Origin of the sequence: Tabrizicola caldifontis (assembly GCF_004762095.1) — a bacterium.
GTDB lineage: Bacteria > Pseudomonadota > Alphaproteobacteria > Rhodobacterales > Rhodobacteraceae > Tabrizicola > Tabrizicola caldifontis.
Map to the genome: position 1 here is coordinate 111,704 of NZ_SIJH01000005.1, position 89,239 is coordinate 200,942.

Annotated in this window: 94 protein-coding genes, 3 tRNA genes, 1 other RNA gene and 2 pseudogenes (1 of these 100 only partly in view); 58 read left to right on the forward strand and 42 right to left on the reverse strand. The window is 65.5% G+C overall.

Going from position 1 to position 89,239, the window contains the following annotated elements; genetic code table 11:
- From EYB42_RS05645 to EYB42_RS05665, 5 genes are all read right to left on the reverse strand, one after another.
- A protein-coding gene (locus EYB42_RS05645) for an OmpA family protein (RefSeq protein ID WP_135448890.1) crosses the window boundary here: on the reverse strand, nt 1-136 show its start. Its footprint begins 509 nt before the window's first position; only the first 136 of its 645 coding nucleotides appear in the window; it begins with the start codon at nt 134-136; the stop codon falls past the left edge of the window.
- Nucleotides 137-140: 4 nt separating this feature from the next.
- Nucleotides 141-1,535 (reverse strand): type II and III secretion system protein family protein, encoded by a 1,395-nt coding sequence (locus EYB42_RS05650; RefSeq protein WP_135448891.1) that lies wholly within the window; start codon nt 1,533-1,535, stop codon nt 141-143.
- Nucleotides 1,536-1,742: 207 nt separating this feature from the next.
- On the reverse strand, nt 1,743-2,585 hold the full coding sequence (gene cpaB, locus EYB42_RS05655; RefSeq protein WP_135448892.1) for a Flp pilus assembly protein CpaB: 843 nt from the start codon (nt 2,583-2,585) through the stop codon (nt 1,743-1,745).
- Between the two features lie 120 nt (nt 2,586-2,705).
- Nucleotides 2,706-2,891: a hypothetical protein gene (locus tag EYB42_RS05660; RefSeq protein WP_135448893.1), complete on the reverse strand. Its 186-nt coding sequence runs from the start codon at nt 2,889-2,891 to the stop codon at nt 2,706-2,708.
- Between the two features lie 203 nt (nt 2,892-3,094).
- A complete protein-coding gene (locus EYB42_RS05665; protein WP_135448894.1) occupies nt 3,095-3,295 on the reverse strand; it encodes a hypothetical protein in 201 nt (66 codons plus the stop codon).
- A gap of 346 nt (nt 3,296-3,641) precedes the next feature.
- Here EYB42_RS05665 and EYB42_RS05670 point away from each other — a divergent pair, with 346 nt between their 5' ends.
- Nucleotides 3,642-4,517: a lytic transglycosylase domain-containing protein gene (locus EYB42_RS05670; protein WP_135448987.1), complete on the forward strand. Its 876-nt coding sequence runs from the start codon at nt 3,642-3,644 to the stop codon at nt 4,515-4,517.
- Nucleotides 4,518-4,734: 217 nt separating this feature from the next.
- Here the strand turns inward: EYB42_RS05670 and EYB42_RS05675 are convergent, their stop codons facing one another.
- Nucleotides 4,735-5,376, reverse strand: coding sequence for a 3-oxoacid CoA-transferase subunit B (locus EYB42_RS05675; RefSeq protein WP_135448895.1), 642 nt, complete (start codon nt 5,374-5,376; stop codon nt 4,735-4,737).
- On the reverse strand, nt 5,376-6,080 hold the full coding sequence (locus EYB42_RS05680; protein WP_135448896.1) for a CoA transferase subunit A: 705 nt from the start codon (nt 6,078-6,080) through the stop codon (nt 5,376-5,378). Before EYB42_RS05680 ends, EYB42_RS05675 begins: the two co-directional genes overlap by 1 nt.
- A gap of 107 nt (nt 6,081-6,187) precedes the next feature.
- Between EYB42_RS05680 and EYB42_RS05685 the strand changes: the two genes are divergently transcribed.
- Complete coding sequence (locus EYB42_RS05685; protein ID WP_135448897.1) at nt 6,188-6,742, forward strand: LuxR C-terminal-related transcriptional regulator; 555 nt, start codon at nt 6,188-6,190, stop codon at nt 6,740-6,742.
- Nucleotides 6,743-6,854: 112 nt separating this feature from the next.
- Here the strand turns inward: EYB42_RS05685 and EYB42_RS05690 are convergent, their stop codons facing one another.
- A complete protein-coding gene (locus tag EYB42_RS05690; protein WP_135448898.1) occupies nt 6,855-7,868 on the reverse strand; it encodes a hypothetical protein in 1,014 nt (337 codons plus the stop codon).
- Nucleotides 7,869-7,968: 100 nt separating this feature from the next.
- Here EYB42_RS05690 and EYB42_RS05695 point away from each other — a divergent pair.
- Nucleotides 7,969-8,054 (forward strand) — tRNA-Leu (locus EYB42_RS05695).
- Nucleotides 8,055-8,088: 34 nt separating this feature from the next.
- Here the strand turns inward: EYB42_RS05695 and EYB42_RS05700 are convergent.
- Nucleotides 8,089-8,748: a glutathione S-transferase family protein gene (locus EYB42_RS05700; protein ID WP_135448899.1), complete on the reverse strand. Its 660-nt coding sequence runs from the start codon at nt 8,746-8,748 to the stop codon at nt 8,089-8,091.
- Nucleotides 8,749-8,860: 112 nt separating this feature from the next.
- Here EYB42_RS05700 and EYB42_RS05705 point away from each other — a divergent pair, with 112 nt between their 5' ends.
- Both EYB42_RS05705 and ppk2 read left to right on the forward strand, forming a co-directional pair.
- Nucleotides 8,861-10,612 (forward strand): LuxR C-terminal-related transcriptional regulator, encoded by a 1,752-nt coding sequence (locus EYB42_RS05705; protein WP_167850936.1) that lies wholly within the window; start codon nt 8,861-8,863, stop codon nt 10,610-10,612.
- Between the two features lie 308 nt (nt 10,613-10,920).
- A complete protein-coding gene (ppk2, locus tag EYB42_RS05710; protein ID WP_240783991.1) occupies nt 10,921-11,844 on the forward strand; it encodes a polyphosphate kinase 2 in 924 nt (307 codons plus the stop codon).
- Nucleotides 11,845-12,201: 357 nt separating this feature from the next.
- Here ppk2 and EYB42_RS05715 read toward each other — a convergent pair whose 3' ends face one another.
- The gene (locus tag EYB42_RS05715; RefSeq protein ID WP_135448902.1) at nt 12,202-12,519 is read right to left on the reverse strand and encodes an antibiotic biosynthesis monooxygenase family protein; all 318 of its coding nucleotides are present in this window, start codon (nt 12,517-12,519) and stop codon (nt 12,202-12,204) included.
- 49 nt (nt 12,520-12,568) lie between these two features.
- Between EYB42_RS05715 and EYB42_RS05720 the strand changes: the two genes are divergently transcribed.
- A complete protein-coding gene (locus tag EYB42_RS05720; RefSeq protein ID WP_135448903.1) occupies nt 12,569-12,757 on the forward strand; it encodes a hypothetical protein in 189 nt (62 codons plus the stop codon).
- Here EYB42_RS05720 and EYB42_RS05725 read toward each other — a convergent pair whose 3' ends face one another.
- The 6 genes from EYB42_RS05725 to EYB42_RS05750 form a co-directional block, all read right to left on the reverse strand.
- Nucleotides 12,758-13,894, reverse strand: a complete 1,137-nt coding sequence (locus EYB42_RS05725) for a primosomal protein N' (replication factor Y) - superfamily II helicase (RefSeq protein WP_135448904.1) — start codon at nt 13,892-13,894, stop codon at nt 12,758-12,760.
- 7 nt (nt 13,895-13,901) lie between these two features.
- Entirely contained in the window at nt 13,902-15,002 is a 1,101-nt protein-coding gene (locus EYB42_RS05730) for an SPFH domain-containing protein (RefSeq protein ID WP_135448905.1), read from the reverse strand.
- 19 nt (nt 15,003-15,021) lie between these two features.
- On the reverse strand, nt 15,022-15,960 hold the full coding sequence (locus tag EYB42_RS05735) for a DUF2927 domain-containing protein (RefSeq protein WP_135448906.1): 939 nt from the start codon (nt 15,958-15,960) through the stop codon (nt 15,022-15,024).
- A gap of 16 nt (nt 15,961-15,976) precedes the next feature.
- Nucleotides 15,977-17,149, reverse strand: a complete 1,173-nt coding sequence (locus tag EYB42_RS05740) for a toxic anion resistance protein (protein ID WP_135448907.1) — start codon at nt 17,147-17,149, stop codon at nt 15,977-15,979.
- 17 nt (nt 17,150-17,166) lie between these two features.
- Nucleotides 17,167-18,030, reverse strand: coding sequence for a 5-bromo-4-chloroindolyl phosphate hydrolysis family protein (locus tag EYB42_RS05745; protein WP_135448908.1), 864 nt, complete (start codon nt 18,028-18,030; stop codon nt 17,167-17,169).
- Nucleotides 18,031-18,230: 200 nt separating this feature from the next.
- A complete protein-coding gene (locus EYB42_RS05750) occupies nt 18,231-19,286 on the reverse strand; it encodes a pseudouridine synthase (protein ID WP_135448909.1) in 1,056 nt (351 codons plus the stop codon).
- Between the two features lie 94 nt (nt 19,287-19,380).
- Here EYB42_RS05750 and EYB42_RS05755 point away from each other — a divergent pair, with 94 nt between their 5' ends.
- A complete protein-coding gene (locus EYB42_RS05755) occupies nt 19,381-19,827 on the forward strand; it encodes a nucleoside deaminase (RefSeq protein ID WP_135448910.1) in 447 nt (148 codons plus the stop codon).
- A gap of 39 nt (nt 19,828-19,866) precedes the next feature.
- On the opposite strand, the gene EYB42_RS05760 is transcribed toward EYB42_RS05755, so the two are convergent.
- A complete protein-coding gene (locus tag EYB42_RS05760; RefSeq protein WP_135448911.1) occupies nt 19,867-20,565 on the reverse strand; it encodes a metal-dependent hydrolase in 699 nt (232 codons plus the stop codon).
- A gap of 64 nt (nt 20,566-20,629) precedes the next feature.
- On the opposite strand from EYB42_RS05760, the gene EYB42_RS05765 reads away from it, so the two are divergent.
- The 10 genes from EYB42_RS05765 to EYB42_RS05810 all read left to right on the forward strand — a co-directional run bounded on the left by EYB42_RS05765 (nt 20,630) and on the right by EYB42_RS05810 (nt 27,454).
- Nucleotides 20,630-21,295 (forward strand): ceramidase domain-containing protein, encoded by a 666-nt coding sequence (locus EYB42_RS05765; protein WP_240783992.1) that lies wholly within the window; start codon nt 20,630-20,632, stop codon nt 21,293-21,295.
- A 27-nt stretch (nt 21,296-21,322) separates the two neighbouring features.
- On the forward strand, nt 21,323-21,610 hold the full coding sequence (gatC, locus tag EYB42_RS05770; protein ID WP_135448913.1) for an Asp-tRNA(Asn)/Glu-tRNA(Gln) amidotransferase subunit GatC: 288 nt from the start codon (nt 21,323-21,325) through the stop codon (nt 21,608-21,610).
- Nucleotides 21,607-23,085, forward strand: a complete 1,479-nt coding sequence (gene gatA / locus EYB42_RS05775; RefSeq protein WP_135448914.1) for an Asp-tRNA(Asn)/Glu-tRNA(Gln) amidotransferase subunit GatA — start codon at nt 21,607-21,609, stop codon at nt 23,083-23,085. The genes gatC and gatA overlap by 4 nt, the downstream gene beginning before the upstream one ends.
- Nucleotides 23,086-23,117: 32 nt before the next feature.
- Nucleotides 23,118-23,867 (forward strand): hypothetical protein, encoded by a 750-nt coding sequence (locus EYB42_RS05780; RefSeq protein ID WP_135448915.1) that lies wholly within the window; start codon nt 23,118-23,120, stop codon nt 23,865-23,867.
- Nucleotides 23,864-24,589 carry an N-acetylmuramoyl-L-alanine amidase gene (locus EYB42_RS05785; RefSeq protein ID WP_135448916.1) on the forward strand — a complete coding sequence of 242 codons (726 nt, stop codon included), beginning with the start codon at nt 23,864-23,866 and terminating at the stop codon, nt 24,587-24,589. Before EYB42_RS05780 ends, EYB42_RS05785 begins: the two co-directional genes overlap by 4 nt.
- A 12-nt stretch (nt 24,590-24,601) precedes the next feature.
- An RNA gene (rnpB, locus tag EYB42_RS05790) (RNase P RNA component class A) lies at nt 24,602-24,999 on the forward strand.
- A 132-nt stretch (nt 25,000-25,131) separates the two neighbouring features.
- Nucleotides 25,132-25,740: an EF-hand domain-containing protein gene (locus EYB42_RS17460; protein ID WP_205909959.1), complete on the forward strand. Its 609-nt coding sequence runs from the start codon at nt 25,132-25,134 to the stop codon at nt 25,738-25,740.
- Nucleotides 25,741-25,840: 100 nt separating this feature from the next.
- Nucleotides 25,841-26,008: a 50S ribosomal protein L33 gene (gene rpmG, locus EYB42_RS05800; RefSeq protein ID WP_135448918.1), complete on the forward strand. Its 168-nt coding sequence runs from the start codon at nt 25,841-25,843 to the stop codon at nt 26,006-26,008.
- A gap of 156 nt (nt 26,009-26,164) precedes the next feature.
- Nucleotides 26,165-26,857: a VIT1/CCC1 transporter family protein gene (locus tag EYB42_RS05805; RefSeq protein WP_135448919.1), complete on the forward strand. Its 693-nt coding sequence runs from the start codon at nt 26,165-26,167 to the stop codon at nt 26,855-26,857.
- Nucleotides 26,858-26,932: 75 nt separating this feature from the next.
- Nucleotides 26,933-27,454: a GNAT family N-acetyltransferase gene (locus tag EYB42_RS05810; RefSeq protein ID WP_135448920.1), complete on the forward strand. Its 522-nt coding sequence runs from the start codon at nt 26,933-26,935 to the stop codon at nt 27,452-27,454.
- A gap of 60 nt (nt 27,455-27,514) precedes the next feature.
- Here the strand turns inward: EYB42_RS05810 and EYB42_RS05815 are convergent, their stop codons facing one another.
- Nucleotides 27,515-28,252 (reverse strand): Bax inhibitor-1/YccA family protein, encoded by a 738-nt coding sequence (locus EYB42_RS05815; protein ID WP_135448921.1) that lies wholly within the window; start codon nt 28,250-28,252, stop codon nt 27,515-27,517.
- A 129-nt stretch (nt 28,253-28,381) separates the two neighbouring features.
- Nucleotides 28,382-28,612 (reverse strand): DUF1127 domain-containing protein, encoded by a 231-nt coding sequence (locus EYB42_RS05820; protein ID WP_135448922.1) that lies wholly within the window; start codon nt 28,610-28,612, stop codon nt 28,382-28,384.
- 109 nt (nt 28,613-28,721) lie between these two features.
- Between EYB42_RS05820 and EYB42_RS05825 the strand changes: the two genes are divergently transcribed.
- On the forward strand, nt 28,722-29,573 hold the full coding sequence (locus EYB42_RS05825; RefSeq protein WP_135448923.1) for a LysR family transcriptional regulator: 852 nt from the start codon (nt 28,722-28,724) through the stop codon (nt 29,571-29,573).
- Here EYB42_RS05825 and EYB42_RS05830 read toward each other — a convergent pair.
- Nucleotides 29,561-30,529, reverse strand: coding sequence for an NADPH:quinone oxidoreductase family protein (locus EYB42_RS05830; RefSeq protein WP_135448924.1), 969 nt, complete (start codon nt 30,527-30,529; stop codon nt 29,561-29,563). The two genes, EYB42_RS05825 and EYB42_RS05830, sit on opposite strands and share 13 nt — an antisense overlap.
- Before the next feature lie 367 nt (nt 30,530-30,896).
- Here EYB42_RS05830 and EYB42_RS05835 point away from each other — a divergent pair, with 367 nt between their 5' ends.
- The 13 genes from EYB42_RS05835 (at nt 30,897) to EYB42_RS05895 (ending at nt 42,157) form a co-directional block, all read left to right on the forward strand.
- Entirely contained in the window at nt 30,897-31,256 is a 360-nt protein-coding gene (locus EYB42_RS05835) for a helix-turn-helix domain-containing protein (RefSeq protein WP_135448925.1), read from the forward strand.
- Nucleotides 31,257-31,333: 77 nt separating this feature from the next.
- Nucleotides 31,334-32,131, forward strand: coding sequence for a histidinol-phosphatase (gene hisN, locus EYB42_RS05840; protein WP_135448926.1), 798 nt, complete (start codon nt 31,334-31,336; stop codon nt 32,129-32,131).
- 64 nt (nt 32,132-32,195) lie between these two features.
- Nucleotides 32,196-33,542 carry a 3-phosphoshikimate 1-carboxyvinyltransferase gene (gene aroA / locus EYB42_RS05845; protein ID WP_135448927.1) on the forward strand — a complete coding sequence of 449 codons (1,347 nt, stop codon included), beginning with the start codon at nt 32,196-32,198 and terminating at the stop codon, nt 33,540-33,542.
- A 618-nt stretch (nt 33,543-34,160) separates the two neighbouring features.
- Nucleotides 34,161-34,751 carry a (d)CMP kinase gene (locus tag EYB42_RS05850; RefSeq protein ID WP_135448928.1) on the forward strand — a complete coding sequence of 197 codons (591 nt, stop codon included), beginning with the start codon at nt 34,161-34,163 and terminating at the stop codon, nt 34,749-34,751.
- A gap of 508 nt (nt 34,752-35,259) precedes the next feature.
- Nucleotides 35,260-35,748, forward strand: a complete 489-nt coding sequence (locus tag EYB42_RS05855; protein ID WP_135448929.1) for a hypothetical protein — start codon at nt 35,260-35,262, stop codon at nt 35,746-35,748.
- 189 nt (nt 35,749-35,937) lie between these two features.
- Nucleotides 35,938-37,617, forward strand: coding sequence for a 30S ribosomal protein S1 (gene rpsA / locus EYB42_RS05860; protein WP_135448930.1), 1,680 nt, complete (start codon nt 35,938-35,940; stop codon nt 37,615-37,617).
- A 178-nt stretch (nt 37,618-37,795) separates the two neighbouring features.
- A complete protein-coding gene (gene ihfB, locus EYB42_RS05865) occupies nt 37,796-38,077 on the forward strand; it encodes an integration host factor subunit beta (RefSeq protein ID WP_135448931.1) in 282 nt (93 codons plus the stop codon).
- Nucleotides 38,078-38,145: 68 nt separating this feature from the next.
- The gene (locus EYB42_RS05870) at nt 38,146-38,499 is read left to right on the forward strand and encodes a LapA family protein (RefSeq protein WP_135448932.1); all 354 of its coding nucleotides are present in this window, start codon (nt 38,146-38,148) and stop codon (nt 38,497-38,499) included.
- On the forward strand, nt 38,499-39,167 hold the full coding sequence (locus EYB42_RS05875) for a phosphoribosylanthranilate isomerase (RefSeq protein WP_135448933.1): 669 nt from the start codon (nt 38,499-38,501) through the stop codon (nt 39,165-39,167). The genes EYB42_RS05870 and EYB42_RS05875 overlap by 1 nt, the downstream gene beginning before the upstream one ends.
- Nucleotides 39,168-39,290: 123 nt before the next feature.
- Complete coding sequence (gene trpB / locus EYB42_RS05880; RefSeq protein WP_135448934.1) at nt 39,291-40,523, forward strand: tryptophan synthase subunit beta; 1,233 nt, start codon at nt 39,291-39,293, stop codon at nt 40,521-40,523.
- 209 nt (nt 40,524-40,732) lie between these two features.
- Nucleotides 40,733-41,155: a PepSY domain-containing protein gene (locus EYB42_RS17290; protein ID WP_167850932.1), complete on the forward strand. Its 423-nt coding sequence runs from the start codon at nt 40,733-40,735 to the stop codon at nt 41,153-41,155.
- Between the two features lie 85 nt (nt 41,156-41,240).
- On the forward strand, nt 41,241-41,597 hold the full coding sequence (locus EYB42_RS17295) for a hypothetical protein (RefSeq protein ID WP_167850938.1): 357 nt from the start codon (nt 41,241-41,243) through the stop codon (nt 41,595-41,597).
- A gap of 38 nt (nt 41,598-41,635) precedes the next feature.
- Nucleotides 41,636-42,157: a helix-turn-helix transcriptional regulator gene (locus tag EYB42_RS05895; protein WP_136645015.1), complete on the forward strand. Its 522-nt coding sequence runs from the start codon at nt 41,636-41,638 to the stop codon at nt 42,155-42,157.
- Here EYB42_RS05895 and EYB42_RS05900 read toward each other — a convergent pair.
- Nucleotides 42,154-42,519, reverse strand: coding sequence for a DUF2237 family protein (locus EYB42_RS05900; protein WP_135448938.1), 366 nt, complete (start codon nt 42,517-42,519; stop codon nt 42,154-42,156). The genes EYB42_RS05895 and EYB42_RS05900 overlap by 4 nt on opposite strands.
- A 297-nt stretch (nt 42,520-42,816) precedes the next feature.
- Here EYB42_RS05900 and ileS point away from each other — a divergent pair, with 297 nt between their 5' ends.
- From ileS to EYB42_RS17300, 7 genes are all read left to right on the forward strand, one after another.
- Nucleotides 42,817-45,747: an isoleucine--tRNA ligase gene (ileS, locus tag EYB42_RS05905; protein ID WP_135448939.1), complete on the forward strand. Its 2,931-nt coding sequence runs from the start codon at nt 42,817-42,819 to the stop codon at nt 45,745-45,747.
- A 4-nt stretch (nt 45,748-45,751) separates the two neighbouring features.
- Entirely contained in the window at nt 45,752-46,213 is a 462-nt protein-coding gene (locus EYB42_RS05910; protein ID WP_240783993.1) for a methylated-DNA--[protein]-cysteine S-methyltransferase, read from the forward strand.
- A complete protein-coding gene (locus EYB42_RS05915; RefSeq protein ID WP_240783996.1) occupies nt 46,210-46,437 on the forward strand; it encodes a DUF3253 domain-containing protein in 228 nt (75 codons plus the stop codon). The genes EYB42_RS05910 and EYB42_RS05915 overlap by 4 nt, the downstream gene beginning before the upstream one ends.
- A 166-nt stretch (nt 46,438-46,603) precedes the next feature.
- Complete coding sequence (locus EYB42_RS05920) at nt 46,604-47,440, forward strand: DMT family transporter (protein ID WP_135448941.1); 837 nt, start codon at nt 46,604-46,606, stop codon at nt 47,438-47,440.
- 99 nt (nt 47,441-47,539) lie between these two features.
- Nucleotides 47,540-49,258, forward strand: a complete 1,719-nt coding sequence (gene metG, locus EYB42_RS05925) for a methionine--tRNA ligase (protein ID WP_135448942.1) — start codon at nt 47,540-47,542, stop codon at nt 49,256-49,258.
- A gap of 352 nt (nt 49,259-49,610) precedes the next feature.
- Nucleotides 49,611-49,949: a hypothetical protein gene (locus EYB42_RS05930; protein WP_135448943.1), complete on the forward strand. Its 339-nt coding sequence runs from the start codon at nt 49,611-49,613 to the stop codon at nt 49,947-49,949.
- Between the two features lie 137 nt (nt 49,950-50,086).
- Complete coding sequence (locus tag EYB42_RS17300) at nt 50,087-50,242, forward strand: hypothetical protein (protein WP_167850939.1); 156 nt, start codon at nt 50,087-50,089, stop codon at nt 50,240-50,242.
- Between the two features lie 161 nt (nt 50,243-50,403).
- Here EYB42_RS17300 and katG read toward each other — a convergent pair whose 3' ends face one another.
- Nucleotides 50,404-52,572, reverse strand: a complete 2,169-nt coding sequence (gene katG / locus EYB42_RS05935; RefSeq protein ID WP_135448944.1) for a catalase/peroxidase HPI — start codon at nt 52,570-52,572, stop codon at nt 50,404-50,406.
- Between the two features lie 163 nt (nt 52,573-52,735).
- Here katG and EYB42_RS05940 point away from each other — a divergent pair, with 163 nt between their 5' ends.
- The 10 genes from EYB42_RS05940 (at nt 52,736) to EYB42_RS05985 (ending at nt 63,253) form a co-directional block, all read left to right on the forward strand.
- Entirely contained in the window at nt 52,736-53,647 is a 912-nt protein-coding gene (locus tag EYB42_RS05940; protein ID WP_135448945.1) for a hydrogen peroxide-inducible genes activator, read from the forward strand.
- A gap of 31 nt (nt 53,648-53,678) precedes the next feature.
- Nucleotides 53,679-54,041 (forward strand): hypothetical protein, encoded by a 363-nt coding sequence (locus tag EYB42_RS05945; protein WP_135448946.1) that lies wholly within the window; start codon nt 53,679-53,681, stop codon nt 54,039-54,041.
- Nucleotides 54,042-54,217: 176 nt separating this feature from the next.
- The gene (locus EYB42_RS05950; protein ID WP_135448947.1) at nt 54,218-54,730 is read left to right on the forward strand and encodes a copper chaperone PCu(A)C; all 513 of its coding nucleotides are present in this window, start codon (nt 54,218-54,220) and stop codon (nt 54,728-54,730) included.
- 87 nt (nt 54,731-54,817) lie between these two features.
- Entirely contained in the window at nt 54,818-55,312 is a 495-nt protein-coding gene (locus tag EYB42_RS05955) for a TrmO family methyltransferase domain-containing protein (protein WP_135448948.1), read from the forward strand.
- A gap of 61 nt (nt 55,313-55,373) precedes the next feature.
- Nucleotides 55,374-56,582, forward strand: a complete 1,209-nt coding sequence (locus tag EYB42_RS05960; protein ID WP_135448949.1) for an NAD(P)/FAD-dependent oxidoreductase — start codon at nt 55,374-55,376, stop codon at nt 56,580-56,582.
- Between the two features lie 486 nt (nt 56,583-57,068).
- The gene (gene parE, locus EYB42_RS05965; RefSeq protein ID WP_135448950.1) at nt 57,069-59,024 is read left to right on the forward strand and encodes a DNA topoisomerase IV subunit B; all 1,956 of its coding nucleotides are present in this window, start codon (nt 57,069-57,071) and stop codon (nt 59,022-59,024) included.
- Between the two features lie 185 nt (nt 59,025-59,209).
- On the forward strand, nt 59,210-60,424 hold the full coding sequence (locus EYB42_RS05970; protein ID WP_135448951.1) for an ABC transporter substrate-binding protein: 1,215 nt from the start codon (nt 59,210-59,212) through the stop codon (nt 60,422-60,424).
- 135 nt (nt 60,425-60,559) lie between these two features.
- On the forward strand, nt 60,560-61,426 hold the full coding sequence (locus EYB42_RS05975; protein ID WP_240783998.1) for an ABC transporter permease subunit: 867 nt from the start codon (nt 60,560-60,562) through the stop codon (nt 61,424-61,426).
- Entirely contained in the window at nt 61,416-62,216 is an 801-nt protein-coding gene (locus EYB42_RS05980; RefSeq protein WP_135448952.1) for an ABC transporter permease, read from the forward strand. The genes EYB42_RS05975 and EYB42_RS05980 overlap by 11 nt, the downstream gene beginning before the upstream one ends.
- The gene (locus EYB42_RS05985; protein WP_135448953.1) at nt 62,213-63,253 is read left to right on the forward strand and encodes an ABC transporter ATP-binding protein; all 1,041 of its coding nucleotides are present in this window, start codon (nt 62,213-62,215) and stop codon (nt 63,251-63,253) included. Before EYB42_RS05980 ends, EYB42_RS05985 begins: the two co-directional genes overlap by 4 nt.
- Before the next feature lie 9 nt (nt 63,254-63,262).
- Here EYB42_RS05985 and EYB42_RS05990 read toward each other — a convergent pair whose 3' ends face one another.
- The 7 genes from EYB42_RS05990 to EYB42_RS06020 form a co-directional block, all read right to left on the reverse strand.
- Nucleotides 63,263-64,252 carry a GGDEF domain-containing protein gene (locus EYB42_RS05990; protein ID WP_135448954.1) on the reverse strand — a complete coding sequence of 330 codons (990 nt, stop codon included), beginning with the start codon at nt 64,250-64,252 and terminating at the stop codon, nt 63,263-63,265.
- Nucleotides 64,253-64,265: 13 nt separating this feature from the next.
- Complete coding sequence (locus tag EYB42_RS05995) at nt 64,266-64,841, reverse strand: heme NO-binding domain-containing protein (protein WP_135448955.1); 576 nt, start codon at nt 64,839-64,841, stop codon at nt 64,266-64,268.
- A 62-nt stretch (nt 64,842-64,903) separates the two neighbouring features.
- Complete coding sequence (locus EYB42_RS06000; RefSeq protein WP_167850940.1) at nt 64,904-66,625, reverse strand: DUF4153 domain-containing protein; 1,722 nt, start codon at nt 66,623-66,625, stop codon at nt 64,904-64,906.
- Nucleotides 66,626-66,686: 61 nt separating this feature from the next.
- Entirely contained in the window at nt 66,687-67,688 is a 1,002-nt protein-coding gene (locus tag EYB42_RS06005; RefSeq protein ID WP_167850941.1) for an NAD(P)-dependent alcohol dehydrogenase, read from the reverse strand.
- A gap of 84 nt (nt 67,689-67,772) precedes the next feature.
- Nucleotides 67,773-67,994 carry a helix-turn-helix transcriptional regulator gene (locus tag EYB42_RS06010; RefSeq protein ID WP_135448958.1) on the reverse strand — a complete coding sequence of 74 codons (222 nt, stop codon included), beginning with the start codon at nt 67,992-67,994 and terminating at the stop codon, nt 67,773-67,775.
- Between the two features lies 1 nt (nt 67,995).
- A complete protein-coding gene (locus tag EYB42_RS06015; RefSeq protein ID WP_135448959.1) occupies nt 67,996-68,442 on the reverse strand; it encodes a hypothetical protein in 447 nt (148 codons plus the stop codon).
- Nucleotides 68,443-68,594: 152 nt separating this feature from the next.
- Nucleotides 68,595-68,777, reverse strand: a complete 183-nt coding sequence (locus EYB42_RS06020) for a hypothetical protein (protein WP_135448960.1) — start codon at nt 68,775-68,777, stop codon at nt 68,595-68,597.
- A 278-nt stretch (nt 68,778-69,055) separates the two neighbouring features.
- Between EYB42_RS06020 and EYB42_RS06025 the strand changes: the two genes are divergently transcribed.
- From EYB42_RS06025 to EYB42_RS06035, 3 genes are read left to right on the forward strand one after another with little or no spacing between them, the layout of a single operon-like run.
- Nucleotides 69,056-70,342, forward strand: coding sequence for a lipoprotein-releasing ABC transporter permease subunit (locus EYB42_RS06025; RefSeq protein WP_135448961.1), 1,287 nt, complete (start codon nt 69,056-69,058; stop codon nt 70,340-70,342).
- Nucleotides 70,335-71,012, forward strand: a complete 678-nt coding sequence (locus EYB42_RS06030; protein WP_135448962.1) for an ABC transporter ATP-binding protein — start codon at nt 70,335-70,337, stop codon at nt 71,010-71,012. The genes EYB42_RS06025 and EYB42_RS06030 overlap by 8 nt, the downstream gene beginning before the upstream one ends.
- A 14-nt stretch (nt 71,013-71,026) precedes the next feature.
- Nucleotides 71,027-71,431: a c-type cytochrome gene (locus EYB42_RS06035; RefSeq protein ID WP_135448963.1), complete on the forward strand. Its 405-nt coding sequence runs from the start codon at nt 71,027-71,029 to the stop codon at nt 71,429-71,431.
- 353 nt (nt 71,432-71,784) lie between these two features.
- Here EYB42_RS06035 and EYB42_RS06040 read toward each other — a convergent pair whose 3' ends face one another.
- The gene (locus EYB42_RS06040; protein WP_135448964.1) at nt 71,785-72,210 is read right to left on the reverse strand and encodes a hemolysin III family protein; all 426 of its coding nucleotides are present in this window, start codon (nt 72,208-72,210) and stop codon (nt 71,785-71,787) included.
- A 166-nt stretch (nt 72,211-72,376) separates the two neighbouring features.
- Here EYB42_RS06040 and proS point away from each other — a divergent pair, with 166 nt between their 5' ends.
- Nucleotides 72,377-73,717 (forward strand): proline--tRNA ligase, encoded by a 1,341-nt coding sequence (gene proS / locus EYB42_RS06045; protein ID WP_135448965.1) that lies wholly within the window; start codon nt 72,377-72,379, stop codon nt 73,715-73,717.
- A 59-nt stretch (nt 73,718-73,776) separates the two neighbouring features.
- Here the strand turns inward: proS and EYB42_RS06050 are convergent, their stop codons facing one another.
- Complete coding sequence (locus EYB42_RS06050) at nt 73,777-74,259, reverse strand: arsenate-mycothiol transferase ArsC (RefSeq protein ID WP_135448966.1); 483 nt, start codon at nt 74,257-74,259, stop codon at nt 73,777-73,779.
- On the reverse strand, nt 74,238-74,714 hold the full coding sequence (locus EYB42_RS06055; protein WP_135448967.1) for a UPF0262 family protein: 477 nt from the start codon (nt 74,712-74,714) through the stop codon (nt 74,238-74,240). Before EYB42_RS06055 ends, EYB42_RS06050 begins: the two co-directional genes overlap by 22 nt.
- Nucleotides 74,715-74,886: 172 nt before the next feature.
- Here EYB42_RS06055 and EYB42_RS06060 point away from each other — a divergent pair, with 172 nt between their 5' ends.
- The gene (locus EYB42_RS06060; protein WP_135448968.1) at nt 74,887-75,378 is read left to right on the forward strand and encodes a thermonuclease family protein; all 492 of its coding nucleotides are present in this window, start codon (nt 74,887-74,889) and stop codon (nt 75,376-75,378) included.
- Here EYB42_RS06060 and hisD read toward each other — a convergent pair whose 3' ends face one another.
- The 3 genes from hisD to putA all read right to left on the reverse strand — a co-directional run bounded on the left by hisD (nt 75,379) and on the right by putA (nt 81,203).
- Complete coding sequence (gene hisD, locus EYB42_RS06065; RefSeq protein WP_135448969.1) at nt 75,379-76,680, reverse strand: histidinol dehydrogenase; 1,302 nt, start codon at nt 76,678-76,680, stop codon at nt 75,379-75,381.
- Between the two features lie 132 nt (nt 76,681-76,812).
- Nucleotides 76,813-77,559 carry a rhomboid family intramembrane serine protease gene (locus tag EYB42_RS06070; RefSeq protein ID WP_135448970.1) on the reverse strand — a complete coding sequence of 249 codons (747 nt, stop codon included), beginning with the start codon at nt 77,557-77,559 and terminating at the stop codon, nt 76,813-76,815.
- A gap of 203 nt (nt 77,560-77,762) precedes the next feature.
- Nucleotides 77,763-81,203 carry a bifunctional proline dehydrogenase/L-glutamate gamma-semialdehyde dehydrogenase PutA gene (putA, locus tag EYB42_RS06075; protein ID WP_135448971.1) on the reverse strand — a complete coding sequence of 1,147 codons (3,441 nt, stop codon included), beginning with the start codon at nt 81,201-81,203 and terminating at the stop codon, nt 77,763-77,765.
- A 103-nt stretch (nt 81,204-81,306) separates the two neighbouring features.
- Between putA and EYB42_RS06080 the strand changes: the two genes are divergently transcribed.
- Nucleotides 81,307-81,768 carry an Lrp/AsnC family transcriptional regulator gene (locus EYB42_RS06080; RefSeq protein ID WP_135448972.1) on the forward strand — a complete coding sequence of 154 codons (462 nt, stop codon included), beginning with the start codon at nt 81,307-81,309 and terminating at the stop codon, nt 81,766-81,768.
- 376 nt (nt 81,769-82,144) lie between these two features.
- Here the strand turns inward: EYB42_RS06080 and EYB42_RS06085 are convergent.
- The 6 genes from EYB42_RS06085 to EYB42_RS06110 all read right to left on the reverse strand — a co-directional run bounded on the left by EYB42_RS06085 (nt 82,145) and on the right by EYB42_RS06110 (nt 87,006).
- Nucleotides 82,145-82,219, reverse strand: a tRNA-Glu gene (locus EYB42_RS06085).
- Between the two features lie 46 nt (nt 82,220-82,265).
- The gene (locus EYB42_RS06090) at nt 82,266-83,069 is read right to left on the reverse strand and encodes a lytic murein transglycosylase (protein ID WP_394346484.1); all 804 of its coding nucleotides are present in this window, start codon (nt 83,067-83,069) and stop codon (nt 82,266-82,268) included.
- Nucleotides 83,070-83,175: 106 nt separating this feature from the next.
- Nucleotides 83,176-83,250: transfer RNA gene (locus EYB42_RS06095), tRNA-Glu, on the reverse strand.
- A gap of 61 nt (nt 83,251-83,311) precedes the next feature.
- The gene (gene recJ, locus EYB42_RS06100) at nt 83,312-85,051 is read right to left on the reverse strand and encodes a single-stranded-DNA-specific exonuclease RecJ (RefSeq protein ID WP_135448973.1); all 1,740 of its coding nucleotides are present in this window, start codon (nt 85,049-85,051) and stop codon (nt 83,312-83,314) included.
- A 189-nt stretch (nt 85,052-85,240) separates the two neighbouring features.
- Nucleotides 85,241-86,215 carry a hypothetical protein gene (locus tag EYB42_RS06105; RefSeq protein ID WP_135448974.1) on the reverse strand — a complete coding sequence of 325 codons (975 nt, stop codon included), beginning with the start codon at nt 86,213-86,215 and terminating at the stop codon, nt 85,241-85,243.
- Nucleotides 86,212-87,006: a dimethylarginine dimethylaminohydrolase family protein gene (locus tag EYB42_RS06110; protein WP_135448975.1), complete on the reverse strand. Its 795-nt coding sequence runs from the start codon at nt 87,004-87,006 to the stop codon at nt 86,212-86,214. Before EYB42_RS06110 ends, EYB42_RS06105 begins: the two co-directional genes overlap by 4 nt.
- A gap of 255 nt (nt 87,007-87,261) precedes the next feature.
- Between EYB42_RS06110 and EYB42_RS17765 the strand changes: the two genes are divergently transcribed.
- The 4 genes and pseudogenes from EYB42_RS17765 (at nt 87,262) to EYB42_RS06120 (ending at nt 89,153) form a co-directional block, all read left to right on the forward strand.
- Nucleotides 87,262-87,756, forward strand: a complete 495-nt coding sequence (locus EYB42_RS17765) for an Arm DNA-binding domain-containing protein (protein WP_346763299.1) — start codon at nt 87,262-87,264, stop codon at nt 87,754-87,756.
- Nucleotides 87,757-87,759: 3 nt separating this feature from the next.
- Nucleotides 87,760-87,864, forward strand: a pseudogene (locus EYB42_RS17810) (phage integrase central domain-containing protein); the annotation flags it as partial.
- A 141-nt stretch (nt 87,865-88,005) separates the two neighbouring features.
- Nucleotides 88,006-88,545: a tyrosine-type recombinase/integrase gene (locus tag EYB42_RS17770; RefSeq protein WP_346763300.1), complete on the forward strand. Its 540-nt coding sequence runs from the start codon at nt 88,006-88,008 to the stop codon at nt 88,543-88,545.
- Nucleotides 88,545-89,153: a hypothetical protein gene (locus EYB42_RS06120; protein WP_135448976.1), complete on the forward strand. Its 609-nt coding sequence runs from the start codon at nt 88,545-88,547 to the stop codon at nt 89,151-89,153. The genes EYB42_RS17770 and EYB42_RS06120 overlap by 1 nt, the downstream gene beginning before the upstream one ends.
- Here EYB42_RS06120 and EYB42_RS06125 read toward each other — a convergent pair.
- Nucleotides 89,137-89,239: pseudogene (locus EYB42_RS06125) on the reverse strand (IS5/IS1182 family transposase); the annotation flags it as partial. The gene EYB42_RS06120 and the pseudogene EYB42_RS06125 overlap by 17 nt on opposite strands.

An 89,239-nucleotide genomic window follows, 5' to 3' on the forward strand; every position in this document is an offset into this window, starting at 1 on the left:
TCATCGTGGCATTGCCGAACTGGCCCTTGTCCACCTCGGAGCCCAATTCACGGTCCCAGCTCGTGGAGTAGGTGCCGCAGGCCGTCAGCGAGACGAGGGCCGAGGCCGCAATCAGCTTGAGAAGCGTGGCGGTCATCGTCTTACTCCATCACATAGCCGTAGGAGGTGCTGAAATCCTGACGGGCGACTTCCCCCGCCGCGCCGCCCTTGGGCGAACCCGCGACGTTGCCGAACAGGAACAGGTCGCGTTCCGTCGGGATGCGCACCCGGTCGGTCGGCAGGGCCAGCGCGGCACCCGAGACCGGGGTCACGAGGTGCGGCGTCACGATGACCACCAGCTCGGTCTGGTCGCGCCGGTAATCGGAACTGCGGAACAGCGCGCCCAGGATCGGCAGGTCACCGATCCATGGCAACTGTGAGGCGGTGTTGCGGAAGTCATCCTGCAACAGGCCCGCGATGGCAAAGCTGTCGCCGTCGCGCATGTCCACCGTGGTCGAGGTTTCGCGGCGCTTGAACGCAGGGATGATCCGGTTCTGGTCGTCCACGATCCCCGCGGTCGGATCGACCGAGGACACCGCGGCGTTGATCGTCAGGTTGATGATGTTGCCATCGACGACCACCGGGATGAAGTTCAGTTCCACACCGAAGGGTTTGTATTCGATGGTGATCCCGCCCCCTTCGGATTCGCCCGGAACGGGGAACTCGCCCCCGGCAAGGAACTTCGCCTCCTGGCCCGAAAGGGCGGTCAGGTTCGGTTCGGCCAGGGTACGGACCATGCCCTTGGATTCAAGCGCTTCAAGGAACACTTCCAGTTCCAGCCCGCCGATCGACCCGCCAAAGGCGACCGCACCGCTGACCCCGCCGCGGGTCGTCAGCGTCCCGCCCAGATTGTTGCCGTTGATCAGGTAGGAGCCGGTTTCACCGCGCAGCGAACCGCTGTCCCGCACCGCAAGCGAGGAAGACAGGTTCTTCGACACGCTGCGGTTCACTTCGGCGAAGCGCACCTTCAGCATCACCTGCTGCGTCCCGCCCACAACCATCAGGTTCGACACCCGGTCGGGTGCATAGCGATTCGCCAGGTCGAGTGCGCGATCCATCTTCGCTGTCGAAGAGACCATGCCCGACAGCACGATGCCGTCGTTGGCGGTGCGCACCTCGATCTGTTCGCCCGGCACAATCTGCTGGAGACGCTCCTTGAATTCGGCGACATCCGGCGTCACCTGCACATCGACGTTCGAGATCAGCTGCCCTTCCGGCGACAGCAGCGTAAGTGTCGTGCGACCCGGGGCCTTGCCCAGAACATAGATGGATCGGTCGGACAGCGTCGAGATGTCGGCGATGCCCGGGTTGGCGATCGACAGTTCCGCGAACGGAACGTCGCTTTCGACCACAACGGCCCGGTTCATCGGGACGTTGAGCGCACCGGAGGCCTGGCCCTGCATCACGCGCAGGACTTCGGCGGAAACCGGCGTCAGCGACGTCGATGCGAGAGCCGCACCGAGGTAGCCTGCAACAAGAAATCGTTTGATATTCATGTGATCTGCCCTTTCGACCACGCCTCGTCCGGGTCTTCAATGCCCCTACGCCAGCCACAATGAGGGGCGAATGTTTTTTTTGCAATAATCAGTTGCTTGTAAGGTTTTCTTTATGTGGACAACATGCAACATGCCGCAAGTTGTAGAGAAACGAATGGGGCGCGGCCCCATATCATGTGGCCGCGCCCCGAATGCCAGTCCCCGGTGTCAGTCGCGGCAGGGGATCACCGTCTCGACGACTTCGCCGCCCTTGTTCGACTTGATCGTGCAGACTTTTTCGGCTTCGACCTCTTCGACCTTCTTCTCCTCGATGCCCAGCAGCTTCCTGCTGTCGACCTCGACAAGCTCGGTCACCGTCTCGCTCGGGTCGCCCACCAGCGACATCGACAGACGGCCGCTCGACTGGGCCTGTGCCAGGCGTGCCACTTGATCCGGCGTGGCAGCCACGGTCACGGTCCTGGCGTCGCCTGTTGTGACCTGACCCTGGTTGAAGGCATTGTCCACCGCGATGATCTTGATCGAACTTTCGATCAGGCGGGTGACCTCGCCGTCAGAGCCGCGGATGGATCCGGTCCAGTAGATATCCACATAGTCGTCGGGCTGGACAAAGCCCGACACGCCCGAGGCGACCCCCACCTTGATCGCAAAGGCGCGCATCCCCGGTTCCAGCTTGGCGGTCAGTCCCGCCAGTTCACCCGGCTCGGTGACCCGGCTGGCCAGCACCGGCTCGAAGGCCTCGGTGGCGCGCATGACGTAGCGCGGGCCCTTGGCGTTTTCGGGGAACAGTTCGGCCTGGTCGCGGAAGATGGCCTTGGGCAGGTTGCGTTCCGGCCAGTAGATCAGCTGCACATCCTCGGGCTTCAGCGGGTCGCCGTAGTTCAGGGCCTTGTTGAACACATAGACCTCGACCAGCTTGCCGGCCTTCGCGTTGAATTCGCGCTCCTTCTGCAGCAAGGCTTCGGTCTGCGCGATGTAGTCCTGGATCATGTAGACAGCGGCACCCGCCAGCCCCATGCCGACCACCAGTACCAACAGGAAGACTGCTCTCATTTCCTTGTCCCTACGCTAGGTCGCCGAATTACCCGGATCGCCCGGGGCCTTGATGACAGAAGGGGCCGCCAGCACGCAAGCTGCCGGATGCCCCCGATTGCCGTCGCGCATCAGCGGATGTTACGGCTGAAGATAGTCGCCATAGGCCAACACCGTATCCCTGATGTAGCCCGCCATGTCGCCGATCGCGCTTTTGATTGGTGGCATCACAAGCATCGCCATAGCAACGACACCGGCCGTCAGAACGACCCAGTCAACCGTCACGGCGCCGGATTCGTCTTGCGCAAATTGCTTCCAGTCGGCCATCCCCATCTCCATCTGCGCGGCTGCAACACCTGCTTGCCAAGCCGATTGTTCAGGCTGATTGCGGCGAAACTGCAGCCGATATCAGACAATTCGTGGTTCCGGATGCCTCATCCGTGTGGACGGTCACACTGGCCTGTCCGGAAAATTGAACCGGCCGCGCACACCAGGGAACGCGGCCGGAGCACCACAAGCCCGTCAGGCTATCAGCAGGTGGAGGCGGTAGAATTCATGCAGGAACCGGCAGCTTGCAATTCGCTCCCGATGCCCTCGGCCAGCGACGACACGGCCGGACGGACGAAGTTGAAGACCACCAGGCCCAGGCCGACGACAGCGGCGGTCAGAACCACCCAGTCAACGGTCACGGCGCCGGTTTCGTCTTTGAGGAAGGCAGAAAACTTGGTCATGGACATATCCCTTTCTAAGGTTCGCAGGTCTCGGTCAACCGTAGCGGACCAACCTTTCCCGGAGGCGGCGCCGTTCGGTATGGCCTCATATGGCCCCCGAATCGTGGCATCAGTTTGGACAATGAGGGATCAATCCAAGGGATTCTTGGGGCAACCTTAAAAAATTTCCAAACCATTGAAAATGAATGAAAGAAACCTTAACGCTATTTCTGCGGTGCTACCCTGGGGCGTGGTTTTCGGGTCAAATCTGGCGAAAATGCCATGATTCATGCAGAAAATGGCTGGCAGCACAGGCCTTAAGCTGCGATTCTTCGGGCCGGACGACACAGCGAACAGGCACCCGCAGATGCGGACCATCACCCGACCGATCGCAGTGATTCTGTGTGCCGCAAGCCCCTGGGCGGCTTCTGCCGACGATTTCAGCTTCAAACGGATCAAGGTCGGTGACAGCCAGCCCGGCAAGCGCATCACCGTTCAGATCGACCCGGAAGAACAGGCCCGCTATCTGGCTGCCCTGCCGAAGGTCGATCCGCGCCCCATTCGTGACCGGTCACAGGACAGGCCCGCCGCCGCGCCTGCCGCACCATCGGGGCCGGCGCCGAAGTCATCCTATGCGTGGTTCTGGGAAAAGGTTCCGGCCGGCATCAACGAGGTGCGCGGCCGCTATGACCTGGCGCTTGCCGCGCTGACGCAGGGCCCGGGCGGCGAAACCGTGCGCGCGCCACGGATGCAGCACCTGCAGGACATCGCCGACAGGTATGGCAAGGATATCCTGCTGGCCACGGTCGGCACCGATGTCTCGCCGGCGCTGGTGCTGGCTGTGATCGGCATCGAAAGCGCCGGGCGGCCGGATGCGGTCAGCCATGCAGGGGCTGTCGGCCTGATGCAGCTGATCCCGGCCACAGCCAGGCGGTTCGGCGTGACCGATTCGACGGACCCCGTCCAGAACATCAAGGGCGGGGTGGCCTATCTGAGCTGGTTGCTGAAAGAGTTCGACAACGATCCGCTGATGGTTCTGGCCGCCTACAATGCGGGTGAGGGGGCGGTCCGGGCGAACCAGGGCGTGCCGCCCTATGCCGAGACGCGCGACTATGTGCCCAAGGTGCTGGCCGCCTGGCAGGTGGCCCAGGGTCTGTGCCTGACGCCACCGCAGCTGGTGACTGACCCCTGCGTGTTCCGGGTTATCTCGACGCGCGGCGAGGACGCGCGCGGGGCAGGGTGACACTGCCATGAACGCCGCCGCACCCGCAGTCGCGTGCGTCGGCCGGACGTGCACCCGCAGGACGGCAGACCCGCACAAGCAAGCATCGGGCAAGGCCTGCGGTCGGCCAACTTCTGCGCTGCCCAGGTGACGTAGCCTGTCGGCCCCGTCACGCCACCTGCCATTCGGCGCGGGCAGATCACGGGGCGCGACGTGCGATAGCCCCGTGGCCTGATGCTCAGTCAACGATCGTGGCTTCGGTCGCGGCGCGCAGTTCTGCCTCGGTGACGCCGGGGGCCAGTTCCACGATGTGCAGGCCCTTGTGGCCAACGTCGAGCACGCCCAGGTTGGTGATGATCCGATCCACCACCCCTTTGCCGGTCAGCGGCAGTGTGCATTCCCGCAGAACCTTCGATTCGCCGTGCTTCGAGGTGTGGTCCATTACTACCACAACCCGTCCCACGCCTGCGACCAGGTCCATCGCGCCGCCCATGCCCTTGACCAGCTTGCCAGGGATCATCCAGTTCGCCAGGTCGCCCTGTTCGCTGACCTCCATGCCGCCCAGGATGGCCATGGCGATCTTGCCGCCGCGGATCATGGCAAAGCTTGTCGCCGAATCGAAATAGGCGGTCTGCGGCAGTTCGGTGATCGTCTGTTTGCCCGCGTTGATCAGGTCGGGGTCTTCCTCGCCCTCATAGGGGAACGGGCCCATGCCCAGCATCCCGTTTTCCGATTGCAGGGTGACGTTCACGCCTTCGGGGATGTAGTTCGCCACCAGCGTCGGGATCCCGATGCCCAGGTTCACATACATCCCGTCGCGCAGCTCCTGCGCCGCGCGGGCCGCCATGCCGTTGCGGTCCCAGCCCTTTGCCTCGGTCATCACACTGCCTCCCGCTTGCGCACAGTGCGCTGTTCGATCCGCTTCTCGTGCGGCCCCTGGATGATCCGGTGCACATAGATGCCGGGCAGATGCACGTGGTCCGGATCAATGCTTCCCAGGGGTACGATCTCTTCCACTTCGGCCACGCAGATCCTGCCGCAGGTGGCCGCCGGCACGTTGAAGTTCCGCGCGGTCTTGCGGAAGACCAGGTTGCCCGAGGGGTCTGCCTTCCACGCCTTCACGATCGACAGGTCGGCGACGATCCCCCGCTCGAGGATATAGGTCTTGCCGTCGAACTCCTTGTGCTCCTTGCCCTCGGCGATCACCGTGCCTACGCCGGTCGGCGTGTAGAAGGCCGGAATTCCCGCACCACCCGCCCGCATCCGTTCGGCCAGCGTGCCCTGCGGGTTGAACTCCAGCTCCAGCTCGCCCGACAGATACTGGCGCATGAATTCCGCATTCTCGCCGACATAGGACGAGATCATCTTCTTAACCTGCCGCGTTTCCAGCAGCATCCCCAGGCCGAATCCGTCCACGCCGGCGTTGTTCGATGCAACCGTCAACCCCTTTACGCCGCTGTCACGGATCGCGGCGATCAGCAGTTCAGGGATGCCGCAGAGGCCGAAGCCGCCCGAGGCAATCAGCATGCCGTCGTGCAGCACGCCCTTCAGCGCCTCTGCGGCACTTGGGTAAACCTTGTTCATCTTGCTCTCCCCTCCGGCGGGCGACCCGCCGGTCGCTGCCGATCCTGAAAGATTGCGCCCCGCGTCACCATCCGTAAGAATACGTAGTCCCCTACGTAGGCCCGTCCATGGACCCAGAACGCCTTGCCTTCCGCCACGCCCCTGACGCGACCCTTATCCTGGCCGACCGGGTGATCCTGCGGGCCTCGCTGCGGGTCGAGCCGGTGTTCGGCTGGCGCCCGGCCGAGCTGGAGGGCCAGTCGATCCGCATCCTCTACCCGGGCCAGACTGATTACGAGGTGATCGGCGATCGTGCCCGCCGCGCCATGCGCGAGACCGAAGTCTATCGTGACGAGCGCTTCATGCGCCGGAAGGACGGGCAGGTCGTCTGGATGGAGGGCCGCGGCACCGCGCTTGATCGCGACGATCCGCAGCGCCTGGCGATCTGGACCTACCGGCCGCTGGAAGCCGAGGGTCCGGCCGGCGCCCTGACGCCCACCGAACGGCGCATCGCGCGTTATCTGGTCAACGGCTTCACCTCGAAGGAAATCGCCCAGGCGCTGGGCTCTTCGCCCCGCACCGTCGAGGTTCATCGCGCCAACATGATCCGCAAGATGCAGGTCAGGAACAGCTTCGAACTTGTCAGCCGCCTGCTGGCCGCCCCCGGCGCGGTCGAGGGCTGAAGGCCCGGCTTCGCCCTTTCCAGGATTTCCCCGCCCCGGGGCCGCCCGATCCGGTTGCACGCGCCGATCAAGACACCGCTTTGCGCTGAACCCGCCCCCTGGACCGGTGCGGTCAGGCGCACAGCCAGCGGTTCAGGAAGGCCGTGGCATTGTGCTGGATGTAATCGATCTGCACCTTGTCGTCCCCGTCGCCCTTCACGAACTGACCCTCGCCATACCATTCCATCTGCAGGGCCAGGTTCTCGTCGGCGGCCGCCAGCGCCGCCTGGCGCAGGTCCGGGGCAAAGCGTCCTGGCCAGCGGTCGCAAAGCAGGACGAACTGCGTCAGCGCCTCGGCGCGGCAGGCGATGGGGGTGGACTGGCGCCGCTTGCGACAGGTGACATCGTCAAGGATTGCACCGATCAGATCGGTCAGATAGCCGATGAGCCGCTCTTCGCCGATCAGGCCACGCTCGGCTGCCTCGCAGGCGGCATAGGCCATCCAGTGGCTCTGCTCGGCCACGCCGTAGCGTCTTGAGATCAAGGCCTCGGCCGCGGCAACCGCGCCGGCGTCGGCCGTGCCGGTCGTGAACAGTCCGAACAGCAATTCGCCCGTGTAATACCCGCTGCGGAAGGGTAGCACGGTGCCATCCTCGAACTGCCGTTTGTGCAAGAAGTCCGTCCCTTCGCGTTGCGCGTTCCCGTAGGCGGCCAGCGCGGCGATCGTGTCGTCCGGCGCATCTGGCGTCGCGCCGGTCAGCCCTGCGCGCCGCGCTTCGGCCAGCATGACCAGGGCCAGTCCGACGCCCCCGGTCTTCACGGCCCCTTTCGTCACCAGTGCCAGCGTCTGGCCTGGCAGCCAGGACGGTCGGTCGAACCTGCCTGCGGCATGGCGCACCGCCCGGACCAGCGCCTGCCGGTCGCCCTCGGTCAGGTGCAGCCCCAGGTCGTTGATCGCCCGCAGCATGAACCACAGCGTCCCGCAATGCCGCAGCATGTTGTAGCCGTCGAGCGGCCGGTCGGGCGCACCGAACGGATGGGCATAGACGAACCTGCCGTTCGGCTGGATCAGGCGAAGAAGATGCGCAAGGCTCGCCTCCACGATCCGGCGCAGGTCGTCTTGCGGCAGGGATTCGGATCGGGCCATGGGGCATACCTCCCGGGGCCGACCGTAACCTTCCGGGAGCCCCTGTCAAATCCGGGGCTTTCCGGGGCCGACGAAATCGTTATGGTGCGTGCGTTCTGCTGCCCGTGTGGTGGAACGGTAGACACAGGGGACTTAAAATCCCTCGGCTGCAAGGCCATGCCGGTTCAAATCCGGCCGCGGGCACCAGAGCCACCAGCATGCCGTGGGCTGCCGGCGCGCGTCAAGCCGGTTCGGCCATCCGCGCGGCCCACATGCGTTGGAACGCCGGGCGCACCTGGCAGGCCTTGAGCCAGGACTCGACCGCTGGGAATTCGCCGATCAGCGCCGGATGTGCCTGGGCGTAACGCAGGCATTCGGCAAGGTTCAGGTCGGCCACGGTAAACCGGCCGCCAACCAGATGGCCATGAGCCTTCAGGTGGGTCTCAAGCCGTTGCAACGGCCGACGCAGCCTTTCGGCGGCGATGGCGATGGCGGCCTGCCCCTCGGGGGTTCCATCGCCGCCGGCGTTGGTGACCAGCATGATCTCCAGCGCCGGGGCCTCGATCGCCGTGACTGCCAGCAGCGTCCACTGGTCGATCAGCGCCGCCTCGGCCGCGTCTTGCGGGCCAAGGGCGCCCCCCCGCGTGCGGGCGATGTGATTGGTGATGGCAAGGCTTTCGGTCAGCACGAGGCCATCCTCGACGAAAGCCGGGATCTGACCCAGCGGGTTGACCCTCAGGAACTCGGGCGAGGCCGTATTCAGCGGCGCATCCGGCGCGCTGGCCTGAGGCAGGCGGTAGGCCTGGATCACCGGAACATGGATGAAAGGCAGATCCAGTTCGTACAGCAACCAGATCGGCCGCGAGGCCCGGCTGCGGAAGACGCCGTAAAGGGTGATCATCAAGGACTCCTGTTGTGACGGGGCAAGCCTATGCCGTCGTGCCGCCCCGAAAAAGGGGCCTGCGATCATCCGGTGTCTTGATGAATTCATGCAAAGGCCTAAGGACTCGGATATGACCGAGTCCAGGCCATCGACGAACGTAGCCATCCTTGCCGATCGCGACCACCGGGCCGAGATCGTCGAGCGGCTTTACGATGTCGCGATGGACCCGATCCGGTTGGAGGAACTGCTCGAGGTCTGGGAAGACCGTGCCGCGCCCCTGCGTGACAGTGCGATCCCGCTGGAGGATCCGGAGATCGAGGCGCATCTTCAGCGTGCGACTGTGTTTCTTGACCGCTACGAGGCCGTTCAGGAAGCTGCCGGCAAGCCTTCGGTCCTGGCCGACATTCCGCGATCTGCGGCCTTCATCAGCGATGGCGGCGCCACGATCCACGCCTGCAATCGCCCCGCCGAGGTGGCCTTCGGCATCTCCGAGGGTGGAGCCTTCGCGGCCCTGCCCTTCGACGAGGAGGACAGGGAACTGCTGAAGGGTGTGATTCGCCGGGTTGCGGCCCGCAAGGCGGAAAAGGTTGTCACGCTGCGCATCCGTTCGACCGTGACCGGCAGTCCGGTGATCCTTCGTGTCAGCCCGGTCGAGGCCGGTGCGGCGCGACCCCTTGCGCTGGTCGTCTCGACGGAACTCGTCTGGCCCGAGGGTTTCGAAACCACGGTGCAGGAGGCCTTCGGTCTGACTACGGCCGAGGTCGAGATCGTGCGCGGCGTGACGCTGGGCCTGCCCCTGCGCGACATCGCCGAAGCGCGGGGCAGGTCTCTGGAAACGGTGCGCACGCAGGTCCGTTCGGTCCTCGCCAAGACCGAAACGCACAGCCAGTCCGAACTGGTACGGGTGGTGCTGGGGTTGATGGATGTGGCGCTGATCCCGACCGGGGGCGAATCGTTCGGCGGCCCCCGTGGCATGCTGGAACAAAGGCCCTTCAGGGAAATCCGGGGGCCGGACGGGCGGCGGCTGACCTGGATCGAATTCGGCGACCCGCGCGGTCGGCCTGTTCTCTACATGCATCTCGACTTCGGACTGACCCGCTGGCCTGCGCCAGCCGAACGGGCGGCTGCGGCGCGGGGGCTGCGGGTGATCGTGCCGGTCCGTCAGGGCTATGGCCGGACCGAACCCTTGCCCAAGGGCGCCGATCACCTGGAAGGCGTCACGCGCGACTATGCCGCGATCCTGGATCATCTGCAGGTGACGGGCGCGGTGGCGATCCCGCTGGGCGCCGACCTGCGCTTTGCCCTGAACCTGTCGCTGAAACGGCCCGACCTCGTGCGCGGGATCGTGGGTGCGGCATGCCAGCTGCCGATCCGTTCGGCCAGCCAGTACGAAAGGATGGACAAGTGGCAGCGCTTCATCCTGGCCAACGCCCGCCATGCCCCGAAGGTGTTGCCCTTTCTGGTGCAGGCGGGGTTTTCGCTGGCCCGGCGTCTTGGGAAAGAGGCCTTCTTCCGCCAGGTCAACGGCGGCAGCCAGGCTGATACGGAGACTTTCTCGCGCCCCGATGTGCGGGTGGCCGTACTAGAGGGATCGGACGTGTGCATGACCCGCACCTGGTCGGCCCATGCCGCCTTCACCGCCGAATGCCTCGGGTCGGAACGCGACTGGTCGGCGCTGGTCCGCATGGCAAGGGTTCCGGTCCTGCTGTTGCAGGGCGACCAGGATCCGCAGTCGCCCGTCCAGACCATCCGCGAACTGGCCGCCGAATATCCGCATCTCGACATCCGCTTCCTGCCAGGAACCGGACAACTGTTGTTCTTTGCCGAATGGCCCCAGGTTCTTGATGCGGTTGAGGCCATGTTCTGCACCCGGCAAGACTGAAGGTCGCCGCGGACTTACCGCAGTTGGGGTATGTGGCCAGATCCCGGCTCTGGTATCGAAAAAGTGTCCGCAGCGAATTGGCGGCAAGGCTTTTCAGACATGCATTTTCATGATCCGGGGCGGCGGGAACTGGACCCTCGCCGCCCCGTTCCTTTTTGGCGCCGCCCCGTTCCTTTTTAGGCGGTGAAGATTTGGCCGATTGATCCGCATCAAGGCAAAGATCACGGTTTTGTGTCAATATCTCAAAAAAAGGTGAGACATGAACCGGAGGTATCAGCCGCATGGATGACAGCCAAAGCATTGAAGCGATGACATCGGCGCCCATGGTCGAACCGAACGCGAAGCCGGTCGATGAAAAGCCGGGTCCGAAGAAATTTCCCGTGGCCGCCACGCCCTTGCACCAGGCGTTCGAAAGCGGTCGCTATCCGTACGCGCGCCTCATGGGCCGTGCGCCATACGAGGCTGAAAAGGCCCGGCTGCAGGCGGAACTTCTGAAGGTGCAGATCTGGGCGCAGGAGACCGGGCAGAAGTTCGTGATCCTGATGGAGGGGCGCGACGCGGCCGGGAAGGGTGGTACGATCAAGCGGTTCATGGAACATCTGAACCCGCGCTATGCCCGTGTCTGTGCGCTGACCAAGCCTTCGGATGTGGAAAAGGGGCAATGGTTCTTTCAGCGCTATATCGCGCATCTGCCCACCGCCGGCGAAATGGTGTTCTACGACCGCAGCTGGTACAATCGCGCCGGCGTGGAGCGGGTTATGGGGTTCTGCACGCCGACCGAATACCTGGAATTCATGCGTCAGGCGCCCGAGTTCGAGCGAATGCTGGTCCGCTCTGGCATCCGGCTTTACAAGTACTGGTTCAGTGTCACCCGCGAGGAACAGCGCGCCCGCTTCAAGGCGCGGGAAACCGACCCGTTGAAGATGTGGAAGCTTTCGCCCATTGACAAAGCATCGCTCGACCGGTTGGATGATTATACTGAAGCCAAGGAGGCGATGTTCTTCTACACCGATACCGCCGATGCGCCCTGGGTCATCGTAAAGTCGAACGACAAGAAACGTGCACGGCTGAACTGCATGAAGCATTTCCTGTCCACGATCGACTATCCGAACAAGGACCACGCGGTGGTGGGCCAGCCCGACCCGCTGATCGTGGGACGGGCGGCGCAGGTGATCGGCACAGGGCCGGGCATCTATGATGCGGCCACCCACCCGGCGATGCAGCGCGGCTAGGGGCTGTCGGCACGCCTGGCATGCCGCGCGCATGCCTCTCAGACCCCGTTCCCCGACCGTCAGCCCCAGAGACGCGTCGTGGCGCGGATTGCCCGCGGGGGAAGATTCTTCTCTCGCGGGCTTTTCCCGGCCAGTCCAGCGCCAGTCGGCAACCGGCGCTGGGCCCCTCGTATGCCAGCGGGGGGCCGCAAGGGCAATCGCGGCAGGCTGCAAGACGGGGTGCCGATTCGCCCCAACGGTCAACGCGCTGTCCCGACGACGCACAGAGAGGCAAGGAGAACTGGCGGAATAGGGCAAAAGGTGCGGTATCTTCGGCCCTTCCTGCCGATCCGGCGTATGTGGAACGCAGGACAAGGCCTAAAAGACGCCCACCACCTCGTACATAACCGGCTCGAACCCTTTGCAAAGCTCGTTGATCTTCCGGTTCCGTTCGCGCATCTCGTCCGTCCGCAGCATGGCCTGATAATCCGCACGGCTTCGCCATTGCGAATAGTTGCAGATCCGTGTCCGGGCGTCGTTCATGTGCAGCCCGGCGGCGATGAAGCCCGGCTGACGGCTGATGCAGTCGCGATAGGCCGCCTCCAGCGCCTCGACCAGGTCGAAGGCGGTCGCGGGGGTGGTCTCGAAGGTGGTGATGACGGTTTGTCCTTGGAAATCCTTGACAATATGGGGCATGTCGTCCTCCCTCTCTAGGGTCAGGATGCCACGGACCAAGGGCAAAGGCATGAAGATTCTCGATCCCGAAGACCCGTTCTTTGCCCGGCCCTGGGTGCGTTGGGCCACTGTGATCCTGCCGACCGGCTGGGGGATTGTGGAGTTTGTGTGGATGCAGGCCCCCTTCTGGGGCGTGCTGTTCCTTGCCGCCGGGGCCTATGCCTTCTGGGCACTGATCCTGTCGCGCAAGGCCGACTGATCAGTCCATCCAATCGGCTGGCGGCAGGCCCAGCGCCTCGGGGTCGGACAGGTAGATCGTACCAAGTATCAGGAAAAACAAGACAATCGCTGCAAAGGCGATCTTCCAGATCGACCAGGGACGCTCGCCTTGCACCTCGCCGGTCTGGCCGTTGACCAGAAAGCGGTAGCTTTTCCCGTTGTACTTGTAGGCCGCCATCCAGACCGGCAGCAGGATGTGCTTGAAGGTCTCGTTCGACCAGCGCGTCTCGATGCCATGGATGCGCTGTTCATCCCCGCCGATGTCGCGGCGCACGTCCTCGCGGATCACCTGCGCCATCCGATCGCGGGCCTGGGCATGACCCTCGGGCAGATCGACGGTGTAGCCTTCGGCCTGGAATCCGGCAAGAAATTCGGGGCTGTATGGCACCAGCGCCCCAAGATCCCAGGGCGTCAGCTCGTTGCCCAGCCGGGCGGGCAGGCTGCGCGAGGCCATGACCAGCACATCGTCGAAATCGCGCGCCACGCGGCCCGATGCCGGATACCAGCGCGTATGGCGCACCTGTTCCTGCCGCGTCTCCATCTTGCCGTTCACGCGCACCTGCACGGTCCGCGTCTCGTAGTAGTATTCTCCGCGTTCGCCCGTGTAGCGGCTGGCCGTCACGGCATCGAAGGTCCAGAAGGGGACATAGACCCCGTTCATCGCGCGGCCCTTGCGGGCATATTCCAGAAGCGTGTTCGGCGCGAACCACAGGCTGCCCATCCAGGCGATCAGCGCCTTGCGTGCCTGTGCTTCGGTCAGTGCAAAGGGCACCAGTGCCTGCGGCTTGATGTGGCGCTGGGTGCCGGTGTCCAGCACCACGGGGGTGGCACAGAAGGGGCATTGCGTGGCGTGTGTCGCGCCCGTTATCTCGATCACCGCGCCGCAGGAAGGGCAGGTGGTCGTCCGCGCTTCGGCCAGATCCGAGGCGGGCAGGGCACCCCTTAATCCTGTCGCCAGATCAAGTTCTTGCAGGGCCCTTGCCCGACTGCTGGCCGGTTTTGCGGGGATGTCCTGCTCATGCCCGCAATGCGCGCAGGTCAGATGCGTCTGCCCCGGGGTATACCGCAGTTGTGCGCCGCACTGAGAACAGGGCCAGCGGTATTCGTCCTGTGGCATCGGGCTGTCAGGGCTGCGGGGGCGGTGGCGGAACGCTGTCCAGAAGCCGGGCAAGGTCGGTCTCGGCGGCCATCTTCCAGCCGTCCTGACCGGGGGTCCAGACCATGGTTGCCCGGGTCAGCCTGCCTTCGGACACGAGGCGCGAAAGATCGCCTTCGCCGAAGGGGCCTTGCGTTGCGCCGTTCTCGGCCAGATGCCAGACCTTCGCGGCAGGCGGCGGCGGAGGAGGAGCAGCAGCAGCTGCTGCTGCGCCGGGCTTGGCCCCCCATGGCCCCATGTTTTGCGCCATGCCCATGCCCATGCCGGCGCCCATTCCGGCGCCCATCGCCGCACCCATCGCGCTGCCCGTCTGGCCCATGGCCTCGGCCGCGCTGAACTGCATGTATCTTTGCAGATCGCCCACCACGCCCATGGAACTGCGCTTGTCCAGGGCCTTTTCAACCTCTTCCGGCAGGCTGATGTTTTCGATGTAGAATTCCGGTATCGACAGGCCATATTCAGCCACCTTCGGCGTGATCGCATTGGCAATGATCTTGCCCAGGTCGGAAAGGTTCGCGGCCATGTCCAGGACGGGGATCCCCGACCTCGCCAAGGCCTCGGACGCGGCCTGAACGATCTGGTTTCGGATCTGGTTCGAAACCTCGTCGGTCGTGAACTCGCCATCGGTGCCCACGATTTCCACCATGAACCTGCCGGGATCGCTGACCCGCATCGAATAGGTGCCGAAGGCGCGCAACCTGACTGGGCCGAATTCCGGATCGCGCAGCATGATGGGGTTCTTGGTGCCCCATTTCAGGTCGTTGAAGCGCGTGGTGTTTACGAAATAGACCTCGGACTTGAACGGCGACTGGAAGCCGTGGTCCCAGTGCTGAAGCGTGGTCATGATCGGCATGTTGTTGGTCTCAAGGATGTAGAGACCGGGGCCGAACACATCGGCCAGCTGGCCTTCGTGAATGAACACCGCCGCCTGGCCTTCACGGACGGTCAGCTTGGCCCCCATCTTGATCGCCTGACCACGCCGGTCGAACCGCCAGACCATCGTATCGCGGGTGTCGTCGAGCCAGGAAATGACGTCGATGAACTCGCCCTTAAGGAATTCGAAGACCATGGCGCCCTCCGTTCTAAGGTCAACTGTCGCCACCCATCAGGCGACGCGCTAGGGAAAAGACTATGGGCCGTGCCTCGTCGGCAGTCATGCCGGGGCGCAGCTCGGGTGAGTATAGCATCTGAAGCAGCAGTTCGTCGTGATCGGTGAGGAAGGCGAATTCCTCGTCGTCGTTGAAGATCGAGGGCCGCGCGCGGGGGCTGTCGTTTGGCAGGCCCAGCCCCTGTGCCAGTTCCTCGTGCACGCAGGACAGGCGCAACAGGTCGGGGTGTTCGGACCGGATCACCGCGACCGCGCGCGAATAGGCGCCCGAATTGCCTTCGGAAAGGGCGTAGACCAGGCAGTAGGTGCTGCGCGGCATGTTCAGGATGCCGTTCAGGTCGGCTTGCGACAGGGTTGGCAGGACGGCGCGGACCTTCGGACCAAGTGCCTCGCGTTCGTCCTCGGACACGATGTGGATGACGAAGTTCGCGTTGGCATCGTCCATCGTGATGTTGTGCCCCGTGACCTCTGCGAGACGGGCAACAAAGCTGCCGATGCGCGACCGGTCGGTGGCCTGCCGGTCTGCCGGGACGCTGGCCCCGAACCGCAGGCCGACGCGGACCGGCACTTCCCAGCGGCGCAGACGGCCTTCGGTCTCTTCCCGCACGAAACCGCGATCGGTGCGGCGGTATTCGTCGAACAGCGCGATGCGCATGAAGTTTTCGGCCAGCATCCGGTCGGTGAAGGGAATGTTGCTGCCGCCGTCGGTGCGCAGAAGCCCCTGGGAAAGCAGCATCGCCTGAACGCGCGCATAATAGGCAGTCGCAGCCGCGCTTTTGGGTGTGGGCTCGGGCACTGCCGGTGCCGGCGGTTGCGGCGCCGGTGGGGGCGCGGGCTCCGGCTCGGTTGCGACGCAGGCGGCAAGTGTCAGGGCGGCGGTAACGGCCACCAGCATCGTCCAGGTCGGGGTCTTGCGCATGTTCGGGGGGCAGTCCTCAGGCGGGGGTTGCAGGGGCGGACTGGCGGGCCCTTGCGGCCGCCAGGGCATCGCGCAGTTCCGCCTCCATCTTCGTCAGTTCCGCTTCGGCGGCGGCCCGGCGGGCCTTGCCCTCGTCGGCGATGGCGAGGCTTTCGTTGATCGTGGCGATAAGGGTCGCGTTGGCCTGTTTCACTGTCTCGATGTCGAAGACGCCGCGTTCCATTTCCTCGCGCACGGCGCGGTTCGCCTGTTGCAGGTTCTCGGCGTTCGACTTCAGCAGTTCGTTCGTCAGGTCGTTGGCGTCGCGCACCGCCTGCGCGGCCTCTTTCGACCGCTGGATCGTCACCGCCTGCGCAAGCTGGGTTTCCCAAAGCGGTACGGTGTTGACGAGCGTCGAGTTGATCTTGGTGACAAGGCTCTTGTCGTTTTCCTGCACAAGGCGGATCGATGGCAGCGACTGCATCGTTACCTGCCGGGTCAGCCGCAGGTCGTGCACCCGGCGTTCAAGGTCGTCGCGGGCCGACCGCAGGTCGCGCAACTCCTGCGCCTTCATCACCTGATCGGCCTCGGGTGCGGCGGCGACCTCGGCCTCCTTCGCCGGGATCAGGGTGCCGTCCACCTCGGCCAGCTTGGCCTCGCCCGCCGCGATGTAGAGGGCAAGTTCGTTGTAGAAATCCAGCGTCCTGGCGTATAGGACATCCAGACTTTTGATGTCCTTCAGCAACTTGTGCTCGTGGGCCAGCAGTTCCTCGGTGATCCTGTCGATCTGGCCCTGCACCTGCTCATACTTCGCGACGAATTCCGCGAAGGGGGCGGCGCGGCCCAGAAGGCGTTCCCACCAGCTGGCCTCACGCCGCAGGTCAAGCTCGTCGGTGGCAAAGCCGCGGATCGTGGTGACGATCTTGCGCAGGGAATCGCCTGCGGGGCCGACATCCTTGTTCTTTACGTCCTGCAACATGGCCTGGCTGATCACCTGCAATTCCGCCTGCGCGGAGGAGCCGAAGGCGATGATCGACTGGGTATTCGTCAGGTCCACCTCGGCCATACGCTTGCGGATCGCCTCGGCCTGGTCGGTGGGGGCGGCCTCCAGGGGCACGACCTCGGCCATGGGTTCGGGCAGGATCACGGCGGTGACCTTTTCGACCTCGGTCAGAAGGGCCTGGGCATCGGACTGGACGGTGGTGGACATCGGCAATCTCCCAAAGGTCAATGGTCGAGTTTCAGGCGGTCGCGCAGCACGGCAATCTCCACATCCAGGTCGGTGCGGTTGTTCGACAGGAAGGCCGTGGTCTTCTGCGCAAAGGTGGTTTCAAGATCGTTCAGCAAGGCTTCGTAGTCGGCCCGCGCCCCGGCATCGCGGGTCTGGGCATAATGGTCTGCGAACTTCACCGTCGCGTCGCGCGCGCCCATCAGATAGACGGACATGTACTTGCGCGCTGCGGTCAGGTCGCCCGGATCCGCCTCGATCGTGCGGAACAGGCCGCGCGCGGCCGCTGCGAACTGGTCCACCCGTTTTTCCAGCGCCCGGTCGCCGGCGCGCAGGATCGCGTCCTTCATTGCGGCAATATGCTTTTCGCCTTCTTCCACCGCCCTTGCCACACGGCCGGTCTGGAAGGCATCGATCCCCTCCATCCCCTTGTCGGTCATCGGGTCCAGTCCGAAGGCGCCCATATGCAGAAGCATGCCTGCCAGCGCATAGAACACCGGGTAGATCAGCCCCTGATCCGCGATCAGCCCACCCACGGCAAGCGCCGCGCCCGTCATCGCTGCGGCAAGCAGCTTGCGCGGCACGGCCGGGCGGCGGGCGATCCTGCGCGCGTGGTAGGCGGCTTCCGCCTTCAGGCCCTCGCGGGAAAGCCAGGCGGAAAGCACGATCAGACCGCCGGCCAGCAGGCCCAGCAGCATCTCGCGCGGGCCGTCGCCGAAGGCGGGAAACAGGAACAGGAACGCAGTCAGAAACAGGACACTGGCGCGCCAGCCACCCTGTGGTCTGGCTGCGCTTGTGCCGTGTGCCGTTGCCGGTGGTCGGCTGCCCTGGGGCGAATACTTGCCGCCATAGCGTTCCGCCATCACGTGCCCCCCGACCAGGCGACATAGGCCGCCAGCATTACGAGGAGCAGCAGCGAAAGGTTCCGCAGTCCGCTTCCCGACATGGGCCACCTCCCGCACACACAACCCCGCAGGCAAGCTTAACCGATGCCCCGCAACCTTGCCAGTCGGCAACATGCGGAATCGGCACCAATCTTGCCCTGTTCGGGTGGACGGCGGACCTAGCCCTTCTTCGGCCCCCCGGTTCGCGGGCCGGGTTTCGGGGGGATCGGGCGCGGCTTCGCAGCGCGTTCCGAGGGCGGTCGATCGTTCGTCTTGCGACCGGGCGGACGGGTTGCCTGCTGCCAGGTTTCCGACAGCTGCTTCAGACCCGCGCCGGGCTTGAGCGGGGTGCGCCCGGACCGTGTCTGCGCCTCGGCGGCGGTCTTAGGCGGGGTCCGCGTCCTAGTCTTGCCGGACGAGCCTTCTGCTGGCTTGGCGGCGGGCCTGGTGGTGCGGGTGGCAGGCCGCGGGGTTTCCGGCGTCTCGGCGAGGCCCAGCTGGTCGCGCAGCACGCGGGGCTTCACCTCCTCGACCTCGCCGGGTTGCAGCTCGCCCAGGCGAAATGGGCCATAGGAAATCCGGATCAGTCGGTTCACTGTCAGCCCGATATGGGCCATGGCGCGGCGGATCTCGCGGTTCTTGCCCTCGCGCAGGCCGACCGTCAGCCAGGCATTCGCACCCTGATGGCGGTCGAGCCTGACCTCCATCGGCTGGAACCTTTCGCCATCGATGGTGACCCCCTTGCGCAGCGGTTCCAGGTCAGGGTCGGTCGGGTTGCCCTTCACGCGCACCCGGTATTTCCGCAGCCAGCCGGTCGAGGGGAGTTCGAGGCGCCGCTTCAGCTCGCCATCGTTGGTCAGCAGCAGCAGGCCCTCGGAGTTGATGTCGAGCCGGCCGATCGACATGACGCGGGGCATGTCCTCGGGCAGGTGGTCGAAGACGGTGTCGCGGCCCTTCTCGTCGGCGGCCGAGGTCACCAGCCCCTCGGGCTTGTAGTAAAGCCAAAGTCGCGGCGGTTCGGGCTGGCCGACGGGCTCGCCCCGGACGGTGATCCTGTCCTTCGCGGTGACGTTCAGGGCGGGGGAGGTGATGACCTTGCCGTTGACCCTGACCTCGCCCAGTTCGATCAGCCGCTCGGCCTCGCGGCGCGAGGCGATGCCGGCGCGGGACAGGACCTTGGCGATGCGCTCGCCTTCCGGTTTCGGGTCAGGGGATTGCTTGTCTTTCGGCGCCATCGCGGTGATCCTTGGCGCGGGGTGGCCAACCCCGGGGGTTTTCCACCCCCGGACCCCCGAGGATATTTGTGAACGGAAGAAGAGGCAATCCGCGATGACCTTCCGGTCGTTCATGGATCTGGCGCTGGAGGAAGCGCGGGCCGCGGCCGGTCGGGGCGAGGTGCCGGTCGGGGCGGTGATCGTTCGGGGCGATCAGGTCGTGGCGCGGGCAGGCAACCGCACGCGCGAGCTTGCCGATCCCACCGCACATGCCGAGATGCTGGCGATACGCGAGGCCTGCCGGCTTGCCGGATCGGAGCGGCTGATCGGGTGCGAGCTCTACGTCACGCTGGAGCCCTGCCCGATGTGTGCCGCCGCGATCAGCATGGCGCGGATCGACCGTCTGTATTACGGGGCCGCCGACCCCAAGTCGGGCGGCGTGGCGGTGGGGGCGCGCGTGTTCACCCATCCCCAGTGCCATCATGTGCCGGAAGTCTACGACGGCATCGGCGGGGCCGAGGCCGAGGTGCTGCTGAAAGGGTTCTTCGCCGCGAAACGCTAGAGGCTTCCGACCCGTCGCGGCGAAGTTTCGGATCCGATCTCAGATGCGGATCGGGTCCAGCACCTTGTGTTCGATCACCTCGACGCCCGGCGGCAGGCCGGCGCGCAGGGCGGACGCATCCTGCGCCAGTATCGGGAAGGTCTTGTAATGGCAGGGGATCACCCAGCGGAAGTTGAAGTATTTGCGCGCGGCCCAGGCGGCGCGGTCCATGTCCATCGTGTAATGCCCACCGCAGGACAGGATGCCGATGTCGGGCTGGTGGTATTCCGCCATCCAGGCCATGTCGGCCATGATGTCGGTATCGCCCGAGACATATATCGTGTGCCCCTCGCCCGCGATCATGAAGCCCGCGGCCGAGCCTGCGGGCAGCAGACCCTTGCCGGCGAAATCGACGCTGGCAGAATGGACGGCATTGACCATCGTCACCTTCGCGCCGCCAAGGTCGAGTGTGCCGCCCTTGCCGAAGCCCACCGTTTCGGCAAGCCCGTTCGCGTTCATCCATTGGGAAACTTCATGGATGCAATGGATCTTGACCCCCAGCTTGCGCGCCAGTCTTGCGGCATCCGAGGCATGATCGCCATGGGCATGGGTCAGAAGGATATGGGTTGTACCGCGGACGGCCTCGTTCTCGCGCCCGGCGGGAAAGACGGGGTTCCCGGTAAGCCACGGGTCGATCAGGAGGATGGCGTTCTCGATCTCGATGCGGAAGCCGGAATGGCCAAGCCATGTGATCTGCATGGGTTTCTCCTTCTGGTCTTTCGGGAAGGCCCTACCATCCAGGACCCGAAGCCGGATGACAACCATGTTTGACCCGATCGACGCCTATTGCGAACGGACCAGCCCCGCCTACTGGGCCGAGCCGGTGAATGCCGTGACCAACCTGGCCTTCCTGATTGCGGCGGTCGTCATGTGGCGCCGGACCGCCGGAATGCCGACGGGCCGTGTGCTGAGCGTGGTGCTGGCGGTGATCGGGGTGGGCTCATATCTTTTTCACACCCATGCCAACGGGCTGACGGCGCTGACGGATGTATTGCCGATCCTGGCCTTCATCCTGATTTACCTTTTCGCCGCAACCCGTGATCTGCTGAGCTGGCGCGGCTGGTGGCCCTGGGCTGCGGTGCTGGGCTTCTTTCCCTATGCAGTGGCCGCCGGGTCGGCGCTGGGCGCGGTCCTGCCGCTGACATCATCCGCCGCCTATGCGCCGATTCCGCCCCTGATCCTGGCCTATGCCTGGATTGTGGGGCGCAGTCACCCGCGCACGGCATGGGGCATGGCGCTGGGCGCGGTGATACTGATCGTCAGCCTGACCTTCCGCACGCTGGACGAGCCCCTGTGCGATGCCGGGCCTCTGGGGACACATTTCCTGTGGCACATCCTGAACGCGCTGATGCTGGGCTGGATGATCGAGGTCTGGCGCCGCCACATCCTTGCGCAGGCCCGACTTGCGAAGGCAAGGGCGCGGGGCTAAACGGGGCCAAACCGCAAGGGGGGCCCCATGGCCATTGACATCGACACCGCGCGCAAGGTGGCAAAGCTGGCGCGCATCCGGGTTGAGGAGGCGGACCTGCCGAAGCTGGCGGGGCAGCTTTCCGGCATCCTGGGCTTCATGGAGCAGCTGAACGAGGTGGACGTGACCGGGGTCGAGCCCATGGTCAGCGTAACGCCGATGCGGCTGAAGCGGCGACCGGACGTGGTGACGGACGGCAACATCCAGGCGCAGATCCTGGCCAATGCGCCGGACGCGCGCGAGGGGTTCTTTGCCGTGCCGAAGGTGGTGGAATGAGCGCGAACAGCTGGACTATCGCGGCGGCGCGGGATGCGCTGCGCAAGGGCGAGATCAGTGCGGTTGATCTGACCATGGCCTGCCTGACGGCGATCGATGCGGGCGACGCGCTGAACGCCTTCGTGCACAAGACCCCCGAGATCGCGCTGGAGCAGGCGCGGGCGGCGGATGCGCGGCTCAGGGCGGGCGATGCGCCCTCGATGTGCGGGGTGCCGCTGGGGATCAAGGATCTGTTCTGCACGAAGGGCGTCCTCAGCCAGGCGGCGTCGAACATCCTGCGGGGGTTCAAGCCCGAATACGAATCGACCGTGACCGCGAAACTGTTCGAGGCGGGCGCGGTGATGCTGGGCAAGCTGAACATGGACGAATTCGCCATGGGGTCCAGCAACGAGACCAGCTGCTATGGCAATGCGGTGAACCCTTGGAAGGTCGATGACCGGCTTCTGACGCCTGGGGGATCGTCTGGCGGCTCGGCCGCAGCGGTGGCGGCGGACCTGTGCCTGGGCGCCACGGGGACGGACACGGGCGGGTCGATCCGGCAGCCGGCGGCCTTCACCGGGATCGTCGGGATCAAGCCGACCTATGGCCGGGTCAGCCGCTGGGGGATCGTGGCCTTTGCCTCGTCGCTGGATCAGGCCGGGCCGATGACGAAATCGGTGCGCGATGCGGCGATCATGTTGCAGGCCATGGCCGGGCACGACCCGAAGGATTCGACCAGCGCCGACCTTCCGGTGCCCGACTTCGAGGCGGCCCTGACCGGGGACATCCGGGGCAAGGTCATCGGCATTCCCAAGGAATACCGGATGGACGGGATGCCGGCGGAGATCGAGGCGCTCTGGCAGCGCGGCATCGAGATGATGCGGGACGCTGGCGCCAAGGTGCGCGACATCAGCCTGCCGCATACGAAATACGCCCTGCCCGCCTATTACGTGATCGCCCCGGCCGAGGCTTCGTCGAACCTCGCCCGCTATGACGGGGTGCGCTATGGTCATCGGGCAAAGCTGGCCGCAGGTGACGGAATCGTCGAGATGTACGAGAAGACCCGGGCCGAGGGCTTCGGGCCGGAAGTGCAGCGCCGGGTGATGGTGGGCACCTATGTGCTGTCGGCGGGGTTCTACGACGCCTATTACAACCGCGCGCGCAAGGTGCGGGCGCTGATCAAGCGCGATTTCGAGACGGTCTTTGCCGCGGGCGTCGATGCGATCCTGACCCCGGCCACGCCAAGCGCGGCCTTCGGCCTGGGCGAGATGGCGGACGCCGATCCGGTCAAGATGTATCTGAACGACGTCTTCACCGTGACGGTGAACCTGGCCGGTCTACCGGGGATCTCGGTTCCCGTGGGGCTGGACGGGCAGGGGCTGCCGCTGGGGCTGCAGCTGATCGGGCGGCCCTGGGACGAGGCGGGTCTGCTGAATTACGCACATGTGTTGGAAACGCGGGCCGGCTTTGTGGCCAAGCCGGAAAAATGGTGGTAATGGGCGCCGAAACCACCCTGTCGAGGCAGTAAATGAGCCGTCTTCATCCTGCTCCCGTCGCTGGCGCAAGCGCCCTTGCGTTGCTCCTGGCTGCCTGCACCCCGGCGACAACCGATACTTCGGGCTCCGGTGTCGGATTCCAGGATTACAACAGCTACATCCGCGGGGCCGCTCCGGCCGCGACTGCGCCGGCACCGGCCGCAGTCACGCCGCCGATGGGCGGGTTTGATCCCACTGCCGCTGCTGCGGCAATCGACCGGGCCGAAGGGCGCGCACCTGTCGCGGCCACTCCGGCCCCGTTGCCGCCGTTGCCTGACAGTTCCAGCCGCCCGCGCGGCGGGGCGCCGGCGGGCATTCGAGAGGAATCCGGTGAGGTCGCGGCCATCGTCGGCAATACCGGGATTTCGGACGAACAGGATTTCAACGCGGTTGCCGCGCGCGAGACGATCGAAAGCGATGCCGAACGCATTGCGCGTAACCGTGCGGAATATGTCGTCGTACAGCCGAAGGATCTGCCGCAGCGGCCGGGCGATACCGGACCGAACATCGTGGAATTCGCGCTGGCCACCACCCATGCGCCGGGCGTTCAGATGTATCGTCGCAGCGGCATGGGCCTGCGCGACACGAATGCCGCCTGCGCGAAATACGCCTCGCCTGATCAGGCGCAACAGGATTTCCTTGCGCGCGGCGGGCCGGAACGCGACCGGCTGAACCTCGACCCCGATGGAGACGGTTTCGCCTGCTCGTGGGATCCGCGTCCCTTCCGCAACGCACTGCGGTGAGCCTGACCCACCCATCGCCCAACTTCGGCGAGCGGCGGGGCGGAGCGCGGGTGGAGCTTGTGGTGCTGCACTACACCGCGATGCCGACCTGCGTCGAGGCCCTGGAGCGGCTTTGCGACCCGGTGTCCGAGGTGTCGGCACACTACCTGATCGACCGCGACGGCACCGTGCTGCATCTGGTCGACGAAGGGGCACGCGCCTGGCATGCCGGCGCAGGTGCCTGGGGCGGGGCTGGGGACGTGAACTCGCGTTCGATCGGGATCGAACTGGTCAATTCCGGATCGGAACCCTTTGCCGAGCCGCAGATGACTGCACTCGAACATCTGCTTTCGGACATTCTGCGACGTCATGGCCTGCCGCCTCGGGCAGTCATCGGCCACAGCGACATGGCGCCCGAGCGAAAGGGTGACCCCGGTCCCCGCTTTGACTGGCGGCGGCTGGCGCGACAGGGGCTGTCGGTGTGGCCCGAACCCTGCCCGCCGGGCGGCACACCACCCCCTCCCTCCCCGACAAGGGTGGAGGAACAGGCTTTGCAGGAAATGGCGTGCTTCGTGGCCGATCTCGGGGCCTTCGGCTACCCGGATGCCGCGCCGGACGCCCTGCTTGCCGCCTTTCGCCTGCGGTTCCGGCCCTGGGCGCAAGGCCCGCTGGATGCGACTGACCTTGCGCTGGCCGCAGGGCTGCGCCGCCTCGCGGTTGACGAACGGCAGGATGACGCATAACTCGGGCCTTGCGCGGAGGGCCGGATGACCGCGGGCGGCAATGCCCGAGGAAAGTCCGGACTCCCGTTGGCAAGGGTGCCGGGTAACGCCCGGCGGGGGCAACCCCAGGGAAAGCGCCACAGAGAACAGACTTCCGCGCATGCGCGGTAAAGGTGAAACGGTGGGGCAAGAGCCCACCGCGGGACGGGCAACCGGACCGGCACGGCAAGCCCCACCCGGAGCAATGCCAAATAGGGGCCTCGCGCGGGTCCGGTCCGAAGCCGCAAGGCAGGGGATACCGCCGCAGGGAAGCCAACGCCCGAGAGGCCCGGGTTGGCAGCTTGACCGCCGTGGCGACACGGCAGGCAGAGGAATGGTCATCCCGGGGCGCCAGCCCCGGACAGAATCCGGCTTACAGGCTCTCCGCGCGCATCTTACGGCCTTCCTCGGCAGAACCGTCACAAATATGTGCGATTGACATGCATCAATGCGGTCGAATGTTCGTTCGCGTCGGCTGGCGGCACCGGTGGACATTCCCGCCGTGCTTCTTTCAGGAGGAAGACATGTTGAGGACTGTAGCGATCATCACGGCGCTTGGACTGGCCGTATCGTCTCCGGCATTGGCGCAGGGGCAACCCGGATGGGGCTGGTGGGGCGCACCCGGCTGGGGTGCCGGGCCAGGCGCCGGCATGGGGCCTGGCTACGGGATGGGACCTGGAGCTGGGGCGGGGCCGGGCTATGGGATGGGTCCGGGCTACGGGATGGGACCTGGAGCCGGGGCGGGGCCAGGCTACGGTATGGGCCCGGGCTCCGGGATGGGGCCGGGCATGATGCTGGGCGCCATCGATGCTGACCAGAACGGCATGATCACGGCCGAGGAAGCCGCGGCCCATGCCGAATCAATGTTCGCCACGATGGACGTGAACGGTGACGGGGTACTGGTCGCCGACGAGATGGGCGCGGGCCGTATGGGCATGATGAACCCCTGGGGTACGCCGCAGCTGATGCAGGAGCGCCGGGCCGCACGCTTTGCCGCAAAGGATGCCAATGGCGACGGACAGGTAACGATGGGCGAATTCCTTGCCGCCGAGAAGGCGCAGTATGAGGCCGCCGATACCGATGGCGACGGCAAGGTGACACCTTGGGAACTGCGCGCCGCCATGTGGCAATAAGCGCGCCAATAGCGGTTGACTCTGCCACGGCCTTGGCTAAAAGGCGGGCTTCAAGGATTTCACCGGGGGATACGGATTCCCCGATGCAGGAGTAGCGACCATGGCGAAGCCCGCCACCATCAAGATCCGCCTGAACTCGACCGCGGGCACCGGCCACTTCTACGTGACCAAGAAGAACGCCCGCACCATGACCGAGAAGATGGTCATCAAGAAGTATGACCCCGTGAAGCGGGAGCATGTCGAATACAAGGAAGGCAAGATCAAGTAAGATCGCGCCGATCTTCAGTTCAGGGGCCGTGCCTTCCGGGTGCGGCCCTTTGCATTTTCGGTGCCGCCAGGGCCGTGCCGGCGCGGCGTCTGACCTATGTCATTGACCAGAGCTCCGTTGTCGCCCCTTCTGGCCTTGGAAAGAGAGAGAGGCGCAATGGAACGCAATCACCGGGAAGAGCATTACGTCGCGCGCGTGGGCTGGCTGCGTGCCGCCGTGCTGGGGGCAAATGACGGGATCGTCTCGACCGCTTCGCTGATCGTGGGGGTCGCGGCGGCCTCGGGCCGGGCCGAGGTGTTGGTCGCGGGGGCTGCCGGCCTTGCTGCCGGGGCGCTGTCGATGGCGGCGGGGGAATATGTTTCAGTTTCCTCGCAGTCCGATACCGAAGCCGCCGACATTGCACGCGAACAGGCCGAGATTGCCGCCGACCCCGAAGAGGAACTGCGCGCGCTGGCGGGCATCTACGAGGCACGCGGGGTTCCACGCGAACTGGCCCGCCAGGTGGCCGAGGCCCTGCATGCCAAGGATCCTCTCGCCGCCCATGTCCGGGACGAGCTGGGCATCTTCGAACATACCGAGGCGCGTCCCCTGGTGGCTGCAGGGGCCTCGGCGGCGACCTTTGCGGTGGGGGCGGCGCTGCCTCTGGCCACCGCCGCACTGGCGCCCGAAGCGCAGATCGCGCTCTGGGTTAGCGGTTTGTCGTTAGTCTTCCTTGCTGTTCTTGGGGCGGTCGGGGCCCGTGCGGGGGGCGCAAATGTTCCGCGTGCGGTGGTGCGGGTCACCTTCTGGGGGGCGGTCGCCATGGCCGTGACCTGGGCCGTGGGGCATTTCTTCGGCGCTGTCGTCTGAACCAAGGGGTCGGCGGGCGCGGTCCGATCATGGATTTCCCCTTTTCTTTTCGGCACGCCGCCCCATGTCGTGGGCATGACCCCGACAATCTCGCTCCGTCGTGCCTCGCCGGCTGATCTTGCCGCAGTGGATGCATTGCTGGCCCGCAGCTACCCGCGCCTTCTCGCGGCAGACTATCCGCCCTCGATCCTGGTGCTGGCAGTGCCGCGGATCGCCCGGGCGCGGCCCGAGCTGCTGGCCTCCGGCACCTATTTCCTGGCCGAGGATGTCCGTGGCCGCGTGCTTGCAGCGGGCGGCTGGACACGGGGAAATCTTGCGGGTGCCGAAGGCAGTGGCGACAGCGGCAATGTTCGTCACGTGGCCACGGACCCGGACATGACACGCCGGGGGATTGGTCGGGCGTTGATGGCGCAGGTAATGCGTGATGCGTGCGGCGCAGGGGTGGAGTGGCTGGACTGCCTGTCCACCCGGACAGCGGTGCCCTTCTACCTGGCGCTCGGTTTCAGGCCCCTGCATCCGGTGGACGTGCCGCTGGCACCGGGCATCATCTTCCCGGCTGTAAGGATGCTGGCCGATCTGCGGCAGGCCAATAGCTGAGGTCCGCAAAAGGAAAGGGCCGGTCCGAAGACCGGCCCACGATCGGCTTATCCGTTCGCCCTATTCCCGGTTGCCCAGGAACTGCAGCAGGAACATGAACAGGTTGATGAAGTCCAGATACAGGTTCAGCGCGCCCATGATCGCAGCCTTGCCCAGCCATTCCTGATCCATCGCCATCGCATGCTGGATGTAGGTGTTCTTGATGTTCTGGGTGTCATAAGCGGTCAGGCCGGCAAAGATCAGCACACCGATGACCGAGATCGCGAAGGCCAGAGCCGACGAGGCGAGAAAGATGTTCACGATCATCGCGACCAGAAGGCCGATCAGACCCATCATCAGGAAGGTGCCGAAGCCAGACAGGTCGCGCTTGGTGACATAGCCATAAAGCGACAGGCCCGCGAAGGCGATGGCGGTGATCAGGAAGGTCTGGGCGATCGAGACGCCGGTAAAGACCTTGAAGATCCAGGCAAGCGACAGACCCATCACGGCAGCGAAGCTGTAGAAGAACAGCTGTGCCGCAGCCGCCGAAAGGCGGTTGATCAGTGCGCCGAAGGCAAACACCATGACCAGCGGGGCAAACATGATCACCCAGCCCAGGATGTTCGGGCGCAGTGTGATCGGGTCGCGGAAGATCGACAGCAGGGCATCCGACGTGCCGACGGACCATGCCACGCCGGCAGTCACCAGCATCGCCACGGACATCAGCCCGTAGACCTTGTTCATGTGGGCGCGAAGCCCCTCGTCGATCTGCGCGCGGGCACCGACGCCTACGCTGCGGATCGTTTCAAACTGAGCCATTTCAGCCTCCGATGTTGTCCCTAAGGGCAACGCCGGGGGGTCCGGCGTACCACGTGCGTCGAATATCGGTATCGCCAACATGCATTTCAAGCTTTTCCGGTCCGAAAGCTGCTGAAAACTGTCAACCTTTCACAGCTTCCAGTGCAGTGGCACGTCCCAGGCTCGGCGGCGCGCCTCGGCCTCGGCCTGGTCCCGCGTCAGGCCGATGTCGCGCAGAAGGTGATCGTCCAGGCGGGACAGTGCCTGCCGCGAACGGGCCAGGGTCAGAACTTGAGCCAGCCACTGCAGAAACGGGCGGCGTGAATGTGCGGAAAGGGCGGGACGTATCAGGGCGGCAAGGCGCATGGCGGAACCTTTCATGTTAGCCTGTGATGGTGGGCGTCTGCCCCATCAGCGTTCTTGAACAATGCCCGAAGCTGATGCATGATGGAAACGAATGATCGTGAAGCCATTCATCAGGGTTTGTGATATGCCGCGGAATCTCGACCTTGCCGCCCTCCGGTCCTTCGTCACCGTCGCCGATGTGGGCGGGGTGACGCGGGCGGCGGGCTATCTGAACCTTACGCAATCTGCCGTCTCGATGCAGATCAAGCGGCTGGAAGAGTCGTTGGGGATGCAGTTGTTCCTGCGGGCGGCGCGCAAGCTGGCCCTGTCGCCCGAAGGTGAACAGCTGCTGTCCTACGGGCGCCGGATTCTGGCGTTGAACGACGAGGCGCTGTCGCGGTTCAACGCCACGGCCTGCTGCGGCACGATCCGGCTGGGGGTGCCGCATGACGTGGTCTATCCGGCGATCCCCGGTATCCTCAAGCGGATGGCGCAGACCTATCCGCGGGTGCAGGTGAACCTGGTCTCGTCCTTCACCTTGGCGATGAAGCAGGAATTCGCTCGCGGCGGCTTCGACGTCATCGTCACCACCGAGGACACGCCGGACCCCGGGGCCGAGGTCCTGGGGGCCCGGCCACTGGTCTGGATCGGCGCGCCCGAGGGCACGGCCTGGCAACGCCGCCCGTTGCGGCTGGGGTTCAAGGATGGCTGCATGTTCCGTCCCGTTGCACAGACGGCGCTGGATGCGGCTGGAATCCCGTGGGAACTGGCCACCGGCGGCGAAAGCGAACAGGCGGTCGAGGCGACTGTGGCGGCAGACCTGGCGATTTCGGCACGCATGGCCGGGAACATTCCCGAGGGAACCGCCGTCATCGACGCCGAAAACCAGCTGCCGCCCTTGGGTCAGATGAAGCTGGCGCTATACCGCTCGCCTGCGGCCACGGGTGAAGCGGTGGACATGCTGATGGCCGAACTGCGCTGCGCCTACTGCTGTTGAACGCGGATCACCACCTTGCCCGTTGCGCGGCGGGTGCGCAGCAGCTCCAACCCCTCGGGCAGCGCCTCGAAGGGCAGAACCTGGCTGACATGCGGGCGCAGCGTCCCCTCGGCCCGCCAGCGCAAGAGTTCGGCCATGCTATCGGCCACGACCTGTGGCGCGTGATCCTGGTAGCCGCCATACCAGAAGCCGATCACGGCCAGATTTCTGACCAGCAGCAGGTTGGCGGGCACCTGCGGCACCTCGCCCGAGGCAAAACCGATCGCCAGCAGCCGACCGTCTGGCCTGCAGGCACGCAGCGCGGCATCGAAGGCAGGGCCGCCTACCGTGTCATAGACCACATCGACCCCGCCTTCCCCACGCAGCCCGTCTTTCAGGCCCTCTGCCTCGCTGTCGATCAGCACATCGGCACCCGCCGCCGCCGCTACCGCCAGCCGTTCTGCCCCACGGGCCGAGGCGATCACCCGGGCACCCAGCCGCTTGCCGATCTCGACCGCCGTCAGGCCCACGCCGCCCGCAGCCCCGGTAACGAACAACGTCTCGCCGGGCCGTAGCCCCGCCTTCCGGGTCAGAGCCAAGTGTGACGTGCCGTAGGCGATGGGAAACCCGGCCGCCTCTTCATCGCCCACGCAATCGGGCAGTGGGATCAGGCGGTCGGCCGACGCGCAGATGCAGTCGGCCAGCGCGCCACCGGTACAGGTGCCCATCACGCGCGTGCCGGGTGCGGGGCCTTCCGCGCCGGGCCCAAGGGCCGTGACGATGCCGGAAAATTCCATGCCCGGAACGAAGGGCAGGGCAGGGCGCACCTGATAACGTCCCTGCGCCATCAGAAGATCGGCAAAGTTCAGGCCCGCGGCCATCACGCGCACGAGGGCCTGGCCTTTCCCTGGAACCAGAGGTTGTATCTCCGCAAGCGCAGGGGCTTCGCCGAGGGCCGCAACTTGCCAGGCGCGCATGATCTTCTCCGCAAGAATCTGTCGCAACTGGCTCGACTGGCTACATTGTTTTTTGACTGAAGCACAGTCTTCGGGATTCGGGATGACTGTATCCTTGCAAAATGCGACGATAATGGTGGCGATTTGCGATTTGCAATGCAAAACGATATTCACGCTATGGGCGAGTGACAGATTGCCGCGGCTCGCCATGAGTGTTGCACCAAACAACCGTGCCGTGTCTTATACATGCGTATAACTGCCACTATCCAAATGGACAGGTTTTTGCCGCCGATCAACTTTTTCTGCACGCAAGGCTGAAACGGGCAAGATTGGCACGGAATTTGCTTGATGAGAGGCAGGGGAACGGACACCGTATCTGGAGTGAAGAATGAAGCATCCCGTAGACGCCCACGTCGGCAAGCGCATCCGTCATCGCCGCTGGATGGTGGGCATGACCCAGCAGCAACTGGCCGACAAGGTTGGAATCAAGTTCCAGCAAATTCAGAAATACGAAACCGGCATGAACCGGGTCAGTGCATCTCGGCTCTGGGATATCGCTGATGCGCTGGGGGTGTCGATCTCGTTCTTCTTCGAGGGCCTGGCCGAGGGTCAGGTGCCCGCTGCCGCGCAAAGCGACATGATGGCCGACAAGGAGGCGCTGGAACTGGTGCGCTCCTACTACGCGATCCCGGAGGCGCAGCGCCGCCGCCTGTTCGATCTGGCGCGCGTCCTGTCCGACGCGGCCTGAGTCACGCTTGACCTTGCCCCGGCGGTCGATTAGCGCCCGCCGGGCAGGCGCCTTGCCTGCATGGGCAGGAGGGTGCGATGAACATCTCGCAGACACTGGCAGACGAGCTGGTCGCCACCGCGCATGAACTGGCCGATGTGGCGCGCCAGGCGACGCTGTCGCATTTTCGCAGCCGTGACCTTGCCGCCGACACCAAGGAAACCGAACGGTTCGATCCGGTCACTGCGGCCGACCGCCTGTCCGAGGAACGGATGCGCGCGGTCCTTGCCCGCCGGCGCCCGCAGGACGGCATCCTGGGCGAGGAATTTGGTCCGGTTGCCGGAAGCTCGGGTCTGACCTGGGTGCTGGACCCGATCGACGGGACGCGCGGCTACCTTTCGGGAACGCCGACCTGGGGCGTCCTGATCTCGGTCCGCGACGAGACCGGGCCGATCTACGGCATCATCGACCAGCCCTACATCCGCGAACGCTTCGAGGGTGGGCTTGGCCGGGCCCGTGTCGTGGGACCGCTGGGAGAGGCGCCCCTTGCCACCCGCGCGCCCCGGCCGCTGTCGCAGGCGATCCTGTTCTCTACCTTCCCTGAGGTCGGCACCCCGGCCGAGGAAGCCGCCTTCCGCCGCGTGGCGCCCAAGGCGAGGCTGGTGCGATATGGCACCGATTGCTACGCCTATGCGCTGGTCGCGGCGGGCCAGATCGACCTGGTGATCGAGGCGGGTTTGCAGGCCTATGACGTGCAGGCACCGATCGCAGTGATCACGGCGGCGGGCGGCGTGGTGACCGACTGGCAAGGCCGACCGGCGCATGAGGGCGGTCAGATCCTTGCCGCCGCCAATCCCGCGATCCATGCCGAGGCGCTGGCGCTGCTGAACGGCTGATCTCCCCCGTGGACCCCTGTCACCGCTTGCGCTATCAGGCGCGCGGAACACGAGGGAGTCTGTGATGTCCGGCCATGGCGATGCGCAACCGATGAAATCCCGCAGGTCCGGGCCATTGCGGGGTGTGGCCGAAGTGCCGGGTGACAAGTCGATCAGCCACCGCAGCCTGATCTTCGGCGCGATGGCCGTGGGCGAAACCCGGATCACGGGTCTGCTGGAAGGCCAGGACGTTCTGGATACCGCCAAGGCTATGCGCGCCTTCGGTGCCACGGTGACGCGGCGCGGGCAGGGCGAATGGACGGTAAACGGCGTCGGCGTTGGCGGCTTCCGCGAGCCCGATGACGTGATCGACTGCGGCAATTCGGGAACCTGCGTCCGTCTCATCATGGGCACGATGGCGACGACGCCGATCACCGCGACCTTCACTGGCGATGCCAGCTTGCGCAAGCGGCCGATGGGGAGGGTGACAGACCCGCTCAGCCTCTTCGGCGCCCGTGCCTACGGGCGGCAGGGCGGGCGGCTGCCGATGACAATCGTCGGCGCAGCCAACCCGGTGCCGGTGCGCTATGCCCTGCCTGTGGCCTCTGCCCAGGTCAAGTCGGCGGTGCTGCTGGCCGGCCTGAACGCGCCGGGCGAAACCGTGGTGATCGAGAAGGAGCCGACCCGCGACCATTCCGAACGGATGCTGGTCGGCTTCGGCGCCGACCTGCAGGTGGAAAAGACCGAAGAGGGCCATGTCATCACCCTGAAGGGCCAGCCGGAGCTGCGCCCGCAAGCCGTGGCCGTGCCGCGCGACCCTTCCAGCGCGGCCTTCCCGGTCTGCGCCGCGCTGATCGTCGAGGGCTCGGACATCCTGGTGCCCGGCGTTTCCCAGAACCTGACACGCAACGGGCTTTACCTGACCCTGGTCGAGATGGGGGCCGACATCGAGTTCCGAAACCCCCGCGAAGAGGGCGGCGAGCCTGTGGCCGACCTGCGCGTGCGCTTCTCGGGCGACATGAAGGGGATCGATGTGCCCCCTGAACGCGCGCCCAGCATGATCGACGAATACCCGATCCTGTCGGTCGTGGCAGCCTTCTCGACCGGCAGGACGGTGATGCGCGGGGTCAAGGAACTGCGGGTCAAGGAAAGTGACCGGATCGACGCGATGGCCCGGGGCCTCGAAGCCTGCGGTGTGCGCGTGGAAGAGGATGAGGATACCCTGATCGTCCACGGGATGGGCGCGGGCGGCGTGCCCGGCGGGGCTACGGTAAAGACCCATATCGATCACCGGATCGCGATGAGCTTCCTGGTCTGCGGCCTGGCGGCAAAGGCTCCGGTTGCGGTGGATGACGGCTCGCCGATCCAGACATCTTTCCCGATCTTCGAAAGCCTGATGCGCGGTCTTGGCGCCGAGATCGAGCGGGGCTGACGCCTGGTAGTCCATCGGCGGGGCCGCGCGGCGGCTCAGCGCCTGGGCTGCCCAGCCCAGCAGGATCGCCTCGCGGAATTCATCCTGCTTGCGCAGCCAGGCCGCTGCACCCGGTAGGCTGCGGCTTCACGCTCGGCCTCGCAGGCCACATCGGCCTGCCGGCCGGCGCCATGCTGGCCGAGTTGGACCAGTTCGGGTTGCAGACCGCTGCGCCCCGGTGCACCGTCGGTATCAAGGTCGGACGCCAGCAGAGTCACGGCCCTCTCCTGCGTGCAGGCACCAACCTGCGACCGGGAATTGCGGGGCAGGTCAGGGGGATGGCGTATCACGTCTCCTGTAACGCTAAGGCCGGCAGGCCCGCCAATCCGTCGCAGGGCCGGCCGTGGCCGTTGTCGGGGCGGCCAGAGCAAGACACGGCACAGGCGACGAAGTGCGAACATCCATTCGGGAATGATGACTGTCACGGAATGCTTTCAAGGCGAAGAACCGGGTATCTGCACAAGAATTCGCCTGCCGCCCCCCTAAGGCGCGCTGCAAAAGGCCCTTTTCGGCTAGCTTTTTTCCCAATACTCCCGCCAGAGGCATCCGGCACCGAACAGAAGCGCAAGGATGGGGAGAATGATCTTCACGGTGGCAATCGACGGTCCTGCCGCGGCGGGGAAGGGCACCATCAGCCGCGCGGTCGCGAAACGCTTCGGGTTTCGGCATCTGGATACCGGGTTGCTTTATCGTGCGGTGGGCGCGATGGGCGGCGATCCGGTCAAGGCGGCCCGCAACCTGCGGCCCGAAGATCTGGCCCGCGACGACCTGCGAACGCTTGAGGCGGGGCAGGCCGCCAGCCGGGTCGCTGCCATCCCCGAGGTGCGCGCTGCACTGGTCGATTTCCAGCGACGCTTTGCGCGGTCCGAAGGCGGCGCGGTGCTTGACGGGCGCGACATCGGCACGGTGATCTGTCCCGAGGCCGAGGTGAAACTCTATGTCACCGCCAGCCCGGAGGTCCGTGCCCACCGCCGCTGGCTGGAGGTGGGTGGCGACGAGGCCCGTGTGCTGGCCGAGGTCCGCGAACGCGACGCGCGCGACATGGGGCGTGCCGATGCGCCGCTGAAACCTGCCCCCGATGCTGTTCTGATCGATACAAGCGATCTCAGCATCGACGAAGCCGTGGCGAAGGCCTGCGCCCTGGTGGCGGAAAGGCTCGGCCGGGTGTGACCGTCTTGCGGCGGGCGCCAGAAATCCGCCGGGCGATCATCGCAAGTGGCCAAGCCGGCAGGGCAAGCATGGCCACCGAGCCCAGGCCAGGAGGCAGAAGACTGGCGCTGCCGCCGGTCAGCAGGGTCTGAGCCGTCAGAACTGCCGGAAGCGGAAGGAACAGAAGCCCGGTGTCGCGCAGGGGGCGGCGTGCCCTGAACCGTCCCAGCCCGCCCGCCGCCAGGATCGACTGACCACAGGCCGTCCAGAATGCGTGCACATCCCACAACTTCCGCGGACGGGATCCATCCGGCCCAGGGCCACAAGGCAAGGCCAAGTGTAAGCGCAAGACCTGAACTGCGCATGTCGTCAGCATGACGGTCAAAAGCGGCGGAAATGCGGTTGGTTCAGGCCTGCAAAGCCGGACAAGGCAGCCGTTATGCGACGGATACCCGCCTTGCTTGCAGGGCAAGCCGGGTTCGGGCAGTCTGATGCGGTATCAGGACATGCAGGGCAGGAGTGTCGCGGTTTGGCGCTGGAAGGGTTCAAGGCAGTCATCGCGGGCGCTCTGCATGACCGGGCCACGGCCGCCGGTGTGGCTGTCCTTGCCATGTTTCTGTTCCTGACCGCCTGGATCCTTGGTGTCCTGGCGGCCGTGCTTTACCTTTCGACGCATCTTGGCACGATCGGGGCGCTTCTGGCGCTGGCAGCGGGTTTGGTCGTGCTCGGAGTTCTCGTCCTCTGGATAACTGCGGCGCGCAACCGCCGTTCGGCCGAATTGCGCGCGACTACCCGAGCGCTCTGGGCGGCGACGGCGGTCAACGCGGCCAGCGCGATCCTGCGGGGCGAGCCGCATCCGCCACAGGTCGAAACGGCCCATGCGACCGGGGGAACCGGCCACCGTTCGGCCTTCCTGATTGCAGGGGGGCTTGCGCTGATCCTGTTGGCGCTGCTGGTGCCCGGGCACGGCGGCAAGGGGACGGGCGCGCCCGGCGCCGGCCCGGATGATGCTGCATGACACCGAAGATTGCCGGCAGTGCGCAGGCTTTCCCTTGCCCCGGCGGCGCTTTGCCACTATAGCCCGCCCATCCTGAAAAGGACTCGACCGTCCCCGGCTGGCCGGGCGGTCACGTTTTTGTATTCAGGGCCAAGACCGGCGGAGCCAACCGCCTGGCCAGTGAAACACACGAAAAGGAAACTGATCTACATGTGCGCTAAAGCATCCATGGACGAATTCGAAGCCCTTTTGAAGGAAAGCTTCGAGATCGACACCCCCGAAGAGGGCACTGTCGTCAAGGGCAAGGTCATCGCCATCGAGGCGGGCCAGGCCATCATCGATGTCGGCTACAAGATGGAAGGCCGCATCGACCTGAAGGAATTCGCAAACCCCGGCGAGGCCCCGAACGTCAACGTGGGCGACACCGTCGAGGTCTATCTGGAGCGGGTCGAGAACGCCCGCGGCGAAGCCCAGATCAGCCGTGAAAAGGCCCGCCGCGAAGAGGCGTGGGACCGTCTGGAGAAGGCCTATGCCGCCGAACAGCGCGTCGAGGGCGCGATCTTCGGCCGCGTCAAGGGTGGCTTCACCGTCGATCTGGGTGGTGCAGTGGCCTTCCTGCCCGGCAGCCAGGTGGACGTGCGCCCCGTGCGCGATGCCGGCCCGCTGATGGGCATGAAGCAGCCGTTCCAGATCCTGAAGATGGACCGCCGCCGCGGCAACATCGTCGTGTCGCGTCGCGCGATCCTGGAAGAATCCCGCGCAGAACAGCGCGCCGAAGTCATCGGCAACCTGACCGAAGGCCAGGTCGTGGATGGCGTGGTCAAGAACATCACCGAATACGGTGCCTTCGTTGATCTGGGCGGCGTGGACGGCCTGCTGCACGTCACCGACATGGCGTGGCGCCGTGTCAACCATCCGTCGGAGATCCTGTCGATCGGCGAGACCGTGAAAGTTCAGGTCATCAAGATCAACAAGGAAACCCACCGCATCAGCCTGGGGATGAAGCAGCTTCAGTCCGACCCGTGGGATTCGGTCGAGAAGATCTATCCCATCGGATCGGTCCACCGGGGCCGCGTGACCAACATCACCGACTACGGCGCCTTTGTGGAACTGGAAGCCGGCGTCGAAGGTCTGGTCCACGTCTCGGAAATGTCCTGGACCAAGAAGAACGTGCATCCGGGCAAGATCGTCTCGACCTCGCAAGAGGTTGACGTGATGGTTCTGGAAATCGACAGCGCCAAGCGCCGCGTCAGCCTGGGCCTGAAGCAGACCCAGCGCAACCCGTGGGAAGTCTTTGCCGAAAACCACCCGATCGGCTCGACCATCGAGGGCGAGGTCAAGAACATCACCGAATTCGGCCTGTTCATCGGGCTGGAGAACGACATCGACGGGATGGTGCACCTGTCCGACCTCAGCTGGGACCAGCGCGGCGAGGAAGCGATCCAGAACTACCGCAAGGGCGACGTGGTCAAGGCGGTCGTCACCGAGGTGGACGTCGAGAAGGAGCGCATCTCGCTTTCGATCAAGGCGCTGGGCGACGACACCTTCTCGGAGGCCGTTGACGGCGTGAAGCGCGGCGCGGTGATCACCGTGACCGTGACCGCGATCGAGGATGGCGGGATCGAGGTGGAATATAACGGCGCCAAGTCGTTCATCCGCCGTTCGGACCTGGCCCGCGACCGCGCCGACCAGCGGCCCGAGCGCTTCCAGGTGGGCGACAAGGTGGATGTCCGCGTGACCAACATCGACCCCAAGACCCGCAAGCTGGGCCTGTCGATCAAGGCGCGCGAGATCGCCGAAGAGAAGGAAGCCGTCGAACAGTATGGCTCGTCCGATTCGGGCGCATCGCTTGGCGACATCCTGGGTGCCGCGCTGAAGGACCGCGGCTGAGCCTGCGCCAGACCTGCGATTGAACCGGAAGGCCCCGCTACACGCGGGGCCTTTTGCATTCGTGGTCCAAGTCCCGGATTTCATTTGTCAGCGGCCGAATCCTGCCGCTATAGTCCGCCAAAGGACAACATCGTGGCGGTGTCCCTGCCAGGGCACGAACCACAGGGGGGACATACGGATGATCCGTTCCGAACTGATCCAGAAGATCGCGGATGAAAACCCGCATCTGACCCAGCGCCATGTCGAGCGGATCGTGAATACGGTCTTCGAAGAGATCATCGAGGCGCTTTCCCGTGGCGACCGGGTCGAACTGCGCGGGTTCGGGGCCTTCTCGGTAAAGTCGCGGGATGCGCGCGTCGGCCGCAACCCCCGCACCGGCGAGGCGGTGCAGGTCGAGAACAAGAAGGTGCCGTTCTTCAAGACAGGCAAGCTTCTGCGCGATCGGCTGAACGGGAAGTAGTCGCCGTTCGCCTTGCGCGCGGACCGGTTCGGTCCGATACTTGGTCGGAACCTTGGGGTATCGACCAGATGATCCGCTATATTCGCCTTGCCTTCCTTGGCCTGCTTGGCCTGTGCCTTCTGACCCTGGCGCTGGCAAATCGCGCGCCGATCGAGGTGCGGCTGCTGCCTGACGATCTGGCCGCGCTGACCGGCCTGACCTGGAGCATGAACCTGCCCCTGTTCCTGGTGATCTTTGCCAGCATCATCGCAGGTGTCCTGATCGGTTTCGTCTGGGAATGGTTCCGCGAACACGGGCATCGGGCGACGGCGGCGCAGAAGGCGCGCGAGGTGGCCCGGCTGGAACGGGAACTGGCGGTGCTGCGGGATTCCCGTTCGGTTCCGCCACAGGATGACGTTCTGGCGCTTCTGGACCGGCGTTGATGCAACGGGTCCGCGTCAAGATCTGCGGGTTGCGCAGCGTGGCCGATGTCGCGGCCGTCGCGGCGGCAGGGGCGGCCTATGCCGGCTTCGTGTTCTTTCCCAAAAGCCCCCGGCACCTGACTCTGGAGGTTGCGCGCAGCCTTGCGCTTTCGGCGCCCGAAGGCCTGTGCAAGGTCGCGCTGACCGTCGATGCCGACGATCCGACACTGGACATGATCGTGGAGGCCGTGCCGCTGGACATGCTGCAGCTTCATGGCCACGAGACGCCGGAGCGGGTGGCTGCGGTCAAGGCACGTTACGGCCTGCCGGTAATGAAGGCGATTGGCGTCGCTGATGAGGGCGATCTGGCCTGTCTGATGGAGATGAGCCTTGCCGCCGACCAGCTGTTGATCGACGCGAAGCCACCGAGAGCGGCAGACCTGCCGGGTGGAAATGGCCTTGCCTTCGACTGGCGGCTTCTGGTCGGGCGCAAGTGGCTGAAACCCTGGATGCTTGCCGGCGGCTTGACGCCCGAGAATGTGGCGCAGGCCATCCGGTTGACGGGGGCGCGGCAGGTCGATGTCAGTTCGGGTGTCGAAAGCGTGCCGGGGGTGAAGGATCCGGCAAAGATCGCAGCCTTCGTCCAGGCCGCACAGGGCGTCAAGGACGACGTCCCGATCCTGCGCTAGCGATTTCTTCAAGGAAAGCGCATCGGAGTCTTCTCAGGCTTCGGGACGGAGTTTTTGAAAACTCCGGCTTTCCCAGCCGCGGCATTGGCGCTACATCCGACGGGGAACAACGGGGGATGCGTCATGGCCGAGGACGGGTTGAACAGCTTCATGACAGGACCGGACGAGGCGGGCCGCTTCGGCCTGTTCGGCGGGCGCTTTGTCAGCGAGACGCTGATGCCGCTGATCCTGGAGCTGGAAGAGCGCTACAATCACGCCAAGACCGACCCGACCTTCTGGGCCGAGATGGACGACCTGTGGAAGCATTATGTCGGCCGGCCCTCGCCCCTCTATTTCGCGCCCCGGCTGACCGAGCATCTGGGCGGCGCCAAGGTCTACATGAAGCGCGACGAGCTGAACCATACCGGCGCGCACAAGATCAACAACGTGCTGGGCCAGATCATCCTTGCCCGCCGCATGGGCAAGACCCGGATCATCGCCGAGACCGGCGCGGGCCAGCACGGGGTGGCCACCGCCACGGTCTGCGCCAAGTTCGGGCTGAAATGCGTGGTCTACATGGGCGCGCATGACGTCGAACGCCAGGCGCCAAACGTCTTCCGGATGAAGCTGCTGGGTGCCGAGGTTGTGCCGGTCACCTCGGGGCGCGGCACGCTGAAGGACGCGATGAACGACGCGCTGCGCGACTGGGTGACGAACGTGCGCGACACCTTCTACTGCATCGGCACGGTGGCGGGCCCGCATCCCTATCCTGCCATGGTGCGCGACTTTCAGTCGATCATCGGCAAGGAAGTGCGCTGGCAGCTTGCCGAACAGGAAGGCGAGGGACGCCTGCCCGACGTGCTGGTCGCCGCCATTGGCGGCGGGTCAAACGCGATGGGGCTGTTCTACCCTTTCCTCGACGATCCTTCGGTGCGGATCGTGGGCGTCGAGGCCGGCGGCAAGGGCGTGGACGACCGGATGCAGCATTGCGCCTCGCTCACCGGCGGGCGGCCGGGCGTGCTGCACGGCAACCGCACCTATCTGTTGCAGGATGCCGACGGGCAGATCCTTGAAGGTTTCTCGATCTCGGCGGGTCTCGACTATCCGGGCATCGGGCCGGAACATGCCTGGCTGCATGACGTGGGCCGGGCGGAGTATGTCAGCATCACCGATGCCGAGGCGCTGGAAGCCTTCCAGCTCTGCTGCCGGCTGGAGGGAATCATCCCCGCGCTGGAGCCATCGCACGCCCTTGCCCAGGTGATGAAGCTGGCGCCGACGCTGCCCAAGGACCAGATCATCGTGATGAATATGTGTGGTCGCGGCGACAAGGACATCTTCACCGTGGCCAAGCATCTTGGCGTGGAGATGAAGGTCTGATCGCGCCCGCGCATCGTATGCGGCCATAAACTGGGGTTTATGGCCGCAAACCATATGTCTATTTGCCCGCGCGTAAACCCGGAGACGATTTTCCTTCCCCCCGTTTCAGCGATTGTCCTGCCATGCGGCAAGGCGTGGTGCTGCCGCAGGTCCGATGGTCGCCATTCTGGCGTCGGATCGGCTGATGGAAACGGGAAAGGATGCGCAGGATGAAACTGAAGACCAGATTGACGCTGTTCACGGCAGCGGTTGCACTATCGGCCAACATGGCGCTGGCCGCCATCGACCCCCATGCGCTTGCTGATGCCTACCTTGCCAATGGCTACGACTATGTCGAAGTGAAGCAGGGGCCGACCCAGACCAAGGTCGAGGCCATCAAGGGCAATACGAAGATCGAAGTCATCTATGACAACGCGACGGGCGATATCCTGAAGAACGAACAGGAACTGGCCAAGGCTGATGAGCTCGGTCGCACTGGAAAGCAGGTGAAGACCGTTCACGACGACTTTGGTGACGACGACGACGACGATGATGATGACGACGATGATGACGACGACGATGATGATGACGGCGACGACGATGATGACGACGACGACGACGATGATGACGACGACGATGATGACGACAATTGACGCACTCGTCTGAACCAGGCTGCGGCCCCGGCCTTGCCGGGGCCCTCATCATGTCACATATTCGCGCGGAACGCGGGAGACGCGGATGAAACGCCGGGACATCCTTGCTTGCGGACTTGCAGCGCTGGCGCTGGCCGGTCCCGCTCAGGCGGAAAGTCTTGTCGAAAGTGTTGTCCGGCAGCTGCGCAAGCAGGGCTTTCGGTCCATTGTGCAGGAGCGCACCCTGCTTGGCCGGGTCAGGATCACGGCAAAGCGCCGCGATGGCACGCGCGAGATCATCATCAATCCGCGTACCGGCGAGATCCTGCGCGATCTTTGGATTCCGCTGAAGGGCGGAAATCCGCAGATCGGGATCATCGACGACGATTCCGACAGACCGGACGGGCTTCGGGACGACGACGATGATGACGACGATGATGATGATGACGACGACGATGAATGACCGGCCATGCGGCCAACCCGGGATCTTCGGGTAGGGCCTTGCGACGCGCGGCACCGATCATTGCGATCTTTCTGGTCCAGGCGGTATGCGCCTTCTTTTTCGTTTCCGACATCCTGTCCTCGGTCCTGGGCTGGCGGACCACGCCGGTCAGCTGGGAGATGCGTGAACTGATCGAGATCGGCGCCTCGGTCGGGCTTGTGCTGGGGGTCGTGCTGGGCGGCCTGATGCTTCGACAAGCCCTCCGCGACCGGAGCAGGGCGGAAGAGCAGCTTCGCCGTGCCTCGGCGGCCTTCATGGACCTGCTGGAGGAACGCTTTGCGGAGTGGGGTCTGACGCCTTCCGAACGCGACGTGGCACTGTTTGCGATCAAGGGGCTGTCCACGGCCGAAATCGCAGCGCTAAGGTCCACCAGCGAGGGCACGGTGAAGGCGCAAACCAATGCGATCTACCGCAAGGCCGGGGTGACCGGGCGGCCGCAGCTTCTCAGCATCTTCATCGACGACCTGATGCGCGACGACAACGGGATCCGTCCGGTCTCGGTGCCCGGAAACGTGGCCTAAAGCGCGTTTTCCTGCAGGATCTCCAGCGGCACGATGGCAAGGGTAGCCTGATGTGTCGCCTCAAGCCGCACCTTCGGGGCCGCGCCCTCCTGATGCGCCTGAAGAAAGCGGCTGGCGCAAAGGCACCACTGATCGCCCGGCTTCAGCCCCTTGAACCCGTATTCCGGGCGTGGGGTGGAAAGGTCGTTGCCCAGATATTTCGACAGCGCCAGGAATTCGGCCGTCATCAGCGCACAGACCGTATGCAGGCCACGGTCCATCGGCCCGGTGTTGCAGCAGCCATCGCGGAAGAAGCCGGTTACGGGATCGGTCGAACAGGGCTGGAGCGGCCCCCCAAGCACGTTGAGCGAAGGCAGTTTCATGGCGATTCCCCTGATTGCCGAAAGGGTAGCACCACGGGGAAAACTGTCCATGCGCCTTTCCGGCTATGCCACGTCCCGGCGGGGTACCCGGGCGGACCCCAAGGCCTGTCTCTTGCCGCAGCAGGCCGGGCTGGACCGTGGCGGGGCCTTTGTCTATAAGGCCGCGCATGCAGAGAGGCTTGGTCGTGTCAGCGCGAATTACCGGCCCGGCGGGCTGAGCATCCAGCCGCCGGGTTTGTCGTTCAGCCGCTGGTCCGTTGCGGACCGTCCTGCCCTGATCCGAGGTTCGATCCCCCCATGTGCGCCGATACCGTTCTGCCCGACTACCGCGAAACCGTCTTCCTGCCCCAGACCGACTTTCCGATGCGGGCCGGGCTTCCCCAGCGCGAGCCCGACTGGCTGGCCCGGTGGGAGCGGATCGGGGTCTATGACCGGCTGCGGGAACGGGCCGCGGGGCGGGCGCCGTTCGTCCTGCACGATGGCCCGCCTTACGCCAACGGCCACCTTCACATCGGGCACGCGCTGAACAAGGTGCTGAAGGACATGGTGGTGCGCAGCCAGCAGATGATGGGCCGCGACGCGCGCTATGTGCCGGGCTGGGACTGCCACGGCCTGCCGATCGAATGGAAGATAGAGGAGCAATACCGGGCGAAGGGGCTGAACAAGGACGACGTGGACACCGTCGCCTTCCGCCAGGAATGCCGCCGCTTTGCCGAGGGCTGGATCGACATCCAGCGCGAGGAGTTCAAGCGGCTGGGCGTCACCGGCAAGTGGGACAAGCCCTATCTGACCATGGACTACCATGCCGAGGCGGTGATCGCCGACGAGTTCATGAAGTTCCTGATGAACGGCACGCTCTACCAGGGGTCGAAGCCGGTGATGTGGTCGCCGGTGGAAAAGACCGCGCTGGCCGAGGCGGAGGTAGAGTATCACGACCATACCTCGCATCAGGTCTGGGTGCGGTTCCCGGTGACGGCGGCGCATACGCTGAATGGGCTGGATGGCTGCGTGCAGGCCGATTTCTTGCAGGCCTCGGTGGTGATCTGGACCACGACGCCCTGGACCATCCCGCAGAACCGCGCCGTCGCCTTCAACCCCGAGATCGCCTATGGCCTGTATCAGGTGACCGAGGTGGCCGAGGGCTCCGCGGCCCGTGTGGGCGAGACGGTTCTGCTGGCCGACAAGCTGGCCGAAGGGGTGCTGGCCGGGGCGAAGGTCACGGGCCATGCGCGGCTGCGCGGGGTGGCGGCGGCGGAACTGCAGGCGCTGGTCCTTGCCCACCCCTTCCGCGGCGTCGAGGGCGGCAAGGGCGAGTGGGACTATGACGTGCCCATGCTGCCGGGCGAGCATGTGACCGACGACGCGGGCACGGGCTTTGTCCATACCGCGCCCAGCCATGGCGACGACGACTATCAGCTGGGCGTGAAGTTCGGCCTGCCGATGACCTACAACGTCGAGGCAAACGGGTCCTATCGCGCCGACCTGCCGCTGTTCGGCGGGCAGCACATCATCACCCCGGACGGCAAGGAAGGACCGGCGAACGTCAGCGTCATCAAGCAGCTGGCCTACACGGGCGCGCTGTTTGCCAAGGGCAAGTTCAAGCACCAGTATCCGCACAGCTGGCGGTCCAAGGCCCCGGTGATCTACCGCAACACGCCGCAGTGGTTCGTCGCCATCGACAAGGTGCTGGACGACGGCATGTCCACCTATGGCGACACGATCCGCAAGCGGGCGCTGAACTCGATCAATCAGTTGGTGGAATGGACCCCCGCCACGGGGCGCAACCGGCTGCATTCGATGATCGAGGCCCGGCCCGACTGGGTGCTGAGCCGCCAGCGCGCCTGGGGCGTGCCGCTGACCTGTTTCGTGAAGAAGGGGGCGCGGCCGGATGCGCCGGACTTCCTGCTGAAGAATGCCGAAGTGAACGCCCGTATCCGCGCCGCCTTCGAGGCGGAGGGCGCCGATGTGTGGTATGTGCAAGGTTTCAAGGAAAAGGTGCTGTCCGGCATCGTCGATCCGTCGGATTATGAACAGGTCTATGACGTGCTGGACGTCTGGTTCGACTCCGGCTCCACCCATGCCTTCGTCCTGCGCGACCGCGAGGACGGCAGCCCGGACGGGATCGCCGACCTTTACCTCGAAGGCACCGACCAGCATCGTGGCTGGTTCCATTCCTCAATGCTGCAGGCCTGCGGCACCAAGGGCCGCGCCCCCTATCGCGGGGTTCTGACCCATGGCTTCACGCTCGACGAGAAGGGCATGAAGATGTCCAAGTCGCTGGGCAACACCGTCGCCCCGCAGGAGGTGATCCAGGACTACGGCGCCGACATCCTGCGGCTTTGGGTGGCCCAGTCCGACTACACCGTGGACCTGCGCATCGGGAAGGAGATCCTGAAGGGCGTGGCCGACAGCTACCGGCGGCTGCGCAACACCATGCGCTACATGCTGGGCGCGCTGTCGGGCTTCACCGAGGCCGAGCGCGTCGAGCCCGCCGAGATGCCGGAACTGGAGCGCTGGGTGCTGCATCGCCTCGCCGAACTCGATGCCGAGGTGCGCAAGGGCTATGCCGCCTACGACTTCCAGGGCGTGTTCCAGAAGCTGTTCACCTTCTGCACCACGGACCTGTCGTCGATCTACTTCGACATCCGCAAGGACGCGCTCTACTGCGACGCGCCCGGCTCGTTGCGCCGCCGCGCCTGCCGGACGGTGATGGATCACCTCTTCCACCGCCTGACCACCTGGCTCGCGCCGATCCTGGTCTTCACCATGGAGGAGGTCTGGCTGGAACGCTTCCCCGGCGAGGACAGCTCGGTCCACCTGGTCGATTTCCCCGAGACCCCGGCAAGCTGGCGCGATCCGGCGCTGGCCGAGAAATGGGACACGATCCGCGACGCGCGGCGCGTGGTGACCGGGGCGCTCGAAGTGCAGCGGACCGCGAAGGTGATCGGCGCCAGCCTCGAGGCCGCGCCCGAGGTCTTCGTCTCGCCCGCCATGGCCGCAATCCTCGGCAGCGTCGATTTCGCCGAGATCTGCATCACCTCGGACCTGACCCTGCGCACGGGCGAGCCGCCGGAAGGCGCCTTCCGGCTGGCCGATATGCCGGGGGTGGCGGTCCAGTTCCACCCCGCGACCGGGCAGAAATGCGAACGCTGCTGGAAGGTGCTGCCGGATGTGGGCACGCACAGGCACCCCGGCACCTGCCAGCGCTGCAACGACGCGCTGGGCTGAGCCCGTGGGCAGGATTGCCCACCCTACGCGGATCACCGTCCCGACGCCTTTCGGGCCGGTCACTCTGGTCGAGGGCGGCGGGCGCCTCGTGGGCGTCGACTGGCGCGACGACCCCGGCGAGCCCACGCCGCTTCTGCAAGAGGCGGCGCGGCAGGTGTGCGCCTATTTCGACCGGCGCCTCACGCGGTTCGATCTGGCCCTCGACTGGGGCGAGGGGCTGAACGGCGACGTGCGCCGGGCGATGGCCGGGATACCGATGGGCGAGACCCGGACCTACGGCCAGATCGCCAAGGCGCTGGGCGCCCCGGCGCAGGCCGTAGGCCAGGCCTGCGGCGCGAACCCGCTGCCGATCCTCATCCCCTGTCACCGGGTCACCGGCACCGACTGGTTCGGCGGCTTCTCCGCCCCGGGCGGGGTCGAGACCAAGGCCGCATTGCTGCGCCATGAGGGGGCGCTGCTCCTGTGACCGAGCGCATCCGCGCCGTGATCCTCGATCTGGCCCTGGCCCGGGGGCGGGACCGGTCGCTTTGCCCTTCCGAAGTGGCAAGGGCGCTGGCGGTGGACTGGCGGCCCCTGATGCCAGAGGTGCGGGCCGTGGCCGCCACCATGCCCGAGATCATGGCGATCCAGGGCGGGGCCGAGGTCGATCCGGTTGCGGCGAAGGGGCCGATCCGGCTGCGGCTGCGGTGACTTCGACCGGTGCCCCCCACCCCCATCCCCTTCCCGCAAGGGGGAGGGGAGATGCCCTTGCCGGTCGCGTGGTCTACAGAAACCCTGTGTCTGGACTTATCGCCCGGCTTGCCGCGCCGCACGCAAAGGCCTAGCCAGTCGGTAACGGTTTCATGACAGGTGCGCTTTGACCCTAGGCGTCTTTCTGGCCGTCCTTGGCGCAGCTTTCCTGCATGCGCTGTGGAACGCGCTGATCAAGCTCGGCACCTCGAAGGTCGGGGGGATGGTGATCCTGTCGATCGTCGAAGTTCCCATTGGCCTTGCGGTGGTGCTGTTTACCCCTGCAATCGACCCGGCGGCGATCCCCTGGGTGATCGCGGCGGGCTGCACGCATTTCGCCTACAAGTTCTTCCTGACCTATGCCTATGACCGGGGCGATCTTTCCCGGGTTTATCCGATCGCCCGCGGCGCCGCGCCGATGGTGGTGGCGCTGATCGGCGCGCTGTTTCTGGCCGATGCCGTCACAGCGCGGGAATACCTTGCCATTGCCGTGCTGGCGGCGGGTATCCTGCTGATGGCGCGGGGGGTCTTCACCAGCGGCGAGGACCGCAAGCTTCTGCCCTTCGCGCTTGGCTCGGCGCTGGCTACTGCGACCTATACGCTGATCGACGGGATGGGGGCGCGGGTCTCGGGGTCGGCCGCGGCCTATGTCGCATGGGTCTTCGTCGCGGACGGAACCTTCTTTACCCTTGGCATGCTCGCCTTGCGTGGCTGGGACGTGATCCCGCGGAACTGGCAGGCCTGGCGCATGGGGGCGGTTGCCTCGGCCGCAAGCTATGGGGCCTATGCGGTGTCGATCTGGGCGATGACCCTGGCCCCGATTGCCGTGGTGGCGGCCCTGCGCGAGACCTCGATCCTCTTTGCCGTGCTGATCGGCTGGCTGGCCTTCGGTGAAAGGATGAACGGCGAGAAGGCGCTGGCTGCGGTCGTGATTGTTGCCGGCGTGATGCTGATGCGCCTTTAGCCGGGATGGCGCGGGGACACGTGGTCCCTGGCCCTGCACCCGCTGGCCCTTTCCCCCGGCTTGGGATAATCAGGCGCCGGACTCAAGGAAGGCGCAGACATGGCACGGATCCTCATCACCTCGGCCATTCCCTACATCAACGGGATCAAGCATCTGGGCAACCTGGTAGGCAGCCAGCTGCCCGCGGACCTCTTCGCGCGCTTCAACCGCGCCATGGGGCACGAGGTCATGTTCATCTGCGCCACCGACGAACACGGCACGCCGGCCGAACTGGCTGCCGCCAAGGCGGGCAAGCCGGTCGAGCAATACTGCGCCGAGATGCACGAGGTGCAGAAGAAGCTGGCCGAAGGCTTCCGTCTCTCCTTCGATCATTTCGGCCGGTCGTCCAGCCAGCGCAACCACCGGCTCACCCAGCATTTCGCGGGCAAGCTGGCCGAGAACGGCTTCATCGAGGAAGTGGTGGAGAAGCAGATATTTTCCATCGACGACAACCGCTTCCTGCCCGACCGCTACATCACCGGCACCTGTCCGAACTGCGGCTATCAGGCCGCGCGCGGCGACCAGTGCGAGAACTGCACCAAGCAGCTCGACCCGACCGACCTGATCAACCCGCGCTCGTCGATCTCCGGCTCGACGAACCTCGAGGTGCGCGAGACCAAGCACCTCTACCTGAAACAGCGCGCGCTGAAGGACAAGCTGGAAGCCTGGATCGATTCGAAGACCGACTGGCCGATCCTGACCACCTCGATCGCGAAGAAATGGCTGAACGACGGAGACGGGTTGCAGGACCGCGGCATCACCCGCGATCTCTACTGGGGCATCCCGGTGAAGAAGGGCGACCAGCCCTGGCCGGGGATGGAAGGCAAGGTCTTCTACGTCTGGTTCGACGCCCCTATCGAATACATTGCCGCGACCGCCGAATGGGCCGATGCGCACGGGCTTGGGGACGCGGCCTGGGAACGCTGGTGGCGCACCGACAAGGGCGCCCACGACGTGACCTATTACCAGTTCATGGGCAAGGACAACGTGCCCTTCCACACCCTCAGTTTCCCCGCCACGATCCTGGGGTCGGGCGAGCCGTGGAAGCTTGTCGATTACCTCAAATCCTTCAACTATCTGAACTATGACGGCGGCCAGTTCTCGACCAGCCAGGGCCGCGGCGTGTTCATGGACCAAGCGTTGTCCATCCTGCCTTCCGACTACTGGCGCTGGTGGCTGCTGTCGCACGCCCCCGAAAGCGCGGACAGCGAATTCACCTGGGAAAACTTCCAGGCCTCGGTCAACAAGGATCTGGCCGATGTTCTGGGCAACCTTGTGTCCCGTGTAACCAAGTTCGCGGTGGCGAAGTTCGGTAATGAAATCCCTGCTGCGGGCGACTTTGGCCCGCTGGAAACTGCACTGATCGCCGATCTTGGCGCGCGGATCGCGGACTATACCCGACACATGGAACAGATGGAGGTCCGCAAGGCTGCGGCCGAGTTGCGCGCGATCTGGGTGATCGGTAACGAATATCTGCAATCGGCCGCGCCCTGGTCGGTGGTCAAGACCGATCCCGAGAAGGCCCAGGCCATCGTGCGCCTGAGCCTCAACCTGATTCGCGTCTATGCCATCCTGTCGGCCCCGTTCATTCCCGACGCTGCCGACGCGATGATGCGGGCCATGGGTTCAGATGACTGGACCTGGCCTGCCGATGTCTCGACCGCGATCCGTGCCTTGCCGCCCAGCCACGGCTTCACGGTGCCGGACAACCTGTTCCGCAAGATCACCGACGAAGAGCGTGCCGACTGGCAGGTCCGTTTCTCGGGCGTCCGCTCCTGATGGCTGGGGCGGTGCAATCCCGCCCCGTGCCGCATCAGACATGCATGACCGCGAATTTCAGGTGATCGGTGCCAGGCGCTGAGGCAGGCTTGCCCTGCGGCAACCGGGGCACCCATTCCTTGCCTTGGCCCTCTGCATTTTATCTGGCGACCGCCACGAAAAGAACTCTTGCTGCTCTTGCTCTTGCTCTTGCTCTTGCTCTGCCACCCCTCGGCGCGGCCCCCGCCATCACCCAGGACACACCCGGAAAGAACCCGGTCGAACGGCCGCGGCGAAAAGCACCCTGACCATCGCTACCGCCCTGCTCAGCTATGGCCCTGCGAACCGGGATCCGCTTGCGCTGCTTTCCGCCGTGCAGATGATGGTGAAGGCTGCCGAAGGCACCACAATCGAATCCGGCGGCAAGCAGATGGACCTTGGTGCCGTGCTGGCCGAGGCCATGGCCATGGCGCCCGATGACCCGCTGATCGTCGCCCGGGCCGACGCCCTGCGCGGCGAAGCGGAAGCCCGCTCCCGGGGGCCTGCTATTGGGAATACTGGTGCGGCTGGTACGGCTACTGCGACTTCTGGTACGTCTGTTAGTGATCCCGTATCCGAAGCACCGCATGCGACCGGCCGGGAAACTGGCCGGTCTTTCGATGCCGCATGGCAACAACTTCCCTTCGCGCGCGCAGAAATTCGTGCAGATTAGATGGATTTCCGCCTAAGGCGGGTCTGAGTGGGACGAAGTTCCGCTCAGGGGCAGAACTTGGGGCGACGTGCCGCGCGTTCTGATGGTAAGGTCGTGACCGTGGGACCCGAGTCGCTGCCAACAATAAGGAGCCCGACATGACAGATGTTCTGCCATCCCGACGCAAGTCGTTCAGAAACTACGCTGCCATTGCCCTTTTTCTTGCCGTCTATGCCGGTGTGCTGATCGTCGTCTTCGCGCCGAAAGAGATGATCGCCGTGCAATCCGGTGCAAGCATCACCGGATCGGACTGATCCATCACCTTCCTGCGGCCGTGCAAGTTCGGCTGCTCGTCACTCTGTTCCAGTAGCACGGTGCGGCGTAGGGCATGTGACATCGCCTTGAAGTGCAGCAGCATAAAGCCGCCGTGCCGGCGAAATGAAAAGGGGCGGCCCGAAGGCCGCCCCGTTCCGTCTCAGGCCCGAAGGTCGAAGCGGTCGGCTTCCATCACCTTGGTCCAGGCTGCCACGAAGTCGTTCACGAATTTCTCCTTCGCGTCGTCCTGAGCATAGACCTCGGCATACGCGCGCAGGATCGAGTTCGATCCGAACACCAGATCCGCCCGAGTCGCCGTCCATTTCACGGCGCCGGTCTTGCGGTCCTGGACTTCGTAGAGGTTCGTCCCCTTCGGCACCCACTTGTAGGCCATGTCGGTCAGGTTGACGAAGAAGTCGTTCGTCAGCGCGCCCGGACGGTCGGTGAAGACGCCATGCGCGGTGCCGCCGTGGTTGGTGCCCATGGCACGCATGCCACCGACCAGCACGGTCATTTCGACCGCGGTCAGACCCATCAGCTGCGCCCGGTCGAGCATCAGCTCTTCGGCAGTGACCACATAGTCCTTCTTCATCCAGTTGCGGAAGCCGTCGGCCAGCGGCTCGAGCACCGCGAAGCTTTCGGCATCGGTCTGCTCTGCGCTCGCATCACCGCGGCCGGGATGGAAGGGTACGGTTACGTCGAAGCCCGCGGCCTTCGCCGCCATCTCGACGCCGACATTGCCCGCCAGCACGATCACGTCTGCGACCGAGGCGCCGGCCTCATGCGCGATGGGTTCCAGCACCGACAGCACGCGCGCCAGCCGCGCGGGTTCGTTGCCTTCCCAGTCCTTCTGTGGGGCCAGACGGATGCGGGCGCCGTTCGCGCCGCCGCGGTTGTCGGACCCGCGGAAGGTGCGCGCCGAGTCCCAAGCGGTGGCGACCATGTCCTGCACCGACAGACCCGATGCCACGATCTTCGCCTTGACGGACGCCACGCCCCAGCCGGTCGGGCCCTGCGGCACCGGATCCTGCCAGATCAGATCTTCGGCCGGCACCCAAGGCCCGAGATAGCGGACCTTCGGCCCCATGTCGCGGTGGGTCAGCTTGAACCAGGCGCGGGCGAAGGCGTCCGAGAAGGCCGCGTGATCCTTGGCGAAACGCTCACTGATCTCGCGGTAGATGGGGTCCATCTTCATCGCCATGTCGGCGTCAGTCATGATCGGCATGCGGCGGATCGAGGGATCTTCCACATCGACCGGCATGTCCTCTTCCTTGATGTTGACCGGTTGCCACTGCCAGGCCCCGGCGGGGGACTTCTTCAGCTCCCAGTCATAGTTCAGCAGCAGGTGGAAATAGCCGTTGTCCCACTTGGTCGGGTGCGTGGTCCAGGCGCCTTCGATGCCGCTGGTCACGGTGTCGCGGCCGACGCCGCGGGTCTTGTGGTTCATCCAGCCCAGACCCTGTTCGGAGATGTCGGCGCCTTCGGGCTCGGGCCCGAGGTCCGCTGCACTGCCGTTGCCATGCGCCTTGCCGATCGTGTGGCCGCCGGCGGTCAGCGCCACGGTCTCTTCGTCGTTCATCGCCATGCGGGCGAAGGTCACGCGCACGTCCTGCGCCGTCTTGAGCGGGTCGGGCTTGCCGTCAACGCCTTCGGGGTTGACGTAGATCAGCCCCATGACCACCGCCGCCAGCGGATTTTCCAGTGAGGTCCGATCCTCCTTCGTGGGGTAGCGTTCGTCCTTCAGCCATTCCTTTTCCGACCCCCACCAGGTGTCCTTTTCGGGGTGCCAGATGTCTTCGCGCCCGAAGCCGAAGCCGAAGGTCTTGAGCCCTGCCCATTCGTAGGCCACGGTGCCGGCCAGCACCATCAGGTCAGCCCAGCTGATCCGGTTGCCGTATTTCTTCTTGATCGGCCAAAGCAGGCGGCGGGCCTTGTCGAGGTTGGCGTTGTCGGGCCAGCTGTTCAGGGGGGCGAAGCGGTGGTTGCCGGTGCCGGCCCCGCCACGGCCATCAGCCATGCGGTAGGTGCCCGCCGCGTGCCAGGACATGCGGATGAACAGGCCCGCGTAGGTGCCCCAGTCGGCCGGCCACCAGTCCTGGCTGTCGGTCATCAGCGCCATCAGGTCGCGCTTCAGCCCGTCGAAGTCCAGCTTCTTCACTTCCTCGCGGTAGTTGAAGCCCTTGAGCGGCTGCACCTTGGTGTCGTGCTGATGCAGGATGTCGAGGTTCAGGGATTTCGGCCACCATTCCATGACCGAGTTTCCGGTTTCGGTGATCGCGCCATGCACGACCGGGCATTTCCCCGACCGTCCGATATCGTTGCCGTCCATCTTGCTCTCCTCGTATGGCTCGTGGCTGCCTTGCAGACATGTGGGAAGCGCCCTTCGGAACCGGAAGGGCGACCAATTGTCCGCAAAGGCCATGTCAAACCGGTAACACGAGCCATTGATAAAAGGAATTTTCATTTTCCAATCGCTGCCATAATTTATTCTGATGTCACAGCTGACACTGAAACACCTGCGCTATTTCGAGGCGCTGGCTCGCCATCGCCACTTCGGCCGGGCGGCGGAGGCTTCGGCCATCTCGCAACCCGCGCTGTCCTTGCAGGTAAAGGAGCTTGAGGACATCCTTGGCGCCCCCTTGGTCGAACGCGGGCCTCGGCAGATTCGCCTGACGCCGCTGGGCGAGGATTTCGCCCAGCGTGCTCGCGATGTTCTGCGCAGCGTCGATGAACTGGCTGCGCTGGCCCGCGCCTCGTCCGGGCCTCTGTCGGGGCGTCTGCGGCTGGGCGTGATCCCCACCATCGCGCCCTATTTCCTGCCGCACCTCATCCGGCAGCTCGCCGACCGCTTTCCTGACCTGTCCGTCCACCCGCGCGAGGCGGTGACCTCGCGGCTGGTGCGCGACCTGACCGAGGGGCGGATCGACCTGGCGCTTGTGGCCCTGCCGGTTTCCGAGCCATCGCTGGCCGAACATCCGCTGTTCGACGAGGAATTCCTGCTGGTCCGCCCCGCCGCGCAGGCGGGTCAGCCGGTCCCGACGCTGGACCAGCTGGGCCGGATGCAGCTGCTGCTGCTGGAGGAAGGCCACTGCTTCCGCGACCAGGCGATCAGCGTCTGCAAGCTGCCGCGCCTGCCCGCGGGCGAGATCATCGAGGGCTCGTCACTGTCCACCCTTGTGCAGATGGTCGCGGCCGGAATCGGCGTGACCCTGATCCCGGAAATGGCCGCCGCCCTGGAAACCCGATCCGCCGCCGTGGTCATCGACCGTCTGCCGAAGCCGCGTCCGGGTCGGACCATCGGCCTGGTCTGGCGCAAGTCGAACCCGCTGGCCGACCGTCTGGCAGAGCTTGCCGTCGTGCTGCATCCCCCGGACGTGATGCCGCAGGCCGCTTCGGCGGCTTGACTGCGCCGTCGCTTTGCCCCATGCCCTGCGCATGGTCGCGAAAGTCTTCCATGTCCTTCACCGGCTTCTGCTGCTGGTTGCCGTCACGGTCTCGCTGACCGCGACCGGCTTTGCGCACAAGATGCCCGATGCGCAGGATCAGGCGCTTGTTTTCGCGCTGGCCAATGGCGTGACGCCGGATGACCTCTGTGGAGGTGCACCAGTCGGCAGTTCGCGCGATGCCCATTGTCTGGCCTGCCAGATCACGGGATCTGCCGACCTGCCGCCTGCAACCACGGCACTGATCGACCTTGAGCTTGCTCTTGTCGCCTGCGTTGCCGCTCCGCGCGAAGCGCGGATCACGGCCCGGATCCTCGACCCCGCGCACAGCCCGCAGGGCCCGCCCTCCGCCTGACCGCTGCCACCCGGCGGTGCCGAGCGGCTTTCTGAAGCCTCCGCCTGCCTTTTCCCTTTCCCGTGGCCCGCATGGCGGGAGGCGTCCCGCAAGATCGGCGGGCCCCCGACTGGCCCTTTCCGGCCCCGCGCCGGAAGGGGCCCCTTTCCAGATCAACCAACCCGAGGAACCGACACATGCCCCGACTTCTTGCTCTTGCCGCCGCGCTTCTGCTGGCTGCCCCGACCCTTGCCCCCTCGGCCTTCGCCCATGAGGTGACGGCCGGCGACATCCAGATCATCCACCCCCACATTCCCCAGCCGCCCGCCAGCGCCAAGGCTGCGGGGGGCTTCATGGCCATCGTGAACACCGGCACCGAACCCGACCGCCTGATCGGCGCCGAAAGCGACATCGCGATGAAGGTTGAGACGCATGAAAGCAAGGTCGATGAAAACGGCGTTGGCACCATGACCCCCGTCGAATTCATCGAGATTCCCCCGGGCGGGACCGTCAATCTGCAACATGGTGGCTACCACATCATGTTCATGGGCCTGAAGGCCAAGCTGACCGAAGGCGAAATGCACAAGGGTATCCTGATCTTCGAACGGGCCGGTCGGGTTGAGATCGAGTTCCAGATCGACCCGCCCACGGGGCAGCAAGGGGCGGCGCCGATGGACCATTCCTCCATGGGCCACGGAACGGGCGGCTGAGCCGAGGTTTCTGCTGGCATGGCCGTGCGGACGGGGCCAGACTGCGCCAAAGGCCGTCCAGCCCCGCCTGACACGGATTAGGTGCCCATGCCTGCAGACAGACCCATGCGGCCCGGCGAAGTTGCTCTGCCCTTCGATCCGGGCAGCGCGACCGACGCCGGGCTTTGCTTTATCGGCCATCTGCGCACTCCGTGGACGCGCGGACGCTGCCCGAAGAACCTGCGCGAGGCGCGTGCGCTGGGCGGAGATTGTCAGGCCCGGATCAATGCGCCCTTCCGCCCCGGCCTTCAGGGCCTTTCACCGGGCCAGGCGGTAATTCTTCTTTACTGGACGGGCGCGGCGCGGCGCGATCTGATCGTGCAGCACCCGGCGCACCGCGACCGGCCGACCGGCACCTTCGCGCTACGGTCGCCCGCCCGTCCGAACCCGATTGCCCTGGCTGTAGTGCGGCTGCTCGACCTTGATGCCGAAAACGGCACGCTGATCTTCGATGCGCTGGATGCCTATGACGGCACGCCACTGCTCGACCTGAAACCCTGGCTTCGCTCGGTCGATGTTCCACCGGAAACCGGCGCCGATTGAAGCGGCTGGAAGGCTCGGCTACACCCGCGGACAAGCACGGTGCAGGAAGGGGGGGGCCGGGATGCCGGGTGATGCAGCGCAACCCAAACATGGGCACTACGATGTCGTCATCGTCGGCGGGGCGATCATGGGTTCGTCTGCCGCCTGGTGGCTGACACGCCTGGGCTTTGGGGGGCGCATTCTTGTTGTCGAACGTGATCCGACCTATCAGAAGGCCGCCACTGCGCTGAGCTTCTCCTGCATCCGCCAGCAGTTCTCGACCGAGCTGAACATCCGCATCTCGCAGTTCGGGGCGGAATTCGTGCAGTCGCTGCGCCAGCAGATGGGCGGCGATGAGCGCGTGCCTGAGTTGAAGATCCAGAACTTTGGCTATCTCTACCTGGCGGACACCCCCGAATTCGCTGCCACGTTGCGCGCCAATCAGGCGGTGCAGGCCGCAGCCGGGGCAGGCACGCGGCTGCTGACCCCCGACCAGATCGCGGCCGAATTCCCCTTCTGCCGGGTGGACGACCTAATCCTTGGCAGCCTGAACACGCGGGACGAGGGCTATTTCGACGGCTACACCGTCTTCGACTGGTTCCGCCGCAAGGCGCGCGAAGCCGGGGTGGAATATCTGGCCGACGAGGTCACGGGTCTTGACGTGGGGCAGGGCCGGGTCACGGGGGTCCGTCTTGCCTCTGGCGGCCGCATCGGCTGCGGCCTGATCGTGAACGCCGCTGGCACGCGCGGGGGGCGCGTGGCGGCGATGGCCGGCATCCGCCTGCCCATCGAACCGCGCAAGCGCTACAACTGGGTGATCCAGGCGGAAACCCCGCTGGACCGACCGCTGCCCCTGACCATCGACCCTACCGGCGCCTTCGTGCGCGAGGTCGGCGGCGGCACCTACATGGCCGGCGGCCACGCCGACCACGACCCAGAGGCCGACCCGGACGATTTCACGATGGACCCCGACCTCTGGCTGGAAAAGATCTGGCCCGCCATCGCCACGCGCATCCCTGCATTCGAGGCGGTGAAAGTGATCAGCGAATGGGCCGGACAGTACGATTTCAACACGCTTGACCAGAATGCGGTGACCGGTCCGCACCCTGAAATCACGAACTTCCTGTTCCTGAACGGCTTTTCAGGCCATGGGCTGCAACAGGCCCCGGCCATGGGGCGCGGCACGGCGGAATGGATCATTCATGGCGCCTACCGCAGCCTGGACCTGTCACCCTTCCACTACGACCGGGTCGCCGAGGGCCGCGGCGTCGTCGAAGCAGCGGTGATCTGAGGGGTGGGTTCTGTGCAATTGGCCCGGACCGACGAAGCGGCATCCTTTGGCTCTGTCTGCTTGTCGGCGCGGCCAAGGCGAGGGGCAGAACTTCCGGCTTGGCGTGGCGCCCCTCGGTGAGGGCGGGTTCAGGGCAGGGAATTCCGCGGGCATTGTTCTTCCGCAATCCGGGAGCCTTGCGGATCTTCCGGTTGGACAGAAGCCCCGCGCGTTGGCCCACCTGGCGCGACAGCCGAACGTTGAGGAAGAAGCGCGCCAGCAGTTCCATATTCGGTTGCTGCACTGCATTCTCGTTGTTGGCCGCCTTGAAGACCTGAAGGCCCGACCCGTCCTTCTTCAGGCAAAGGTCCACGATCTGGCCCAGATGGCGGGCGCCGGTTCGACGGATGATCCCTGGGCCACAGGCGCGGCGGTTTCAGCCCCCACATCTTGCGCCTGTCCCCCCATGGGTGATCTAATGCCTGACGCCTTAGCAGGATAACCTAGATGCCGAACGACCTCCTCTCCCAGGCCGCCGCGACCTATGACGCCTCCTCGATCGAGGTGCTGGAAGGGCTGGAACCGGTCCGCAAGCGACCCGGCATGTATATCGGCGGCACCGACGAACGGGCGCTTCATCATATGGTCGCCGAAATTCTCGACAACGCGATGGACGAGGCCGTGGCCGGCCATGCGACCCGCATCGAGGTCGAACTGCATGACGACGGCTCGGTCACCGTGCGCGACAACGGCCGCGGTATCCCCGTGGACCCCCACCCCAAATTCCCCGACAAGTCCGCACTCGAGGTCATCCTCTGCACGCTGCACGCCGGGGGCAAGTTCTCGAACAAGGCCTATTCCACCAGCGGAGGCCTGAACGGCGTCGGCTCCTCGGTGGTCAACGCGCTCTCGGACCGCATGGTCGTTCAGGTCGCCCGCAACAAGGAACTTTACGAACAAAGCTTCTCGCGCGGAATCCCCCAAGGTCCGGTGCGGAAGCTTGGCCCCACCCCGAACCGCCGCGGCACCTGGGTCACCTTCCACCCAGACCCGGAAATCTTCGGCCACCAGACGCTGAAACCCGCCCGCCTCTACAAGATGACGCGGTCCAAGGCCTATCTCTTTTCGGGCGTGGAAATCCGCTGGAAATCGGCCATACCTGACGGCGACACGCCGATGGAGGCCACTTTCCACTTTCCCGGCGGCCTGGCCGACTTCCTGAACGACTCGCTCCGCAAGGTCACCACCTACTCCGAACGCCCCTTTGCCGGCCGCGTCAGCTTCGAGGAGAAATACGGCGTCCCCGGTTCGGTCGAATGGGCGATCAACTGGACGCCGGCGCAGGACGGCTGGCTGCACAGCTACTGCAACACCGTCCCCACGCCGGAAGGCGGCACGCACGAGACCGGCTTCTGGGCCGCAATCCTGAAGGGCATCCGCGCCTATGGCGAGCGGGTGAAGAACCGCAAGGCCGACCAGATCACCCGCGAGGACCTGCTGACCGGTGGCTGCGCGCTTCTGTCCATCTTCATCCGCGAACCCAGCTTCGTCGGCCAGACCAAGGACCGGCTGTCCACCGAGGAAGCCGCGAAATGGGTCGAAAACGCCGTCCGCGACCATTTCGACACCTGGCTTGCCGCCGACCCGAAATCGGCCGGCGCGATCCTCGACTTCCTCGTCCTGCGCGCCGAGGAACGCCTGCGGCGGCGCGAGGAAAAGGAAACCGCCCGCAAGACCGCGACCAAGAAGCTGCGGCTCCCCGGCAAACTCACCGACTGCTCTGCCAAGTCGCGCGAGGGGACCGAGCTGTTCATCGTCGAAGGCGACAGCGCGGGCGGTTCCGCCAAGGGCGCGCGCGACCGCAATTTCCAGGCGCTCCTGCCCCTGCGCGGCAAGGTGCTGAACGTCCTCGGCGCCGCCTCCGCCAAGCTGACCGAGAACGCCGAGATCCGCGACATCTGCGAGGCGCTGGGGACCGGCATGGGGTCGAAGTTCCGCCTCGACGACCTGCGCTATGAGAAGATCATCATCATGACCGACGCCGACGTGGACGGCGCGCATATCGCCTCGCTGCTGATGACCTTCTTCTTCACCCAGATGCGCCCCCTGATCGACAAGGGCCATCTCTACCTCGCCTGCCCGCCGCTCTACCGGCTGACGCAGGGGGCGCGGCGGGTCTATGTCGCCGACGATGCCGAGAAGGAGGCCTGGCTTGCGAAGGGACTGGGCGGCAAGGGCAAGATCGACGTGCAGCGCTTCAAGGGTCTGGGCGAGATGGACGCGAAGGATCTGAAGGAGACCACGATGAACCCCGCGACCCGCAAGCTGATCCGGGTGTCGATCGACGAGGACGAGCCGGGAGATACGAATGATCTGGTGGAGCGGCTGATGGGCAAGAAGCCCGAGCTGCGGTTCCAGTACATCCAGGAGAACGCGAGGTTCGTGGAGGAGCTGGATGTGTGATCCGACTTGCGCGGATTATGTGACAGCTCTTCTTTCTTCGCCCTTGCGGACCCGCCCCCGCACATCGATGTCGTCGCGCGGTGGTCGCATCATCCGGGCCATTTCAGCCGGCACATGCGCATGTGACTGGCAGGGGCCGCATTTTTCGGCTTGAAAAGGCCACGCCATGTAACCGGGATCCTGTCATGCTTCGCAGCCTTGTCGTCTTTCTGCTTCTGACCACCGCCGCCGCTGCCGATACCGCCGATGGCGAGGCGCTGAAGGCGATGACCTGGGACGAAATCGTCGAACAGGCGCGCGGTGGCACGGTCAACTGGTTCATGTGGGGGGGCGCCGACAACATCAATGCCTATGTCAGCGATTACGTCGCAGCTGTGCTGAAGCGCGACCATGACATCACGCTGAACCGCGTGCCGATCACCGATGCGGCCGAGGTCGTGAACCTTGTCCTGACCGAAAAGGAGGCTGGGATCACGGATTCCGGCAGCGTCGATCTGATCTGGATCAACGGCGAGAACTTCCGGTCGATGAAACAGGCGGACCTGGCCTTCTGCGGTTACACCGATCTTCTGCCGAACAACGCGTTGGTGAACTGGGACAACCCGGCCATAGCCAACGATTTCGGCGTGCCGGTCGATGGTTGCGAAGTGCCGTGGAACACCGTCCAGTTCGCCTTCGCCCACGACAGCGCGACGCTGCCCGACCCGCCGCAGGACATGGCCGCGCTGATCGACTGGATCAAGGCCAACCCTGGCCGATTCACCTATCCCGCGCCGCCGGACTTCACCGGCTCTGTCTTCGTGCGGCATGTGTTCTATCATGCCGCGGGCGGGCCCGACGCGCTGCTGGGGCCCTTCGACCAGGCGACTTTCGATGTGGTGGCGGCAAGAACCTGGGCCATCCTGAACGAGATCGAACCCTTCCTCTGGCGCGGGGGCGCGACCTATCCGACCACAATCACCCAGCTGAACGAACTGTTCGCCAACGGCGAGGTGGCCTTTACCTTCAATTACGATCCCGCACAGTTCGGCATTGCGGTGCAGGCAGGCATCTACCCCGATACGGTGCGATCGTTCGGTCTGACCGATGGCACCATAGGCAATACCAACTACACGCTGATCCCGTTCAATTCGCCCAACAAGGCGGCCGCGATGGTCGTGCAGAATGTGCTGCTGTCGGGCGAGGCTCAGCTCGAGAAAGCCAGGACCGAGGTCTGGGGCGCCGCCCCCGCCATCGAGATCACCCGCACCACGCCCGAGGTTCAGGCTGGCTTTGCCGCGATCAAGGGCCACCCGTCGGTAGTCCCTTCCGAGGAGCTGGCCCGTGCTGCCTTGCCCGAACTTCAGGCCGATTGGCTGGTAGCCATCGAGGAAGGCTGGAAGGCAAACGTCGGGAACTGACTGCTTTTCATGCCGTATTCGCCCCGTCGCAAGGCCTGCGCGAGGTGCATGGATGGCGGGCCCCGCTTGTCCGTCTGTCCCGCTTCGCGCAAGCTGGAGTGACTTAACTCAAGCCACCGCAGCGAAAGCCCCCGTGTGACCGACCGTAGCCGACTTGCCCTGATGCTGGCGCCCGCGCTTCTGGTGCTCGGCGGGCTTTTCCTGACCGGGCTGGGCCTTTCGCTGCTGCGTTCATTCCGCTACATACCCGCCCTTGGCCTGACGGATCCCGATCTTGGCGCCTATGCTGCCGTCCTGACCGCACCCGGTTTTCTGACCTCGCTGGGCCTTTCGCTGTGGATCGCAACCGCTTCCACGCTGATTGCGTCCACCCTTGCGCTTGGTGCTGCGCTTCTGCTGCGTCAGACCTTCACTGGTCGGGCGATCATCTCGTTCCTCTTCCAGATCAACCTTACCATCCCGCATGTCGTCGGCGCCGTCGGCATCCTTTATCTTGTGTCCCAATCCGGCAGCTTTGCCCGCCTTGCCCACGCCGGCGGCCTGATCGGCGCACCGTCAGAATTTCCGCCGCTCACCCATGATCCTTTCGCCATCGGCATCATCCTGACCTACGTCTGGAAAGAGGTTCCCTTCATCGGCCTCATCCTGCTGGCCAGTCTGCAGTCGATCAGGCCCGAGCATGAAGCCGCCGCTCGCAGCCTTGGCGCAAACCGCTGGCAGGTGTTTCGCCATGTCCTGCTGCCGCTGCTCATGCCCGCGCTTGCCGCTGCCTCGGCTCTTGTCTTTGCCTTTGCCTTCGGGGCCTATGAGATACCTCTGATTCTGGGGGCCCACGCGCCCGAGGCGCTGCCGGTCGCCGCATGGCGCAGCTTCACCGCAATCGATCTGGCCACCAGGCCCCAGGCCCATGCCATGGCCATTGTCATCGCCCTGATCGGTGCCGTCCTGCTGGCGCTTTACGCGCGTGTGGCGTTGCGGAAAGGGGGGCGCGATGCGGTCTAATCACTGGCAGATCATCGGCGCAGCCCTGCTGGCGCTGGCCCTGATCCTGCCGATGGTGCCGCTGGCGATCTGGTCCCTTGCGCATGGCTGGCGTTTCCCCGACCTGCTGCCGCGCGCCTGGTCGCTGAAGGCATGGGACTACGCCCTTTCCGCCCCCTCGGGCGTTCTGCAAAGCCTTTGGATCACCATCTGGATCGCACTGGCGACCACCGCCCTTGCCGCCCTTGTCGGGGTGCCTGCGGGCCGGGCGCTGGGGCTGCACGATTTCCGCGGCAAGCGGCTGGTCCTGCTGCTGATGATCGCCCCGGCCTTGATACCGGCCATCGCCATCGCGCCGGGGCTGCATGGCGTGTTCCTGCGCCTTGGCCTGACCGGCGGCACGGGTGGGGTGATCCTTGCCCACCTCATCCCCACGCTGCCCTACATGGTGCTGATCATGGCCGCCGTCTTTGCCCGATTCGACACCGTACACGAGGATCAGGCCCGCTCTCTGGGTGCGGCGCCTTGGCAGGTCTGGCGTCATGTCACCCTGCCGGCCATCGCGCCTGGTCTGTTGACCGCCTGCCTTTTCGCCTTCCTCGTTTCATGGTCGCAGTATCTGCTGACCCTCGCGGTCGGCAGTGGGCGGGTTCAGACGTTGCCGCTCCTGCTCTACAGCTTTGCCGCTGCCGGCCGCAACGACGTGACCGGGGCCATCGCGCTGATCTACATCCTGCCCGGCGTCCTGGTCGTCGCACTGACCGCGCGGCAGGTGACGGGCCGGCATCCTGCACTGATGGCCGGCCCGTGACCCTTGAGCTTCATTTGCTGACGAAGACCTATCCCGGCGCGGTGCGCCCGACGGTCCGGGATCTGTCGCTGACCGTTCCACGGGGCGGGGTGACGGCGCTTCTTGGCCCTTCGGGCGCGGGAAAGACCACCGTGATGCGCATGGTCGCGGGCCTTCTGGCCCCTGACACGGGTGACATCCGGCTGGACGACCGGTCGCTGCTGCCCCTGCCACCCGAACGGCGCGGGGTGGTCATGGTGTTCCAGAATGCGCCGCTCTTCCCGCATCTCACTCTGGCAGAAAACGTCGGCTTCGGCCTCAGGATGCGCGGCCTGCCCTCGGCCGAGATCCACGACCGCGTCGGCGCGATGTTGGAGCGCGTGCAGCTTTCCGGCCTCGGATCGCGCCGTCCGCACCAGCTGTCGGGGGGCCAGCAGCAGCGCGGTGCGCTCGCCCGCGCCCTTGTGCTGAAGCCGAGGCTGCTTCTTCTTGATGAACCGCTTTCGAACCTTGACGCCGCGCTGCGCGAAGAGATGCGCGGCCTGATCCGCGCGCTGCAGCGCGAGACCGGGATTACCACCCTGGTCGTCACCCATGACCAGAGCGAGGCCATTGTTCTGGCCGACCGCGTGGCACTGCTGCTGGACGGGCGCCTTGCGCAGGAAGCCGAGCCGGACGAGATCTTCGCGCGCCCGGCCTCGGTTGCCGTGGCGCGCTTTATCGGCGGGGTGAACTTTCTGCCGGGTCGTTGTGTGCAAGGTGCCTTCGAATGTGCGCTCGGTCGCCTGCCGCTACCGTCGGACGCCTCCGAAGGGCCAGGCACACTGACGATCCGCCCCGAGGCGCTGCGCCTTGGCCCTGGCCCGGATGCACGTGTCGGACAGGTGCTGGAACGAACGTTTCTGGGCAGCCAGACCCGGCTGACGATCGTGCTTGCCGGGCAGAGGCTGGAGGCGCTGGTCGCGCCCGACACGGCACGCCACTTTGCGCCGGGGGATCCGATCCAAGTGTCACTTCCTGTCGATGCGCTGTGGGTAATACCCGACGCAGCCGGCTGACGCCAGGTATCAGTTGCCTTGCGGGGCAAGCAGAACCGCCCGGCCACGGCCGGCACGCTTTGCCGCATAAAGCGCGCGGTCGGCTTCGGCCAGAATGCGGGCTGGCTCGCAGGGCGTCAGATCGACCGAGCGGGCGATGCCCACGCTGGCCGAGATCCGCACCTCGCTGCCCTGGGCGTCGATCGGGTCCGACACGCGTGCAATGATCCGTTCCGCAATCGTGCGCAGAACCCGTTCCTCGGTCCGGTTCACGATGATCACAACGAATTCGTCACCGCCGATCCGCACCGCGCAATCATCAGCCCGGATCTGGTCAGCAAGGATGCGGGAAACAGTTGCCAGAACGTGATCACCGGCGGCGTGACCAAGGCTATCGTTCACCTTCTTGAAATAGTCGAGGTCGATGTGCAGCAGGCCGAAACCAGCCTTGGCGGCGCACAGTCGTTCCAGAAGCAGATCGGCCGCGCGCCGGTTCCGCAGCCCGGTCAGCGGATCGGTCAGCGCCTCTTCCTCGGCCGCCATGCGTGCCCCTTCCAGCCGCAGGTTAAGGGCCCGAAGTTCGCGTGTGACGGCGGCATTCGCCTCGGCAAGGTAAAGCAGTTCCATGGCCAGGTCGGTTGCGGCAAAGTCGGCGTCCGAAAGCGAGAACTTGCGCACCGCGGCAATCAGATCGATCCCGAACGACAGGTTCAGCAGGATCAGCCTGCCCTCGTCAAGCCGCATGCCGACCCCGCGCAGGCCGATCTTCGACCGGTTTCGCGGCATCAGGCGAAAGCGCTGTCCGGCGCGGTCCAGCACCTCGGCCACCGTCATCGCACCACCCGGAGAGCGAACTTCGAATAGATCTTCGAACCTTGCGCCCGGGGGCGGGATGCCATCCAGCACGCGGGCCAGCGTCGGCCCCACGCTGAGAATCGTTCCCTGGCCATCCAGCAACAGATACATCGGCATGAAGCGCGACAGGCCATCGACAGGCAAAGGGCAGACGGGTCCGGGCATGGCCTTTTCCCTCCTAGTGGTCCGGTCGGGCAAGATCGAAGCGGCGGGCCGCGGAATGCGCACAGTCCAGGATTTTCACCTGGATGGTCCCGAGCGGCCCGGGTTCGATCAGGCAGAGCACACCGTAATCGTCCGCCATCGCGGTCAGGATCCCGACAAGGACGCTGGTCATGCCGCCCGGTTCGGATCGGCAGCGGATCTCGAAGCGGTCGGGGCCAAGTTCGCGCAATTCGACCTCGGGCATCTCGAGATCGGGCAAGGCTAGACGGGCGCGGCCTGGCATTTCCTCCAGAGAATGCAGGAAATCCACAAAGCCCATGCCGCCAAACCGAAGCAGGCGGCGAACCCCATCATTATCCGGGTTGGTGACCAGATAGGTTCCCATGTCTTCCCATATCGTTTCGACGGGGCGCCCCAGGACTTCGGCGGCATGTCGCGCGACACGGTCTGCCGTGCCGGAAGCATAGCGCAGCATCGGTTCGAAAGTCTCGCCCGGAAGGGCGGCCCGGCGGCAGACTGCCTGCCAGACGGATGTGCCGAACGTATCAATGATGTAACCCTGCAGCGACCGCAGCATCAGCGCATCCATGACCGAACCCTCCGCGTTTTCCTGCGCAGGGTAGGCGGCAATGGTTAAGAATGCCCCTCAGGTCATGGCATGATCAGCAGCCCGGCTTCGCCGGTGCCAAGCTGGTTGATCGGGGCTGCGGTCAGCGGAGGCGGGGCCATGCGCCAGGCCTCCAGCAGGTCGGCAATTTCTTCGCTGGGGATGTAGCCGCCATCGCTGCGCAGGACCGAACGGCTGACCAGCAGCCCATCATCGCCCAGGTAAAGGCCCTGAAGTTCAAGATAGTCGCTGCCGCGTTCCAGGATCAGTATCGCCTCTTCGCCGGGCCGGTTCGGCAGCAGGTCGGCCACGGCCATCAGGCAGCCCGGTCGGCCGCTTGACTGGCCGCGTTCACACTGGGCCTTCCAGTCGCGCAGCTGGTAGTCCTGCGCCGCGGCCAGAAGGATGTCGCGCGTGCCGGTTGCCGTCTCGGGCTGGACAGGCATCAGCCCTGACAGGACCGTGGCCAGCGACGCACGGTTCGCTTCGCCTGTCTCGGCCCTGCCGGCGAGGCGGTCGGCCAGCGCCTCCTGCCCCGGAGCCTGCGCGCGCTCGGCAAGAGCGGCCAGAACCTCGGCACCCGGGCGTCCCCAGGAGCGAAGGGCCTCTATGTCGAGATCCTTGGCCGCAGTGCGGCCACTGTCATAGCGGGCCAGCTGATTGCGTGCCGAAATGGCCTCGGCATTTAGAAGCGGCGTCAGCCACAATGCCGCAAGCCCGATCACCACCAGCGCCATGCGGATGTTGGTCTGACGGATGCGTTCCATCCAGCCGGGCCCGCGCAGCACCGCCACGGCATAGGCCAGCCCATAGGCCAGCCCCAGCCCGGCGACAAGCGCGACGAACAGCCGGTCCGGCGTCAGGCCATACTGTTCGACGCGCAGCCAGACCGCCCAGGCCGCCAGCGCCGAGAGGAACGGCAGCAGCGTCGCAGTCGCCTGCGTGGCACGGAGCAGCAGCTGGCTTTGCGTGGCCTCGGCATCGGTCTGGTCGATGGCGACAGAGACCAGCGAAATCCCTGCCCCGACCAGGGCCAGAAGCAGCAGCGCCGGCGACAGTCCGCCGACAAGGCCGGACAGACCCCGAAACGGCAGCGCAAGCAGAAAGACCAGAATGACCGCCAGCACCACTGGCAGCAGCAGACGGAACAGCCGCAGGACCAGATAGGGCGACAGCAGCTCTGCCATCTGGTAGACGACCGCCATGCCAAGGCCCAGGACGGCGCCGGTGATCACCATGGGCACCACCGAATGGCGCAGAAGGTCGGCAATCGCGCGGATTCCGACAATCTGCAGAACCTGATCCGACAGATAGATCACCAGCCAGACCAGACCGGTAAACGTAAGGGCCGCGGCAAAGCGCACGACGACGGACCAGGCTTCAAGGAAAAGGCACGGGTAATCGCGCCAGCCGTTGCGCGCAGCGCCGATCATGAAGGGAACGGGCAGGGTGGCCACTGTCACCACTGCAAGGATCGAGATCGGCGATCCCGGAAGCCCGGTGTCGAACCGAAGACCGCCAAGCCAGACCAGGGCCGCGGTAACCAGCGCATGGCCAAGCGCACGTGGCAAGGCGCGCCACAGGCCGATCGGCCCGGCCATCGCAAGGGTCGCGGCCAGAAAGGTTGCCAGCAGGGCCAGCAGGATCAGTGCCGGGCGGTCGCCAAGTGCGCCACGCTCGGCCGCGTCCACGACGGCCCAGACCGCGGCCCCTCCGGCGGCGCCGAAAGCTGCCTGCCACCAGCGCTCCATCAGTTGCGCGGTCATTTCTGCCCTCCCGGCTTTCCGGCGTTGTTCGTGCCGCCGTTCGCCCGCCATAGTCAGGATTTCATGAGCCTTGCCAAGTCCCCAGGGATGATATCGGGCGTTCCGGCATGACCACGACAATATTGCCAGGCTTGTGGAACCCCTCGGCCAGGGCATGGGCCCGCACCAGGTCGGTGAAGGGCAGGACCGGTCCGACGATCGGTCGGTAACCGCCAGCCTGGTGCAGCGACAGCAGGCGGCGCATGGCAGGCAGGTCTTCGCGGCTGGTCCCGGTGATCACTTGCCGCCCGTCGCGCCGCGGGCGCAGCGCGGCCCCCAGCATCCCGGACAGGTCGGCAGTAACCAGCACCAGCCGGCCTTCGGGGGCCAGAAGGGGCCCGGCGCCGGCCCATCCAAGGGCGCCCATTACGTCGAGGATCACGTCGAAGGGGCCCTCGGGTGGCGGGCCGCGGTAGTCGGTGACACTATCGGCGCCCAGCTCGCGGGCCAGTGCGTGGTTGCCGGGCGAGGCGGTGGCAGCAACGCTGGCACCCAGGTGCCGGCCGATCTGGACGGCAGCGCCGCCCACCGCGCCGGTCGCGCCGCAGACCAGAAGGCGCTCGCCGGGTGCCAGCCGGGCGCGGTCGATCAGGAATTCGGCCGCAGTCAGCCCGCCGAAGAAGAAGGCTGCGCCCTCTTCGGCGCCGAGGCTTTCGGGCAGGGGCAGCAGGCAGCCGCCTGACGGGATCTTCAGGAACTCGCGATGCGCACCGCCCTTGAAACCGGTCAGTCCGAAGACCTGCTGGCCGACCGCCCAATCCCCTGCCTCGCGGCCAAGCGCCGCCACCTCGCCCGAGAATGCCCAGCCGGGCGCGACGCGCGGCCGGCGCAGGCCGATCACCATGCGCAGCAGAAGACCAAGCCCGCGCGGAACCTTGCCCGATCGCAGCCGCGCGTCCCCTGCCGTGACCGGCGCGGCGCGGACCCGCACCAGCACTTCGCCGGGCCCGGGAACAGGGACGGGCGCTTCGATGAATGCGATGGTTTCGGGCGGTCCGTAGGCCGTGTAGCAGGCAACTTGCATGTCGTGTCCGAATCTTGGGGCCGGAAGCGGGTCTTGCGGCATGCCCAGCAGCTGTGCCTGCGCGCATAGGTACGGACAAAGCCTTCAGTCGTCGCGATAGCTGAAGACCTGATCCAGCGGCACGTCGAAAACGCGGGCGATGCGGAAGGCAAGTTCTAGCGTCGGGGAATACTTGCCGTTCTCGATCGCAAGGATGGTCTGCCGGGTCACGCCCACGCGGTCGGCAAGATCCTTCTGCGTCATCTCGCCGGCATCAAAGCGCAGGCGGCGTATGCGGTTCTCGACGTGTCCGGCTGGGCGGGCCATGTCAGACCCCACGACGGTAGAGCACCAGCTTGGCCGCGTCCCGGAATGTTTCGGAGAAGATGCACAGCGCAAGGACCATGTTCATGGCCTTGAAGGCGCTGTCACCGATGGCAAGGCCGATGATGATGCCGAGCAGGCCGAAGGACAGAAGATACCACGCCCACGTCAGCGCACGACGGTCGATGTCACGGTCGCGCTCGTCGCGGCGGTGGTCGGCTTTCTCGCCGGTTAGAAGGCCGTGCAGGATGGTGGACAGGATGGTCACCGCGATGGCAATGCCGATCGACCAGCCGATCAGGATCAGGACCGATCGCGCCCACAGCATCAGCCCGTCCGGCCCGTCGAAGACACCCGCCGCCTGCTGACGGGCGAGCTGCGACAGGAACAGGCCGATCACGATCAGGCTGGTGATCAACCCGGAAAGCGCTTCGCGTTCACCGTAGGACATGTTCAGTCTCCTGCACTTGCGCCTGGGTATGGCAGGGCAGACTTCGGGTCAAAGATTCTTTACCTGATGTAAGGGAAACATGACCTTCCTTTTCCGATTGCCCCCCTGTGCGGCGAATGCCGGGCTGATGGGGCCCGCCCCAGGTGCGACCGTCACTTCGCCAGTTCGGCCAGCATCTGGCCAAGCGCCTTGCGGCGGGCCTTCAGGTCGTTGCCCGGGCCTTGTGCACGGCCGCCGATTTCCTGCATCTTCAGCTGAAGCGCCTCGATCCTCTCGGGCTGCGTCAAGACAATTTCCATCATCCGGCCCACAAGCTCTTGGGTCTTGTTCTGCACGATTTGCTCGATGCAGGGTTCCTCGCTGGTTCAGCCGGCCAGCAGGGTTGCGGGGGGCAGGCCAAGGATGGCCGATGTCAGACGCATATGTCCGTCGTGACTGTGATTGGGGTCGGGCCGTCCGACCCGGGCGGGTTTATCCAAGTCCTTGACCGGGAAGGACCATGCCCGCCTTCCGATACCCTCGGCCCCGGGCTGACGCAGCTGTGCCTTGACCTTTCGGCCCCCGTCCCGCAGGTTGCGCGCCGCAATGAAGGCCCGAAAAGGGGCAAGGGCAGATGGCAAACCGGACGGCACCCTTCTCGGGCTTCGAATTCATGATCGCCTGGCGTTATCTGCGGGCGCGCCGTGCCGAGGGCGGGGTCAGCGTGATGACCTGGATCAGCCTGATCGGCATCACCCTGGCGGTCTTTGCCCTGATCCTGACGCTGGCGGTGCGCGCGGGCTTTCGGGCCGAGTTTGTCGATACGATCCTCGGGGCCAATGCCCATGTGACAGTCTATTCGGCGGGCGAGATCGGCGAGAACGGCCGGTTCGTGCGCGGCTTCACCGAACCCGAGGCCATGGCCGCCGCGATCCGGCAGGTGCCGGGCGTCACCCGCGCCGCGCCGCTGATCCGTGGCAAGCTGATGGTTTCCGACGGCGAAGATACCACCGGGGCCGAGGTTTATGGCATCTCGCCCGAGGATTTCGCCGCCATTCCCCGGATCGGGGCAGGGTCGCAGGCATTGGGCGATCTGGCGCGCTTTCCCGAAGGCATTGCGCTGGGCTCCGGTATCGCGCGGGAACTGGGGGTGACGGTCGGTGACCGGGTGCGGCTGATTTCTCCCACGGGGGTGAGGACGGCGATGGGCACCACGCCGCGGGTCAACGCCTATGAGGTGGTCTACATCTTCACCGCCGGACGCTACGACATCGACACGACGCGCATCTACATGCCCTTCATCGAGGCGCAGAGCTTCTTCAACAAGGAAGGCATGGCCGACGAGATCGAGGTGATGGTGCAAAACCCCGATGCGATCGAAAGCTACAGTCTGCCGATCCTGAACGCGGCCGGGCCTTCGGCACTGTTGTGGACCTGGAAGGACAGTTCGGGCGCCTTCCTGCGCGCGCTGGACATCGAGGACAACGTGATGTTCGTCATCCTGTCCGTACTGGTGCTGATCGCCACGATGAACATCGTCAGCGGGCTGATCATGCTGGTCAAGAACAAGGGCCGCGACATCGGCATCCTGCGCACCGTGGGGCTGACGGAAGGCTCGGTCCTGCGGGTATTCTTCATCTGCGGGGCCTTTACCGGGGTGATCGGCACGCTGGCAGGCGTGATCCTGGGCTGCGTGACGGCGCTGAACATCGACCAGATCATGTCCTTCCTGAACTGGCTGAACGGGGCGGAAGTCTGGGATCCCTCGATCCGCGGCATCTATTCTCTGCCGGCCAGGCTGCAGCTGAACGATGTGCTTTCCGCCGTGGCGCTGTCGCTGGGCCTGTCCTTTGTCGTCACGCTGTTGCCCGCCCGTCGTGCGGCGCGCATGAACCCGGTCGAGGCGCTGCGGTATGAGTGAGGTGATGCTGGACCTGCGCGGAATCGAAAAGGGCTACAACCGCGGCAAGCCGTCCGAGGTTATCGTGCTGCGCGGCGCCGACCTGACGGTGGCGAAAGGCGAGGTCGTGGCGCTGGTGGCGCCTTCGGGTGCGGGAAAATCGACGCTTCTGCACATCGCAGGGCTTCTGGATGTGCCGGATACGGGCACGGTCCGTCTGGACGGGCGCGAGATGGGGGGGCTTTCGGACCGGGCCCGCACCGAGGCGCGGCGGGCCGAAGTGGGCTTCATCTACCAGTTCCACCACCTTCTGCCAGAGTTCAGTGCGCTGGAAAACGTGATGATCCCGCAGCTTGCGAACGGCGTGCCCAAGGCAGCGGCAGCAGCGCGGGCCCGCGATCTTCTGGGCAGGGTCGGCGTCGGCGCAAGGGCCGATCACCGGCCGGCGGCCCTGTCGGGGGGCGAGCAGCAGCGCGTGGCCTTCTGCCGGGCGCTGGCCAATGCGCCGAAGCTGTTGCTTGCCGACGAACCCACAGGCAATCTGGACCCGGCAACTTCGGATCAGGTCTTCGCGGTGCTGATGGATCTGGTGCGGGCAACGGGCCTTTCGGCCCTGATCGCGACGCACAACCTCGAACTTGCCGCGAGGATGGACCGGGTCGTTCGGTTGGCGGGCGGCAGGATTGAATGACGGGAGGAATGGTCATGCGGTCGCATTGGATGGTGGTGCCGATGATGTTGGCGCTGGCGGCTTGCGTCGAACGCAAGATCCCGTCCGGGGCCGAGGACTACGCGACCTTCTGTGCCGCCTGTCATGGGCCGGGCGGCAGGGGTGACGGTCCTGCGGCCGAGGGGCTGGCGAAGCGTCCGGCAGATCTGACGCGCCTTGCCGCCGCAAATGGCGGAGCATTCCCCGGCACCCGGGTCATGGCAAAGATCTGGGGCTATACCGGGGTTGCACCGGGCAAGGCCAGCGGCTCGCCCATGCCGGAGTTCGGTCCGCTTCTGCAGGGCGATCTGGTTCCCTATGATGGCGGTGACGGCATACAGACGCCCACACCCGTGCGTCTGGTCCAGATCGCGGAATATGTGAAGATGCTTCAGGAATAGGCGGCCGAAGACACGTCCGTTCCGACGGCGGCAGGGCCGGCCAGGCTGGTGCATGAGGTGCTGGTCGGCGGTAGGCTTTCCGCCAGGCCTTTTCTGCTTGCCGATTCATGCCTGGGGGAAGCCCGGGTGCCCAGGCCAATGCCAAGTCGGCGGCCGCGAAATGCAGGCCTGCGGCCAAGCCCACGAAACCATGCCGGATGGCTGTCTGAAAGCGCAGCCTCTCCAGCAGGTATAAGGGTACGCTGCCACATAGGTCAGCCTGCCTCCAGCCAGCAACCACAGCGAGACCGACGGCAGCGCCGCCGACACCGGGCCGATCGCGATCACGCCGACCCAGCCCAGCATCAGATAGATCAGAATCGACAGCCGGTCGTATCTCCGGTCAGTGCCACCTTCACGGTGATAGCCAGTGACGCGCCGACCCGGACCACAATGCCCAGACCCCAGGCCCACGCACCGCTATCCAGATTCGGGATAAAAGCAGTATAAGTGCCCGCGATCATCACGTAGATCATCGAATGGTCGAAGCGGCGCAGCAGCCACTTCAGGGCACCGGGCGGCGTCGTGTTGTAGGCCAGAGAAACGCCCCACATCAGGAAGAACCGCGCCGCATGGACCGCCAGCGCCGCAAAGGTGCCGATCCCGGCATTCTGCATCGCATGGCCCAGAAGCAGCGGAGAGGCGATCAGCCCGGCCAGCAGCGCAAACGCATGCACGATTCCGTCGGCCAGAACCTCGTTCAGCGATGACGGACGCTTCCACAGGCGGGAATGGGTCATGGTCCTGGGCGCGCGGGAAAGCTTGCACCAGCCATGATATCCCTGTGCCCGGGGTCAGGCGCGTTCGCCGATTGTGACGCCACGTCGCCCAGGGCCCTGCTGCCCGCCTTGCCCCCCGCGCCCCAAGCCGCTAGGAAACCGGCAACCGACATCCTGCGAGGCCCAAATGCGTCTGTCCCGCTACTTCCTGCCCGTCCTGAAGGAAAACCCCGCCGAGGCGCAGATCGTCAGCCACCGCTACATGCTGCGCGCGGGCATGATCAAGCAGCAGGCGGCCGGCATCTATTCCTGGCTGCCGCTGGGCTATCGCGCCCTGCGCAGGATCGAGGAGATCGTTCATCAGGAACAGATCCGCGCCGGGCACATCCCGCTGCTGATGCCCACGCTGCAACCGGCCGACCTGTGGCGCGAGTCCGGGCGCTATGACGACTATGGGCAGGAAATGCTGCGCATCCGCGACCGGCAGGACCGCGAGATGCTTTACGGCCCCACGAACGAGGAGATGATCACCGACATCTTCCGGTCCCACGTCACCAGCTACAAGGATCTGCCGCTGACGCTTTACCATATCCAGTGGAAGTTCCGCGACGAGATGCGGCCGCGCTTCGGTGTCATGCGCGGGCGCGAGTTCCTGATGAAGGACGGCTACAACTTCGACGTGGACAAGGAAGCGGCCCTGCACGCCTACAACCGCCACATGGTCAGCTACCTGCGCACCTACGAACGCATGGGGCTGACCGCGATCCCGATGCGTGCGGCATCGGGGCCGATCGGCGGGGACAACACGCATGAATTCCTGGTGCTTGCCCAGACCGGCGAAAGCGAGGTGTTCTACGACGACCGCGTGACCGCGCTTAAGCTTGGCAATCGCGACATCGACTATGACGACCGCGAACAGGTCGCGAAGGTCTGCGCAGAGTTCACGACCCTTTACGCCCGCACCGATGAAACGCACGACGAGGCGGCCTTTGCCCAGGTTCCCGAAGCGCACCGCAAGGTCGGACGGGGCATCGAGGTCGGGCAGATCTTCTACTTCTCGACCAAGTATTCCGAACCGATGGGGGCCTATGTCACCAACGCCGCCGGCGAACGGGTTCCGGTGCACATGGGGTCGCACGGGATCGGCGTCAGCCGCCTTCTGGGCGCGATCATCGAGGCCAGCCATGACGACAGGGGTATCATCTGGCCCGAGGGCGTGACCCCCTTCCCGGTGGGGATCGTCAATCTGAAACAGGGCGACACGGTCGCCGATGCCGCCTGCGCGGGACTGGAAAAGGCGCTGCTCGCGCGGGGGCTCGAGCCGCTTTATGACGACCGCGACGAACGTGCCGGGGCGAAATTCGCCACAATGGATCTGATTGGCCTTCCCTGGCGGATCACCGTGGGGCCGCGTGGGCTGGAGAAGGGGGTTGTCGAACTGACGTCCCGCCGCACCGGCGAAAGCGAGGAGATGAGCCCCGAGGCTGCAGTTGACCGCATCGCGCAGATCTTTGCCGACCACGCCTGACAGGCAAATGGGCCGCCCCGCCGCTGCATCCGGCCTGCGGCGGCCTTCTCCAGTTTCGATCACTGGCCCTCTGACGGCGGACCGAATCGTTCCAGCATCCGCGCCTTGATCTGGTCGCGCGCCTGGCGGTAGGCGGCAAGCTTTGCCTCGCGCGTCTCTCCCAGACCGGTGGGGTCAAGGATCGGCCAGTATTCGATTTCAAGATGGTGATACCGCGTCAGTTCCAGCGCCATGCGCTGGCTGGCCGGGCTGAGGGCAACGATCAGGTCGAACTGCGACAGGTCATCGCCCCATTCCTGCATTTCCTCGAAACTGCGGGATCTGTGGCGGCTGAGTTCGATTCCCAGCTCTTGGCATACCGCGATGGAAAAGCCGTCGATCTCCATGTCATTCTTGACGCCGGCCGACTGAACATAAGCGCGCTGGCCGTACAGCTTCTTCATCAGTCCTTCCGCCATGGGCGAACGGACGGCGTTGTGGTCACAGCAGAACAGCACCGATTGCGGGAAGTCGCCCAAGATCAGCCCCAGTGCAGCACACATATCAAGGTGAACAGCCGTCGCGCTGTGTCGGTATCGACCTCGGCCTTGCCCTGAAGGCGCTCCTGCAGAATCGCGGCGCCCTCGTTGTGGATGCCGCGCCGCGCCATGTCGATCGCCTCGATCTGGCTGGGTGGCAGGCGCTTTACCGCGTCGAAGTAGGACTCGCAGATCTGGAAATAGTCCTTCACCACCTGCCGGAAGGGGCCGAGCGACAGGTGGAACTCGGCTGCCTTCAGCCCCTCTTCGGTCGCGATGTCAAAGACAAGACGCCCGTCGCGGATGGCAAGGTGCAGCCGGAAGGGCCCTTCCGGCGTTTCGCGGTCGGGACGTGGCGGAAGCGCGAAGCTGTTTTCCTCCAGCAGGTCGAAGATCGCCACGCGGCGTTCCTGTTCGATTTCCGGCGTGGGCCGGGCAAGGCCCCGTTCGTCGATCTCGATCTGGCAAAGGCGGTTCATCGGCAGCATCCCCGTGGTTCTGCCCGTGATGCCCGACCTGTGGCCCGGGGGTCAAGCGACGACCGTGGGCAGGGAGGGCGCCGGCTTGACCGGTTCGCAGCGATGAACGATCACCGGTCATATGCGACCCCGAATGCGGGGGACCATTGTCCAGCACCGAAGGGATCGGCCGATGCGCAGGATTGTCGCCGCGCTACTTCTTGTCATCCGGGCCGAACAGGCCCCGGCCCAGGTCGATGTCACCAGCCACCAGACCATCTTTCCTGGCCCCTACGATGCGGAAGTCGTCCAGGTTATCGACGGCGATACGCTTGAGGTCATCGTTGCTCTCTGGCCCGGGCTTCGCGCGGAATACCGCGTCCGTGTGCGGGGCATCGATGCGCCGGAACTTTACCGGCCGGCCTGCCGCGAGGAGGCCGAACTTGCCGAGGTCGCCCGCCAGCAGGCCGAGCGCCTCTACCCGCCGGGGACCGCGGTGCAGCTGCGCGATGTCAGCTATGACGCCTTCGCCGGGCGCGTGGTAGCCGACATTCGCCGCTGGAGAACCGACCGCTGGCTGCCACTGGGGAAAGAGCTGATGGATCGCGGGCTTGCCGTCGAATGGGATCCCCGTCAATCGGCCTTCGTCTGGTGCCCGACCGGCACCGAACCCGTCAGCGAATGACTATCCGTTCAACCTGTCCAGCCGTGCCCGCACACTTAGGCCGTGCGCCTGAAGGCCCTCGCTGATCGCCAGCCGTTCTGCGGCAGGGCCGATGGCTTTCAGCGCCTCGGGCGTCATTCTGGCCAGCGTCGTGCGCTTCATGAAATCCAGCACCGAGAGACCGCTGGAAAACCGCGCCGATCGCGCCGTGGGCAACACATGGTTCGGGCCACCGACATAATCGCCGATGGCCTCGGGCGTGTAGGCCCCCAGAAAGATCGCGCCGGCATGCGTGATCTTGTGGGCAAGGGCGTCGGGATCGGCGACGCACAATTCCAGGTGCTCGGGCGCGACGCGGTTCGACAGCGCGGCTGCTTCATCCAGGTCTCGCGCCACGATCACCGCGCCGTGGCTGGCCCAGCTTGCCCCGGCGGTCGCCCGCCGATCCAGTGTTTCCAGCCGCTTCGCTACCGCCTGCGCGACGGCCTGGCCGAAACCGGCATCGATGGTTATCAGGATCGACTGAGCGCTTTCATCGTGTTCGGCCTGGCTCAGCAGGTCCAGCGCGATCCAGTCAGGGTCGTTGTCCCCGTCGGCGATCACCAGGATCTCGGACGGCCCGGCGATCATGTCGATGCCCACGCGGCCGAAGACCCGGCGCTTGGCCGCGGCCACATAGGCATTGCCCGGTCCGGTGATCTTGTCGACCGGGGCAATGGTTTCCGTGCCGTATGCCAGGGCCGCAATCGCCTGCGCCCCGCCGATCCGATAGATGGCGTCAACTCCGGCAATATCGGCTGCCAGAAGCACCAGCGGGTTCACCACGCCCGCCGGGGTCGGGCAGGCTACGACCAGCCGCTCAACCCCTGCAAGCTTGGCAGGGATTGCATTCATCAGGACGCTGGAGGGGTAAGAGGCCAGCCCGCCCGGAACATAGAGCCCCGCTGCGGAAACTGGCGTCCAGCGCCAGCCAAGCGTCGCGCCTGCGGCATCCGTCCAGCTTGCATCCGCAGGCCTCTGCCTGTCGTGGTAGGCGCGGATGCGATCCGCCGCCAGTTCCAGCGCCGCCCGGTCCTCGGGGCTGACCTTTGCCACTTCCGCCATGATTTCGTCCCGCGAAAAGGCCAGCGTGTCCGGCGTCAGGTTCAGCCGGTCGAACCGCGCGGTCAGTTCGATCACCGCAGCATCGCCGCGGGCGCGTACATCAGCGATGATCGTGGCCACTGACTGATCCACATCCTCGGCCTCTTCCCGCTTCTGGCCCAGCAGGGCGGCAAAGGCGGCCTCGAAGCCCGGATCGGCGGTGTTCAGGAAGACGGGCATGGGCAGCACCTTTCGCAATTCGCGCCCCAGATAGCGCGTGGGGCCCGTCCCCTCAAGTCGAAGCGCGAAAAGCGGTCCAGCCCGCAGGTAACACCGACGAGAAGACGCAGCTGCACGAGGAGGCCCCCCGGCCTAGTTCCGTCTGCGGCGGATCAGGGGCACATTCGACCGGGCGGCACGAAACTGCGTTTCGGGGTGCGGCGGGTGACCGTGGGTCTTTTCCCAGTAGGTCGCCCCACCGCGCCGCAGCCAGACCGGCAGGGTCAACACCAGCCCTGCCACGAATCCTCCTGCATGGGCCCAATAGGCCACGCCGCCCATGTCGCCGGGCGTGTTCAGGCCACCGAAGATCTGGATCGCAAACCAGACGCCCAGCACGATCCAGGCCGGAATGGCAATTATGCGGAAGAAGATCACGATGATGAACAGGACATCGACCTTCGCCCTTGGATACAGCAGAAGGTATCCCCCCATCACCCCCGCGATCGCCCCCGAAGCCCCCACCATCGGAATGCGTGAACCAGGATCGGCCAAGGTCTGCAACCCCGCCGCCGCCAGCCCTGCGGCCAGGTAGAAGGCAAGGAAGCCGGGATGGCCCATGTCTTCCTCAAGGTTGTCGCCGTAGATCCATAGAAACAGCATGTTGCCCAGAAGGTGCATCCAGCTGCCATGCAGGAACATCGACGTCAGGAAGGTCTCATACCCCTGTCCCGCCATGACGCGCGCGGGCACAAGACCCCACTGCACGAAGAACCTGTCCAGCCCGTAATCTGTGCTGTTTGGGAAATAACCTAGGAAAATCAATATGTTGACGGCGATCAGCGCGATCGTCACATAGGGCGTTCTGCCCGAAGGGTTGTGGTCGCGGATCGGGAACATGGGTGCAAGACTCACCCATAGGTCCGGTTGCGTCAAGCCTTGCGGGGGCACCCGCAGGCCCAGCGCGGCTTTCGCAGGCATGCCACCGGTGAAGGCCGCACCGTTGGAGGTTCCGGGCCGGAACGCAACCGCGCCCTGCCCGCCGGGCCGCCTTGCATCGTCCCGCCTTCAGCCTGCCTGGCGCATCGCTTCCGTGCGGCCACTCAGCCTTCTCCTGCGGCAGCCAGCAGTTGTGCATTGCCGCCTGATGCCGTGGTGTCGATGCACAGATGCCGCTCGATCGCGACATGGCCTCGATCCGGCATTGCGATCAGCGGCAGGATAGGGCCGGGCCGGGCGGCCAGGGCCTGTGCATAGGCCCGGCCCCGCGCGGCCTCTCCCCACCAAAGCGCACCGGCAAAACCGTGCAGTCCAGCCAGCGCCTCGGGGGCCAGGCCTGGCGCATCGACCGCATGGCCGCCAAGCTTGCGGACCATTTCTGCCTGGGCCAGGGCCGCTGCGCGGCCAGGCCCCAGACAGATCAGCGGGGCGCGGGGCGTCAGGCTGAGGCGGTTCGATTCGCCCGTGGGTCCGGGCAGGTCGATGACCTCTGGCGCCACCACGGGCAAAGGGGCGGCAAGCGCGCGGGTGACCTCGGCGGCTGTCGTGGAGGAGCCGTCGTCAGTGGCCAAGGGGGCGGGCGCCACGGTGAAGCGCGTCAGGTAATGCGGACCGCCCGCCTTTGGCCCGGTGCCGGAAAGTCCTTCGCCACCGAAGGGTTGGCTGCCCACGACAGCGCCGATCTGGTTGCGGTTCACATAGGCGTTGCCGGCGTGCAGCCTGTCCACGATCCGCTGCACGCGGTCATCGATCCGGGAATGCAGGCCGAAGGTCAGCCCGTAACCCGTGGCGTTGATCCGGTCGATCACTGCATCGATCTCGGTTGCCTTGAAGGTGGCGACATGCAGCACCGGTCCGAAGATTTCGCGCGGCATGTCCTGGATTCCGTTTACCGAAAGCACGGTGGGGGCGACAAAGGTGCCGTGCAGGGGCGGAACAAGTTCCTTCAGCACCCGGCCTTCGGCGCGGGCCGCATCGACGTAGGCGCGGATCGACCCCTGAGCTTCGCTGTCGATCACTGGCCCGATGTCGGTGTCAAGCCGCCAGGGATCGCCCAGCGCCAGATCGTCCATCGCGCCGAACAGCATTTCGGAAACGGTTTCGGCCACGTCCTCCTGGACATAAAGGCAGCGCAGGGCCGAGCAGCGCTGGCCGGCCGACTGGAAGCTGGAGGCCAGAATGTCACGCACGGCCTGTTCCGGCAATGCCGTCGAATCCACCAGCATCGCATTAAGCCCCCCGGTTTCCGCAATCAGCGGCGCGGTGGGGTCCAAATGTTCGGCCATGGCGCGGCGGATGGCCTGCGCCGTTTCGGTCGAGCCGGTAAAGGCCACGCCGTTCACCCGTGCATCGCGCGTCAGGGCCGCTCCCACGGCACCATCACCGGGCAGAAGTTGCAGCGCGGTCGCGGGGACGCCGGCCGCCAGCAGATGATCTACGGCCAGGGCGGCGATCAGCGGGGTCTGTTCGGCGGGCTTGGCCAGCACCGCATTGCCTGCGGCCAGCGCCGCTGCGATCTGACCGCAGAAGATGGCCAGCGGAAAGTTCCAGGGGCTGATGCAGGCGAAGACACCCCGCGCAGGGTGGACCAGCGTTGCTGCACCTTCTGCGTAGTAACGCAGGAAATCCACGGCCTCACGCAGTTCGGCGACGGCATCGGGAAGGGTCTTTCCAGCCTCGCGCGCCAGAAGGGCAAAGATGCGTCCGAAATCGGCCTCAAGCCTGTCGGCTGCGCGTTTCAGCACCGTGGCGCGTTCCGGCGCAGCGGCGGACCAGGGTTCTGCAAGGCGCAGGGCTGTATCCACATCGGGCTGCCCGGCAACGGTGACATGGCCGACAACCTCACCCGTCGCAGGGTTCAGCACCGGCAATTGCTGCCCGCCTGCGACGCGGCCCGCCAGTCGCGGAGCAGCTTCGAACTGAACCGCGACAAAGGGCGTGCGAGCGGCCTCGATGGCAGCAAGATCGGCCGCATCAGTCAGATCCCAGCCGCGCGAGTTGAGACGGGGCGCGAAAAGCTGGGGCCCCGTCTTCAGCGCCGGATTCGGAATCGCCAGCATTTCAGCCGCTGTCAGCGGGCAGGCGGCTACCTGTTCCGGGGGCACGTCCTCATCGACGATCTGGTTGACGAAGCTGGAATTCGCCCCGTTCTCCAGCAGACGGCGAACAAGATAGGCCAGCAGGTCACGGTGCGCGCCAACCGGGGCATAGATCCGGCAGCGCGTGCCCTGATCGGTCAGCACGATGTCGTGCAGCCGTTCCCCCATGCCGTGCAGACGCTGGAATTCATAGTCAAGCGGTGTCACCCCCATCTCACGCGCCATGTGCAGGATGGCGGCGACGGTATGGGCGTTGTGCGTGGCGAACTGCGGATAGATCCGGTCGGTCAGGCCCAGAAGCTTGCGCGCATTGGCGATGTAGCTGACATCGGTCGCCTGCTTGCGCGTGAAGACGGGGAAGGAAGCCAGCCCCAGCACCTGCGCCCGCTTCACCTCGGCATCCCAGTAGGCGCCTTTCACAAGGCGAATCATGATCTTTCGGTCCAGCCTGGTGGCCAGCCCGTTCAGCCAGTCGATCACCGCGCCCGCGCGGCGGCCATAGGCCTGCACCACAACCCCGAACCCGTCCCAGCCCTTCAGCGCAGGGTCGGACAGTGTGGCCTCGATCACCTTCAGCGACAGGGCCAGCCGGTCGGCTTCTTCCGCGTCGATGTTGAAGCCCAGGCCCGCCGCCTTTGCCAGTGTCGCCAGCGCACGGACGCGGGGGACAAGCTCCTCCATCACCCGCTCGCGCTTGGCGACCTCATAGCGCGGATGCAGCGCGGACAGCTTGACCGAGATGCCCGGGTTGGTGCGGATGTCGTTGCCTTTGGCGGCGCGGGCGATCGCGGTGATCGCGCGGGAATAGGCCAGATGATAGCGGCGGGCATCGGCCTCGGTCCGCGCGGCTTCGCCCAGCATGTCGTAGCTATAAGTATAGCCTTTCGCTTCAAGCTCTTCCGCCCGATCCATCGCCTTGTCGATGGTCTCGCCCAGAACGAAGTTGCGCCCCATCTCCTTCATGGCCCGGCCGACGGCAGTACGGATCACCGGCTCGCCCAGCCGGCGCACTGCGCCGCGAAGGACGCCGGCGATCCCGCCCTCGCGGTCGTCCAGCACCTTGCCGGTCAGCATGAGCGCCCAGGTCGAGGCGTTCACCAGGCTGGAGGCGGATTTCCCGAGGTGCCGGCCCCAGTCCGAGGGGGCGATCTTGTCCTCGATCAGCGCATCCATCGTCTCGGCGTCCGGCACGCGCAACAGCGCCTCGGCCAGACACATCAGCGCGATGCCCTCGTCGGTCGAAAGGCCGTACTCGGCAAGGAAGACTTCCATCAACCCTGGGCGCGCACTTGCGCGGATGCGCCGGACAAGTTCGGCCCCTTCAGCCGCGATGGCGGCACGGGCCGGGGCATCCAGCGCCGCTTCCGCCAGAAGGCGGCGGACCAGCGCGGCTTCGTCAGCCAGGGTTTCGCTTTCGATGATCGACCAGGCGGAATCGGCAGTCATGGGGCACCTCGCGTTTCGACCAGAATATATCGAAACAGGCAGGCTGAATTCCCGAAGCTTTTCTGATATGCAGGAGAAACGTCAAGAATTCGGGGGTTTTCCCATGCTGGCTGACCGCGTCGATCTGGACCGCTTCGATCTGGCCATCCTGCGCGTCCTGCAAACCGAAGGCCGGATTCCGGCGGTCGAGCTGGCGCGGCGGATCGGGCTGTCGAAATCGCCGACCCAGGCGCGGATGAAACGGCTGGAGGAAATCGGCGTGATAACCGGCTATCGGGCGATCCTGGACCCGATCCGCATGGGGCTGTCGCATGTCGCCTTTGTCGAGGTACGGCTCTCCGACACGCGCGAATCGGCGCTGATGGCCTTCAACCGCGCGGTGCTGTCGGTGCCCGAGGTCGAGCAGTGTCACATGATGGCGTCGAGCTTCGACTATCTGCTGAAGGTGCGGACCGCAGACATCCAGTCCTATCGCCGCGTGCTGGGCGAGGTGATCAGCGCGCTGCCGTTTGTCGCTTCGACCTCGACCTATGTGGCGATGGAGGCGGTGAAGGAGGTTTTCTGAACGTCCGGGCACAGGGGATGCGAGGCTCATTCGACTTGGGGCGGGCTGGGGGCCGGCCTTGCGGCGAAGCCTTGGCAGGATTCCCGTGCCGTGCGCGAGGACGCCGCCATCCCTAGCCCCTTCCCACGAGGGGGGGGCAAGCGCGGATGCCAGCGGTGAGTGCGCGGGGCTGCGCCTGCCGGGCTGGCCGCAACGCCGGCGTGCCGGTGCCTGGCGATCGAGGGCGGCCCAGACGCACTTCTCGAGGCCGGAGCCGGAGAGGGCGCTGGCGCGCCGCAACAGGCGATGGCAGGGTGGTCCCGCGTTCTGCCCGACCCATGGCAGCAAGAAGGGATGGGACGCCAATGGCGAAACCCGGAACGATCTATCCGACAGGTGGCAGCCCGTAGGGGAGTCGAACCCCTCTTCCCAGGTTGAAAACCTGGTGTCCTAACCGATAGACGAACGGGCCACTGGCGGACGTCCTACCGGGCGGCGGGGCGCGGCGCAAGGGGCAATCAGCGGTCGATCCGCGCGCCCATGATCGCGATGGCCTGCTGATAGACCTTGGCAGCGTTCCACTGCTTGATCACTTCGAAGTTTGGCTCGCCTTCCTGATAGCCCCGGCCCGGCTGCCATCCCTTCTGACGCAGGAAATTCGCCGTCGAGGCCATGGCATCGGCGAGATTGTAGAAATCCACCACCCCGTCACCGTTGCCGTCCACGCCATATTTCAGGGCATTGCCGGGCAGGAACTGGGTATGGCCCAGTTCGCCGTGTTTCGCGCCAACCGTCTTCATGCTGATCGAGCCCTGATCAACCAGCTTCAGCGCGCCGATCAGATGCGGCCGGAAGAAATCGGACCGGCGGCAGTCGTAGGTCAGGGTGGCGATGGCCGAAACAACGTTGGTGTCGCCCATGAAGCCGCCGAACCCCGTTTCCATGCCATGGATCGCGATCAGCACCCCTGCGGGCACGCCATATCGGGCCTCCAGGGCAGCGTAGAACTCCGGGTTCTTGGCCTTGCGGTTTCGGCCCTGCGAAATGATCGTCTCGGCGCCGCGAACCTGCATGAATTTTTCTAGCGAATACCTGAAGCTTTTCTGGTTGCGGTCGGCGGCGATGGTGGCCTTGGAGTAGGAGGAGGCCATCAGCGCCTCGATCCCGCGCTTGCCTACCCCTTCAGCCTTGGCGACCGCTGCCATTTCGGCTTTCCACGCATCATACTGCCCGCCGGTGTCGCTGCAACTGGTGGTGGCCCCGGCAGAGAGAGGAAGGGCGGCCAACAGGGCGGCGGCGGAAAGGCGGAACAGACTGGACACGTCAGGCACCTGTGCAGGGGACTTTGTCACAGTCTATTGGGAAGGCGACAACAATCAAGAACTTGGCCTCACCCTGGCAGGCCGTCAGTCTGACATGTTGGTGAAGTGGCAGCCCGTAGGGGAGTCGAACCCCTCTTCCCAGGTTGAAAACCTGGTGTCCTAACCGATAGACGAACGGGCCGCGCTGTCGGTGGGCGGTGTCTAGAATCTGCGCCCGGCTTCTGCAAGAGGAAAAATGCGCCCTAAGCTTCGGCTGCGTCGTCCAGGCGCAGCTGCACCCGGGTGCGGCCGTTCCAGTGGTTCAGTTCCAGCCTGCCGGCAAGGTGAAAACGGCGGTGGCCGGGGTCGATCAGCGCAGGGCCAAGCGGCCCGTCGAAGGCACCAAAGGCGATGGCGTCAAGCGCCGGGCCGCTGCCGTCGTTGATTGCCAGCTTCAGGTGGCTGTCGCCGATCCGCCGCGCGCTGACGGCGGCATCGGCGAAGGCAAAGCGCGGGGCGGGGGCCGCAGCGCCGAAGGGGCCGGCGTTCTCTACCTCTTCCACCAGGGCGATGGTCGCGGCGGTTGTGGTCAGCAGACTGTCGATGCGCAGCTCGCGTGCGCCCTCTGCACCGGCGCCCTGCCGTGCCAAGAGTTCTGCCAACCGGTCCATCGCGGGGCCAAGCTGCGCCCGCGTCAAGGTCAGACCGGCTGCCATCCGGTGACCGCCGCCCTTCACGATCAGCCCCTCGGCCGCGATGCGCTGGATCGCTGCGCCAAGGTCGATGCCGGGGATCGACCGGGCCGAGCCCTTGCCTTCTTCGCCGTCGAAGCCGATCACCACGGCAGGGCGGTTGGCAGCTTCCTTCAGCCGGGCCGCCACGATCCCGACAACGCCCGGATGCCATCCTTCGGCCGCGGCCCAGACCAGGGGGCCATCCATGCCCCGGGCCTCGGCCTGGGCCAGGGCTTCGGCGCGCACGGCTTCGGTGATTTCGCGGCGGTCGGTGTTCAGCTGATCCAGCCGGGCGGCAAGGGCGGCCGCTTCCATCTGGTTGTCCGTGGCAAGCAGCCGCGCGCCCAGGTCGGCTTGCCCGATCCGCCCGCCTGCGTTGACCCGCGGCCCCAGAAGGAAGCCCAGCGAATGGGCCGTGGGCGGCTGGTCCATTCGGGCGACATCGGCCAGCGCGCGCAGACCGGGACGTTCGCGCCGCGCCATGACCTTCAGGCCCTGGCGGACAAAGGCCCGGTTGACACCGACAAGGGGGGCAACGTCCGCGACGGTCGCAAGGGCCACGAGGTCGAGCTGCGCCATGAGGTCGGGCCCGGTCTGCCCTTCTGCCTTCAGACGGCGGTTGGCCTCGACCAGCAGCAGGAACACGACCCCGGCGGCACAGAGATGGGAAAGAGTGCCGTCTTCGTCCTGGCGATTGGGGTTCACGATCGCCAGGGCAGGCGGCAGGCTTTCCAGCGCCAGGTGATGGTCGAGGATGACCACATCCGCCCCGCGCGCCGCAGCGACGGGTTCGTGGCTGAGCGTGCCGCAGTCCACGCACAGAATCAGGTCATGCGCGGCGGCAAGCTGGGCCATGGCGGGAACATTGGGCCCGTAGCCCTCGTCGATGCGGTCGGGGATGTAGAGCGTGGCGCCAAGGCCGAAGGCCCTGAGCCAGGTGAGCAGAAGTGCGGCCGAGGCGCCGCCATCGACATCATAATCGGCGAAGATCGCGATCCGCTCGCGTCGCCTGACCGCCCGCAGCAGGCGATCGGTCGCAACGCCCATGTCCCGCAGCGTCATCGGATCGGGCAGAAGATCCCGCAGCATCGGCGACAGGAAGCCCTGGGCCTGTTCGGCGCCGATGCCCCGTGTGGCCAGAACGCGGCAGAGTGGCAGGGGCAGGCGCGTCGACTGGGCCATGCCCTCGGCCAGCCGGTCGGCCTCGGGCGTGGGGCCGGTCCAGCGCCGACCGGTCAGCGAGGCAGAAACATCAAGAAACGGGCGCATGTGCCAAGGGGTGCAGCAAAGGGCCGGCACTGGCAAGGGGCTGCCGGCGCGCAGGGGTGTGGCCAGACCCGATGATGTGGAACCGTATCCCGGTACATACAGCAGATCCACCTGCGGATCCCGCGTTCCGGCGTCCGACCATTCCGGCAGGTCGTGTGACGCGGGGCCGCGCCTTGGGGCCAAGCGAGCCTATCGTATCCAGAGCCCTTCGCGCTTTAGGGTGTTGCGGATCACCTGCTCGCGACGGGGCAGGCGGTCGCGATCGAACATGGCCCTGACCTTGCGGCCCTTGTTCCGATAGACCATCGCCTTCATTGCCTCCCAGTGGCGCAGGGTCTGACGGATCGTCTTGTCATGCGCCACGGCCTCCAGCACGGCAACGGCATGGTCGCTTTCACGGGCATAAAGCAGCGGCAGCGTTCGGTAGTGGCAGGTGGCGCTGCCGTCCAGCGCCGCAAGCTCCGGCCCCGGCCGCCCGCCGCCAAGGGAATGGATCACCAGGGGCAGGGCGATCTGGTCGAGCCAAGGGAAGATCTCCTGGCAGACCAGTTCAGCGGGCGGTGCATCGCGGATCTCTGTCGCCCAGGCAAGGAAGCGGCTGCCGAACCGCGCCGGGCTTTCATGAAAGAACCAGCCCGCGTTGAAGTAAAGGAAACGCTGCCAGTACTCCGCTGGCTGGTTCGGGTCGAGCGACGATGCGAAATCCAGGCCGAAGCGGTCATAGAGCGACTTCCACGTCTGCGTGAGGGTCGGGCCGTAAAGTTCGACTTGCGGCCAGGTATTCTCGCGCCTCATCGAGGCCGAAGGACGGGTGAAGTCGAAGGGAATGGTGGACAGCGGCCCGGTTACCAGCGTGTCGGTATCCAGAAACAGGAAAGGCCCCTCGGGCAGGGCCAGCAGGGCCTCGATCTTGTTGCCGTTGGGATAGTCGGCGCCGAAGACCCGCGCCTTGAAAGGCAGGATCTCGGCGCCAAGATCCGCCAGCAGCGCCCGCGTGCGCGGCGTCATGCGCGGATCGCCGGGCCACTTTCCGCCGGGCTGCGGCTCGGCGATGCAAAGCTTGCCCGTGAACCCCGGGTCGGAATGCCGCAGAGAAGCTGCCAGCAGGATTGCCTCGAATTCCAGGCGGCCGGACTGGCCGACGGCAAGGATGTTGAAGCTCATGCCGGCGGGGTAAAGCGCAGGGACAGGCAGGACATGCCGCCATCAAGCTTCGCGCATTCGGAATTGCCGATTTCGCGCACGTCGAACCCTGCTGCGGCGATGGTATCGCGGGTGCGTGGGAAACCCGCCGGCATCAGCACCAGGCCGTTGAAACGAATGGTGTTGGCCGCGGCTTCTTCGCCCTCGGCCACGTCGATCACCCGGTAGCCGGCGAAACAGCCCGAAGCCGACAGACGCCTGGTCGAAAGCACCGTGTCCACGTCCAGAAGCGAGCAGTCGGTCTTGAAGTGCAAAACCCCGGGGGGAGTGTGGACCTCGCGCACGGTATGGCCCCAGGGGGTGACCAGGGCGGTCAGTTCGGCGATCCCGGCGCCATTGGTCCGGGCCGAACGGCCGACGAGGATTTCGCGTTCGGTCACCAGGATGTCGCCGCCCTCGATGAAGCTGCCCGCCCCGCTGATCTCGACCACCTGCCCATAAAGCGCACGCAGATGCGGCACCATTTCCGCCGCTTCGCCCAGCCGCGAAGGCGCGCCCGGCCGCATCACCACGGCGCCTTGCGGAAGGCAAAGTGCAGTATCCTCCACGAAGACGCTGTCGGGAAAGTTCTCAAGCGGCGGCAGTTCGATGACGGTCGCGCCCGTCTCGCGCAGGGTGGCGATGTAGGTGTCATGATGTGCCTGCATCAATGCCAGGTCGGGGTTGCCGGTATCAACAGCCCGCAGGCCCCGGACGATGCTGGCAGCGGGGCGGCGGGTGATGGCGTGGGTGAAGTGAATGGAAAAGGACATGGGCCTGCCTGTGCTGTTCGGCAGTCTTGTTCGCACTGCCCGTGGCTCGGTGCAAGCCGTTGCGCCGCGGCATCCTGTCTGAGTGTCTGACTGGCAGATGGTGGGCGACCCTGCCCCCGTCACCATGTTTTACCCCGTCATTAACTGTCATGTTTGAGAAAAAACTCAATAAATACGGGGACAAATAGTCATGCCCTGTTGTGTTTCGTAGCAATCAGTCATATCCTTTTTGTTGGGTATGATGTGGTGCAATGAATGCCGAAGATGGTTCCCGAACTCTCCCCCATCGAGGTGAAGCGGCTGGCTCATCCGGGGCGGGGGCGCAACGCGGTGTTCGCGGTCGGCGGTGTGTCCGGGCTTCTCTTGCAGATTGCCCCGTCCGGGGCGAAGTCGTGGATACTCCGGGCCACGGTCGGGCAGAAGCGTCGCGACATAGGGCTTGGAGGTTATCCAGACGTGACCCTTGCGCAGGCCCGTGAGAGGGCACGAGAGGCCAAGGAGAAGATCTGGCGCGGTATCGACCCAGTCGAGGAAAGGAAGGCCGCAAAGGCCGCTCTGGCGGCTTCCCAGCGGCGTGGGATGGTCTTTGCAGCCGCCTTCGGAAGATACGCGGATGCGAAGCTGTCGGAACTGGGCAGCGACGCGGACCGTATCCGGTGGAAGTCCAGCCTTGAGCGATACGCACTGCCCCACATCGGCGACATGCTGGTGGGCGACCTGACGGTGCAAGACATGCTGCGGGTCTTGTAGCCGATCTGGGCCACCAAGACCGAGACGGCTTCCCGAGTCCGTGCCCGAATCGAAGCTGTCCTGACCTGGGCCACCGTGGCGGGCCACAGGACTGGTGACAACCCGGCACGGTGGCGCAGCAACCTGGACGCGCTTTTGCCAAAGCCAAGCCGGGTCGCAGAGAAGGCAAATCACGCCGCCGTGGCCCTTGCAGATGCGCCGGCCTGGTATGCCGCCCTTTTGCGCCGCGATGGCACCGCAGCCCGCGCCTTGGCCTTCCTGACCATCTGCGCAAGTCGCTCGGGCGAAGTCCGGGGGGCGACGTGGGACGAATTCGATTTGACGGCGAGAATCTGGACCATTTCAGCGCAGCGTATGAAGGCCGAGAGGGAACATCGAGTCCCTTTGCCCGAAGCTGCGGTCGCGATCTTGGAAGCCATGCCCAGGCTGAACGACTCGCCCTATGTGTTCGCGGCGGCACGAGGCGGGCCGCTTTCTGACATGACATTATCTGCGGTGATGCGCCGGATGCAGGCGGATGCAGAGGCACAGGCCGAGGCCGAAGGGCTTCCGGTGGAGCGGGCGGGGTGGCGCGACCCACGATCCGGCAAGCCTGCCGTGCCGCATGGGCTGCGGTCAACCTTCCGGGATTGGGCGGCAGAGAAAACGGATTATCCCCGCGACCTCGCCGAAATGGCGCTGGCCCATAACGTGGGAAGTGAAGTTGAGCGCGCATACCGGCGTGGCGACATGATGGAGAAGCGCCGCCAGATGATGACGGATTGGGCGCGCTTTCTGGGGGCCGAGTGATGACGGATGATTGGCCCGACCCCTGGATGGATCGTCTCAAAGGCGCAATTCGCGACGCGCTTTCCGATTCTTCCCCGACCGAAATCGACGTTGACTGGGCGGCACGTTCCATCGACCGCGCGCGCAACTTTGGCTTGCTTGAGGAGAAGCCAAATTCCTTACCTGCGGGCCAGAACGCGAGCGAAGCCGAACTGCGTCAATTTCACGACGCTTGCGCTCGGGTTGCCGAGATTGCGGAGGGGCTGCATCGCCCCGCCGTCGCCGCCCTATTCGATGAAGGACTGAACGTCCGCGATATCGTGCAGAAAATGGGGGAGGCGCAGGAGATAGCGAGGGCTGCTTTCGGAGCGGTGCAGGGGGAGGTTGCGCGCGGAAGGCCGCCCAAGGTGGTGGCGCGGGACGTCACTTGCAGCGCCGGGTGGGCATATGAACGACTGACCGGAAAGCGGCCCACCTTTTCGACCGACCCCCTGACCAGCGAGGTGACGGGCGCTTGGCCGTCATTCCTCGCGGCTGTGTTTGAGGCGCTTTACATCGAGGCTTCCGTGACTGCCCAGGTCCAGCGGTTTAGGGTCAGGACTCGTTCTCCATTCATAGCCAGAACATGACGGTTGCGGCGAGTGCGACGGCTGAGAGGAAGACCTTTGGGCAGCGGTCATAGCGGGTGGCAACCCTGCGCCAGTCTTTCAGCCGA

What these genes read in the sequence shown, in the direction of transcription:
- EYB42_RS05650 (WP_135448891.1), bottom strand. Translation starts at nt 1,535, where the DNA reads ATGAATATCAAACGATTTCTTGTTGCAGGCTACCTCGGTGCGGCTCTC.
- cpaB (WP_135448892.1), bottom strand. Translation starts at nt 2,585, where the DNA reads ATGAGAGCAGTCTTCCTGTTGGTACTGGTGGTCGGCATGGGGCTGGCG.
- EYB42_RS05660 (WP_135448893.1), bottom strand. Translation starts at nt 2,891, where the DNA reads ATGGCCGACTGGAAGCAATTTGCGCAAGACGAATCCGGCGCCGTGACG.
- EYB42_RS05665 (WP_135448894.1), bottom strand. Translation starts at nt 3,295, where the DNA reads ATGACCAAGTTTTCTGCCTTCCTCAAAGACGAAACCGGCGCCGTGACC.
- EYB42_RS05670 (WP_135448987.1), top strand. Translation starts at nt 3,642, where the DNA reads ATGCGGACCATCACCCGACCGATCGCAGTGATTCTGTGTGCCGCAAGC.
- EYB42_RS05675 (WP_135448895.1), bottom strand. Translation starts at nt 5,376, where the DNA reads ATGACCGAGGCAAAGGGCTGGGACCGCAACGGCATGGCGGCCCGCGCG.
- EYB42_RS05680 (WP_135448896.1), bottom strand. Translation starts at nt 6,080, where the DNA reads ATGAACAAGGTTTACCCAAGTGCCGCAGAGGCGCTGAAGGGCGTGCTG.
- EYB42_RS05685 (WP_135448897.1), top strand. Translation starts at nt 6,188, where the DNA reads ATGGACCCAGAACGCCTTGCCTTCCGCCACGCCCCTGACGCGACCCTT.
- EYB42_RS05690 (WP_135448898.1), bottom strand. Translation starts at nt 7,868, where the DNA reads ATGGCCCGATCCGAATCCCTGCCGCAAGACGACCTGCGCCGGATCGTG.
- EYB42_RS05700 (WP_135448899.1), bottom strand. Translation starts at nt 8,748, where the DNA reads ATGATCACCCTTTACGGCGTCTTCCGCAGCCGGGCCTCGCGGCCGATC.
- EYB42_RS05705 (WP_167850936.1), top strand. Translation starts at nt 8,861, where the DNA reads ATGACCGAGTCCAGGCCATCGACGAACGTAGCCATCCTTGCCGATCGC.
- ppk2 (WP_240783991.1), top strand. Translation starts at nt 10,921, where the DNA reads ATGACATCGGCGCCCATGGTCGAACCGAACGCGAAGCCGGTCGATGAA.
- EYB42_RS05715 (WP_135448902.1), bottom strand. Translation starts at nt 12,519, where the DNA reads ATGCCCCATATTGTCAAGGATTTCCAAGGACAAACCGTCATCACCACC.
- EYB42_RS05720 (WP_135448903.1), top strand. Translation starts at nt 12,569, where the DNA reads ATGAAGATTCTCGATCCCGAAGACCCGTTCTTTGCCCGGCCCTGGGTG.
- EYB42_RS05725 (WP_135448904.1), bottom strand. Translation starts at nt 13,894, where the DNA reads ATGCCACAGGACGAATACCGCTGGCCCTGTTCTCAGTGCGGCGCACAA.
- EYB42_RS05730 (WP_135448905.1), bottom strand. Translation starts at nt 15,002, where the DNA reads ATGGTCTTCGAATTCCTTAAGGGCGAGTTCATCGACGTCATTTCCTGG.
- EYB42_RS05735 (WP_135448906.1), bottom strand. Translation starts at nt 15,960, where the DNA reads ATGCGCAAGACCCCGACCTGGACGATGCTGGTGGCCGTTACCGCCGCC.
- EYB42_RS05740 (WP_135448907.1), bottom strand. Translation starts at nt 17,149, where the DNA reads ATGTCCACCACCGTCCAGTCCGATGCCCAGGCCCTTCTGACCGAGGTC.
- EYB42_RS05745 (WP_135448908.1), bottom strand. Translation starts at nt 18,030, where the DNA reads ATGGCGGAACGCTATGGCGGCAAGTATTCGCCCCAGGGCAGCCGACCA.
- EYB42_RS05750 (WP_135448909.1), bottom strand. Translation starts at nt 19,286, where the DNA reads ATGGCGCCGAAAGACAAGCAATCCCCTGACCCGAAACCGGAAGGCGAG.
- EYB42_RS05755 (WP_135448910.1), top strand. Translation starts at nt 19,381, where the DNA reads ATGACCTTCCGGTCGTTCATGGATCTGGCGCTGGAGGAAGCGCGGGCC.
- EYB42_RS05760 (WP_135448911.1), bottom strand. Translation starts at nt 20,565, where the DNA reads ATGCAGATCACATGGCTTGGCCATTCCGGCTTCCGCATCGAGATCGAG.
- EYB42_RS05765 (WP_240783992.1), top strand. Translation starts at nt 20,630, where the DNA reads ATGTTTGACCCGATCGACGCCTATTGCGAACGGACCAGCCCCGCCTAC.
- gatC (WP_135448913.1), top strand. Translation starts at nt 21,323, where the DNA reads ATGGCCATTGACATCGACACCGCGCGCAAGGTGGCAAAGCTGGCGCGC.
- gatA (WP_135448914.1), top strand. Translation starts at nt 21,607, where the DNA reads ATGAGCGCGAACAGCTGGACTATCGCGGCGGCGCGGGATGCGCTGCGC.
- EYB42_RS05780 (WP_135448915.1), top strand. Translation starts at nt 23,118, where the DNA reads ATGAGCCGTCTTCATCCTGCTCCCGTCGCTGGCGCAAGCGCCCTTGCG.
- EYB42_RS17460 (WP_205909959.1), top strand. Translation starts at nt 25,132, where the DNA reads ATGTTGAGGACTGTAGCGATCATCACGGCGCTTGGACTGGCCGTATCG.
- rpmG (WP_135448918.1), top strand. Translation starts at nt 25,841, where the DNA reads ATGGCGAAGCCCGCCACCATCAAGATCCGCCTGAACTCGACCGCGGGC.
- EYB42_RS05805 (WP_135448919.1), top strand. Translation starts at nt 26,165, where the DNA reads ATGGAACGCAATCACCGGGAAGAGCATTACGTCGCGCGCGTGGGCTGG.
- EYB42_RS05810 (WP_135448920.1), top strand. Translation starts at nt 26,933, where the DNA reads ATGACCCCGACAATCTCGCTCCGTCGTGCCTCGCCGGCTGATCTTGCC.
- EYB42_RS05815 (WP_135448921.1), bottom strand. Translation starts at nt 28,252, where the DNA reads ATGGCTCAGTTTGAAACGATCCGCAGCGTAGGCGTCGGTGCCCGCGCG.
- EYB42_RS05820 (WP_135448922.1), bottom strand. Translation starts at nt 28,612, where the DNA reads ATGAAAGGTTCCGCCATGCGCCTTGCCGCCCTGATACGTCCCGCCCTT.
- EYB42_RS05825 (WP_135448923.1), top strand. Translation starts at nt 28,722, where the DNA reads ATGCCGCGGAATCTCGACCTTGCCGCCCTCCGGTCCTTCGTCACCGTC.
- EYB42_RS05830 (WP_135448924.1), bottom strand. Translation starts at nt 30,529, where the DNA reads ATGCGCGCCTGGCAAGTTGCGGCCCTCGGCGAAGCCCCTGCGCTTGCG.
- EYB42_RS05835 (WP_135448925.1), top strand. Translation starts at nt 30,897, where the DNA reads ATGAAGCATCCCGTAGACGCCCACGTCGGCAAGCGCATCCGTCATCGC.
- hisN (WP_135448926.1), top strand. Translation starts at nt 31,334, where the DNA reads ATGAACATCTCGCAGACACTGGCAGACGAGCTGGTCGCCACCGCGCAT.
- aroA (WP_135448927.1), top strand. Translation starts at nt 32,196, where the DNA reads ATGTCCGGCCATGGCGATGCGCAACCGATGAAATCCCGCAGGTCCGGG.
- EYB42_RS05850 (WP_135448928.1), top strand. Translation starts at nt 34,161, where the DNA reads ATGATCTTCACGGTGGCAATCGACGGTCCTGCCGCGGCGGGGAAGGGC.
- rpsA (WP_135448930.1), top strand. Translation starts at nt 35,938, where the DNA reads ATGTGCGCTAAAGCATCCATGGACGAATTCGAAGCCCTTTTGAAGGAA.
- ihfB (WP_135448931.1), top strand. Translation starts at nt 37,796, where the DNA reads ATGATCCGTTCCGAACTGATCCAGAAGATCGCGGATGAAAACCCGCAT.
- EYB42_RS05870 (WP_135448932.1), top strand. Translation starts at nt 38,146, where the DNA reads ATGATCCGCTATATTCGCCTTGCCTTCCTTGGCCTGCTTGGCCTGTGC.
- EYB42_RS05875 (WP_135448933.1), top strand. Translation starts at nt 38,499, where the DNA reads ATGCAACGGGTCCGCGTCAAGATCTGCGGGTTGCGCAGCGTGGCCGAT.
- trpB (WP_135448934.1), top strand. Translation starts at nt 39,291, where the DNA reads ATGGCCGAGGACGGGTTGAACAGCTTCATGACAGGACCGGACGAGGCG.
- EYB42_RS17290 (WP_167850932.1), top strand. Translation starts at nt 40,733, where the DNA reads ATGAAACTGAAGACCAGATTGACGCTGTTCACGGCAGCGGTTGCACTA.
- EYB42_RS17295 (WP_167850938.1), top strand. Translation starts at nt 41,241, where the DNA reads ATGAAACGCCGGGACATCCTTGCTTGCGGACTTGCAGCGCTGGCGCTG.
- EYB42_RS05900 (WP_135448938.1), bottom strand. Translation starts at nt 42,519, where the DNA reads ATGAAACTGCCTTCGCTCAACGTGCTTGGGGGGCCGCTCCAGCCCTGT.
- ileS (WP_135448939.1), top strand. Translation starts at nt 42,817, where the DNA reads ATGTGCGCCGATACCGTTCTGCCCGACTACCGCGAAACCGTCTTCCTG.
- metG (WP_135448942.1), top strand. Translation starts at nt 47,540, where the DNA reads ATGGCACGGATCCTCATCACCTCGGCCATTCCCTACATCAACGGGATC.
- EYB42_RS17300 (WP_167850939.1), top strand. Translation starts at nt 50,087, where the DNA reads ATGACAGATGTTCTGCCATCCCGACGCAAGTCGTTCAGAAACTACGCT.
- katG (WP_135448944.1), bottom strand. Translation starts at nt 52,572, where the DNA reads ATGGACGGCAACGATATCGGACGGTCGGGGAAATGCCCGGTCGTGCAT.
- EYB42_RS05940 (WP_135448945.1), top strand. Translation starts at nt 52,736, where the DNA reads ATGTCACAGCTGACACTGAAACACCTGCGCTATTTCGAGGCGCTGGCT.
- EYB42_RS05945 (WP_135448946.1), top strand. Translation starts at nt 53,679, where the DNA reads ATGGTCGCGAAAGTCTTCCATGTCCTTCACCGGCTTCTGCTGCTGGTT.
- EYB42_RS05950 (WP_135448947.1), top strand. Translation starts at nt 54,218, where the DNA reads ATGCCCCGACTTCTTGCTCTTGCCGCCGCGCTTCTGCTGGCTGCCCCG.
- EYB42_RS05955 (WP_135448948.1), top strand. Translation starts at nt 54,818, where the DNA reads ATGCCTGCAGACAGACCCATGCGGCCCGGCGAAGTTGCTCTGCCCTTC.
- EYB42_RS05960 (WP_135448949.1), top strand. Translation starts at nt 55,374, where the DNA reads ATGCCGGGTGATGCAGCGCAACCCAAACATGGGCACTACGATGTCGTC.
- parE (WP_135448950.1), top strand. Translation starts at nt 57,069, where the DNA reads ATGCCGAACGACCTCCTCTCCCAGGCCGCCGCGACCTATGACGCCTCC.
- EYB42_RS05970 (WP_135448951.1), top strand. Translation starts at nt 59,210, where the DNA reads ATGCTTCGCAGCCTTGTCGTCTTTCTGCTTCTGACCACCGCCGCCGCT.
- EYB42_RS05980 (WP_135448952.1), top strand. Translation starts at nt 61,416, where the DNA reads ATGCGGTCTAATCACTGGCAGATCATCGGCGCAGCCCTGCTGGCGCTG.
- EYB42_RS05990 (WP_135448954.1), bottom strand. Translation starts at nt 64,252, where the DNA reads ATGCCCGGACCCGTCTGCCCTTTGCCTGTCGATGGCCTGTCGCGCTTC.
- EYB42_RS05995 (WP_135448955.1), bottom strand. Translation starts at nt 64,841, where the DNA reads ATGGATGCGCTGATGCTGCGGTCGCTGCAGGGTTACATCATTGATACG.
- EYB42_RS06000 (WP_167850940.1), bottom strand. Translation starts at nt 66,625, where the DNA reads ATGACCGCGCAACTGATGGAGCGCTGGTGGCAGGCAGCTTTCGGCGCC.
- EYB42_RS06005 (WP_167850941.1), bottom strand. Translation starts at nt 67,688, where the DNA reads ATGCAAGTTGCCTGCTACACGGCCTACGGACCGCCCGAAACCATCGCA.
- EYB42_RS06010 (WP_135448958.1), bottom strand. Translation starts at nt 67,994, where the DNA reads ATGGCCCGCCCAGCCGGACACGTCGAGAACCGCATACGCCGCCTGCGC.
- EYB42_RS06015 (WP_135448959.1), bottom strand. Translation starts at nt 68,442, where the DNA reads ATGTCCTACGGTGAACGCGAAGCGCTTTCCGGGTTGATCACCAGCCTG.
- EYB42_RS06025 (WP_135448961.1), top strand. Translation starts at nt 69,056, where the DNA reads ATGGCAAACCGGACGGCACCCTTCTCGGGCTTCGAATTCATGATCGCC.
- EYB42_RS06030 (WP_135448962.1), top strand. Translation starts at nt 70,335, where the DNA reads ATGAGTGAGGTGATGCTGGACCTGCGCGGAATCGAAAAGGGCTACAAC.
- EYB42_RS06035 (WP_135448963.1), top strand. Translation starts at nt 71,027, where the DNA reads ATGCGGTCGCATTGGATGGTGGTGCCGATGATGTTGGCGCTGGCGGCT.
- EYB42_RS06040 (WP_135448964.1), bottom strand. Translation starts at nt 72,210, where the DNA reads ATGACCCATTCCCGCCTGTGGAAGCGTCCGTCATCGCTGAACGAGGTT.
- proS (WP_135448965.1), top strand. Translation starts at nt 72,377, where the DNA reads ATGCGTCTGTCCCGCTACTTCCTGCCCGTCCTGAAGGAAAACCCCGCC.
- EYB42_RS06050 (WP_135448966.1), bottom strand. Translation starts at nt 74,259, where the DNA reads ATGTGTGCTGCACTGGGGCTGATCTTGGGCGACTTCCCGCAATCGGTG.
- EYB42_RS06055 (WP_135448967.1), bottom strand. Translation starts at nt 74,714, where the DNA reads ATGAACCGCCTTTGCCAGATCGAGATCGACGAACGGGGCCTTGCCCGG.
- EYB42_RS06060 (WP_135448968.1), top strand. Translation starts at nt 74,887, where the DNA reads ATGCGCAGGATTGTCGCCGCGCTACTTCTTGTCATCCGGGCCGAACAG.
- hisD (WP_135448969.1), bottom strand. Translation starts at nt 76,680, where the DNA reads ATGCCCGTCTTCCTGAACACCGCCGATCCGGGCTTCGAGGCCGCCTTT.
- EYB42_RS06070 (WP_135448970.1), bottom strand. Translation starts at nt 77,559, where the DNA reads ATGTTCCCGATCCGCGACCACAACCCTTCGGGCAGAACGCCCTATGTG.
- putA (WP_135448971.1), bottom strand. Translation starts at nt 81,203, where the DNA reads ATGACTGCCGATTCCGCCTGGTCGATCATCGAAAGCGAAACCCTGGCT.
- EYB42_RS06080 (WP_135448972.1), top strand. Translation starts at nt 81,307, where the DNA reads ATGCTGGCTGACCGCGTCGATCTGGACCGCTTCGATCTGGCCATCCTG.
- recJ (WP_135448973.1), bottom strand. Translation starts at nt 85,051, where the DNA reads ATGCGCCCGTTTCTTGATGTTTCTGCCTCGCTGACCGGTCGGCGCTGG.
- EYB42_RS06105 (WP_135448974.1), bottom strand. Translation starts at nt 86,215, where the DNA reads ATGAGCTTCAACATCCTTGCCGTCGGCCAGTCCGGCCGCCTGGAATTC.
- EYB42_RS06110 (WP_135448975.1), bottom strand. Translation starts at nt 87,006, where the DNA reads ATGTCCTTTTCCATTCACTTCACCCACGCCATCACCCGCCGCCCCGCT.
- EYB42_RS17765 (WP_346763299.1), top strand. Translation starts at nt 87,262, where the DNA reads ATGCCGAAGATGGTTCCCGAACTCTCCCCCATCGAGGTGAAGCGGCTG.
- EYB42_RS06120 (WP_135448976.1), top strand. Translation starts at nt 88,545, where the DNA reads ATGACGGATGATTGGCCCGACCCCTGGATGGATCGTCTCAAAGGCGCA.